This is a genomic window from Mycolicibacterium stellerae, from assembly GCF_003719305.1.
Classification (GTDB): domain Bacteria; phylum Actinomycetota; class Actinomycetes; order Mycobacteriales; family Mycobacteriaceae; genus Mycobacterium; species Mycobacterium stellerae.
On the sequence record NZ_RARC01000009.1, the window covers coordinates 1 to 113069 of the forward strand.

Genomic DNA, 113069 nt, shown 5'->3' on the forward strand with positions numbered 1-113069 from the left:
GTCTGTAGGATTTGTTGTTACAAGCGGAAAACGCCATACGAGATCAGCCTCGGTTTCGTGGGCGCGGAGATGATTATAAGGGGCAGAGCCCGCGCGGTGTTCCTGCGGGTGGGCCCGGCGACGTCGGCTTCCGACCAGGCCCGGGCCGCGATGCGCAAGCTTGTCCAGGCATTGCCGGCCACCTTCCGGGCCGACGCCGAGGCGGCCGCCACCGCCACCGTCATCGACCAGAGCCGCTGGGGTGAGCAGCCCCGCCGTCGGCCTCCCCTCGTGGACCGGCTGGAGGACGCCGTCGTGACCTGCCGTCGCATCCGCATGACGTACACCAGCGGGTCCCGGCAGCGATCTGAGCGGATCGTCGACCCGTGGGGCCTCGTGGCCAAGGACGACAGCTGGTACCTCGTCGCTGGCACCGACCGGGGTCAGCGGACCTTCCGGGTCGACCGCATAGAGCAGGCGGTGACCACCGACGAGGAGGCCAGCCCCCGCCCCGCCGGGTTCGCTCTCGACGCCGCCTGGGAAGCGGTGGTCGGCGTTGTGGAGCTGAAGCGTGCCCGCACCCAGGCGACGATCCGGATCGAGACCCGCTATGTGCCCGTGCTGCGCCAGCGCTTCGGCCGCCAGTGCGAGGTCATCGACGGCGACGAGACGGTCGAGGAGGCCGACGGCTGGACCCGGGCCCGGGTGGCCGCACCGACCCCCCTCGACCTGGCCCGCGACCTGGCCGGCTGGGGCGGGCTGGTGCAGGTGCTGGACCAACCCGCCGTCAAGGACCTATTGCTCCAGATCGCGACCGAGCTGACCGGCCTCTACCAAGGTGAGGCGTAGCGAGCGGTCGCAACATCGCACTAAATTCGCGGCGACCCAATGCTTTACGGTCCACACACCGGACGGCCAGGAAATCTCGCAGCCGTAATGCGGTGCCAGCCCCAGGATCTCAGGCTGTGCGCTCGCGATTATCCGCTCGCCCGCCGCTAGCCGTACCGTATGGTCGGAACATCACCAATACCGCGCAGACTCAGGAGCTCCGACCGCCGGGCCCGCGGGCGATCGCGCCGCTGCGACCATTTGTTGCCGCCGCCTGCGGAGCCGGCTACCTGGTCGCCGGAGAATGGCTGATTCGACGCCTGTTCGCCACCTACGGACCCATCGTGTCGATTCCACTGCCGGGCATCCCCGTGGTTCTCATCAAGGACCCGGCAATGGTCAAACAGGTGTTCACCGAGAAGCCCGACGTCCTGCTCGGCGGGCGGGGCGTGCGGCCGTCGGCGCTCATCTATGGAACCGGCTCGATGTTCGTTCAAGAAGAGCCCGAACATCTTCGACGCCGAAAGCTGCTCACCCCTGCACTGCACGGCAAGGCCCTGGAGAACTACCGACCGATCATCGAAGACAGCACACGGCACGCCATCGCCGCGTGGCCGACGGGCAAGCCGTTCAAGATGTTGCGTGCGGCGCGCGACCTCGCCCTCGACGTGATCGTCCGCGTCATGTTCGGCGTCGAGGACCCCGGCGAGCGGGCTCGGCTCGGCCGCCCCTTCGAGACGCTGCTGGACCTCGGGTCGTCGGAACAACTGATTCTGCGCGTCGCCCTGCACTCGATGGGCGGCTTGAGACGATGGCCCAAGCTCGACCGCGCGAACCAGGCCATCGATGACCTGCTGACGCCGATGATCGCCGCCCGGCGTCAGGATGCCAATCTGCACGAGCGCACCGACATCATGTCGTTGTTACTCACCATCCGCAGCGAGGATGGGGAGTTCCTGTCCGACAAGGAGATTCGAGACGACCTCGTCACCTTGGTGCTCGCCGGGCATGAGACGACGGCCACGACGCTGGCCTGGATGATCGACCTCCTGCTGCACCACCCACGCGAGCTGGCCAAGGTTGCGGCCGAGGCGGAGGCGGGCGAATCAACGGCGTACACGCAGGCCGTGATCAACGAAACGCTTCGCATTCGGCCCCCCTCCCCCTTCACCGGGCGCTACACCGCCTGCGACTACCGACTCGGCGGCTACACGGTGCCTGCGCGGACACGGATCGTCCCGCACATCGGCGAGGTCAACCTCAACGCCGAAACCTACGAGCACCCCAACGAGTTCCATCCCGAGCGGTTCTTGGACGTCACCCCCCCGACCTATGCCTGGATCCCGTTCGGTGGAGGTATCAAACGCTGCCTCGGCGCCAGCTTCAGCCTTCTCGAGCTCACCGTCGTGCTCCAAACGCTGCTGCGCTCCGGCAGGTTCCAAGCCGTGCACGACGATGAGGACAGGCAGGTCCGTCGCGGCATCGTGTTGCTCCCGCATCGGGGGGTACGGGTCCGGTACGACTCCTAGCCGGTCATAAACTTCGGACTCGTCGACGGTCAGGTGGACCGACGTGGATGCCCAGTAGCCGCGGCGCAGGCCGACGCCGGGGCCGTCTCCTCCGGAATGAAATGGACCGGCGCGGCGACGGCGCAAGCCCGTCCAGACCCGGCCGGGCAGGTGCGCCAACGTAGGCCCCGCAGCTGCCGTCCGGGTTCGTCGAACGTCCCGAACCGCACTTGCACTGGCCGTCAGCTGTGTCGCGGTATTGGCCCGTATAGGGGCAAGGGGGGTATTGGCAGACGCCATTCACCGAAGTCTGCTCCGGCGGGCATTCGGCCTGCCGAGCGTCGGTGGGCCCAGACTCGATTACTGAAGGGTCTGTTCCCGGCGCCACATAGTTGTAGGTCGTGTGGGTGCTGGCGCCGTTGTCGCAGTTGACGTTGACGTTCCACACCTTGTCGTCTGGGGACGAGAACGGAATCATCAACGGGTACGTCTTATTCGCGAACAGCAGGAACGGCGGCGGGGTGAACCACTCGGCCGAATAGCGGCACCACGATGTGGTCCCGCTCTTGTCGGTGACGTTGACGGTTATCCCGCCCGGGAACTGATTGAACGACAGCTCCGGTCCCGGAGGCGCGGCCCCTGCCACCGCCGCGCCCACAAACCCCACGGCGAGTATCAGCGATGGTATTGCGCCACGCAGCAATCGAGTCATGTTTTGCTCCCATGCGTCGACTTCGCCGGATTTCGACTGGTGGATTGATCATGGGGCATGACCCGCCATTTCGCCGGGTATTCGACACTATCAGCGCACAATTCGCTACGCGTGTCCAAAGCGAATATTGCTGCCATATCGGGTGGCGCCGATCCGCTACCACCGCGCCCGGTTCTCGACATCGACGATCTGCATCGCTAGGGATCGCGCCGAATAACCTTTCCCTCCAACGTGTATGGGTCTCGGCGTCGGCGCGGCACGTACCCTTCGGGGCATAGCGCTTCCTCCACATTCGCTCCACCCATGCCCGGGTCCGGCGGTGCCGCTATCTCACCGGTCGGCGTCTGTGAGGCCGTACGAACGCACTCGAAATCCGGATTCGAGGGGCACGGGATCACATCCGGCGGCTCGGAGGTCATGGGCACTGGCTGTTCTTGCCGCTGCCGCCCCACCAGAAGTACGGTCCCCAGCTGCCGGTGTTGTCGAAGTGGCCCTCGACGTTGTAGCACTTCGAATGGCTACCGTAAACAGAAGTCGGGCTGTACCGCGTCATCTGACCACCAGCAGTCGATTGATATAACAGATTGTTCATGTAGGCGCAATGCTGCCAGCCCTCATAAGGCCAGTGACCGTTGCCCATATCGGTAGCAGTGGTTCCGGCATGGCTTCCCGAGTCGACCACCTCGCCATACCAGGCGCACTTCTCAGCCCCGTTCCGCAATCCTGATGTCGCGAACAGGCTCGCCGGGTAGTAGCCCATCCATTCACCATTGACCCGGAGCCACCAGTTGCCCTGCGAGAGTTGCCATTTGAGACTCAACACGTACTGTGTACCGCCGAAGACACTGACCGGCGAGGACAGCGCTTCGGGGAATACTCGCGTCGACACCTGAACCCAGCCGCGGACATCCTGGTTGTAACCGCCCTTGTTGTCACCGGATGAGGTGTATCCGTTCGTTGTGTAGAAGATGAACAGATGCGGCACCCAGTCACCGTAGAGATCTCGATACTGCTGATGGCCCGCTTCGATCGTCTGCTTGGATCCCCCGCTGCCCCGTGCGAGGGCGCATTGGCCCAGCGTGAATTCATCGGACCACTCACCGTAGGGATCCCATGCGTTGATGTTGCCCTCACAGCCGAAGCAGTCCACCCACTGCGCGGTGTAGGCGTACTTGTGCACGGTCCCGTCCTCGGGTAGCGCGACCTCGGCACGCGCACCATCGGGTTGCAATCGCATCGCCCGACCATGCTTGGAAAGCAGATCGTCGAGTGTCTTGGCCGTTGTCAACCGGTCCAGGTCGCGACGAACAAGCGGGACCGTACCCGTGGGGCCACGAGATACGTTCCTGTCGTCAAGTTCGAACGTCACCAACTCCGCCGGCCTGAACTGGTCGCCGTCGGTGTCGGCGGGCACCGTGCACAGCGAGCGCAGATCGACGCCGCCACCCTCGTCCGGTGCATCCGCAACCACACCGTCGGCCGTCAGGCTCTCGGCTGGAACCCAGTCAAGCGTCTGACCCAGCGGTGTCTTGGTGACAGCGACGACTTCTCGTCGGGCCTGTTGATCACGAAAAAACTGGCGAACCTCATCGAGCCGTTCGACAGCCCGCCGCTTCTCCTCGGCTTTACCGAGACCCGGGTCCACGCGATTCTGATTGGATTCACCGTTGCTCGATTCGTGCCGGTGGTTCCGTTCCACCGTTCCGTAGGTGATCGTCATCATCCACCATCCCTTGACGTCGACTGGACTTGCGTAGCGTCGCACCGACTTCGCACCGAGGCGCGAGTAGTGCGCTACGCCAATCGTGTTGGTGGTCGCGCGACAATTGGCAGCGGCCGCGTCGGCGACTCGAGTACTCGACTACTCACCGCAATCACGTGTCCCGAGTACACACTGCGATGAGAACTCGAACACCGATCGGAGAGTGCAGATGTCGGCGGACACGCGCATCTTTGTGCAGATCCCGGCCTACCGGGACGCCGAGTTGCCCGCGACGCTGCGTCACCTCTACCGCAAGGCGAAGCGACCGGATCTTCTGCGGACCTGCGTGGTATGGCAGCACGAACGCGACGAGTTACTGCCTCGCGACCTTCGCGAATTGCCGGGCGTGGAGATCATCGACATCCCGGCTGAACAGAGCAAGGGCTGCAATTGGGCACGTGCAATCGCCCAACGACATTGGAACGGCGAGCCGTTCACGCTGCTCCTCGACTCCCACCATCGTTTCGTCAGGAACTGGGACGAGCTTCTGCTGGCGATGTACCGCAACCTCTCCGATGACGGCGTGACGCGACCACTCTTGACGGGCTACCTTCCCGCTTACAAGCCGGACTCCGAACCGGGCGGACGCGGCAAGCGACCCTACATGATGGCCCCGCTGTCTCGCGACGAGGGCGTGCTGACCCGGCTGACCAGTTATCCCATTCCGTTCTGGACAACTCTGAGCGAACCGTTACCGGCCGAGTTCCTTTCTCTGCACTTTGTTTTCACGGCCGGAGAGTTCAACAAGGATGTCGTGTTCGATCCGCGGATCTACTTCTTCGGCGACGAACTTGTCACCGGCCTTCGAGCCTTCACACATGGCTATGACATGTTCCATCCGCACCGCATCATCGGCTGGCATTGCTATGACCGCGGCCGCCGGGTACCGCACTGGGACGACCACGCCGACTGGCAGACACAACACAAGCGATCACTGGCATTGATGCGCGACCTGTACACCGGTCAACCGACACCGATAGGGCTGGGAGACGTGCGCACTGTGCGCGACTACCAGGAACTGATCCTCACCGAGCTCGTCATATGAATATCGACATGACCAAGCAGGTCCTTGACGTTGGCGTCACATGGATCGACGGATTCCTGGACGCCGACGAATGCGAGTTCATCTGCGCAGAACTAGACTTCGCCTTCTGGCGGCCGAGCCGCGTGGTCAACAGACTTTTCGGCGACGAGCTTGTCTACTACCGCAGTGCCGAACGCACGAGCGTGTCCACCGATCAACAATGGTTCAACGCCGAGCTCGACGAAGCGGTCGCTGGCATCGAGCGACGTGTCTGCGAGATGCTGCGGGTTGACTCCGCGACACTCGAGCCCTGGCAAGCTGTGCGCTACCGGAACCGCGGTCGTTTCCAGCTGCATCACGACGCCGGGTTGTTCGCGTGCGATCCAGAAGGCGAGCGCGAGCTCACCGTGCTGCTCTACTTGGAGACCCCGCCGGAAGGTGGCGCCACGGTGTTTCCGGATCTACGCGTGCGCGTCACACCTGTTGCCGGCCGGCTCGTGGTATGGCGCAACCTGCGAGACGACGGCACGGTCGACCCAGCCAAACGCCATGCCGCTCAACCCGTCCGGCGTGGTCGGAAGACGATTCTCACGACCTGGTCACGTCAACACCCCGTCCGAAAGGAAACTCATGATCAGTGAAGACAAGTTCATCGAGCGCGTTATCGCCGACTACGGTCCCGTCATCGATCTGCGACAGACACCGCAGGCGATCATCGAGATCATCCGCAAGTTCCATGACTTGGCTGCGATCCCCGACGGCGGACTGCCACCCGGTGGGGTCGGTCCGCCGACCAGCATCCAGGGTGACGAACCGACGAACGCCGAGCTCATGCGCAAGCTGCTCGACATTCAGCGCACGGTGAGCAAGATCCAGAAGGGTCTCGGCAACGGCGATTGATGCTCCGCGAAGGACATCACACTCCTTCGCAGAGCCTAATCACGCTGTGGCAGCGGCCTCTACGGCCTCGATGCGGGCAGGTACATGCTTATGCCACGGTGTGCCCGCATAGGCGTCGCGCCATTCCGTTGACGTCAGCGCGTTCGGGGCGACACCAGGGACCAGCGTCTGCCCGTCCTCGTCGACGAAGTCGAGACCGAGCCCGTTGGGCAGCGATGCATGGCCCGGGAGCATCGCCTCACTGATCTCGACGTTCGCCTGGGCGCTACCGGCCGCGGTGGTGATGCGCGCGCGTCCACCCGCGACCAGGCCCAGCGCCTGCGCGTCCTCCACGCTGACGCGCAGCGCTCCTTCCGCGTCGCGCTTGCGCCAACTCGGGTCGCGGAAGATGTCGTTCGCCGTATACGCGCGGCGCTCGCCCGCCGACAACACCACCGGGAACTCCGGGGTCGTCAGCGCGGCCTGCGCGTCAGTCAAGCGGGCGATGTCACCCAGCATTTCGGGCATCTCCAGCGCAATCTTGTGATCGGCGTGGCCGATCAGCTCGAAGTCGTCCTCGTATTCGTGCACCGTGAACGTCACACCCGAGCGGCGTGCCAGGATCGCCTCGAAGAGCGCGTTGCCGTCGACGTGGCCTGCCCGCCGCACCGCATCGGGGTACTTCATTGCCGTCCTCTGCGCCAACCCCCACAACGCCGCCGCGCCCTTCAGGCCTTCAGGCAATGTCGGGCCGAGCGTCTCGTAGAGGACGTACGGCAGCACGCGGCTCATCGCCGGGTTCGCGGCAACCGCTCCGAGGAACGCCTGCGCGTACGCCTCCAGCCCTTGGTCGGCGGCCTCGCGCAGCGGCTCGAGGTCGGCGTCGTCGACGACATCGAGCGCCCGCACCAGGCGTGCCCAGATCTCGGGCTCGGGCAGCGTGCCCGGCAGCGGGTCGAGAATCGGATGCCGCAGATGAAAAGTGTTGTGCGGGAACTCCAGGTTGAAGAACGTCGCTTCGGGCTTCTCGAACTGACTCGCCGCGGGCAGGACGTAATGGGCAAGCCGGGCGGTCTCCGTCATCGCCACATCGATGACCACCATCAGCTCCAGTGACTCGAAGGCCTTCCGGCAGGCGGCCGAGTCGGCCAGGGAGTGTGCGGGGTTGCTCGTTTCGACGATCATCGCCCGGAACCGGTCGGGATGGTCGGTCAGGATCTCCTGCGGCACAACGTTCGACGGCACCAGCCCGGAGATCACCGGCGATCCCGTCACCGGCGAGCGGCCGACACCGCCGAAGGTGAATAGCGGCGCGAACGCCGAGTGCAGGTGCTGCCCACCGCGTTTGGCGAAGTTACCGGTGAGAATCCACAGCAGCTTGTTCAGGTATGAGCACAGCGTGCTGTTGGGCGCCTGCTGAACGCCGAGGTCCTCGAAGACCGCCACACTGTCCGCGCCTGCGATGCGTCGCACCGCGGCGCGGATCAGCTCCTCGTCGACGCCGCATCGCTGCGCGTAGTCGGCGATCGGCACCTGCCGGAGCACGTCTTTAACCGCGTCGGCACCGGTCACGTGGTCGGCCAGAAACTCTTCGTTGCACAGGTTTTCCTGCACCAGCACCGCAGCCATCGCCGCCAGACACCACGCATCGGTGCCCGGCCGCACGCGCAGATGGAAGTCGGCCATCTTGGCCGTATCGGTGATCACCGGATCGATGACGATCATCGCCCGCGCGGGATTCTTGGCGATCTCGTTGAGCACCGTGCGGGCGCGCGGGAAACTCTGCGACATCCACGGGTTCTTGCCGACGAAAACGGACACCTCGGCGTGCTCGAACTCGCCACGGGTGTGTCCGCCGTAGAGGTGGGCGTCTACCCACGCCTCGCCGGTCTTCTCCTGCGCCAACGCATTCGAGCGGTAGCGTGAGCCGATCGACTTGAGGAACGCGCCCGCGTACCCACCACCCAGATGGTTGCCCTGTCCGCCGCCGCCGTAGTAGAAGACCTTGTCACCGCCGTAGGTGTCGCGGATGTGTTTAAAGCCTTCGGCGATCTCGGTGAGCGCGGTGTCCCAGTCGATTTCCTCGTAGCTGCCGTCGGGGCGTCGACGCAAAGGCGAGGTCAGCCTGCTGCGGTTGTTTTGGTAGTGATCAAGCCGCAGCGCCTTGTTGCACGTGTAGCCCTGCGACGCGGGATGCTCCTTGTCACCGCGGATCTTGGCCAGCGTGCGGCCCTCGAGCGCAACGACGATGCCGCAGTTGCATTCGCACAGAATGCAAGCCGTCGGCTGCCATTCACCGGTCATCGGGATTTCCTTTCGGCTTCCTCTACCAGCGTGCGCAGCTGACGCTGAACGAGGTCGAGCGGTTTCACATCGCGAGAAGCGCGGGCCACGATGATGGCGCCCTCGATCGAGGTGGTCACCAACATCGCCAGCTCCTCGGCACGCGGGGCGGCGACACCTTCGCTGACGAGTCGCCGGCTGATCAGATCGGTCCAGAGGGCGAACGCGGCGGCTGCCCGTTCGATGACCTTCGTCGTGCGTTCGGGGTTGTCGGGATCACCGGCCTCGACAGTCACCGCGACGATGGGACAACCCGCCCGGTAGTCACTGCGGATCAGCTGCCTGCGGTACATGTCGGTCAGGTCGTCCAACAGCTCGACGGCGCTGTCCGCGGCCGAGATCTTGTCCGCGATGTAGGCGCCCGCATAGTCGGTCGCCTCTTCGAGCAGCTGCATCCGGCCGCCGGGGAAATAGTGATAGGCCGACCCGCGCGGTGCGCGGCTGTGCTTGAGCACATCGGAGATCGCGGTCGCCTGAGCACCGCGTTCCCGAATCAACAGCGCGGCGGATACCACCATCCGCTCCCTGGGGGTGCTGAACACGTTATATATGATGGCATACATAACACGATGCGCGATAGAGACCGAGCAGGCAGTGTGTCAGCGCTCGGCCGAGATCCGCCGACAGATGGCGCGTCAGGATTTAGCTGGTTGTTCTTCCTCGCCGGCCTGCTCGCCCGCATCCTCGGTGTCCCGGCGGCGTTCCCTCAACACGAACGCCGCAAGTGCGAGCGCCAGAACCACGCCGGCAAGCACACCGATCTCGACCACTGCGCGCGAGAACGCGGGACCTTTCTCGAGCAGGGTCGCGGCCTCGACAGAGAGCACCACGATCTCTTTGATGCCGGCCAAGATGCCGACGATCAGAAACGGCTCGGCGACGATCTCGTGTGACCTGAGGCAGGCGCGCACCGCGTAAAGCAGCTCGACGAAAATGAAGATGAGCAGCAGACCGTCCAGGATCTCGAGCATCACGCTTTTGACGGGCGCTTCGCGCAGCATCAGCATGGTGTTGAACTGCGCGATCAACAGCGCGACCGACCCGATGATCAGGACCAGCGCGATCCCCCAGTACACCGCGTCCTCGAGCCTGCCGAGAACCCGGTCGGCGAGGCGCTGCCGATCTTCTTCGTCTTCTTCGTGTTCGCTCTCGGACTTAGCCATTCGGCAACGCTACGGCCAACGCGGGCATCGGCGGTCCAACATCAACACTCGGGTGCATGGGCGTTAATTAACCCCTCGACCGGTGGTACAAACGCCCGATGGCGTGCATCGTCGCTGAGCTAGCGTGATCCGATGGGAACCGGCTGGCAGGTGCGAGTGGGTGGCGTCGAAGATCTGGACCTCGTCGGACCGCTCTGGGTTGCCGTGCATCACCGCCACTGCGAGAGCATGCCCGAGCTCGCGCCCTACGTGGACGACGCCGAGACGTGGCGCGCCCGCAGGAAACTCTACGAGGAGCTGCTGGCCAAACCGGACACCCTGCTACTGCTGGCTTTTGTCGACGACGAGCCGGCCGGGTACGGCTTGACGCACGTGATGCGCGTCGCGGACTCGTGGATCGAGGACACCTGGCGAACCGGCGACCGGATCGGGGAAATCGAATCGCTCAGTGTGCTGCCCGACTACCGCGGCACCGGCCTCGGCTCAGAACTGCTCGACCGGCTGGAGACACACCTGCACGATCTCGGTGTCGAGGACCTCATCCTGGGCGCTCTTGCCGGCAATGCCGACGCCATCCGGCTGTACGAACGGCGCGGCTACCAACCGACCTGGCTCTACCTGTCCAAGTTCGCGGGCCGCGAACGCAACAAGCGATAGCCGCCATAGAGAAGCACTGCGACAACGAAATTGACGAAGTAGGCGACGTCGGCGCCGTGCCATGCCTCGGCGACCGGGCCGGTGAACAACGAGGTGTTCATGAACGGCACCGCGGCGGCGTAGGCGAGCACAAAGGCCGCGACAGCCGCGATGGCGTCGCCGCGGCCGGTGTACTCGTCGGCCGGATTGATCGTCGCCCGCCCGCGCACCCGCAGCGCCCAGTCGATGACGACCACGGCGACGAATGCCGGAATCCAGTAGCTGACCAGCAGCAGCATGTTCTCGAATCGGGACGCTGTGTCGCCGCCGTGCAGCCAAAGGATCAGCCCGAATGCGATCACGGTGACGACCACCGCCGAAATGGGCCTTCGCACCCGCACTCCGATCGTCTGCAGTGCAAGCGACCCGCTGTAGTCATTCATCACGCCCGAACCGATGGAGGCCAGGGCGATGATGAGCAGAGCCAGCGCCCCGAGGATGCCGCCGCCCATCACCGACCGGACGCCGTCGGCGGTGTGCTCGGACACCAGGTCGCCTGCCGCAATTCCGATTGCCTGAACGAAGATGTACGCCGACACGATTCCGGCGAACGTGAAACCGAAGACACGAAGGCGGGACGAGTCGGCGGGCAGGTAGCGGCTGAAGTCCGCGGCGTAGCTGGCCCATGAAATCGACAGGCTCAGCGCGATGGTGACCTCGAGGACGAATGCGCCGACCAGGTCGGCGCCCTGCACGGTCGCCGGCGTCACGATCTGGTGACCCGCGGCGAGCTTGACGGCGAACACGACGAAGGTGACTAACAGCACCACCGTCAGCACGGCCTGGATGCGGTGAATCATCTCGTAGCCGAAGAACCCGACCGCGCCCTGCACGGCCAGCACGATCATGACCGCGCTCCAGAACGGGATGCCGAGCAGCACGGCAAGTGCCTCGCCGCCGAATAACCCAACCAGCGCATCCCATGCGATCGACGAAAGCCACTGCAGGGCACCGGGAAGCACCACCCCAGCGCCGAACGCCATCCGCGAGTTCGGCAACTGGGCCGTGCCGGTGCGTGGGCCCCATGTCGACAGGTAACCGACCACGAGCGAGCCGAGCACCGTTCCGATCACCATCGCGAGCAGGCCGAGCCAGAACCCCAGGCCCAGCGAGATCGCCAGCGCACCGGTGAAAACGCCCGTCATGTTGACCTGCGGGGCGAACCACACGCTGAACAGCCGGCGCGGGCTGCCGTAGCGCTGGTCTTCGCGAACCGGCGCGATCCCGTGCGTCTCGACGGACAGATCACCGACGCCCGATGGCGTACGGCCATTGAACGTCGGCGATGTCAGTGCGGTACCCGATTGGCCCCCTTGTGTCATGGGCCCATTCGATCATGACGTGATCACGCGCCCGACGCCGTGTCCGCCAAAATTCAACACGTTCAACGACGAGAGGTGTGAGCCGCGACGGCCACCGCTCCCCACACCTTCCACACGATCGGGTTGTCGGCGCTTCATGGCCGCCCGACATAATCGGGTGGAACCGAAGATGGGCTAACGATCGGAGCGTGGAGTGGTCAGGGCGGAACCGACACACTCCACGGCCGGCGACCGGCCGCTCCGGCGACCAAGGACACTGATCGTCGGGCTGAGCATCGTCGTCCTGACCGTCGCCATCCTGCAGACCGCCGTCGTCCCTGTGCTCAGCACGATCGCAGACCAACTCGACGCCTCCACTGTTGGCGTCAGCTGGGCGGTGACCGCCAACCTGCTTGCCGCCGCAGCGGCCACGCCGCTGATCGGTCGCCTCGCCGACCTGCACAGCAAGAAGCGCGTGCTGTTGTGGGTGCTCGCGATCGTGCTGGTGGGTTCGGTGCTCGCGGCCACCACATCGTCTCTCGCCCTGCTGATCCTGGGTCGTGTTCTGCAGGCGGCCTCGTTCGCGCTCTATCCCATCGGAGTGGCGATCCTTCGCGAGGAGCTCACCGAGGACCGCATGGTTTCGGCGATGTCGGTCTTGTCGGCAACGCTGGGCTTCGGCGGCGGAACCGGGTTGGTGGTCGTCGGCCTGCTGATGAACCACGGCGCCAACTACCACCGCGTGTTCTGGCTCACCACCGGCTTCACCGTCGTCGTCATCGCCATCGTGGTCCTCGTGGTGCCTGCCCGGCCGCGCAGCACGACGGGTTCGATCGACTGGCTCGGCGCCGCAGGCCTCGGCGCCGGCCTGTCGGCGGTGTTGTTGGCGATCACCCAGGGCAGCACCTGGGGCTGGACGTCACCACGAACCGTGGCGTGCGCAGCCTTCGGCATCGCCGTCACGGTCGGCTGGTGGTTCTGGGAGCAACGGGCCAAGCAGCCGCTGGTGTCGACCAAGATGCTGCGCCGACGCCCGATACTGCTCACCAACGTCGCCACCGTCTTCGTGGGCATGGGACTGTACTTCGCCTTCCTCGGGCTGACGCAATTCGTCCAGATCCCGCACGAGGCTGCGGGATACGGCTTCGGGGCGACCGTGCTCGAGGCCAGCGTCATCTACCTGTTGCCGGGTGCGATCACCGGGTTCCTCGTCGCCTTGGTCAGCGGCAGGTTCATCGACCGCTACGGCGCCCAGCCGGTCCTCGTGGTCGCCGCCGCGGCTGGCATCACCGGATTCCTGTTCATCGCGCTCGCGCACTCCGCCCCGTGGCAGGTCATCGCCGCCAGCATCCTGGCCAACGCGTACATCAGCCTCGGCGACGGGGCACTGCCTGCGCTGATCGTCAGCGAGGTCGATGCGGGTGAAACCGGCGTCGCCACCGGCATGAACGCGATCGCCCGCACGATCGGCAGCTCGATAGCCGCCGCCCTGGTCGCCGTCCTGTTGGGCCGAACCGCGGCCGACGCCGCCGTGCCGATGGAGAGCAGCTTCATCGCGATATTCATCGGCGGTGCCGTCACCGCCGCGCTGGCAATGGTGCTCATCGCACTGTCCAGGGTCCGGGCACGACCTATCGATACCGCGGAGGCGCGGTACGAATCCCGTGCCATGAACCACGAATGGGGTTAGTCGCAAGACGATCAAGCGGCGAAGTGCGCCGCGTTGTGGGGGTACCTCCCCCGCGAAGCGTAGGGGGAGAGTCCGACCCGAAAGCTAGCGCAACGCGGCGAGGTTGGTCACCGACTTGCGGACCTCGGACTGCAGCACCTTGGCGACCAGCTGACCGATTCGGGTACCGAGCAATCCGCCTTTGAGGCCAGCCAACACCCGGAACTTCGCCCCCGGTGGGGCATCCTGCACCTCGATCGACAACGAGATGCGAACCCCACCCCGCCCTGCGCCGCTCAGTTCGATCAGGTTCGGCTCCTCGTAGCTGGTGACCCGCCAGTGGATGACGTTGCGGAACCCCTTGACCCGGATGCACGACGACACGCAGGAGCCTTCTTCGATCGTGGAGGGCACCTCGCTTCGCCAGCCGCCGAAGATCGTCAGCCATTCGTCGAAGCGACTCAGGTCCGATGCAAGCTTCCAGGCCGGTCGCGGAGCCAGATCGGTCGCCACCGACACATCAATCGTCGCCATATCGCTCTCCTACCCCCGCGAGACCGAACGCAAAACTAAAGTGACAGGTCTCGCGCCTTCGCGCCCGGCCCGCCGGCTGCCGACAGTCAGCCGTGGCCCAGGCGCGACCCTTCCCGCGAAATCTGCACCTCCGGCACCCCAGACACGAGCGATTCCATTGTCGATATGTAAATTCGTTGCGGAATCGCTTGCGAAGGACGACGGAATCCGCGATGGTTTACCCGAAAGCTTCGGGGGCATTAGGGAGGACTCGCCCTGACCGGCACACACACCACCGCCGCAGATCAGACGACGGGACATGACGGGGCCGCTAACGCCAAGGGCAGCCCGGTCATCGAGATCGGCCATGTCACGAAGCGGTTCACCGACTACGTGGCAGTGAACGAAGCCGACTTCTCGATCGCCTCCGGCGAGTTCTTTTCGCTACTGGGGCCGTCGGGCTGCGGCAAGACCACCACGCTGCGGATGATCGCCGGATTCGAGACCCCGACCGAGGGCGCCATCCGCCTCGAGGGCAAAGACGTCTCCCGGGTGCCTCCACACAAGCGCAACGTCAACACGGTCTTCCAGCACTACGCGCTGTTCCCCCACATGACCGTGTGGGACAACGTCGCCTATGGGCCGCGCAGCCTGAAGAAGGACAAAGCCGAGGTCAAAAGGCGCGTCGACGAACTGCTCGAGATCGTGCGCCTCACCGATTTCGCGAAGCGCAAACCGGGGCAGCTCTCTGGCGGCCAGCAGCAGCGCGTCGCGCTGGCCCGGGCGCTGGTGAACTATCCGAGTGCGCTCCTGCTTGACGAACCGCTCGGGGCACTGGATCTCAAGCTCCGGCAGGTCATGCAGTTCGAGCTCAAGCGGATCCAACGCGAGGTCGGCATCACGTTCGTCTACGTGACGCACGACCAAGAGGAAGCGCTGACGATGAGCGACCGCATCGCGGTCATGAACGCGGGCAACGTCGACCAGATCGGCGGCCCGACGGAGATCTACGACCGGCCCGCGACCGTGTTCGTCGCCAGCTTCATCGGCCAGGCCAACCTGTGGGCGGGCCGCCAGACCGGCCGCGCCGACGGCGATTTCGTTCAGGTCGAAGTTCTTGGCACCTCTTTGAAGGCCAGGCCGGGCGATACCACCATCGAACCAGGCGGCCACGCCACCCTGATGATCCGGCCGGAACGCGTTCGGGTGTCGATGGATGCGCCGACGGGTGATGTCGCGACCGTGGCCGCAACGGTCACCGACCTCACCTTCCAGGGGCCCGTCGTGCGGCTCTCCCTCGCCGCTCCCGACGACTCGGCGATCATCGCCCATGTCGGCGCTGAGCAGGACCTCCCGCTGCTCAGACCGGGCGACCAGGTTCACGTCAGCTGGGCACCCGAGGCCTCGCTGGTGCTTCCTGCCGCCGACATTCCCACCACCGAGGACCTCGAGGAGATGCTCGACGACTCGTGACGGACTCCGTCCGTCAACCCGTCCCCTTTCCCCCGGAATGCACGAAAGGCACAGTCGCCATGCCACGAGAAATGACCCCAGGAATCGACCTCAATCTCGCTGCCCGACTCGCATCAAACCGCACCTCGCGGCGGCGCTTCATCGGCGGCAGCGCGGCCGCCGCGGCGGCCGCCGTTCTCGGCCCGGCGTTCCTTGCCGCGTGTAGCAAGGACAGCGGCGGAGGCGGGGAGGACGTCTCCGACTCGCTGCGCATCTCGAACTGGCCCGCCTACATGGCCCCCGATTTCGTCAAGGGGTTCCAGGACGCAGAGAGCATCACCGTCGATTACAAAGAGGACCTCAACGACAACGAGGAGTGGTTCGCCAAGGTCAAGGAGCCGCTGCAGCGCAAGCAGGACATCGGTGCGGATCTCGCCGTTCCGACCACGTTCATGGCCGTACGCCTGCAACAGCTCGGCTTCCTCAGCGAGTTGAACCACGCCAACATCCCGAACATCGAGAACCTGCGGCCCGATCTGCTGGAGGCCAGCGTCGACCCCGGGCGTAAGTTCAGCGCGCCCTACATGTCCGGTTTCGTCGGCATCGGCTACAACAGGGCGGCGACCGGCAGGGATATCAAGAGCATCGACGATCTGTGGGATCCCGCCTTCAAGGGTCGGGTCAGTCTGTTCTCTGACACCCAGGATGCCTTGGGAATGATCATGATGTCGCAGGGCTCGTCGATCGACAAACCGGACGAGGCGACCGTCCAGAAGGCCATCGACCTGGTCAAGGAGGAGAAGGACAAGGGCCAGATCCGCCGCTTCACCGGCAACGACTATCTCGATGACCTGGCCGCAGGCAATCTCGTTGTCGCCCAAGCATATTCCGGTGACGTCGTGCAGCTGCAGGCCGACAACCCCGACGTGCAGTTCATCATTCCGGAGTCGGGCGGCACGACGTTCGTCGACACCATGGTGATCCCCTACACCACCCAGCACCAAGACTGGGCCGAGAAGTGGATCAACTACATCTACGACCGGGCCAACTACGCCAAGCTGGTGTCGTTCGTCCAGTACATCCCTGTGCTGTCGGGGATGACCGAAGAACTTGAGAAGGTGGACCCGGACTCTGCCAAGAACCCGTTGATCAACCCGCCGGCGGACATGCTCGCGAAGGCGAAGGGCTGGCCCGCGTTGACAGACGAGCAGTTGCAGAAATTCAACACGGCATACGCCGCGGTCACCGGCGCCTGACCCGATGGCGGGGGTAGCCACCAGCAGTCGACAGCGGAGCAAGATCGCTCCGTATTTGATGATCGCGCCCGCGCTCATCTACCTCGGGATCTTCTTCGTGTGGCCGATCATCTCGTTGGCCATGACGTCGCTGTCGACCTCTGGCGGCTCGGTTTTCCTGCCGACCATGGAGTTCGCCTGGAAATTCAGCAATTACAGCGAGGCGTTCAGCAGGTATCAAGACCAGATCCTGCGGTCGTTCCTTTACGCCATTGTGGCCACGTTGGCGTGCCTGTTGCTGGCCTATCCCCTGGCGTACGTCATCGCATTCAAGGCGGGACGGTTCAAGAACCTCATCCTCGGGCTGGTGATCCTGCCGTTCTTCGTGACGTTCCTGATCCGCACCATCGCATGGAAGACGATTTTGGCCGACGACGGCTGGGTGGTGAGTGCCCTTGACTCGGTCGGCCTGCTGCCCAGCGACGGCCGTTTGTTGTCGACCAGCTGGGCGGTGATCGGCGGCCTTATCTACAACTGGATCATCTTCATGATTCTGCCGCTGTACGTGAGCCTCGAGAAGATCGATCCCCGGCTGATCGAGGCGACGAAGGACCTGTATTCGTCGAACACCCGCAGTTTCTCCAAAGTGGTTCTGCCGCTGTCGATGCCGGGTGTCTTCGCCGGAAGCCTGCTGGTGTTCATCCCCGCCGCGGGCGACTTCATCAACGCCTCGTACCTCGGCAGCACCCAGACAACAATGATCGGCAACGTCATCCAGCAGCAGTTCCTGGTGGTCAAGGACTATCCGGCGGCCGCCGCACTCAGCATGGTCTTGATGGTGATCATCCTTGTCGGCGTGTTGGCGTACACCCGTGCGCTCGGCACCGAGGACCTGGTATGACGACGCAGGCGGGTGCCGCCGTGGCCAATGTGGTCGACCAGGCCGACAAGGCCCCGAAAACCGTTAAGGGCAGCCCGAAGTGGGGCGACATCGTGTTGCGCATCGTCGCCGGTCTGGTGCTGCTCTATCTCTTCCTGCCGATTTTCGTGATCATCCTGTTCTCGTTCAACAACCCGAAGGGCAAGTTCAACTACAGCTGGCAGGGCTTCACGCTGAAGAACTGGCTCGACCCGTTCAAGTACCCCCCACTGACCGAGGCACTGCTACTGAGCATCAACGTCGCGGCCGTCTCGACCGCTATTGCTTTGGTGCTCGGTTCGTTGGTGGCCGTAGCGCTTGTCCGGCAACGGTTCCGGGGCAGTCAGACCGTCGACACGTTCCTTGTGCTGCCGCTGACCGCGCCCGAGGTCGTGATGGGTGCATCTCTGCTGGTGCTGTTCCTCGACCTGGGCTGGGCCACCGGCTACACGACGATCCTCTTGGCGCACATCGCATTCGAGGTCAGCTTCATCGCGATGACGGTGCGGGCGCGGATGCGCGGATTCGACTGGACACTGGAGGACGCGTCGATGGATCTGGGCGCAAGCCCGACGCGCACGTTCTTCAAGGTCACGCTTCCGCTGATCGTGCCTGGCATCGTCGCCGCGGCGATGTTGTCGTTCGCGCTCTCGCTTGACGACTTCATCATCACCTATTTCGTCAGCGGTTCTTCGGTGACGTATCCGCTGTATGTGAACGCATCGGTGAAAGCCTCGGTGCCACCGCAGATCAACGTGCTGGCGACGGCCATCCTGCTCATCAGCCTTATTTTGCTGGGCGTGGGAACGCTTTACCGTCGCAAGAGATTAGACGCCTGAGCGGCAAATCGTCACGGGCGGCCGAACCGGCTGTTATTCTCTCGCCGTGGCAAATTCTGGCGGTCCGATGCCCTGGTGGCAGATAATCGCGATCCTGATTGCGGTCGGGGTCGTCGCGGGTCTGGCCATCGGCCTGCTCGGTGCTGCGCTGGGCTTTTCCACCTCGTGGAGTGCCGCCGGTATCGGCGCTGCCATTGGCGTCGTCGGCGTTGCGCTGGTCAATCGGCGCAACAAGGCAAACCCGGAAGCGCCGGAAGCCCAATAGCTCACTGCCGATCGTCGAGCCGTACCGTCACCGAAACCCGCCCTCGGGCATCTCGATTGGCGACCGCGTGGCCGTCTCGATCCCGGCCGTTGAAATTCACAAGGGTGATCGGTGCGCCCTCGCCGAGGAAATTGCGCCACCAGTTCTTCGCATCGGGTGCGGTCACGCCGATGACGAGGTCGCCGCCGGACCGCCGGTAGCCGACCGGGATCTCGAATGTCGTGCCGGAGCGCCTGCCGACATAACGGATCACGACCAGGCCTCGGCCGACGAGCCGACCGATCACCGGCGCGTTGATCAGCAACACCGCGGCACCGTTGACGAGACGGACGATGGGCGAATCAAAAAGACGTGGACTCATGAGCCGAGACTAGCGAGCTCAACCGATTTCGGCGGGCACGGGTGGTGCCGACCGAGCACCCATCCGCGCGGCTCCGATGCCCGCGGCAACCACAAGGCAGATGCCGACCACGCCTGCCGAACCCGGCACCTGATCCAGGATCAGCAGACCGACGATCATTGCGAACGCCGGTTCGAGTGACATCAACGTCCCGAACGCGGCCGCGGTGAGTCGGCGCAACGCCAGCATCTCCAGTGCGAACGGGACAACCGGCAACATGATCGCCAGACCTATTCCGATCAGCAGGATCTCCGGCGTCATACGGCCGAACACGTTCGGGCCGACCACAATCGTCGCCACCAGACCGGCAACCGGCATCGAAACCGCCAGGCCCTTGATGCCGGCGACTTCGTCGCCGACGCGTTGGGTCAGCAGGATGTAACACGCCCAGCATGCCGCCGCGGCGAGCGCAAACAGCACCCCAACCGGGTCGACGGTCCCCTGCCACGGCTCGGTGAGCAGCAGGACCCCGAGCCCCGCAAGGCCCGGCCACACCAGGCGAGCCCGGCCTTTGCCGTGCACGACCGCGACACCCAACGGCCCGAGGAATTCCAGCGCACTCGCGGTGCCAAGCGGAATTCGACCCAACGCCGCCATGAACAGCATGGTGACGGAGGCCGTCACCACCCCGAGCGCCACGCAAGCCAGGAAGGTCGACCGGGTGAACGCGGCCGCTCGGGGCCGGACGATGACGAGCATCAGTAGCCCGGCCCAGGCCAATCGCAGCCAGGCGGCACCCTCGACGCCGATCCGATCGATGAGGGTTACCGCGATCGCCAGCCCCACCTGCACGGACAGCATCGACCCCATCGCCATGACGGCGCCGGTGCGGGCCTGGTTCTCGCTCATGTCTGCATTGAACGCCAGCACGAACGTTCACGTCCACGTGATTTTCCTGGACATACCGTTCGATGATCATGAACGATATGGGCATGCAGATCTGGGAGCTGGCGATCCGCGAGTCGGTGCGGCAGACCCTCGCCGACTACACGGCGGGCACCGACCGCAACAGAATCACCGACGTCGCCGCCTGCTTCACGCCGGACGGCATCCTCAAGATCAGCCGCGGGGAGCCAATGGTCGGACCCGACGCGATCGTGGCGGCACTGCGCATGCAGGTGGATCGCTTCGCGACGGCGGCGGTTCCCCTGACCCATGTGCGCCACCATGTTTCGAGTGTCAAGTTCGGTGTCGTGACTCGCGACCGGGTCGAGGTGAGCAGCTACTTTCTCGCGGTGACAAATATCGGCGTAGACCATTGGGGACGCTATCGCGATGTGCTGGTGCCCGTGGACGGCCGCTGGCTGTTCGCGTCGCGCGAGGCGGTCGCTGACGGATTCTCGCCCGAAAGCCTGATGCGGTAGCCATGGACACCCGGCGGCTTCAACTGCTCCTGGCCCTGTCCCGGCTGGGTTCGATGCGCGCGGTCGCCGAGGTACACCACCTCACCACGTCCACTGTGTCCCAGCAGATCGCCACTCTCGCAAAGGAAACCGGCGCTGCGCTCATCGAGCCAGCAGGCAGGCGGGTTCGCCTGACTCCAGCCGGACAACGTCTCGCCGACCATGCCGTGACGATTCTGGCCGCGGTCGAAAGCGCCCGCGTCGACCTCGATCCCGACGCCGAACCCGCCGGGACGGTCCGCGTCGGCGGCTTCGCCACCGGCGTCCGCGTGTCCCTGCTACCAATCGTCGCCGACCTCGCCAAGCGGTACCCAAAAGTCGAATTCGTGATCAGCGAGTACGAGCCGATCGAAGCGTTCAAGCTGCTCAGCAACGACGATCTCGACCTGGCGCTGACCTATGACTACAACCTCGCCCCCGCCTCCCCCGGTCCCGGCCTGGAAACCGCCCCGCTGTGGTCGGTCGAATGGGGGCTCGCCGTGCCCGTCGAGCCCACCAACGCATCCGCAGGCATTGGCGCATATGCGAATCAGACGTGGATCGTCAACTCCCGCAATACCGCTGACGAAGACGCCGTACGCACGTTGGCTTCGCTGGCTGGATTCACCCCGCACATCGCCCACCAGATCGACAGCCTCGACCTGGTGGAGGATCTGATCGTCGCCGGATATGGCGTTGGGCTGCTGCCCATCGGCAGGCCGACGCACCCCGCCGTCACGGTGCTGCCGCTATCGGACCCTAACGTCGTGCTGACCGCCTACGCCGCGACGCGACGGGGCAGATCGACATGGCCGCCACTGCGGGTGGTGCTCGATCATCTCAGCCCGGCGCCGGGCGAGCCGTTACCGAGACCCGACTGGCCGCGGCCGTTCGCCTGACGGGTCAGGCGGCCTTGCGCTGCCGCGTGGCGCGTCGCCGGGTATCCGTCGACCACAGGTAGGCACAGGTCGGGCACTGAAGGTGCACCAACGTGCCTTGATTGCTCAGCAGGTACTGCCAGTGCGTCGCACAGTTCGCGCTGCTCTGGCACACGGTGCAGGCCCGGCCGTGCTCGCAGCGGGGACATTCCAGCCAAGCCCGGCGGGCCCGGTCCGCGGTCGGATCAATCGGTAACACGATCGCCACCCCGCTCGGGCAGCACACCCGCGCTGACCAGTTCGTCGTAGATGCGCTGCTGCTCTTCGTCGAGGTCGGAGTAGAGCATGTCGTACGCCGCGTTCTCCTCGGCGAGCACCGCGACCGGATCCCAGTCGTCACCGATCGCCTCAAGCATTGCGGTGCGTCGGCGGGCCTCGTCCAGCGTCAAGTCGTAGGCGAAGTCGAGATCGGCCATGGGGCACCTCCCATCGTTCAGTCATGCGATTAAAGAGAGTTAGGGTGCCCTATCCCGGACGTTTAGGCAATGAATTACGCCACGGCAACAGTGCGAAATTCGTCACACTCGGTCGCGGAGCCACTCCTGCTGGCGCTGCACGAAGCCGGCGTCGACGACGGCGCCATGCCCGGGAACGAACAGCGCGCCGGGTCCGCCCACATCAAGCACCCGGCCCAGCGTCGACGGCCAGGCCTGCAAGTCCGAGTCTCGATCGAAGACCGGATCGCCGGACTCCTCGACGAGATCGCCGCAGAAGACGACGGGCACCTCGGCGTCTTCAACCACGACGATCAGATCGTGACGGGTGTGCCCGCGGCCGGGATGGCTGATCGCCACGCTCACGCCCCCGAGATCGATGTCGGCTTGGCTGACCGGACTCTCGGGCGCCCGAAGCGCCGAGAGGGCGTTCGCCACCTCGTCGGGGTCGGCCCCGTAGCGGACCGCGTCGGCATGCAGATGTTCGGTTCGATTCGCGATCGTTGCCACGACTTCGGGTGCGCAGTAGACGGCAGCGCCTGCGAATGCCGATGAGCCGAGAATGTGGTCAAAGTGATAGTGCGTCAATACAATATGGCCGACCGTATCGCCCACAATCTCCGCCACGTCGGCCTTGATGGCGTTGGCCTCTGTCAATGTCGTGCCGGTGTCGATCAGCAACGTGCCCTTCGCGCCGTGCACCAGACCGACAGTGACGTCGAGAAATGGCAGCCGGCAACGATGAACGCTGTCGTTCAGCCGCTCCCACGCGAAGTTCACGGATCAGGTTTGGCCCAGCGTCAACGGCTGCGCCAGCCGGTACTGGTCGAGCACCTCGGGCGCCGGGTCGGCGGTGAACATCGTGGTGATGCCGAACGACCAACTTGGCGGTGAATCCGATTGCGACAGCGCCCAAGCCGCCTGCCGGGCCGCGCCAAGCGCCACGTATTCCGCAGGCGTCGGAACCAGCACCGGTTTGCCGAATATCGCGGGCGCGATAACGCGTATCGCCTCGGAGCGAGCTCCGCCCCCAACCAGGATGATGCGCTCGGCCTCGACGCCGTGGGCCGCGATCTTGTCGAGGCAGTACGCCAACGAACACAGCAGCCCTTCGACACCCGCGCGGGCGATGTTGGCCGCGGTGAGGTTGCGCGCCGTCATCCCCTGCAACGCACCCGCGGCGTGCGGCAGGTTAGGAGACCGCTCGCCCTCCAGATACGGCACCAGCGTGAGTCCCCCGGCGCCCGAGGCCGCCGACAACGCCAACCGGTCCAGCTCGTCAAAGTCCACGCCGAGCATCCCCGCGACCGCGGCCAGCACCGGAGCGCCGTTGAGGGTGCAGACCAGCGGCAGCTGGCGTCCTGCCGCATCCGCGAAGCCGGCCACGATTCCCTCGGCGTCATGCGGGGCGGCGTGACCGACCGCGCTCACCACACCGGAGGTGCCGAGCGAGACGACGAAGTCGCCGGGTTGAGCGCCAAGACCCAACGCCGCAGCCGCATTGTCGCCGGCACCAGGCCCGAGCGTCGCACCGCTCGAGGTCTGGCCCGAAATGTCGTGCGGGCCGAGCACCGTCGGCAGCCTGGGTCGCCTACCCCGCATCGCCAGCTCGAGCAGATCGTCTTGGTAGGTGCCCGCCTCGGCCGAAAAATACCCGGTCCCGCTGGCGTCACTGCGGTCGGTGCGCACCGCGCCGACATCGGTCGAACCGCTCAGCCGCCATGTCAGCCAGTCGTGAGGCAGGCACACCGCGGCAGTCGCTGCTGCATGTTCTGGTTCGTGGTCGGCGAGCCAGCGCAGCTTGCTCACCGTGATCGCGGCGACGGGCACCACGCCAACACGTTTCGCCCATTCTGCCGCCCCACCGAGTTCGTCTACGAGGTCGGTCGCCGCGGCGCTGGAGCGAGTATCGTTCCACAGCAACGCATCCCGGACGACCTTGCCCGATTCGTCCAGACACACCATGCCGTGCTGCTGGGCGCCGACCGAGACGGCCGCGACGTCGTCGAGCCCACCGGCGTTCTCGATGGCGGTCTGCAGGGCGGCCCACCAGGCGGCGGGGTCGACCTCGGTTCCGTCGGGATGCGGCGCCGTGCCCGACCGCGCGATCTCACCGCTATCGCTGTCGCACACCAGCACCTTGCATGACTGCGTTGACGAGTCGACACCGGCGACAAGGGGCATTCTTGCGAAGCTACCCCGAACGGGCGATTAGTTCACCAACGCCGTGAAGTCAGCACAGTATGCGAAAGCTCGTGATCACCCAGAACATCACGCTGGACGGATCGATCGAGATGCTCGACGACTGGTTCGACCCACAGTTTCAGGACGACGACCTGCTGGCCGAGACACACCGCCAGGATGCCGAGTCGGACGCGCTGCTTCTGGGGCGCCAGACCTTCGAGGACTTCCGTAGTTACTGGCCGCTCCAGCACGACGACCGGACCGGAATCACCGCCTACCTCGACGACGTGGCCAAGTACGTGGTCTCGACGACGATGACCGATCCGGATTGGAAGAATTCCACGGTGATCGCCGGCGAGCCGGTGCAGCGGGTACGCGAATTGAAGACGCAGCGGGGCAAAGACATCGTGGTCACCGGCAGCATCAGCCTCGCTCACACCTTGATCGCGGCGGGCGTGGTGGACGAGTACCGGCTCTTCGTCTACCCCGCCGTGCAGGGTCGTGGCCGCCGGCTGTTCCCCGACGGCGTGTCGATGTCGACGCTGGCGTTGGCCGAGGCGCCGAAGGCCTTTCCATCCGGCATCACGCTGCTGCGCTACGCCCGACGCTGAAACCCTCGATCGCGCCATCTACGCCGACTCCCCTGCAAGAATGAGCGCCGTGGACAAGCCGCATCCCGAACCGGAGGAGCGCTGGGATGCTGATCGCGACGAGACGGAAGCCGAACGGCTGGACCGTAATTGGTCAAGCATCCTGCAAGAACTCAGAGTCACCCAGACGGGTGTGCAGCTGCTCACCGGATTTCTGCTGACCCTGCCCTTCCAAGCGCGCTTCACTCAACTCGACGGCCCCATGCGCACCGTCTACCTCGTCACAGTCGCGTGTTCAATCGGAGCGACCGTGTTGTTGGTCGCGCCGGTCGGCATGCACCGAGTGCTGTTCCGGAGACACCGACTGGACGCCATCGTGTCTGCTTCACATGCCTGCGCCATCTCTGGTCTGGTACTGCTCGGCCTGGCCCTGGTTGGCGTCGGTGTCGTCGTTTTCGACACGGTCGTGGGACGCACCGGTGCGTGGATCATGGGCGGCGCCACGCTGGCGGCATTCGTCACGTTCTGGTTCCTGATCCCGCTTCCGCTACGCCGAAGAACTGACCGCTCCTACTAGGGTTTGTCAACCCCTGACCTGGGGAACACCTGACCCATGTTGATCCGACGAATCGCACGCCCCCTTCTGTCAGTCGCTTTCATCGGGCAAGGGGTGGACGCCCTTCGGAATCCCAAGCCCGCCGCAGACGCGGCACGCCCGGCGCTCGACACCATGCGCCAGCTGCCCGATCCGATCGGCCCGAACGTGCCATCGAATGCCGAGACCTTCGCACGGGTGAACGCCGCAGTGCAGGTCGGTGGCGGCCTGCTGCTCGCAACCGGCAAACTGCCGCGGTTGGCTTCTGCGGCCCTGGCGTTCACCGTCATTCCCGGCAGCGTCGGCGGCCACATGTTCTGGAACGAGGCCGACCCGCAACGCAAGGCCGATGAGCGTCGCGCCTTCATGACCGACCTGAGCCTCCTTGGCGGGTTGATCATCGCCGCCGTCGACACCGAGGGCAAACCCTCGCTCGGTTGGCGCGGCCGTCGCGCGGCCCGCAAGGTATCCGAGGCTGTCAGCTCGGCTCTGCCGGTCGGCGCGGCCTCCGGTGGTGCGCTCGCCGACAGTGCGATCGCCGAGAAGCTTGGGCACGGCCTGCAGATCGGCGCCGAACGCGGCCGCGAGTTCGCACACGTCGCAAAAGAACGGGGCGCAGAACTCGCCGAAGTCGCAAGGGAACGCGCTCCCGAACTGGCCGAAGCCGCGCGTGGGCGGGCCGCCGAATTCGCCGACGTTGCCCGCGAGCGGGCACCCGAACTGGCCGAAGCGGCCCGTGAACGAGCCGCAGGTCTCGCCGAGGTGGCGCGCGACCGTGCACCCGAAATCGCCGAGGCCGCCCGCGAACGTGCCGAGGCCGCCCGCGACCGCGCCGAGTCTGCCCGCGAGCGCGCAGGCGATCTGGCCGACACCGCACGGACCCAAACGAAGAAACAGCGCCGCCGCTGGAGCTGACCCGCGCCGCATCCGCGAGCCGGTCGGTAGATTGGGCGACCATGACGACCGACCCGGCCCAAGGACCGTATGGCAGTGATCCGCGGGGCTATCCACCACCGTTTCCCGCGAACCTCGAACCCGGCGGGGTGCTTGTCCGGTTCTTCGCCCGGTTGATCGACGGCATCATCGTCGGCATCGTCAGCTTCCTGCTGAGCTTCTTCACCGAGACGCTGTCCAGCATCTGGGTGACCGGATTGTTCACCGGCCTGCTGATGTTCTTGTACTTCGTCGCATTCGAGACCGCCCAGGGCTGGACGCCCGGCAAGCGGGTACTCGGATTGCGGGTGCACGGACCCGGCGGCGCCCCGAAACCGACGGCGCAGCAGTCCGCGATCCGCAACATATGGACGCTATTGCCGATCATCCCGTTTATCGGCGGCCTGCTCGCCTTCGTCGCCATGATCGTGATCGCGGTGACCATCAGCAGCAGCCCGACGAAGCAGGGCAAGCACGACGAACTGGCGGGCGGGACCCAGGTCGTCAAGGGCTGATCGGCGTCAGATAAAGATCCCGAGTATCAGCACCAGCACCAGGCCGGTGACCGACAGCACGGTCTCCATGATCGACCAGGTCTTGATCGTCTGACCGATACTCATCCCGAAGTACTCCTTCACCAGCCAGAAGCCGGCGTCGTTGACGTGGGAGAAGAACACCGATCCCGCGCCGACCGCGAGCACGATGAGCGACACCTGACCGGTGCTCATCCCCTCGACCAACCCGAGCATCAGCGAGGAGGCGGTGATGGTGGCCACCGTCGCCGAACCGGTGGCAAGTCGGATCAGCACCGCCAGCACCCAGGCCAGCAGGATCACCGAAATGTTGGCTGCCGTCGCCCACTCCGCGAGTTTCGTGCCGATGCCGGTGTCGACGAGCACCTGCTTGAAGCCGCCGCCCGCGGCGACGATCAAGATGATGCCCGCGACGGGCGGCAAGGACGTCTCGAGGCACTTGGCGATCTGATCGCGGGTCATCGCGGCGCCCCGGCCAAGGGTGAACATCCCGACCACCACGGCGATCAGCAAGGCCATCAAGGGCCGGCCGATGATGTCGAACGTCTGCCGTAGCAGGTTGCTCTCGTCGTCGATGAAGATGTCGACGAGCGCCTTGCCCATCATCAGCGCCACGGGAAGAAGAACCGAGAACAGCGTCACACCGAACGACGGGCGTTGCCGCTGCGTTCTGGTGGCGGTCTGCGTTCCAACGCCGGTGCCCTCACCGCCTTCCGCGGCCGCGGTGGCACCGCCTCCGCCGTTGCCGGAGAAGTCGTCGGGATCGAACCGGTGCGGCACATCGAGGACGACCCAGCGCCCGGCGAGCTTGCCGAACAGAGGACCGGCCACGATCACTGTCGGGATCGCGACGGCTACGCCCAGCGCGAGAGTGATGCCCAGGTCGGCGCCGAGCAGGTCGATGGCGGTCAGCGGGCCCGGGTGCGGCGGGACCAGGCCGTGCATGGCGGAAAGCCCTGCCAGCGCCGGGATTCCGACCGTGACCAGTGACAGCTGCGAACGCCTCGCCACCAAATAGATGACCGGCATCAGCAGCACCAGGCCGATCTCGAAGAACATCGGCAGTCCGATGATCGCGCCCACCAACGCCATCGCCCATGGCAATGCCCTCGGTGACGCGTGTCCGACGATGGTGTCGACGATTTCGTCGGCGCCACCTGAGTCGGCGAGGAGTTTGGCGAACATTGCGCCGAGGGCGATCAACACCCCTACCCCGGCGGCGGTTGTGCCGAACCCGTCGGCGAACGATTCGAGAACGTCGCCGATGTTCACCCCCGCGACGATGCCGACGGTCAGGGCGCCGAAGATCAGCGCGAGGAACGGGTGCAGCTTGGCCACCGTGATCAACACGACGATGACCGCAATGCCTGCGAGAGCGGCAAGCACCAACTGCACACCGCCTGCAACGGGCTCGGCCAACTCGGTATCGGCCGCCAGGACGGTGAGTGCCGGGGTCATTTCTTCTCCTGTTCGGTTGCGCGCGAGGCAGATAGAGCGAGATACGTTTCGACGATTGAGTCGATGTTTTGGTCCACGTCGATGGTGACGCCGCGCTCGTCGGCCTCGAGCGGCTCGAGCGTTTCGAACTGTGAAGCCAGCAGTGACGCGGGCATGAAATGGCCGGGGCGGCTGGCCTGACGCCTGCCGATCACCTCCAGCGAGCCTGCGAGGTGAAGGAAGATGACGTCTGGGCAGTGGCGCCGCAGTTGGTCGCGGTACCGGCGCTTGAGCGCCGAGCAGCTCATCACGCCGCCGTCCCCGCAATGCCCGCCCAACCACTGTCCGATCGCGTCGAGCCACGGGTAGCGGTCTTCGTCGTTTAGCGCCTGCCCCGACGACATCTTCTCGACGTTCGCCTGGGGATGGAAATCATCGGCGTCGGCGAACGGCACCCGCAGCCGCTGACCCAGCGCCGCGCCCACCGTCGATTTACCGGACCCGGATACGCCCATGACGACGATCGGTGACCCCATCCACTCCACCTACCCTTTTGTGCTTGGTGTCACACAGCATGCATCAATCGTCATATGATTTCAACCCTGTCACGGAAACATATGTTCTTAGCAACGCCCAGCTAACCTATGACAGGATGTATAGATGGCTGCGCCATCAAACGTCGGCGCCTTACACCGCAATCTGCTGGCGGCGCTCGGCACCGGCATTGCCTCGGGCCAGTACCGGGCGGGTCAGGTGCTTACGCTCGACGGCGTCAGCGCCGAACACGGCGTCTCCCGCAGCGTCGCCCGCGAAGCGATCCGGGTACTCGAGTCGATGGGCATGGTTGCGTCCCGCAGACGGGTCGGCATCACGATCCAGCCATCCGAGCAATGGAACGTCTTCGACCCGCTGGTGATCCGCTGGCGCCTCGAATCCCAAGACCGCGCAGCGCTTTTGGTTTCACTGTCCGAGCTGCGGCGCGGCTTTGAGCCCGCCGCAGCCGCATTGGCCGCCCGTCGGGCCAATCCACACCAATGCCGAATCCTGGCGGCCGCGGTGTCGGACATGGTGATTCATGGGCGGTCTGGGGACCTTGAGTCATATCTACTGGCGGACAAGGTGTTTCATCGCACACTGCTGGAAGCCAGCGGAAACGAAATGTTTCGTGCACTCAACGACGTGGTAGCCGAGATCCTGACCGGCCGCACACATCACCACATGATGCCTGCGAATCCGAACCCGGTCGCCATCGAGTTGCATGACGAAGTCGCCCGTGCGATCCGGCTCCGCGATGAAGCCGCCGCCGAACGCGCCATGCGCGCGATCATCGATGAAGCCGCTGCGGCGGTGTCCGACGAGTTCTCCGCAGACCTCGATCAGGACGTAGGTTTGTAGTTGTAGCTGACCTTGGTGGCGTCGAGAGGAACCAACTCGAGATTCATCATCAAGCCGCTGACGCCGGACACCTCGACTGTGCGCTGCGACCGAGAGCCGCCGGCATCGACGTCACAGTGACCGACCGCCCCGACGGTGCCTTCCATGCCCGACTCGCAGAGAACCGTTCTCACGTCGCGCACTCCCGAATCTGCGATGAGTCTCGAGACCACCTGCTCGAGTTGTTGCCGCGACACCGCGGGTGCCATCTGATAGTCGATCGCTGCGCCGTCGACGGCGGTGACCGTGACGATCGGCTCGAAGCTGTTGGTGGGATTCACGACGATCTCGCAATGCGCCGTCGTGCCCACTTCGCCGATCAGGTCCTGTTTGCAGATCACAGAATCCGGCTTCTCCCCGGCATCGGCAAGGCGTTCGGCGATGTCCTCCTGCAAGGCCGTCCTGGAGACGGTGGGTACATTTGTTCCGCCGCTGTTCACGCTGCAGCCGGACGACACACAACAGAACAGGGCGGCCGCAGCAACAACTGCAGTCGACGGATGCATCGAGCCTCCTGGCCTTTGCTGAATCTACAATCTATGTAGATTCGGTGAGACCATACCAGGACATTTCAGTGTGGAGTGATTAACTGTGAGGGAACCTCAGCTGGCGCGTCGCTTCTTTGACCGATTCGAGCCCGTGCACGCCGTGACCTACTTCTCGCCGGAAAGCCGGGCGGCATTCGACGGTCTGGGGTACCGCGGTTTCTGGATGGGTTACTTCGCGGGTCGGTCCGCGCCGCTGGGCGTCGTCGCGCCCGAAGTTGTGTGCGCGATGTTCTACAACTTCGCTGCCAGCCGGGTTGCCAAGGCACTGCCCGCCGCGTGGGAAGTCGCACCACCCGGTTCGGCGCTACGCGCCCGCGAAGACTCGGCGGTCGCGGCGCTGCGGCGGTACGGACTGACCGACGACGGTGTCCGCACGGCCGCCGACCTCGCCGCCAAGGCGGCGGCCCACGCACCGCTCGACGGCAGGCCGCTGTTCGCCGCGAACGCGGCGCTGCCATGGCCGACCGAGCCGCTTGCTCAACTGTGGCACGCGACGACACTGCTTCGAGAGCAGCGCGGTGACGCGCACGTGGCTGTCCTGGCGTCGTCGGGGTTATCCGGCCGGGAATGCAACGTACTGCACGCCGCGGCGGGCCGGGTGCCGGTCGAGATGATCATGCGCAGCCGCGACTACGACGACGACCAATGGCGCGACGTTCAGCATCAGCTTGCCGAACGCGGCCTGCTCGACGGGCAGGGCGCACTCACCGATGCGGGGTGCGCACTCAAGCAACACATCGAGGACACCACCGATGCACTATCGCTGAGCGCTCTTGACGCACTCGAGGACGCCGAAGTCGAGGCGTTGTTCCGCACTCTCACTCCGATCGCCAGGGCGGTCGTGGCAGGCGGCGACGTGCCCGCCGCCACACCGATGGGCCTCAACCGAGACGACCTCGACGACGACAGCGCCCACTTGGCCTGAGTTGCACCGCGAGCTGGGGGCACCTTGCACCGCGAGCGTGCGTGTCTGCACACGACACGCCGCATTTCGCCGGCATTTCGCGCGCGCTCGATCCGCGCGAGCGTGCGCAGAATGCCGCTAGTTCCCGGCGTGTCGCGGTGCAGACACGCACCGTCGCGGGGCAAGGGGTCAGCGTTGGTTGCGGTTCCACTCCAACCAGCCGACGCCGGTGCGGCCGTCCGCAGTCGTCACGGTCGCCCACGCGCGCGGAAACTGGCTCACCCGACCGTCGGTGGCGGTCAGCAACACCGGTGCGTGTCCCTTGATCTCGACTGTGGCCGTGATATCTCCGGGTTTGAGTGTCAGTTCGGTGGTCAAGGGTAAACCGTTGTCGCCAAACGCTTCTCGCGCTGTCACCGCATGCAGTTCAACGAGCGGCCCGGCCGGCGGCTGAATGTAGCCGATGCCGATCGGGGGTGCTCCGGGAATGCGGATGTCCACCCCGTGCAGATGGGTGCCGTCGCTCAGATGAAGAGCGCTCCACACCCAGTCCATCCCCCACCAGTCCCGCACTCCCCACGAATGGTCGCGCTGTCCCGGCACGGCATGCACTTCAACCGTTCTGCCGTCGACGGCGACGGTTCCCGACACGGTGCACGGAATCTCGTATCTGGGTGTGATGCGGTACTGGTACGGGGTGCCCGTCGTCGTCCAGTGCAGATCGATCGACAGGTCGACCGCGCGTCCCGGTTCGCCCCTCAGCAGCGCAGAGGGGTCGTCGTACGCCTGTCCGCGACCGCGCAGCGCGACGTGATAAATCTGCAACGGGTCCGTCGCCGCCTGGGTGAGTTCGAAGGCGTCGGTGCGGATCTCACCTGGATCGTCGGGCAGCGCAACCTCGAAATCGTTGACCGCCACGGTAGGGATGTCGGGTCCACACAGCAGCGCGTTGACCCATGCCCTGTTCTCGTTGGGAATCATGCCGAGCCGGAACCAGCCGCCGACGCCCTGCGCCTCGTCGGCGAAGTCGGCATACCAGCTTTCGCTCCACAGCGGTTCGGCGCCGGGATGGTGGGTGCCTTCGTCGTCCGCAGACGGGCGCAACGGGTCCGGCGCCGCTGGCGGAGGCAGCGTCGCCATTGCATCGGTGTCGATCACATGCTGGCAGTGCCTGCGCAGCATTGTCATGAACATCTCGTCGCCACGCTCGGTTCGCTCGACGAGCATCGAGGAGACGATCGCCATCATCACGCCGAAAAAGGCTTGGCGGCGAACGCCTTCGCGGACATCGTCCACACCGAGTGCGGAGTCAGGCCCGAGCGCATCGTGGTATGCGCTCAGCAGTGCGTCGTAGTTGTCCCGCCGGATGTCGTCGGGCAGCGCGCAGCCCAGGAAGTAGGCGACGTCGATCAGCGCTGGACCCCAGGTGACGGTCTGCCAATCCACGACGGTGAGCGGTCGGTCGGCGCCCTGCTGCCCGAACAGCATGTTGTCCAACCGGTAGTCTCCGTGCACCAGCCCGTGCACGACGCCCGACAAGCCTGCCTGGTAAGCATCGAAGCTGCCGACCAGCCGTTCGCATACCTCGCGATCGGCCGGCGCGATTTCGTCGCCGTACCGATCGACGAACCCGGCGTAGAGCGCCGCGATGAGCGCCTGGTTCATCGGCGACTCGCGATTGAGCCAGTCCACGTCAGCCATCGCCGGTTGGCCGAGAAGCGGTGCATGCAGCCGGCCCAACTCGGCCATCGCCAGCATCGCCTGATCCACTGTGGCGCCACGGATCTCATCGCCGGCAACGGCTGGAGCGGCATCACCGAGCAGTAGGTGGAACACGCCGGTCTGATCGTCCAACCCAGAGCTGTAGCAGGGGGCGACAGGACCACCGATGCGCGGCGCGATGTCGGTGTAGAACCGCACCTCGCGCTCATAGAGGCCCAGCGCGAGGCCCGTCTGCCGACTCGCCGGGTCGGAGGCTGCGACCTTGAGCACCACCGACGCCGGGCCATCGGCGCCGTCGGCGTACGTCAACGCAACGCGGTAACACTCGCTCATCTGGCCGGTGCCGATCCGCTCGGTGCTGAACCGTTCTACCGTGCCCGCTCCGACGGCGACTGTCAGCCAGTCTCCGGTGAGATCGTCCGGCCGCTCGATCCTAGTGACCGGCACTCGTGCTGTCCGTATGGCAGGTATCGGGTGGCGTGCCGACTACGTCGAGCGCGGGGTTCCGGTCGAAGAAGCCAAATGGCTTGAGCCAGAACGAAACCACGTCGACCGGCATCACCGGCCAGTCCTCCGGCCTGGTGATGTGGTGGATACCGAACACATACCAGAGCACGACGTCGGTGTTCGCGATGTTGCGGTCCGCCTTCGTCCATTCGGCGAGTCCGGTGTCCTTCACGGATTGGTTGACGAATTCGCCTGCCGGCCAGCGTTCGTCGGGGCTGTTCGGCGTCACCCACAACGTGTGCCCGATGACCGTGGCGCGCTGGAAGACCGGTGATGCCGGGTCGAGCATCATCGGGATGGCGCCGCTGGGCACCAGCTTGTACGACGGGTTCGTTCCGAGACCGTTGACGACGTTCGGGTTGACGACTTTCCACGCCCGCTGAGTCGCGAAGTTGACGTCCTGTTTGCCTTCGGTCTCGGTCTTCAGGGGGACGTTGCGCAGTACCATCGACAGCCCGTAGGGGTTCTCCGGGCCGATCGGCTCGGCGTAGGACTCCGACATGTAGACCGTGTTGTCGCCGCCGTCGACGTCCATGTCCAGCCGGGCCACCAGAAAGTGTTGGTGGAACGGCGCATACGTGCGTTCGTCGACCAGCGTTCCGTTCGGATGCGGCTGACCCTCCGCCACCGGCGTGGTCACCATGATGCCGGTCGCCCGGACCTCGCACTCGATATTGCCGTCCTGATAGAACCGCCAGTAGACGAGGTATTCGTAGTTGGCGACGGTGACGTGGAACGAGACCGTCAGCCTGCGCATCCGCCGCACCTCGGCGCCCGCGTCATGGTCGACGTGCTTCCACAGCACCGCGTTGTCTTCTTCGTGGATGCAGATGGCATTGGTGATGGTGTACGGCTCGCCCTTGCTGTTGTGCAGCACCGCATCCAGATAGCGGATCTCGCCGAGGCAGTCGCAGCCGAGCTCCAGCGAGGTCGTCATGAAACCCAGCCCCCATTCGCCGATGTCGAATGCGGTGCGCCGGTAGTGGTCCTCGGACGAGTCGCGGTAGGGCACGATCATCTCGGCCAGTGAGATCCGGTGTGCCACAGAACGGGTCCGGTCACCGTCGCGATAGCTGATCGTGTGCAGCGTCATCCCCTCGCGGTGGTTGAACCCGACCCGCAGCGACCAGTTCTGCCATTGCAGCAGGTTGCCGTCCAGAGTGAACGACACTCCTTCGGGCTGGGTGAGGTGCAGCGGCTTGAGCGGCTCCCGGCGCGACGCCGCGCGGATCTGCTCGGGGATGTGCTTGGGCACATACTCGCCCATCACGTTCGGTTCGTCGACCCCGCCGTTGTCCTCGACCCGCAGCACCTCCATCGAGTTGACGTCGATGACGCAGTGCAGTCCGGTTACTGGATGGGCGTAGGGACTCTGACCGGGGCCGTCCTTGCGCCAGGTGTCCGACCAGCCCAGGCGCCGATCGCGGAACTCCGGCGGTGCGACCGCGTCACCATAGGTCCAGGTGTCCACGAACACCAGGTCGAGATCGGTGATGCCGCGCTTGGCCAGCGCCGCGATGAACTCTGGGTGCTTGCGCACCAGCTCGTCGCACTCGAGGAACTCGTCGACGGTGAAGTTGGCCTGCACACCGGGGATGTGATCGAAGGACTCGATTCGGTCGTCGTCAAGCGATACCACGCCCTTGTAGGTGGCGTTGTTGGCGCGCTGCAGGCAGACCACCTCGGCACGCCGGGCCGGCGCCGCACCCCCGGCGTCGAACGCCGCCAGCTCGGCCTTTGTCGGTTCGATGAGTTCGATGGATGCGATCCGCCAGCCCAGGTCCGATGCCGCAGGCGCTGGGGCCCCCACGCCGCGCTCGCGACTCAGGATCCCCGCCACTGCAGTGAACTCGTCGGCTGACAGAGGATCCAATGGGTAGCTCACCCGATCACGCAATCACATCAGCCGATTCCGCGCAGCCAATTTGTCTAGCCGCCTACCACGCTGCCAACGTGAACCCGTGCCATGCCTCGCGGCGTTGAGCGTGCGGGTCGTACAGGACATGTGACCGGCGATCGAACACCATTACCGCGCGGTCGGCATGCGTGTATGCGGGCCAGTCGTCGCCGGGCACGCCGGTGCGGCTGAACTCACGCCAGCGGGTCTGCACGTCGTCGCTGACTCGACGAGCGGACCGCCCGTCGGCGGCCGCGGTGAGCAACGAGCCGAACCGCGTGCGGTACACGTCGAAGACCGCGAAGAGTTCGGTGCCGTGGGTGGCGCCGAGCCCCGACCAGCTGAACGGTCGTGGTGCGTAGTCGTAGCGGTACCGGTACGTCGGCGCATGGATGCTGTGCGCTTCGGCGATCTGCCAGGCCGCCGTCCCGAATGCGAAGTCACCGCCGAGACGGATGCATGCCGCCTCATCCGGATAGCCCGGATAGGCCGATGTAATGCGTTCGCGCTGTTCGACTTCGAGGCCACCCAGCAGGCCTTCGATCATCGCCTCGTTCGTCGGCAGCAGCTTGAGCCATCGGGTGAACAGCCGGCCCTCGTGCGCGTTGTTGCCGATGATGAGGGGCACCGGATGCGCGGTGCCGGTCCGCATCGCTTCGACCGGGTCCAGCGGCAGATAATCGGTGCCACTGGTGGGGCCGACGGCGAAGGCGCCGAGCATGCCTGTCTTGGCATTCTTGATCAGCGCGTCAAGGGTATTCACCAGTTCGGCTGGCCTGGCAGACAGCAACGCCGTGGCCGCAGCCTCTCTGTCCACTCCGAGCAGGCCGGCGAACTGGTCCGCATACTCCGCTCTGACATCGGGAGTGCCCACCAAGCCGCTGGCCGGACTCTCCGAGATCGCCTGCGCAAACAGCCCTTTCGCCGCGGGCACCGCGAGCAGCGTCGCTACGGCCTGCGCACCGGCGCTCTCGCCGAAGATCGTCACGTTGTCCGGGTCACCGCCGAACTCCGCGATGTTGTCACGCACCCAGCGCAACGCCATCACAAGGTCCCGCAGAAACAGGTTGTCCTCGATGGTGACGTCCAGGGTGGACAGCGACGACAGGTCGAGGCAGCCGAGCGCTCCTACTCGGTAATTCACCGAGACGTACACACATCCCTTGCGGGCCAACGCCGCACCGTCGTAGATCGGCGTGGCCGAACTGCCGAGGAGGTATCCGCCACCGTGAATGAAGACCATCACCGGCATCGGCTCGTCGCGTCGCCGCTTCGGCGTGGTGACGTTCAACGTCAGGCAGTCCTCGCCCATCGACTGGTATTTCCCGACACCCAAAGCGGTGTACATGCGCTGCTGGGGAGCACAGTTGCCGAACCCGTGGCAGTACCGCACACCTCGCCACGGCTGCACGGGTCGCGGCGCCCGATACCGCAGCGGACCGACCGGCGGCTGGGCAAACGGAATCGAACGCCACCTGTGCACGCCGTCGCGGGTGAAACCCTCGACGGTCCCGGAGCGGGTCGTCACTCGGACGACATGTTCGTGCATCAACCGACCGTATCGAACGAACTCACCGCCCGCGCCTCGCCGGTATCGGGTCGTCGGCCCGCTAGCCTTGCCGATATGCGGATTGCTGTGCTCATTGCGGCGTCTGTGCTGGTCGGGGGTTGTTCACAGGGAGTCGGCGGAGACGCCGAGCAGGCCGAGCCCTCCGTGTCGGCACCGACCACAACGACGATGTTGACGCCGCGCGCGACCACGCCAACCCCCACGACGCCTGCCAAACCCCCGGATGCCGGCGCGGACACCGCCGACGTCATCGCCTTCATCGAATCTGGACAGTCCGCCGACGCGAGCCAGTTCCACTCCGCGACTCGCGAAGGGACGACGACGCAACTGGGCGACGATGTCGCCTTCACCACACCGTCGGGTACGTCGAACTGCATGACCGACTCGAAGAACTTCGGCGGCGCGCTGGCGTGTCTGGTGAATCTGGCGATTCCGCCGCTTCAACCGCCCGACGTGTACGGCCAGTGGAAGGGCAACTGGGTCGACTTCTCCGGGCCGAGCATCGAAATCGGTTCTGCGCACGGCGATCCCGGTCGGTTCGTCAACGGCACCGGCCCAGAGTTGCCATACGGGCAGGCCCTGGCCTTCGGTGACTACCGCTGCCGGTCCGACCCCGAAGGGCTGTACTGCGTCAACTACGCCCACCAGTCGGCGGCCCGGTTCAGTGACGCCGGCATCGTCGCGTTCGGCTGTCTGCAGAAGGTGACGCCGCCCGCCGACATCGGCGAGAAGTACAGCTGCTGAGCCTCTCTTTTTGGTGTGCCGGTCAGGCGACACCCTTCTGGCGCAGCAGCGGCAGCACACCCTCGGCGAACCAGTACGCCTCTTCCAGGTGTGGGTAGCCCGACAGGATGAACTCGTCGAATCCAACCGAGTGGTATTCGTAGACGAGGTTGGCGACCTCTTCGTGGCTGCCGACCAGGGCGGTGCCCGCCCCGCCACGGACCAACCCGACACCTGCCCACAGGTTGGGGTAGATCTCCAGTTGGTCAGTCCGACCGCCATGAAGCGCGGTCATCCTGCGTTGGCCTTCGGATTCCGACTTGGCATGCAGCTCAGTCTGTTTCGCGATCTGTTCAGGCGACAGCTCGGCGAGCAGTTCGTCGGCTACCGCCCACGCGGCGGCAGATGTGTCGCGGCTGATCGTGTGCAACCGAATTCCGAATCGCACCTTGCGGCCACGCTCTTCGGCGAGTTTGCGTACCCGCTCGATCTTGGCGGCCGCGGTTTGAGGTGGCTCGCCCCAGGTGAGATAGACGTCGACGTGCTCGGCGGCGATCGGAAGTGCGGCCGCCGAAGACCCGCCGAAATAGATCTCCGGCAGCGGATCCGGTGGTGCTGACACCCGAGCGTCCTTGACGGTGTAGTACTTGCCCTCGAAGTCCAGCGAATCCTGTCGCCACAACGAGTTGACGATGTGGAGGAACTCACCGGTACGCGCGTATCGCTCGTCGTGGTCCAGCCAGTCGCCGAACCGGCGCTGCTCGACATCGTCACCACCGGTGACAATGTTCAGCAGCACACGGCCTTCCGAGAACCGCTGCAGTGTCGCTGTCTGCTGGGCCGCCAGCGTCGGCGGTACCAACCCCGGCCGGAACGCGACCAGGAACTTCAACCTCTCGGTTTCGGCAAGCAGCGCCGACGCGGTCAGCCACGCGTCCTCGCACCAGGTGCCGGTCGGCGTCAGCACGCCCTCGTAGCCGAGCCGATCAGCCGCACGAGCAATCTCGGCCAGATACCGACGCGACGGCGCTCGATAGTTGGCAGGCAAGGTGTGGTGCGACGAGGCGTGCGACGCGCCGACGATCGAGCGGCTGTCACCGTTGGTGGGCAGGAACCAGTGGAACTTCGCCGGCTGAGCCGGCAGTTGGTCGTGCGCCGGCTGCGCCGGCAGTTGGTCGTGCGCCGGCTGAGCCGGCAGTTGGTCGTGCGCCGGCTGAGCCGGCAGTTGGTCGTGTGCGGACACATCGCTCCTAACGATTGATCAGCAGCGGGTTGAGCGCGTCGCTGTAGCGGCGGTCGACCCAGTCGTCGAACTTCGGTGCGCTTGCGATCTGCTTGGATTCGGCGAACAGATCGGCGAGCTCCTGTTCGGATCCGACCAGCTCGCCGGAAAGCGCAGTGGGCAACCTCAGGCTGCGCGCCTGGGATGCGGCGGCGACCTCCGGGTCGAGGCCGACGGCGGCGGCGTAATCCCGCGCCCAATCATCGGGATTGTCCTTCGCCCACCGCACCGCCTTGGCATAACGCACCAGCAGATCGCCGAGTGCGGTGTTGCGTTTCGGATCGGCGAGCGCTTCGTCGGATGCGACGCCGAAGCCCGCACCGTTGGTGACGCCGGTCGCCTCGGCAATGCTGCGAACGGGAATGTCGGCTTCGGCCTGAGCCGTGTACGGATCCCAGATCGCCCACGCGTCCACCTGGCGCTGCGTGAACGCTCCCAGCGCGTCGGCGGGTTGCAAGAAGACCAGCGTGACATCGGACGGCGAGAGCCCCGCGCGGTTCAGCTGAGCGAGCACGTTGCCGTGCGCCGAGCTGCCCTTGCCGACCGCGATGCGCTTACCGCGCAGATCGGCCACGGCGCGAATCGGCGAATCGGTGTGAACGAGAATTCTGTCGCCGCGACCGCTTCCGTCATAGGCGGAGACCACCTTCACCTTCGCGTTGGACGCCGCACCGAAGATCGGCGGCGTGTTGCCGGTGATCGCAAAGTCGATCTTGCCCGCGGTGGCGGCCTCGATCTGTGGCGGGCCTGAGGTGAACGTGGAGAACGCGATCTTGTATGGCAGCCCGTCGAGCGCCCCGGCAGCGCGCAATAGCGACTCGGTGCCGCCCTTCTGGTCGCCGACTTGCAATGTCAGACCGGCCAAATCGGACAGCGGGACGGTCGCGGGCGCCTCCTTGGCCCCCGAACTGTCCTCGCGCGATACACAGGCGGCCGACAGCCCGACCAGGATGGCCAGAACGGCGAGCCGAAACGCCAACGGCCGTCGTGATGTCGACATGAATATTCCCTTCCAGCAGTTCGTCGTCGGATCGTCAGATGTGCACGCCGAGCTTGTCCAACAAGTCGGCTCGGTAATGCTCGGATTCGGCGATGCCCTCGCCCGCCGCGGGTCGTGGCTCATCGATCGTCAACGTATGGATCACGCGGCCCTCGTCCAGCACGAGCACCCGGTCGGCGAGCGCGACGGCTTCGTCGACGTCATGTGTCACCAGCAGCACGCCGAATCCGTGTTCACGCCACAGGTCGAGCAGCAAACCACGCATCGTCAGCCGGGTCAGCGCATCCAATGCTCCGAACGGCTCGTCGAGCAGCAGAAGTTCTGGCTCGGCGACAAGCGCACGCGCAAGCGAAACCCGTTGCGCCTGACCACCCGACAGCGTCGAAGGCCATGCGTTCGCGCGGTCGGCAAGGCCGACGTCGGCGAGTGCTGCTTCGGCTCGAGACTTGACCGCATCTCGGCTGAGATTGCTCCGATTGAGGCCATAGACCACGTTAGTGCGGACGTCCCGCCACGGAAACAGCCGTGGCTCTTGGAAAGCCAGGGCGGGTGACCCGACGACAATGCGCTCTCCGGTGTGGTCATTCGACAGGCCGGCGAACACCCGTAACACCGTGGACTTACCGGAACCGCTTCGGCCGATCAGCGCGACGATCTCGCTGCGGTTGATCGCGACGGAGACGTCGGTGAGCACGCGGTGCTCGCCGTACCACTTGTTGACGTCGCACAGTTCGCCTGCAAGCTCGGTCTGCCGATCGGTGATGACGGTCATGTGCGGTACCTCAGTGCTCGTCGTTCCAGCGCTCGGACGATGGCGTCGGTGCCGATTCCGAGAAGTGCGTACACGATCAGCCCGAAGATGATGATGTCGATACGCAGGAAGTCGCGTGCGTTGTTGATCAGGAAGCCGATTCCCTTGTCCGCGTTGATCTGCTCGGCGACGATCAACGTCAGCCAGCCAATCGCAAGCGACTGGCGGAGGCCGACCAACACCTGCGGTGCGGAACTCGGGACGATGATGACGCGGAACCGCTGCCAGAATGAGAAGCCAAGTACCTGAGCCGTTTCGAACAGTTTCGGATCGACCTGGCGGATCGCCGAGAACGTGTTCAGGTACAGGGGGAAGCTGACCCCGAGCGCGACCAGGAGCACCTTCGGCAGTTCTCCGATGCCGAACCAGATGATGAACAGCGGGATGAGGCCGAGGTGTGGCAGCGCTCGAACCATCTGCATCGGCGGGTCCATGGTGGCCTCGAACCAGCGCGACAAACCCACCGCGGTGCCCAGCGCCACGCCGAGTACTCCGCCGAGCAGCAGTCCCTCGACGACCCGCAGGCCCGACACCCGCAGTGCATCTACGAGCTGCCCGTTGTCGATGAGTTCGACGCCAGCCTCGGCGATCAGCGACGGCGCGGGCAGCACGTCCTGCGGGATGAGGCCCAGGGCGCTACCGAGCTGCCACAGCACAAGCAGCACGACCGGCGACGTCCATCGGATGAACGTCCACTTGCGATCGCTTCGCCGCGTGGGGGTGGCGCGGGCAGGCGCCAGTTCGGTCGGTGTCGTCACGGTGTTTTGACACTATGGCGCACCCGTTGGGCCGTGAAGGTTTGAATTCTTCGTGAAGATAACGGCCGACGCGAGGAGCCCAACGCAAGAAGGGCCCTGCCGAAGCAAGCGTCGAAACACTCACTCCGGCAGGGCCCTTTCGCTTCGGGCTATGTGGTTGTGGTCACAATCGGAAGTTGCCGTTGACGAGAACGGGCGTCACGCTCTGGCCGTTGATCGTCGAGCGCGCCGAGCGGTTGGCCAGCAGCTCTATCTGCTGGGCTTGCTGCAGCTGCCGCTTGTTGCGCACGCTGTTGCGGAACTGCAGCTCGTTCAGCTGCTGCAACTCGGCCTGCTCGAAGTCACGGCCGCTGATGCCGCCGTTGAATTGCACGCCGGTCGCACTGCCGTCGGGGCGGACCACCCACGATGCGCGCACGCCGTTCAAGTCGGCGGTATACATGCCGGCAGGTGCGGGAACCGCCGGGGCGCTGAACTTGAAGGCGACGCCGTTCATGGTCAGGTCGCCGACCACGTCCTTGCCGTCGAACTCGGCCTTGAGCGTGTCTTTGAAGCGGGAGGTGATGTCGATCTTCCCGTCCTTCTGATCGCCGAAAAACCAGGCCTCGTCGTCGGTGCCGTTGCAGGCGTAGGCGGCGATCTCGGTGCCGTCGACGGCGATACCGATGACCATCGGCTTGCCGTCGGGCGACGTGGTGTCGGCGATGTACTTCGCCGATTGCGGGAACGGTGCTGCGGTCGCGGGAGCCGGGGTGGCTGAAGTTTCGGATGCCGCTGAGGAATCTTTGGATCCCGTGGCCTCCGTCGCTTCTTTCGTGCCGCTAGAGCAGGCGGACAGGGTGCCAAAGGCCAGGAGGGCGATGACACCCAGTAACAGGATGCGGATGTACTTTTTCATGTGACCAGCATGGATTGCTCACAGCCGACGCACATGAAGAATGTGTGGAGATTGCGTGGAGATCTTTGAGGGCATTCGAGCGACTCGACAGTCACTCCGCCAGGAATCTCTCCACCTCGTCGAGGAACACCCGCCACGCGGGTTCGGCGGCCGTCAACAGGTGGTTGTTGCTGTCGAGCGCCACTAGGCGGGAGTCGGGTATCAGCGCGGCGAGCTCCTCGGCGGCGCGCAGCGGCTGCCGGTGATCCTCACGCGAGTGCAGAATCAACGTCGGGCACGACACCTGGCCGGCTTCGTCGCGCACATCGATTCGGCCGAATTCCTCCAGAAACCGCACGGCGTTCTCCGGCGAGGTGGTGCGTCGCTGCAACTGGTCGAAGGCCGCCCAGTCCGCACGGGTGCCGTCGGGAATGAACTGGGCCGCGAACACCTGTCTGAAAGCCGGATCGTCACGACCCCAACCGACCCGGGCCAGCTCGAGATCCAGCGCCGCTGCGCGCTTTTCCTCCTCGTTGACCGCTCGGGTACCACGACCGCGGGCGTACGAGCTACAGAGCACCAGCTTGCTCACCCGATCGGGGTGCCGTGCGGCGTAGGCCACGGCGACGGCGCCGCCCTGGGACACCCCCAGCAGCGGGAAGCGCTCGAGCCCGAGCGCCTCGACGACGGACTCCAGGTCGCTGACCCAATCGTCGAAGCTGAAATCCGTTGCGCTCCAGTCTGATAAACCACACCCCCGTTCGTCGTAACGGATGAATGTGTGCCGCGACGAGAGATCACGCACCCAGTGCCGCCACACCGGGCTCTCGATGTCGTAGCCGAGGTGGGTCATCCAGTTGGCGGCACGCACCAGCGGCGTACCCTCCCCCGCCACCGCGTAGGCCAGCCGCACGCCGTCGGCCGCTCGACAGAACGCGATGTGCTGTCGTGGCGGTGGCGGTTCGTCCGGCGGTTCCGGTTCCTTGGGCGTCGCAGGCGTGTCGTCTGCCACGGTCCCGACGAACTGGTACCCGCGACCGCGCACCGTCCTGATGAAGCGCTGCGATTCGCCGTCGTCGCCGAGCGCCCGCCTGGCCGCCTTGATCCGGCTGGTCAGGGCCGCCTCGCCGACGAACCGTCCACCCCAGACCGCGTCGAACAACTCTTCCTTGGTGACGCAGCGCTCGCGGTTGCTGACGAGCTGGGTCAGCACATCGAACACCTGCGGCTCGACGCGAACTACCTCGTCACCGCGGCGCAACTCATAGCGCTGGGTGTCGAGGACGAATCCGTCGAAGCGCCACAAGCCGGGGGCCCCTATCGCCAGCCGTCGGCCGCCTTGGCCGCCCGGATCAGAGCGTCGCACAGTTCCCGAAGCTCTGTGGGCTCAGCCCCTTCGTCGACCGCCGTGGCCACGTCCTCGGCAGCGCATCTCACCTGGTAAACACGGTCGGACAGCTGCGCTGCCTCCTCGGGGCTCAGCACCACCGAATCCGGGGAAAGCGCGGTGCCCTTCACCTGGGCACGCTGCTCGTAGGCGCGCTGCCGACACGACTGCCTGCAGTACTGTCGGCGCCGCCCGAGCCCTGCATCGTCGACGTCGCGGCCACACCATCGACAGGGTTGCGTTCGGGCTCGCCTTCTGGTGATGGTCTCCACGGAACCTGACCTTAGACCGGGGATGGCGCCGATCCCGGTATCATGGGGGGTCGAGTCGGGAACTTCTTTGCACGCCATCGCGTTGCTATTCCGGACCAAAAGCTGTGAGGAGTGTTTACGAAATGGCTGATCGGGTTTTGAGAGGTAGTCGCCTCGGTGCCGTGAGCTACGAGACCGACCGCAACCATGACCTGGCGCCGCGTCAGGTCGCCCGCTATCGCACCGACAACGGCGAGGAGTTCGACGTCCCGTTCGCCGACGACGCCGAAATCCCTGGCACCTGGCTGTGCCGCAACGGTATGGAAGGCACCCTGATCGAGGGTGACGTGCCTGAGCCCAAGAAGGTCAAGCCGCCGCGTACCCACTGGGACATGCTGTTGGAGCGCCGGTCCGTCGAGGAACTCGACGAGCTGCTCAAGGAGCGCCTCGACATCATCAAGACCCGCCGCCGCGGCAGCTGACCGGCCGCTACCGCACCACGCCGCGGGCGCGATCGAGGCGCCCGCGGATACCCCATTCCGCGACCTTGGCCATCGCCTCGCGGATGTTGGATCCGCTCATCTTCGACACACCCAGCTCGCGTTCGCTGAACGTGATCGGGACCTCGACGACGACGAACCCGTTGTTGATGGCACGCCAGGTCAGGTCGATCTGGAAGCAGTACCCCTTCGAGTCGACAGCAGCCAGGTCGATCTTCTCGAGCACCTCGCGCCGGTATGCGCGATAACCCGCGGTGATGTCGTTTACGTCGACGCCGAGCAGCACCCGCGCGTAGGTGTTGGCGGTCTTGGAGAGGGCGTATCGGCGGCGCGGCCAGTTGCGGATGGCACCGCCAGGCACATAGCGCGATCCGATGACCAGATCAGCACCACCGTCGACCGCGTCGAGCAGGCGGTGCAGCTCCTCGGGTGCGTGGCTGCCGTCGGCGTCCATCTCCACCAGCACCGAGTATTCGCGGCCGAGCCCCCAGGCGAAGCCCGCCAGATATGCGGCGCCCAGCCCGTCCTTTCTCACCCGGTGCATGACGTGGACCCGGTCCGGGTCGGCCAGCGCCAGCTCGTCGGCGAGCTCACCGGTGCCGTCGGGGCTGCCGTCGTCGACGATGAGAATGTGCACCTCGGGCAGGGCAGTGTGCACCCGGCCGACGATCAATGGCAGGTTTTCCCGCTCGTTGTAGGTGGGGATGATGACCAGAGTGCGCTGACTCGGGCGTTCGGATGCCCCGTGGCCGCTCATGTGGTTCCTCTTTCGGTGCCGTCTCCGTCGGACGGTGTGGCTCTGCCGCTGGCGCCGGTCACCGGACGGCGAAGACGCACGAACCGTCCATTGTGCATCATCGCGGCGAGCAGGGCCCCGATCCCGACAGCGACCAGCAGGCCCTGCACAAACGGGCCCCATCGCGTCGCCGCCGTGAGCTGCGTCTTCAGTCGAATCGGCAGGTCGAGGTAGGCCGGTTCGAAGAACTCGGTGCGGGCAAGCACACGACCGTCGGGCGCGATGATCGCGCTGATCCCCGTGGTGCCCGCCACGATCACGAAGCGATTGTGCTCGACGGCCCGCACCCTGCCGAACGCAAGCTGCTGGGCACTCATCGATTCGTTGAAGGTGGCGTTGTTGGACGGCACGGTCAGCACCTGGGCGCCGCTGAGCACCGACTCCCGCGGTGAGCGGTCGAAGATGACCTCCCAGCAGGTCGACACGCCGATCGGCACGCCTGCCGCCTCCACCACCCCGTTGCCGCCGCCGGGCACGAAATAGCCTGCCCGGTCGGCGTACGACGAGAAGTGCTTGAAGAAGCTCCGCCACGGCAGATACTCGCCGAACGGCTGGACGATCTGCTTGTCGTGCCGGTCGCCGGGGCCGGTTTCGGGGTTCCATACGATGACCGAGTTGGTCGATACCGGGTTGTCGCGGGTGTGTCCCGGCGCGGCCAGCACACCTCCGACCAGGATCGGCGCCTTGATTGCATCCACGGCGACCGCAATCTGGTCGGCGGCGTCCTGGTTGGCCAGCGGGTCGATGTCCGACGAGTTCTCCGGCCAGATGACGAACAACGGCCGCGGCGCCCGCCCGGCCCGCACATCGTCCGCCAGCCGCAGCGTCTCCCGCACATGGTTGTCGAGCACGGCCCGGCGCTGGGCATTGAAATCAAGCCCGAGCTGCGGCACGTTTCCCTGCACGGCTGCCACGTTGACCGACGGTTCATCGGCGGCACCCGCACCGGAATGCCGGACCGCGGGCGAGACCGCCGCGGCGGCGATGAGCACACCGCAGATGCAGGCACCGGGCAGCACCACCGCGGGTCGCGCCGATGTGCCGTCGTCGCCGTGCCGCCACCAGCGCAAGATCTCGAAGGCCAATGCGGCAAGTCCGAATCCGAGCAGGGTGACCGCGAACGAAACCAGCGGCGCACCGCCGATTTGTGCCAGTGGTAGCAGCGGGCCATCGGTCTGCCCGAAACCGACGACGCCCCAGGGGAATCCGCCGAACGGCACTGTCGACTTCGCCCACTCGGCGAATGCCCACAGGCCCGCGAACCAGATCGGCCAGCCGACCAATCTGCGCGCCACGAAGACCGCGGCCAGCCCGAACAGGGCGGGAAACACCGCCTGCAGGAGCGCGAGCGCCAGCCACGGCAGCAGCCCGACCATGACGCCGGTCCACGGCAGCAACGGAATGTTGAACGCCGCCCCGAATACGAAGCCGTACCCGAATCCGCCGACGAGCGTGGTGGTGTCCCGGGTCAGCACCCAGGCCAGAAGTGCGAAAGCGACGATCGCGGCGTACCACCAGCCGAAGGGCGGGAAGCTCACACAGAGCAACATCCCCCCGACGATGGCGACAGACAGCCGCGGCAGCCGGGCCACCACCGCATCGCCGAATCGCTTCACCCATGCGGGCAATTCCCGCCTGGTCGCGGCCTCAACGACGGGCGTGACCTCGTCGTCGGGCGCACCCTCGTCGTCGGAATCCTCCTCATCGCCAAAGTCGTCGCCCGGGACACGCTCATCGACCTTCTCCTCGGTGAAAACCGGGAAGGAGTCGGTGTCGTCGTCGGCGCGGGCCCACTCGCGTATCCGTCTAGCCATGGATGACGGCACCCCGGTGAACGGTCTGAACGCAGCGGGGCAGCCGATCGGTTGGTCCGAGCCGGGGCAGGGCGGGAACCCGCGACCGCGGGTCGGTCGACCAGCGCGCTACCGCGTCGTCTGGCGCGCTGACCTCCAGCTGGTCGGTCTGCCACACCGCGTACGACGCGGGTGCACCTGGCACGAGTGTTCCTGTGACACCGTCGCGCACTCCGCCCGCGCGCCATGCGCCTCGCGTCGCCGCCGAGAACGCCGCCCGCATCGATACCGAACTTGCCGAGGTCTGATGACGGGTGGCGGAACGGACGGTCTCCCAAGGATTCAGGCTGGTGACCGGCGAATCGGAGCCGAAGGCGAGTGGCACGCCTTGCGATGCTAACAGCGCCAGCGGATTGAGCCGCAGGGCTCTGTCCCGGCCGAGACGCTGTGCATACATCCCGGCTTCACCGCCCCACAACGCGTCGAAGTTCGGTTGCACGCTTGCGATGACGCCCCATTCGCCCAGCCGCGCCGATTGCTCGGGAGTCACCATTTCGAGGTGCTCGAGCCGGTGGCCGCACCTCGCGACGGCCTGCGTCCCGAGCCGGCCCACCACTTGCTGCAGGGCGTCGACGACGGCGCCGACCGCGGCGTCGCCGATCACATGGAAACCGGCCGGGATACCCGCTTCCGTGCAGGCGTGCAGATGCGCCGTGATGGCCTCTGGATCAAGGTAGGTGTTGCCGCAGCGGTCCTTGGCGTCGGTGTAGGGCTCGTGCAGCCAGGCCGTCCGCGATCCGAGGGCGCCGTCGACGAACAGGTCGCCCGCCAGCCCGCGGGCCCCGGTCATCTCCATCAGGGCTTGCGCCTGCTCGCGATCGGTGACCGCTTCACCCCAGTACCCGACGATCTCGACGCCGTGGCCGGTTTGGCGCAGTTCATGCCAGTCTTGGAGGCCGCCGATGTCGGGGCCCGCGCATTCGTGCACCGCGACGATCCCGTTGGCCGCCGCCATGTCGAGGGCGGCGATGCGGGCGCGGGAGCGCTGGCCGGGTGTCAGCCGGTCACGGGCGGCCGCGCGGACCATGTGGTGGGCGTCTGCGGTCAACGGGCGCTGCGGGTCGAAGCCCGTAGCCGCCGACAGTCCGGGCGTGAGCCTGCGAAGCGCCGTGGAAGCCGCGGCCGAATGGACATCGACGCGGGCCAGATAGGCGGGCCGGTCGCCGACCACGGCGTCCAGCTCATCGGTGCTCGGCGGCGTCGCCTCCGGCCAGCCCGACTCGTCCCAGCCGTGCCCCCAGATGGGCTCGTCGGGATGGGTCTGGGCGAACTCCGCGACGAGCTGGACGCAGTGCCGCGTCGATGTGGCCGCCCGCAGGTCGAGGCCGGCGAGCATCAAGCCGGTCGCAGTGACATGCACGTGGCAGTCGACGAAGGCGGGTGCGACGAATGCGCCGTCGAGATCGACGACCTCGGCGTCGGAAAACTGGGCGAGGCCGACGTCGTCGCTGCCGAGCCAGACGACCACACCATCGCGGACGGCCATCGCGGTGGCGTCGGGCATGGCCGGACTGTGAATCCGGCCGCCGTGAAGCAGCGTCGTCAACTCAGTCGCGCTTGGGAGGCAATGCCTGCGGTTCGATTTCCACGACGTCGACGATGTCACTGTTCACGTCACTGGTCACGTCGCTGTCGACGACGTCGATGACCTCACCATCGATGTACTCCCCGCGCCCAGCTCTCTGACGACCCGCGGCGGTGGCCGCGACGGTGATCAGCGGCATCCGCCGGGCGGCCATCGCGGTCAGCACCGGGCGGGCGACGGCGCGGGTCGGCGGCATCAAAAGCAGCAGGCCTGCCACGGTGGTCACCAACCCAGGGATGAATACCAGCACGGTGCCCAACGCGACCAGGGCGCTGTCGGTGACGGCACCCTGTGGGGTGGTGAAGCCGGACTGCAGTCGGCGGATATGACGCTTGACCTGGGAACCGGCCAGCACGAAGCCCGCTATGGAGGCACCGAGAAGCGCCAACACGGTCCAGCCGAATCCGATTGTCGAGACCAGGGCCACGACGACCGCCAGTTCGACTACCAGGTAGATCAGGAACAGCCGCATAGCCATGTTCTGCTCAACGCTTCGCGAGACCGCAGGGTTCCGACCAAGAACTAGGCGGGTGCGGTGACTTCGATGGCGGCGTGCACCTTGTCGATGCCGCCGCGGACGATCGCCTGCGGCACCCACCACCACGCATGCCACCAATACCGCTCGGTGACCTTGTCGAAGACCTCGCGCGTCTCGGACTCGGGCAGCATCCGCGCCACGGCCTCGACCGGCTCGCCCTTGGCTTTGCCAAGCGCGCCCGACTTCTGGATCGTCACCCGCGGGGTGTTGTTGATCCGCTTGGCCTTCCAAGATCCGTCGTCGGTGATGATCAGCAGCTTGTCCCCCTCTGGCACACCCCACACCGTGGTCGGCTTGGGCCTTCCGTCCTTGGTGAAGGTCGTGAGCAGCAGGTACTTCTCCTCGTAAACGTCTTTGAAGCTCGAAGCCATAGCGGGTTACTTCACCGCTTTCAGTTCGATCGAAACGTTGTTCTGCATGCCGCCGCGCAACTTCGAGAAGAGGTTGAAGGTCTTGCCGAGCAGGCCGTAGCGCTTGCCGATCGCGTCATAGGTGGCGCCGTTGGCGGATTTGTCGAGGATGCGTGCAACGGCCTCGACCGCCTCACCCTTGGGATTTCCCCTTCGGTCGCATTCTGCGATCGTCACCCTCGAGGTGTTCCTGATCCGCTTGACCTTCCACGATTTCTCCTGCGTGATCACCACAAGGCCGTCCCCGCTTGGCGCCGCCCAGATAGCTGTTGGCTTGGGTCGGCCGTCCTTGGTGAACGTGGTCAGCAGGACATATTCGCTCTTCGCGACGTCGGCAAAGGTGGCAGGCACGTACGCCAACTTAGCTTGACCCGTCCCCTGCTCGCTTCGCTCGTGCCCGGCGGACAGTCAGCCTTCGAGGTCGCCTTCGGTTTCCAGCAACACCTGCCGCAGACCGGCGAGCGTGTCCGCCGTGGGCTGCGCCCACATGCCGCGATCCGCCGCCTCCAGCAGGCGCTCGGCCATGCCGTGCAGCGCCCACGGATTGGATTCGGCCATGAACTTGCGGTTCTCGCCGTCGAGCACATAGGCCTCGGTCAGCCGTTCGTACATCCAATCGGCCATCACTCCCGCGGTGGCGTCGTAGCCGAACAAATAGTCGACGGTCGCGGCCATCTCGAATGCGCCCTTGTAGCCGTGCCGACGCATCGCCGTCATCCACCGCGGATTGACCACCCTGGCCCGGAACACCCGCGTCGTCTCCTCCGAGAGGGTGCGGGTGCGTACGGCGTCGGGGCGGGTGTTGTCGCCGATGTATGCGGCGGGCGCCTTACCGGTGAGCGCGCGAACGGTGGCCACCATCCCGCCGTGGTACTGGAAATAGTCGTCGGAGTCGGCGATGTCGTGCTCGCGGGTGTCGGTGTTCTTGGCGGCCACCGCGATACGGCGGTACTGCCTGCTCATGTCGTCGGCAGCCGGCGCCCCGTCGAGACCGCGGCCGTACGCAAAACCGCCCCAGGCCGTGTACACCTCGGCGAGATCGGCGTCGTCACGCCAGTTGCGGCTGTCGATCAACTGCAGCAACCCGGCGCCGTAGGTGCCCGGTTTCGAGCCGAAAACCCTTGTGGTGGCGCGCCGTCGGTCACCGTGCTCGGCGACGTCGGCGTCGGTGTGCGCGCGAACGTAATTCTGGTCGGCAGGCTCGTCGAGGTTCGCGACGAGCGCCACCGCGTCATCGAGCATCGTGACGACGTGCGGGAAGGCGTCCCGGAAGAAACCGGAGATCCGCACGGTGACGTCGATACGAGGCCTGCCGAGTTCGGCGAGCGCGATCGCCTCCAGGTCGACGACGCGGCGGGATGCGTCGTCCCATACCGGCCGAACACCCAGCAGCGCAAGCACTTCGGCGATGTCATCGCCCGAGGTGCGCATCGCCGACGTGCCCCACACCGAAAGGCCCACCGACCGCGGCCAGCTGCCGTGGTCGGTGAGGTACCGGGTCAGTAGCGACTCGGCCATCGCGCTGCCGGTCTCCCAGGCCAGCCGCGACGGCACGGCCTTCGGGTCGACGGAGTAGAAGTTGCGCCCGGTGGGTAAAACGTTCACAAGTCCCCGCAGCGGCGAGCCCGACGGACCCGCGGCGATGAACCGGCCGCCAAGGGCCCGCAGGATCTGATCGATCTCCCCCGCAGTCCCCGCAAGACGGGGCACCACCTCGGTGCACGCGAACCGCAGAATCGCCGCGACGTCGCGGTTATCGGTCAGGCTGTCGACAACCGCGGCGTCCCAGCCGGCCTGCTGCAGTTCGGCAAGCAGTGCGCGAGCGCGGATTTCGGCCTCATCGACGGCGCCGCGGTCGTCGGTACCGTCCTCGGCGAGGCCGAGCGCCTGCCGCAGCCCCGGCACCGTCTGCTCACCGCCGAACAGCTGTCGCGCCCGCAGGATGGCCAGCACCAGGTCGAGTTCGGGCTCGCCGGCAGGCGCACCGCCGAGAATGTGGAGCCCGTCGCGGATCTGGACGTCCTTGATCTCGCACAGCCAGCCGTCGACGTGTAGCAGCATGTCATCGAACGAGTCGTCCTCGGGGCGTTCGGCAAGGCCCAGATCGCGGTCCATCTCTGCGGCGCGCATCAGCGTCCAGATCTGCTGACGGATCGCGGGTAGCTTGCCAGGGTCGAGCGCCGCGATGTTGGCGTGCTCGTCGAGCAACTGCTCCAATCGCGCTATGTCCCCGTAGCTTTCGGCGCGGGCCATCGGCGGGATGAGGTGGTCGACCAGTGTGGCGTGCGCGCGCCGCTTGGCCTGGGTGCCCTCCCCCGGGTCGTTGACGAGGAACGGATAGATCAGTGGCAGGCTGCCAAGCGCCGCGTCGGAACCGCACGCCGCGGACATGCCGAGCGTCTTACCGGGCAGCCACTCCAGGTTGCCGTGCTTGCCGAGGTGGACGATCGCGTCGGCGCCGAAGCCGTTGTCGAGCCACTGGTATGCCGCCAGATAGTGATGGCTCGGCGGTAGGTCCGGATCGTGGTAGATCGCGACGGGATTCTCGCCGAAGCCCCGCGGTGGCTGCACCATCAGGACGACGTTGTCTGCCTGCATCGCGGCAATGACGATCTCGCCGTCCGGATTGTGGCTGCGGTCGACGAAAAGGTCACCGGGTGCAGGTCCCCAATGCTTTTCGACGGCCTCGGTGAGCTCGGCGGGCAGCGTCGTGAACCAAGCCCGATAGTCCTTGGCTGACAGTCGTATCGGATTGCCCGCCAGGTGCTCCTCGGTGAGCCAGTCCGGGTCCTGCCCGCCGTGTTCGATCAGCGCGTGGATCAGGGCGTCGCCGTCCTGCGCGTCGACACCGGGGATATCGCCGATCTGATAGCCGGCATCGCGCATGGCGCGCAACAGCGCGACCGCGCTCGCCGGAGTGTCCAGTCCGACCGCGTTGCCGATCCGGGCGTGCTTAGTCGGATACGCCGAGAACACCACCGCGACGCGTTTGTCCTCCGGCGCGACGGCGCGCAGTCGGGCATGACGTACGGCGAGGCCTGCCACCCTGGCGCAGCGTTCAGGATCGGCGACGTAGGCGATCAGGCCCTCCTCGTCAATCTCTTTGAAGGAGAAGGGGACCGTGATGATGCGGCCGTCGAACTCCGGAACGGCCACCTGGGTCGCGACGTCGAGCGGGCTCATGCCGTCGTCGTTGTCGTGCCACTGTGCCCGCGAACTTGTCAGGCACAGGCCCTGCAGGATCGGAATATCCAGCGCGGCAAGGTGTGCCACGTTCCAGGTATCGTCGCTGCCGCCCGCCGACACGGTGGCGGGGACCGCACCTCCGGCAGCCAGCACCGTGGTCACCATCGCGTCGGCGGACTTCAGCAGATCGAGCATGTCGGGCTCTGCGGTGCGCAGCGAGGCGCAGTACACCGGTAGTGCGCGCCCACCCGCGTCCTCGATTGCGCTGCACAGCGCTTCGACATAGCCGGTGTTGCCGGCCAGCTGCTGCGCCCGATAGAAGAGCACCGCGATCGTCGGGCCGTCGGTAATTATCGAATTGCGTTCGAGGACACCCCAATTCGGTACGGCGGCAGGCGGCGCGAACCCGAATCCGGTCATCAGCACGGTATCGCACAGGAATGCGTGCAGCTGGTGGAGATTGTCAACGCCGCCCTGGGCGAGATAGACGTGCGCCTGCACGGCCACGCCCGCCGGGACGGTGGAATAGCTCATCAGGTCTGCGTCTGGTGCCTGCTCGCCGCTGACCACCACCGTCGGCACACCGCTTGCCACCACCGCGTCGATGCCGTCTTGCCACGACCGGTAGCCACCGAGGATCCGCACCACGACGAGATCGGCGCCGCCGAGTTGCTCGCTGAGCTCACCCTCGACGAGCCGCGACGGGTTGGCCCACCGGTACTGCGCTCCGCTGGCGCGGGCGGTGATCAGGTCGGTGTCGGATGTCGACAGCAATAAGACGGTGGGCTCTGGCACCCACCATTCCTATCGCAGGTGATGGTCAGTCGCCGAAGCGGCCGTGCCAGGTCTGCGGATATGGCAGTCCGGTCGCGGCGACCAGGACGAGGAGAACTGCGCCGAACACGATCAAGGAGAACATCGTTGGTCCTTCCGTTCGTTGTTACACACACGTGCAACTGCGAGAACCGTACGACGAAACCGGTGAGTAACCACCGCCATGTGGTTGACGGAACTACCAGGTCAAGTATGTGACAGCCGTCACATCCGATTCCACTCCCGCTGCGTCGAACCCTGGCGCGCACCCGAGTCAGGGTTCAGCTTGGGCAGATGCACGTGGTCAAACTCGGAGCCAACATCGGTGCCCGCATCGACGGCGTCCGCCTCGCCGGAAACCTCGACCGTTCCACCGCCGCGAACATCAACACCGCACTGCTCGAGCACAAGGTGATCTTCTTCCGCGAACAGCACGACCTCGACGATGACGGTCAACTGGCGTTCGCGCGCAGCCTTGGCACACCGACAAGTGCGCACCCGACCGTGACTTCGCGCGGAACCCGCCTGCTGCCCATCGATTCCCGCTACGACAAGGCCAACAGCTGGCACACCGACGTCACGTTCGTCGACCGAATCCCCAAGGCCTCGCTGCTGCGCGCCGTCACACTGCCTGCCTACGGCGGTACGACGACCTGGGCCTCGACCGAGGCGGCCTACAACCAGCTGCCCGCTCCTCTGCGTGCGCTCGCCGAGAACCTCTGGGCGGTGCACACCAACCAGTACGACTACGCGTCGCCGCGGGAAACCGCCACCGCGGAGGAACGCCAGTACCGCGACGAGTTCGTCTCCGACTACTACGAGACCGAGCACCCGGTGGTGCGCATCCATCCTGAAACCGGCAGGCGCGTGCTGCTGCTCGGCCATTTCGTCAAGCGGTTCGTCGGGCTCGGTGCGGGCGAGTCGGCCGCACTGTTCAACCTGTTGCAGTCTCGGATAACCAAGCTGGAGAACACGATCCGATGGGACTGGCGGCCAGGCGACCTGGCTATCTGGGACAACCGTGCCACCCAGCACTACGCCGTCGCCGACTACGACGACCAGTTCCGCATGCTCAACCGGGTCACGCTGGCCGGCGACCTCCCGGTGGCTGTCGACGGCCGGACCAGCCGCGTGGTCGCCGGGGACGCCTCGCACTACTCAGACGTGGTGGATCCGGTTCCGCTGGCCAGCTGACGGGTCAGCGGTCGGATTTCCCCCACCGCGCGGCCCACGACTGCGAATAGCCGGTGCCGGTGAGGACGCCCAGCAGAACCATGACGGCTGCGAACACGAGAAATACGAGCATCGACCTTCCTTACTGATAGAGGTGGGCCAAGTACAAAAATGGCGGGCGACTACAGCCTGTCCATCGCCCGCGACATGGCCGACTTCTCCAGATAGCCGAACCGTTGCGGGTAGTGCCTGGGTGCGCGCGACTTCTCGGGCCGCGCAAACAATGCGTGCACCGTCGAGCCGAGTTCGCGGGCGACGCTTCGGTGTCGCGCAGGCGCGGCCGTAGGTGTCAGCGCCGCCGCCGAACCGAACAGCACCTGCTGTTCGGTGATCAACGCGGCGGTGTCGGTCGACTTCTCGTCGGACGGCGCCGGTGCGCTCACGGTCTTCGGTGTTTGGTTGTTCGTGCCAGCCTCGGTGTCCAGCGTGGTCATTTCGGTACTCCAACCGCCCCGATGTCCCGTGCTCTACTGCCGCGGGATCTCTGTATGTCTGGAAAATTAATTTCGGCGGGGTATTGACGCACGCGTAGTGCACTACTCCAGCTCGTGCCAATCGGGCTACGCGTACCGTGAACCCGATGGCTCGGACCCGTGACCAGGACGAATGTCCAGGTGCCCTTCAGATGCACCCGGCCGCCGACGGCGCGCTGGCCCGCGTCCGACTGCCCGGCGGGATGATCGAACCGCGACAGCTGGAAGCCCTGGCGCACGCGGCGAACCGGTTCGGCTCCTCGGCGATGGAGCTGACCTCGCGGGGCAACATCCAGATCCGCGGCATCCGTGACGACGAGGCCGCCACCGCCCTCGCTGACGCCGTCGCGACCGCCGGGTTGCTCCCGTCGCCGACGCATGAGCGAATGCGCAACATCGTCGCCTCCCCCCTCTCGGGGCGGGTGGGCGGCAGCGCCGACGTACGGGAGTGGGTGCGTCGGTGCGACGCCGCGATCTGCGCCGCGCCCGACCTGGCCGCGCTGCCGGGCCGGTTCTGGTTCAGCATCGACGACGGCCGTGGCGACGTCTCCGGGCTGGCCGCCGACGTGGGGGCCCATGTGACCGGTGACTCCGTTGCCCTCCTGTTGGCCGGTCGCGACACCGGCGTTCGAATCGCACCCTCGGAGGTCGTACCGACGCTGATATCGGTTGCGCGGCGCTTCGTCGAGGTTCGGGGCGACGCGTGGCGCATAGCGGAACTCACGGATACCTCTGTGCTGATCGATGGCCTTGCCCGATCCGCCGCGCCTGGGGCGACCTGGCCCCCTGTCAGCCGGCCGCCGGTCGGCTGGATCAGCCAGGACGACGGACGCATCGCGCTTGGCGCAGGCGCGCCGCTCGGTGTGCTGCAGGCACGCGTCGCCGAATACTTGGCGGCCATCGACGCCCCGATGGTCGTCACGCCGTGGCGCTCGGTGCTCGTCTGCGACCTCGACGACGGCGTCGCGGACGCCGCGCTACGAGTGCTCGCTCCGTTTGGCCTGGTATTCGACGAGGGTTCGCCGTGGCTGGACGTCAGCGCCTGCACGGGCAGCCCCGGCTGCGAACGCTCCGCGGCCGACGTTCGTGCGGACGCGACCCGAGCAGTCGGCGACCCGAGCACGGCGCACCGGCATTTCGTCGGATGCGAACGGGCCTGCGGCAGCCCGCCGACGGGCGAGGTCCTGATTGCCACCGGAGACGGATACGTGCTGCGCAAGGCGTCCCCGTAGGGTGAGCGGGTGCTCGACTACACCCGTGACGCCGCCGAGATTTATCGGCAGTCGTTCGCGACCATCCGAGCGGAAGCCGACCTCTCCCGATTCCCGGATGACGTCGCCCGCGTCGTCGTGCGGTTGATCCATACGTGCGGTCAGGTCGACGTCGCCGACCACGTCGCCTACAGCGAGGACGTGGTCGCCAAGGCGCACGCCGCGCTCGCCGCGGGCGCGCCGGTGCTGTGCGATTCGTCGATGGTGGCAGCAGGGATCACCCGGTCGCGGTTGCCCGCCGACAACGAGGTGGTGTCGCTGGTCGCCGACGACGGGGCCGTCGACCTGGCCGCCCGCATCGGCACCACCCGCTCCGCTGCAGCGGTGCAGTTGTGGGCCGACCGGCTGGGTGGTGCAGTGCTCGCGATCGGCAACGCACCGACCGCCCTGTTCCGGCTGCTGGAACTCGTCGACGACGGCGCACCCACTCCGGCGGCCGTGCTCGGCGGTCCGGTCGGGTTCGTCGGATCGGCCCAGTCCAAGCAGGAGCTCATCGACCGACCGCGCGGCATGTCCTACCTCGTCGTCACCGGTCGGCGCGGCGGCAGCGCGATGGCCGCAGCCGCCGTAAACGCGATCGCAAGCAGCGCGGAATGACCGAGAGGGGAACGCTGTGGGGGGTCGGGCTTGGACCCGGTGACCCCGAACTGGTGACAGTCAAGGCCGCCAGGGTGATCGCGCAAGCCGACGTCGTCGCCTATCACAGCGCCAGGCACGGGCGCAGCATCGCTCGCGGCATCGCCGAGCCCTATCTGCGCGGAAACCAGATCGAGGAGCACCTGGTCTACCCGGTCACCACCGAGACCACCGACCATCCCGGCGGATACGCCGGTGCGCTCGAGGACTTCTACCGCGACGCCGCCGAGCGCATCGCCACACATCTGGGCGCAGGCCGCGACGTCGCGCTGCTGGCCGAGGGCGATCCCCTGTTCTACAGCTCCTACATGCACATGCACACCCGGCTGACCGAGCGCTTCGACGCGGTGATCGTGCCGGGAGTGACGTCCGTCAGCGCGGCATCGGCGGCGACAGGCACACCCCTCGTCCAGGGCGACGAGGTGCTGACGATAATCCCTGGCACGCTGCCCATCGACGAGCTCAAGCGCAGGTTGTCAGACACCGACGCCGCCGTCGTGCTGAAACTGGGAAGGTCGTATCCCGCTGTACGGGAAGCGCTTTCATCGGCTGGTCGGCTCGGCGAGGCGTTCTACGTGGAACGCGCAAGTACGCCGCAGCAGCGCGTGCTGCCCGCAGCCGACGTCGAAGACGACAAAGTGCCGTACTTCTCGCTCGCCATGCTGCCCGGCGCTCCGGCAAGGCAGGCACCGGCGGGCAGCGTCGCCGTCGTCGGCCTCGGGCCGGGCGACATCGATTGGATGACACCGCAGAGCCGCCGTGAACTCGCCGAGGCGACCGACCTTATCGGATACGGGCCGTACTTGGATCGCATCCGGCCGCGTGACGGACAACGCCGCCACCCCAGCGACAACACCGAGGAACCGGCACGCGCCCACCTGGCGTGCTCGCTCGCCGAGGAGGGCCGCGCTGTGGCCGTCGTGTCGTCCGGCGATCCCGGCGTGTTCGCAATGGCAACGGCCGTGCTGGAAGAGGCCAAGCAGTGGCCCGGCGTTACGGTTCGGGTGATTCCGGCGATGACGGCGGCGCAGGCCGTCGCGAGCCGGGTCGGGGCGCCGCTGGGCCACGACTACGCGGTGATCTCGCTGTCGGATCGGCTCAAGCCGTGGGACGTCATCGCCGAACGGCTCAGCGCCGCAGCGAAGTCCGACCTGGTGCTGGCGATCTACAACCCGGCGTCGAAAACCCGCACCTGGCAGGTCGGTGCGATGCGGGATCTGCTGCTGGAGTACCGCGATCCGGGCACTCCCGTGGTGATCGGCAGGGATGTGTCCGGTCCGCGCGAAGACGTGAAGGTCGTGCGGCTGGCCGACCTCGACCCCGCCCAGGTCGACATGCGGTGCCTGCTGATCGTCGGATCGTCGCAGACGCAGTGGTACGACGATCGGGTGTTCACGCCCCGCCGCTACCCGACGCTCTGATACTGTCCGGCAGCCATGACCATTCCACGTGGACCCCAAGATGTAACGCCTGCGTGGCTCGGACCCGTGTTGGGCGCCGACGTGCGCGACGTCGACGTCACCGCGATCGGCACCGGTCAGACCGGCGCCACCTACCGGGTGCGTGCGACGTATGCGGCCGAAACCGACTTGCCCGCCACGTTCGCGGTGAAGCTGTCCGCCCAGGACGACGCCGTCCGTGAGCGTGTGGCGCTGGGCTACCGGTCCGAGGTCGAGTACTACGCGCGGGTGGCCGGTCGCATGAGTATCCCGGTGCCGCCGTGCTTTTACTCGGAGATCTCCGATGACGGCGCCGACTTCGTGCTCGTGCTCGCCGACATGGCGCCCGCGGTGCAGGGCGACCAGATCGCTGGATGCAGCGCGCAAGAGGCGACCCTTGCAGTCGAGGCACTCGCCGGACTGCACGGCCCCAGTTGGTGCGATCCCGAGTGGATGGCGCTGTCGGGGATTGCGATGCCCAAGCCCGGCGACGACGCAGCGGCGGGTGGCCTCGGCGAGATCTCGGTGATGGCCGCGGGAATCCTCGTCGACAAGCTCGGCGGAGACATCAGCGAGCAGGACAAGGAAACCCTCACCGCCGCAATGTCTTTGGTTACTCCGTGGCTGAAGGCAGAGCCGACCCGCTACGCCCTGATGCACGGCGACTACCGACTCGACAACATGCTTTTCGACCCGGATCGTACGCGGATCACGATCGTGGACTGGCAGACGGTCGGGATCGGCCTGCCGGGCCGGGATCTCGCATACTTCACCGCGACGAGCCTCGATCCCGATGTCCGCTCGACGATCGAGAAGGATCTGGTCGATCAGTACCATCGTGCGCTACTGGGTTACGGGATAACGGATTACGACTTCGACACCTGCTGGCGCGACTACCGCCTCGGAGTGGTGCAGGCGCCGCTTCTCACCGGTCTCGGCTTCGCCTTCGCGGCCTCCACCGAGCGCGGCGACGAGATGATGCTGACCATGTTGCACAGGAGCTGCCGGGCGATCCGCGAGCTGGAAACTCTCGAGTTGATCACGTCCTACCAAGCGAACTGACCCAGGCCACCGCGTCGTCCACCGTGGACACCGTGGTGACGCCGCCTGGTAACGCAGGACGGTCCACCATCACCACCGAGACACCAAGTGCGGCAGCCGCGTCCAGCTTCGGACGGGTCATCTCGCCGCCACTGTTCTTCGTCACCAGACAGTCGATGCGGTGCTCGACGAGCAGGGCGCGCTCGTCGTCATAGCCGTAGGGCCCGCGTGACAGCAGGAGTTCGTGCCGACGCGGTAGCGTCCGCAGGTCCGGCGCGGTGACCGCGCGGATCAGAAACCACGCGTCGACATCGGTGAACACACCGACACCGGACCGGCCGGTGGTAAGGAAAACGCGCGTGAATCCGTTGTCCTGCACGGCCTTCGCGGCATCTCTATCGGACTTGACAAGGATCGCATCGCCGGGTGGCCATGCGGGACGCGCGAGCACGAGGTGAGGAATCTGCAGCTCGGCGCACACCTCGGCGGCGTTGGCGGTGATCGTCGCGGCGAATGGATGCGTGGCGTCGACGACGCCACCGACCTTCGACTCGACCAGCCATCGCCGCATCCCGTCGACGCCACCGAACCCGCCGATGCGCACCTCGCCGACCGGCAGGGCGGGATCTGGCACCCGGCCAGCCAGCGAGCTGATCACGTCGACTCGGGGATGCAACCGCGCAGCGAGCGTTCGCGCCTCCGAGGTGCCGCCGAGGAGCAGCACACGCATCAATGGCTTTGCCCTTCTTGCTCCTCGCGTCCGCGGCCACGTCGCACTCTGTCCGACGAGTACAGGTAGCTGTCCGCGAAACCCTCGGCGGCCAGCACGTCTCCGACGATGATCACGGCAGTCCTGGTGATCTCGGCCGCATGCATCTCTTCGGCCAGCTCGGCAAGCGTGCACCGCAGCACCACCTGCTGTGGCCAGCTAGCGAACGCCACCACCGCACATGGGGTTTCGGCGCGGCAACCGCCTGCCAGCAACTGCGGAACGATCCCGTCGACCTGTGCGGCGGCCAAGTGCAGCACCAACGTGCCGCCGGTCGCCGACAATGTCGCGATGTCCTCCCCCTGCGGCATCGCCGTCGACAGCGTCGCGACCCTCGTCAACGTCACGGTCTGCGCGACGCCTGGAACGGTCAGCTCGCGCCCCAATGCGGCCGCTGCCGCCGCGAATGCCGGTACGCCAGGGACGATTTCGTAACTCACGCCGCGCGCGTCGAGACGTCTGCACTGCTCGGCCAGCGCGCTGTACAGCGACGGGTCGCCCGAATGCAGCCGCGCGACATCCAAACCGGCGGCATCGGCAGCGGCGAGCTCATCGATGATCGCATCGAGTGTCAGCGGGCCGGTGTCGACGACCCTGGCGTCCGGCGGGCACAGCGCCAACAGATCGTCGGGCATGATCGAGCCCGCGTACAGGCAGACCGGGCAACTGTTCAGCAGCCGCTGGCCCCGCACGGTGATCAGGTCCGCGGCGCCGGGGCCCGCGCCGATGAAATAGACGGTCATTGCTTGGTGACCACCCATTGCGTGACGGGCATCGCGGGACGCCAGCCGGTGAACTTGCCGAGCGGCTCGCCGCGATAGTGCTGATATCGTCGCAGTTCCCCACCGACACGCGAATACCATTGTGTCAGAAGGGCTTCAGATTCCGCGGTCACCGCGTTCGCCACCAGCCTGCCGCCGCCGGCCAACCGTTCGTAGCAGGCGTCGAGCAGCCCAGGACTGGTAAGGCCTCCTCCGATGAAGACCGCCGACGGCGGCGGCACGAAGTCGAACGCCTCGGGCGCGTCGAAGTGCACTTCGACCTTGACGCCGAACGCTGCGGCGTTGTCGGCGATCCGTTTCCGGCGTTGCTCGTCACGTTCGAAAGCCACCGCCCAGCAGCCAGGGCCGCTGCGGCACCACTCGATCGCGATGCTGCCCGATCCGGCACCGACATCCCAGAGCAGCTGGCCGGGGCGGGGCCCAAGGGCGGCCAGCGTGACCGCGCGCACCGATTGTTTGGTGATCTGGCCGTCATGGGCGAACGAGTCGTCGGGCAGCACCGCGAACTGCCTGCCGTCGGGCAGATAGCGCACGGCGATGACGTTGAGGTCGTCGACGTCGGCAGGCGGTCGCGCCGCCCACTCGCGCGCCTTGGCCGACCGGCGGCGCTCGGCCGGTCCGCCGAGTTGCTCGAGCACCGTGATCTCCGATTCGCCCCGTCCGGTGTCGGCGAGCAGGCGCGCCAACTCGGCAGGGGTGGAGCCGTCGCGGGACATCACCACGGCCTGCCCGCCCTGACGCACCGCGGCCTGCGGTTCGGCGGTGACCAGAGAGATCACCTCGGTGTCCTGCACCGCCCATCCCACGCGCGAACAGGCCAGCGTCACCGATGAGACATGCGGCAACACGGCGACCTGCTCGGCGCCGTACAGCCGGATGAGGCTGCCGCCGACACCGTGCAGGAGCGGGTCGCCGCTGGCGACGATGTGCACGTCTCCCCCTGCACCTTCGAGAATCGTGCGCAGCGCAGGCAACATGGGTGTCGGCCACGGCCGCTTGACCGCCGATATGCTCCCGTCGAGCAGATCAAGCTGGCGTTGCGAACCGTAGATGACCGTGGCCCTGCGTAACTCGGTCAGCGACGCAGGCGCCAGCCCAGCCATTCCGTCGGCGCCGATGCCGATGACGATGATCATCTGGGTCCTCTGCTCATTTGGGCCCTCTGCTCTTCGCGCGAGCGCTCATCGCGGCATCCTCCGCCACACCCAGTGCGGCAGCAGCCGCATCCCGACGAAGAACGGCCGCAGCAGCCACGGAATCCAGACGGTTCGCCTGCCTTTGGCCAGTGCCTTTGCGGTGGCGGCGGCAACCTGCGGTGGCGTGCTCGACATGGGCGCCGGTTTCATCCCCTCGGTCATCCGTCCGATCACGAACCCGGGCCGCACGAGAAGCAGCCGGACTCCCGTGCCGTGCAGCGCGTCGGACAGGCCGCTGCAGAATCCGTCCAGCCCCGCCTTCGCCGAGCCGTAGACGTAGTTGGCGCGGCGCACCCGCACGCCCGCCACCGACGAGAACACGACGATGGCGCCCGATCCTGCTGTCTTCATGGTGTCGGCCAGCACGGTCAGCAGGTTCGCCTGGGCAACGAAGTCGGTGTGCAGCACGGCCGCGGTGTGCGCAGGGTCCTTCTCGGCGCGGGCCTGGTCGCCGAGCACGCCGAAGGCCAGCACCGCTGTGCCGATCGGGCCGTGGTCCGCCACGATCGAGGCAACCAGCGGCGCGTGCGAGGTCAACTCGTCGGCGTCGAATTCACGGACGTCGACCTTGCCGGCGCCCACCTTCTCGAGGGCCGCCACCTGGTCGGACAGCCGGTCGGGACTGCGGGCGGCGAGCACCACGGTTGCGCCCGGTGCCAGCAGCTGCGCGAGCTCGATGCCGATTTCGCTGCGGCCACCGAAAATCACCACGGGTCCGCGGCTCGTGTCATCCACGGCTGTGATTATCTCCTGCGCTAGTTTGGGAGCCGATGGCAAACGCAACGACCCGACTCACCAACGACGCACTCGCGTTCCTGACCGAGCGTCATCTGGCGATGTTGACCACGTTGCGCTCCGACAATTCACCGCACGTGGTGGCGGTCGGCTTCACGTTCGATCCGAAGACCCACATCGCCAGGGTGATCACCAGCGGCGGGTCGCAGAAGGCGGTCAACGCCGAGCAGCGCGGCGTGGCCGTCCTCAGCCAGGTCGATGGTGCGCGCTGGCTGTCGCTGGAGGGGCGGTCGACGGTCAACACCGACGCCGACGCGGTCCGGGACGCCGAACTGCGCTATGCGCAGCGCTACCGGACTCCGCGGGTCAATCCGCGGCGGGTCGTCATCGAGGTCAGGGTCGAGCGGGTGCTCGGCTCGTCGGAACTCCTCGACCGAACCGGCGATTAATCACTGAATTCACTTCTGACACTTTAGTTTCAGCCGTCACAGCCGCGCCAACGTGTCGGTGCTTCGAACTAGTGTTCGAAGCATGAGTTCGTTGGCCGGCTCCAAACGCATCGCGGCGTTGACCGCGGAGCTCGAAGGATTGCTGGCCGAGTCGTTGGACGGATCGGCCGCTGAGCGGGCCGACACCGCATTCGAGTGGGAAACGTTCAAGCGTCGCTGCGCGGCGATGGACCATCACGTGGTCGGATCGCTTGCCGAGGTACCCATCGAGGAGTTGGGTGAGTCGTCGCTGGCGTCGGCGTTGTGGACGTTGTTGCGGATCTCTGCCGCCGAAGCCAACCGCCGTGTCAAGGAGGCCAGGGATTTAGGGCCGCGATCGTCGATGACCGGCGAACCCTTGGAGCCGATGTTGCGCAACACCGCGGCCGCGCAGTGGCGAGGTGAAATCGGCGCCGAACATGTGAAGACCATTCGCCGGTTCTTCAAGAAGCTGCCCGGCTTCGTCAACCACGACACCCGCGAAGCCGCGGAGGCACAGCTGGCCGAGTTGGCGTGCGGGCTTCGGCCAGAACACTTGCGCGTCGCCGCCGACCATCTGGCCATACTGCTCGACCAGGACGGCGAATTGACCGACGCCGACCTGGCCAAGCGCAGCTACCTAACCAAGGGCAAACAGCAGGCCGACGGCACGAGCGAGATCCGCGGCTGCGCCGACCCCGAGCTCGGAGCGTTATTCGACGCGGTGTTGGCCAAATGGGCCGCACCGGGCATGTGCAATCCCGATGACGACAACCCATGTCTAGACGGCGAACCCGGGCAGGACGCACGGACCCGTGACGTACGGACGACAGGGCAGCGCAACCATGACGCACTGAAAGCAGTGCTGCGAGCGATGTTGGCGTCGGGACAGTTAGGCAGCCACAAGGGCCTTCCGGTCACCATAGTCATCTCCACCACACTCAAGGAGTTGGAGTCGGGCACCGGGCATGCCGTCACCGGCGGCGGCACCCTGCTACCGATGTCCGACGTCATCCGCCAAGCATCGGCAGCACACCACTACCTAGCCGTGTTCGACGAACATACCCAGGAACCGCTCTACCTCGGCCATGCGAAACGGCTGGCGTCCAAGGCGCAACGAATCGTGTTGTACGCCAGGGACCGTGGCTGCACCCGCCCCGGCTGCACGGCCCCGGGCTACTGGTGTGAAGCCCACCACGACGACGGCTGGGCCGCCAACGACAGCCCCACTGACATCGATAAACTCTCGCTGGCCTGCCCCGCCGACAACAAACTCATCGAGAAAACCGGCTGGAGCACCCGCAAACGCAAAGACGGCCGCACCCAATGGATCCCACCACCCAAGCTCGACTGGGGGCAGGCCCGCGTCAATAACTACCACCACCCCGAGCGCTACCTCATCCCCGATAGCCATGACGAGAAAAGCGACGACGACGAGGACGATTCGAGCTGAGCGCTATTCGCCGAGGTGGATCTCGACGCTGCCGCGCCGCAGCTGCTCGAAGCTGTAGCTGAATTCGCCGCGACGCCCGACCGACACCACATAACGATCCTGTCCCTCGGTGATCGGGAAGCTGAAGGCGAACCTGCAATTGATCTCGTCGCCGTGCCCCTCGCCAAGTGACGTGGAGGCGAGGATCTCGCCCTTGCCGTTTTTCACCATGACCTGAGTGCCGCTGCCGATATCGGAGTATCCATGAACGCCATGGCATTTACCTTCTTCCGATGTTATCGAGCTGAGGTATTGCTTCGAGGTGTCGATCAGCACGAAAACTGCTGAAGCATTTGCCGTTTCGAGGACGCGGAAGCCCTCGGAAAACCTCGGACAGAAGGCATCGACGGCGAGCTTGTCTGCGGCCACTCCCTGCTGCGGTCCGCCCTCGTCGAGTTGCTTGCAAACCTGCCTGCCGTGGGCCAGTGCGTTGGCATCGGAGTTGAAGCCGGCGGCGAGCCCGGAGTCTTTCAAGGTGGACAGATAGTCGGCATCGGGTGAACCCGCATTGTGGCGCGATAGCAGAACGCCCCAGACGAACGCCGCCAGCATGGCCAACACGGCCGTCGCGGCGCCGGTCGCAAGCCACGTCGATCGGATGCTCGTGCTGTTCTCCGCCGGAGTGTCGAGAAAGGCCGGCAGCAGCTTGCCGCCGTCGGGGTCGGTCGTTTCGGCCTTCCCGTCACGAACCCGGCCGGTGGGTCGGCCCGCGACGTAGTAGCGGCCTTCGTGGCGCGCGGTCGGGTCGGGTCGCCATCCGGTCTTGGCGACCCCATCCTTGCGCGCGCCGCAGTTCGGGCAGACGTCGGTTTTTCCGACATCGGAGCCGCAGTAGGGACAAGGCATCGTCGGCCGCAGCGGCTAGACGGGCACCACGATCAGCTCGTGCGGGCGACTGTTGACCGGTTCGGCGCCGTCGGCGGTGACGATGACGATGTCCTCGATGCGGGCGCCCCACTGGCCGGGGAAGTAGATGCCCGGCTCGACGGAGAACGCCATGCCCTCGGCCAACGGGAGATCGTTGCCCGCCACGATGTAGGGCTCCTCGTGCACCGAGAGGCCGATCCCGTGACCTGTGCGATGCACGAACGCTTCGGCCAGACCGGCCTCGGCGAGCACGTCGCGCGCGACGGCGTCGACCTGCTCTGCGGTGATCCCAGGACGTACCGCTTCGACGGCGGCCTGCTGCGCCCGTTGCAGCACCGAATACTGCTGCGCCACTTCCGGGCTCGGCTCCCCGATGCTGTAGGTCCGTGTCGAGTCCGAGTTGTACCCGGGTTCGTAAGGCCCTCCGATATCGACGACGACGATGTCACCTGCCCGAAGCTCACGGTCCGAACACTCATGATGCGGGTCGGCACCGTGCGGGCCCGATCCGACGATGATGAACGCAACCTCCGAATGCCCCTCGGCGACAATGGCTTCAGCGATGTCTGCGGCCACGTCGGCCTCGGTCCGCCCCGGCACCAGGAACTCCGGCACCCTCGCATGCACCCGGTCGATGGCGGCTCCCGCCTTGCGCAGCGCGTCGATCTCGGCGCCGTCCTTGATCATTCGCAGTCGACGCAACACGTCGGTGGCGAGCACCGGGACCACGCCGAGGACGTCGGCCAACGGCAGCAGGTGCAGGGCGGGCATCGCATCGGTGACGGCGACGGCGAGCTGTCCAGATGACCCGGCGGGGGCGCCGCCGAGGGCATCGGCCACCACTCGGTACGGGTCGTCGCCATCCACCCAATCGCGCACCGTGATACCGAGTTCGGTAGCAGCGGACTCCTTCAGCGAGGCCAGTTCCATTCGCGGGACCACAATGACCGGCTCGCCGGATGCGGGCAATACGAGGGCGGTAAGCCGCTCGAAGGTCTGGGCGCGCGAGGCAATCAGGTAGCGCAGGTCGTATCCGGGCGTGATGACCAGTCCGGCCAACCCGGCGTCGGCCGCGGCCACCGCGGCGGCCCGGAGTCGCTGCTCGTACACATCGGTGTTGAATCGGCCCGCTGTCATGGAACTCAGGCTAATCCGGGGTTGAATAGCTGGCGACCTCGATCAGGTTGCCGTCCGGGTCGCGGCAGTAATGCGATGTCATCGGGCCGAGCGCTCCGGTCTTGGGCACGGGCCCCTCGGTGATCGTCACCCCGCAGGACCGCAGGTGCGCGCCGACATCGTCGGGACTGATCTCTGCGATGAAGCACAGGTCGAGCGAGCCCGGCGCGTCGACGGCGCCCGTCTCCCAGTTCGGCGCCCCCGTGGGTCGCACGTTGATCTTCTGGTTGCCGAACCGCAACGCCACCCGACCTTCGCCGAACGCCTCGCGCTCCATTCCGAGCACCCGCACATACCAGTCGGTGGTGGCGTCGACGTCGCGGCAGTTGAGCACCACATGATCGATTCGATTCACGATGAAGGCCATACCTCACGCTACTGTCGGTGACCGTGGCAGCTCCCGTGTTATTGCTCGACGGCGCCAGCATGTGGTTTCGCTCCTTTTTCGGGGTGCCCTCCTCAATCACCGCGCCCGACGGCAGGCCCGTCAACGCCCTGCGTGGCTTCCTCGACGCCGTCGCCACCGTCATCACGCGCGAACGACCATCCCGGCTGGTGGTGTGTCGAGACGACGACTGGCGGCCACAGTGGCGGGTGGACCTCATCCCCTCATACAAGGCGCACCGTGTCGCTGAAGAGGAACCGACGGGCCAACCCGACATCGAAGAGGTCCCCGACGACCTCACTCCCCAGGTCGACATGATCATGGAAATGCTTGACGCGTTCGGCATTCCGACCGCAGGCGCGCCGGACTGTGAGGCCGACGACGTGCTCGGCACCCTGGCAAGCCGTGAGCGCAACGCCCCCGTCGTCGTCGTGAGCGGCGACCGCGACCTGCTTCAGCTGGTTCGCGACGAGCCGGTGGCCGTCCGGGTGCTCTATCTCGGCCGTGGCCTGGCGAAGGCAACGAAGTGGGGGCCGAAGGAGGTCGCCGAGACCTACGGTGTTCCCGTCGACCGGGCAGGTCCGGCGTACGCCGAGCTGGCGCTGCTGCGGGGCGATCCGTCCGACGGCCTTCCCGGCGTGCCCGGCGTCGGCGAGAAGACCGCAGCGACCCTGCTCGCGCAACATGGCTCGCTGGAGGGCATTCTCGCCGCCGCCCACGACCCGAAGTCGAAGATGTCCAAGGCGTACCGGACGAAGCTGCTTGCCGCCACCGACTACATCGAGGCCGCAGGACCCGTTGTCAAGGTCGCTATCGACGCCGACGTGAACTTCTCCACGGCCTCGGACGTGCTGCCGCTGGCGGCCGAGCATCCGCGAAAGGTGGCCGAGCTCGCCGAGCGATACGGCGTCACATCGTCAATTGGCCGACTGCAGAAGGCACTTGACGCGTTGCCCGGCAACTAGGGCTACTTCGGCCTGCCTACCTCGTAGGTGCCGTTGTTGTCCTGGAAGGTGACGGTCACCTGACGCTTGGTGCCGTCGATGCTGACCTCGCAGTCGAACGTCTCGCCCTTCTTCACGGTCGGGCTTTCGCCGTTGTTGCACTTGACGTCCTTGACGTTCTTGGCGCCGTAGCCATTCGACTCGTCGGTGAGGATCTGCTGGACACCGGACTGTGCGGCGCTGACGTCCAGCTTGGTGGTGACGAAGAAGCCGGGCTTCCAGAAACCGAGCACCGCTACCACTGCGACCACCAACGCGGCGAGCAGGCCGATCACGCCGCCGACGAGCGCCAGTGACCGCTTGGAGCCCTCCGGCGTCTCGGTCGAGCCGTACTGCGGGTACTGACCGTACTGACCGGGCTGCTGACCGTACTGCCCCGGCTGTGCCCCGTACTGCCCTGGCTGCTGGCCGTACTGCGGATAGGCCTGCTGACCGTACTCCTGACCCGGCTGCTGGCCGAACTGCTCGGTCGGCGGGTACTGCTGCGGTGGCGTGTAGGGCTGTTGGCCGGGCTGCTGATATGGCGGGTACTGCTGCGGCGAGTAGGCGGGAGGTTGCTGCCAGGCAGGCTGATCCTGGCCGGGCGCCGGCTGCTGCCATGCCGGTTGGTGGGACGGATCGCTCGACGGCTGGTCCTGACCCGGCCACGGTTGCGTCTGGTCAGGCCCTTGCGGTCCGCTCATCGTCTCTCCTGTAACTAGTGAACGCTGATCCTGCCGGACACCCTACCCTGCATCAACAGCGACGACGCCGCGTCGAACGTCGGCGATTGCGCGTTTCGCGGCGGTCCGGAGTTCCGGCGAAAGAGCGGCATTGCGCACCTGGTCGGCCAGATCGAGAACCTGGCGGCACCACCGGACGAAATCCCCCGCCGAGAGCGGCGAGCCGGTGCGACCGATGTCGGATGCTTCAAGCGCGGCGGCCAGGTCGCCGGTGGTGGCCCACCGGTAGACGGCGGCGACGAAACCCTCGTCGGGCTCCCGGCTCTGCGAGATCCGGTGCCGTTGTTCGTCGGTGCGCAGTTCGGCGGCTAACCGGCGGGTGTCGGCCAGCGCACGACGCAGCTTGCCGGTCGGGATCTCGGCGGCCTGCGGGGTGCCCGACGAGTCGCCCCGCGCCTCGTAGAGCACCGCCGACAACACGCCGGCCAGCTCCGCGGGCGACAACCCCTCCCACACGCCTACCCGCAGGCATTCCGCCACCAGGAGGTCGCTTTCGTTGTAGATGCGGGCCAGCAGCCTGCCGTCGTCGGTGACCTTCGGGTCGCCGTCGTCGTCGCGGATGAAGCCACGCTCGGTGAGCAGGACGACGATGCGGTCGAAGGTTCGGGCCAGCGAGTTGGTCGCCGCGGCCACCTTCTCCTGAATCTGCTTGTTGTCGCGCTCGATTCGCAGATACCGCTCGGCCAGCCGCACCTTCTCCTCGCGATCCGAGAGGCGGTGCGCGGGGTGGCGGGCAAGCTGCTCGCGAAGGCCCGCCAGCTCGGGGTCGACGTCGTGGTCAGCCGGTGTGCCGCTTCGCCTGCCCTTGGGGATCGCCATCCCGGCTGTCGCAGAACGTAGCGCCGACGCCACATCCCGGCGCACCCGCGGCTGACGGTGCTCGACGCGCTTCGGCAGCGTCATCGAGCCGACCTTCGCCGATGCGCCCGAGTAGTCGGCGGACGAAATGCGTCCCGCCCAACGGTTTTCGGTCAGCACAAGCGGGCGAGGGTCGTCCTCGTCGCGGGCGGGCTCGAGGACAACCGCAAGGCCGATGCGCCGCCCGTTGGCGATGTTGACGATGTCACCGCGCTGAAGCGAGGCCAGCGCATCGTTGACGGCCCGCCTTCGCTGCACCCGCGACGCCCGCGACTGGGCCTTCTCCCGTTGCGAGATCGCCGCGCGCATACGCGCATATTCCAGGATCGGGGCCTCGGGCCCGCCGAGCTCTCCGGCTATCTCGTCGAGCATCCTCTCGCCCCGTTCGATGGCGCGCACCAGGCCGACCACCGACCGGTCCGCCTGGTACTGCGCGAACGACCGCTCCAGGAGCTTGTGTGCCTGCGTCGGGCCCATCTGGTTCACCAGGTTGATCGTCATGTTGTACGACGGCGCGAACGAGCTGCGTAGCGGGAAGGTCCTGGTGGACGCCAGACCGGCAACCTCGGCGGGGTCCACGTCAGGAGTCCACAGCACAACCGCGTGGCCTTCGACGTCGATGCCTCGGCGGCCCGCGCGGCCGGTCAACTGGGTGTACTCGCCCGGGGTCAACTGGACGTGCTGCTCGCCGTCGAATTTCACCAGCCGCTCGAGGACGACGGTGCGTGCGGGCATGTTGATACCCAAAGCCAATGTTTCCGTGGCGAATACGGCCTTGACCAACCCTTGGGTGAAGAGCTCTTCGACGGTATGGCGGAAGACGGGGAGCATTCCGGCGTGGTGTGCGGCCAGACCGCGCAGCAGCCCCTCGCGCCATTCGTGGTAGCCGAGCACGACCAGGTCGGATTCGGAAAGGTCGACGCAGCGGCGGTCGACAACCTCTGCGATGCGGGCGCGTTCGACGTCGGTGGTCAGCCGTAGCGACGAGCGCAGACACTGTTTGACCGCGGCATCACAGCCGACGCGGGAGAAGATGAAGGTGATGGCGGGCAGCAGCCCTTCGGCGTCCAGGAGCTCGATGACGTCGGGCCGCGAAGGTCCCCGGAAAATACTGGGGCGGCTTCGATGGCCACCGCGGCCACGCGGATGCCAGTCGGCCAGCCGGTCGGCTTCGCGTCGATGTACGATGTGCCGCAACAACTGTGGGTCCACCAGGAGCTCGCGGCGATTCTTTCCCGGGTCGCCGGACCGGTAGTCGAAGAGGTCGAACAATCGCTTGCCGACCATGACGTGCTGCCACAGCGGGACGGGCCGGTGTTCGTCGACGACCACGGTGGTGTTTCCGCGAACTGTCTGGATCCAGCCGCCGAACTCCTCGGCGTTGCTGACCGTTGCCGAAAGGCTGACCAACCGCACGTCCTCGGACAGGTGCAGGATCACCTCCTCCCACACCGCACCGCGCATCCGGTCGGCGAGAAAGTGCACCTCGTCCATCACGACATGCGAAAGGCCATGCAGCGTGTCCGAATTCGCGTACAGCATGTTGCGTAGCACTTCGGTGGTCATCACCACGACCGGCGCATCCCCGTTGATCGACTGGTCGCCGGTCAACAGGCCGATGCGTTCCGCGCCGTACCGGCGCACCAGGTCGGCGTGTTTCTGGTTGCTCAGCGCTTTGATCGGCGTTGTGTAGAAACACTTTCGACCCGCCGCCAGCGCCAGGTGGACGGCGAACTCCCCCACCACCGTCTTACCCGCGCCGGTGGGCGCGCATACCAGCACACCGTGTCCGTCCTCGAGCGCCCGGCACGCGCGCAGCTGAAAGTCGTCCAGGGTGAACGACAGCAGCTCGGTGAAGGCGGCGAGTTCGCCGTTAAGTGGCGTCGTCATCGACTACTGGCCGAGACGAGGTTGACACTGCGGTCGGCGGCTCGATCGGTTCGACATCGCCGATCGTCGAGGCCTCGTCATCTGAAAGGTGCTCGAGCGCCTCGCGACGCGCCTTGCGCCTGTCGTGGATGCGAGCGATCTGAATCGCGACCTCCAACAACAGCGAAAGGGCCATGGCGAGCGCGAGCATCGAGAACGGATCCGATCCCGGCGTCGCGAACGCGGCGAACACGAATAGACCGAAGATCAACCCGCGCCGCCACGCCTTGAGGCGTTCGTAGGGCAGCACGCCGACCAGGTTGAGCATGATGATCAGCAACGGGAACTCGAAGCTGATGCCGAACACCAGCAACAGGTTGAGCAGGAACCCGAAGTACTGTTCGCCCGACAGCGCGGTGACCTGAACGTCGCTGCCGACGGTCAGCAGGAAGTGCAGCGCTTTGGCCATCACGATGTAGGCCAGGACGGCCCCCGTCACGAAGAGCACAGCGCCGACCCCGACGAACGCCATCGCGAAACGACGTTCCTTCCGGTACAGGCCGGGCGTGATGAACGCCCAGATCTGATGCAGCCAGACCGGGCAGGCCATGATGAGGCCCGCCGTCAGCGCGACCTTGAGTCGCAGCATGAACTGGTCGAACGGTGCGGTTGCCAACAACCGACATTGGCCGTCGGGCGCGATGGTGGCCCGTGCGGAGGCCGGCAGGGAACAGTACGGCCCGCGAAGCCATTCACCGAGGCTGTGCAGTCCGAAGAAGCCGTGGGTGTACCAGAAGAATCCGATGATCGTCGTCAGCACGACCGCGGCGGCCGCGATCAGCAGCCGGTTCCGCAATTCGCTCAGATGATCGACGAGCGACATGGTGCCGTCCGGATTGATCTTCGCGCGACGTCGGCGCGGATCCAGTCGCTTGAGGAATCCGGGGGTTTGCACGCAGCTCGCCTATAGATCTATGAACACGGACAATCGACACGGCCTGCTGCCGTGCTCGGCCGACGTGGGCTCAGGCCGGGCGCTTGTCGGTGGGCTCGGCCTGCGGTTCGGGGGCGTCGACGCGCTCCGATGCGATCGGCGTCGCCGGCTTTTCGGCCTCCGGCTTCGCGTCGGACTTCATTTCCTTGACCTCGGACTTGAAGATCCGCATCGATTGGCCCAGCGAACGGGCCGCGTCGGGAAGCTTCTTGGCGCCGAAAAGTAGAACGAAGACAGCGATGACGATGATCCAGTGCCAGGGTTGTAAACCGCCCAATTTGGTTACCTCCAGACGTCTGGGGCGAGTCTACCCGCCCGCATCGGCGCCGACGCCATACGCACGCAGTGCGGCCGCGGCCGATTCGCGAACCCGCTGGGCCAGCGCTTCCGGCGCCAGTACCTGCACCCCGGATCCGAAGCCGAGAACGAAGCGGGCCATCCATTCATCGGACGCGTAGGTCATCGCCGCCTCGCACGCCCCGTCGGACAGCTCGCGGACGACCCGCAGCGGGTAGTAGTCGAACATCCAGGACGCCGCGCGGTCGATGAGCAGCGTCGCCGACGGCAACGACGGATCCGCGTCGAACAGCGAGGTGTCAGGTGGCGCCTGCACGGCGGGCTCGGGCGGCGCGGACGGCTCGTCGAGTGCCGACGCATCGACGATACGGTCGAAACGGAACAGCCGCACACCCTCGGCGGACCGGCACCACGCCTCCAGGTAGCTGTGCTCGTCGACCAGCACCACCCGGATCGGGTCGACGATCCTGCTGGTCAGCATGTCGTGAGAGGCCGAGTAGTACTCGATCGACAGCGCCCGGCCGCCCCGCACCGCCTCGCGCACCGCGGCGGCCGCCTGGCTCTCCACCGGCGCAGGCTCGTCCACAGCGGTGGCGTCGCTTCCATGGTTGACCGTGCCCGCAGCGGACTCGATTTTCGCGATCGCGCTGCGCGCGGCCTCGGGGTCGACCATGCCGGGAACGTCGACCAAGGCGCGCAGCGCAACCAGAACGCCGGTGGCTTCCGGTGAGGTCAGCCGCAGCGGGTGGTCGATGCCGGCGGAGAAGGTGACCTCGATGGTGTCGCCGGAGAACTCGAAGTCGATCAGGTCGCCGGGGCCATAGCCCGGGAGGCCACACATCCACAGCTGGTTGAGGTCGTCGCGCAACTGTTTCTCGGTGACGCCCAGATCCGATGCGGCCTCGGCATAGGTGATCTTCGGGTTGGCCTGGAAGTACGGAACCATGTTCAGCAGCCGGACCAGCCGCTCCGATATGGGACTCATGCCTCGACTCCCGCGTGCGCCCGCAGCCGGTCGAGCACCTCGTTGCGCAGCGCTTGCGGTTCCAGCACAACGGCGTCCGCGCCGTAGCTCGCGATCTCGCGGGCCAATCGGTCGGACAACCCGATGTCGACAGCGATCTCCTCGCCGCCGCGGCCGCCGAGTTCACGCGGGCCGACCACGGTGGCGCCGCGACGCAGCGCGGTGGCCCTGCCATCGGCGACCCACACCCGCGCCTGTGTTCCGCTCGGCGTCTCGCCGATGACCTTGTGCACGATCTCGCGCAGGTCCACTCCGGGGGGCGGCTCGACGGAACCGGCTGGGCCGATGGGCTTTACGTCCGCGCCGATGCGAGACAACCTGAAGGTTCGGGTGGCGTTCCTGTCCCGGTCGTGGCCGACGAGGTACCAGCGTCCCCGGTCGGTGACCACGCCCCACGGTTCGACGGTGCGGGTCGTGTACGGCTCGCTGCGCGCCGGCCGATGCGGAAACTGCACGACCTTGCCGGAGTTGATGGCGGACAACAGGATTCCCAGCACCTCCTCTGACCCTCGGATGCCTGGCATCCCCGCCGTAGAGGTGATGGCGATGCCCGCGTCTCCCGCGTCGACGTCCACACCGGCTGCCCTCAGCTTGAGCAGGGCGCCCTGGGTGGCGGTGATCAGCTCGGGCGACTCCCACAACTGGGTGGCCACCGCGACGGCGGCCGCTTCGTCGGCGGTCAGATCGACGGCGGGCAGCGCGTAGGCCTCGCGGTTGATCCGGTAACCCTCAGTCGGGTCGAACTGTGAGGCACGGCCGGTTTCCAGCGGGATGCCCAGGTCGCGGAGTTCGTTCTTGTCCCGCTCGAACATCCGCGAGAAGGCCTCGTCGCTTGCGGTGTCGGAGTAGCCGTAGACGGTCTCCCTGATCCGCTCCGCACTGATGAAGGTTCGGGTGGACAGCAGCGCGATGACGAGGTTCATCAAGCGCTCGACTTTGGAAGTGCCCACGGGTTCACAGCTTAGGGCGTCCCGGGGATCGACCATGCAGCGGAGAACGGTATCCCGTCGTCACGGGAACATGACGGCGATCGGTAGCCATCAGCGAGCGAACAGCCTGGTACGCAATTTCGCGCCGAAACCGTACAGAGGTGAGCGCTCATGCGGCCGCGCTCCGTATTAGTTGCCCATCGATGCGGCGCACCATCACTTCAGGGTGCCTTCGGACATCGTCAGTGACGATGGACAAGACCCGCCAACCGACCTCCTCAAGGGCAGCTCGCTTCTGGCGATCCTTCCTTAGCGCCTCCGGTGAGCTGTGCCAATCGAAACCGTCGTATTCAACGGCGAACCGGCAATCCAGTCCGCGTAGCCGGGTGAGGGCGTCAGGCGCACCGAGGCTGTATATGCCCGGAAGAATCTTCACCAACTCGGCGTTTTTCAGCCGCCGCTGCATCCCGCGGCGGGTCAAGTGGAGCAAGATCTGTGCTGAGGTGGCGACTCCGCCCTGCGCGAAGAAGAGCGTGCTGAGCTCCGGCGGCATCGCGCATTGTGGTTTGCCCCGACGCGAAGCCGCCAGTAGGCCCTGTGGATAACGGCCGAGCACTCATTGTTGTACAGATGTTCGCGCCAGACGCGTACAGGGCTGAGCGCTCGCGCACCTACATCGACGCGATTAGCCGCTTGACCCGTTCGTCGACAGAGCGGAACGGGTCCTTGCACAGCACGGTGCGTTGCGCTTGGTCGTTGAGCTTGAGGTGCACCCAGTCGACGGTGAAGTCGCGGCCCGCCTCCTGTGCTGCGCTGATGAATTCGCCGCGAAGTTTGGCCCGGGTGGTCTGCGGCGGGGTGTTCACCGCCTCCTCGATCTCCTCATCGGTGGTGACGCGCGTGGCCAGTCCCTTGCGCTGCAGCAGGTCGAAGACGCCCCTGCCCCGTTTGATGTCGTGGTAGGCGAGGTCCAGCTGGCTGATCTTGGGGTCGGAAAGCTCCATGTTGTAACGATCCTGGTAGCGCTGAAACAGCTTGCGCTTGATGACCCAGTCGATCTCGGTGTCCACCTTCGCGAAGTCCTGGCTCTCGACGGCGTCGAGTTGGCGTCCCCACAGGTCGACGACCTGCTCGATCTGTGGGTTTGGCTCGCGGGTTTGCAGGTGTTCGACGGCACGCGAGTGGTACTCGCGCTGAATGTCGAGGGCGCTGGCCTGCCTGCCGCCTGCCAGCCGCACTGGCCGCCGCCCGGTCAGGTCGTGGCTGACCTCGCGAATCGCCCGGATCGGGTTGTCCAGCGAGAAGTCGCGGAACGCCACGCCGGATTCGATCATCTCCAGCACCAGCGCGGCCGTGCCCACTTTCAGCATCGTGGTGGTCTCGCTCATGTTGGAGTCGCCGACGATGACGTGCAGGCGGCGGTACTTCTCGGCATCGGCATGCGGTTCGTCGCGGGTGTTGATGATCGGGCGGCTACGGGTGGTCGCCGACGACACGCCCTCCCAGATGTGCTCGGCGCGTTGGCTGAGGCAGAAGGTGGCGGCCTTGGGCGTCTGCAGCACCTTGCCTGCCCCGCAGATGAGCTGGCGGGTGACCAGGAACGGCAGCAACACATCGGAGATGCGGGAGAACTCGCCTGCGCGCACGATGAGATAGTTCTCGTGGCAGCCGTATGAGTTTCCTGCCGAGTCGGTGTTGTTCTTGAACAGGTAGATGTCGCCGCCGATGCCCTCGTCGGCCAGCCGCTGCTCAGCGTCGATCAGCAGGTCCTCGAGCACCCGCTCGCCTGCGCGGTCATGGGTGACGAGCTGGATGAGGCTGTCGCATTCGGCGGTGGCGTATTCCGGGTGGCTGCCGACATCGAGGTACAACCGCGCGCCGTTGCGGAGGAAGACGTTGGAGCTGCGGCCCCACGACACCACACGGCGAAACAAATACCGCGCAACTTCGTCGGGGCTCAGCCGTCGGTGCCCATGAAAGGTGCAGGTCACACCGAATTCCGTCTCGATGCCCATGATCCGCCGCTGCACGTTATCGAGCTTACGGGGTGGTTTCGAATCGCGGCGCATCAGCCGCGGCGTTGCGACAGCTTTACCGTGCGGGGCCGCACAGCCGCCTGTGGATAACGTCAGCGCCGCAAGGCGGTGATCTGCCAGCATGAGGCATGGGGGGAAACACCGAAGTCGATCTGAACGCGTTGCGCGCAGTCGCTGACCACGTCACAGAAGCTGCCGATGCCATCGCTGAAATGCATTGGCCCACAACGCCCGCCGATGAACTGAGAGGATCGTCGACCGGCGCCGTCCCCGCAGCTGATCTAATCGCCGCCAAACTCAGCGACGTCATCGCGAACATGCGCGGCTGGGCGGTCGCGGCACGCATGGCCGCCGATGCCTTCGAGCGCGCCGACCGGCGCAGCGCCGACCGCTTCCCTCCCCGGTGACCAGGCCGACCGTCGCGCAGGCAGAGGCGTGGAATCCCGACGCACTGCGCAAGACCGCCGACGGCTGGGACGCCGCGGCAACCGACCTGCAGAGCCGCGTCGACGCCGTTGTGCACGCAATCGCAGGCAGCCGCGACTTCTGGTCCGGATCGGCCGCGCAGGCGGCCCGCGGTCATGGCGGCACGATCGCCGCCGGCGGCGCAGTCGCGACGCGGTGCCTGATCACCGCAGCCGTAGCCGCGCGTGACGGCGCCGAGCAGATGAGTTCGGCGCAAGACGATCTGCAGGCGCTGCTGGCGGCCGCACGAGCCGACGGGTTCGTCGTCGCCGACGACGGTGTCGTCACCGGGGGCAGCGCAAGGCCTCTGCTGGCCACCTTGGCCGGCGGCAGCATGCAGGTGACGACCGATGTGCTCAGCACGAGGATCGTCGCCGCCCTCGACCGGTTGGGGGCAGCCGATGCAGACACCGCGCACGACATCACCGAGGCACTGAACCCGGCGCACGCACCGCCGGCCCAGACAGCGCCCGCCGGGGCATGGCCGGTTCCGCTGGCCGACGTCGTCGCGGGCTGGTCGGCGATCGGCCAGGACCGAATCGCGAATCAGATCACCGCGATCACAACCGAACAGCGCCAACGCCTCGTCGATGAATTCCCCAAGCAGGTAGGCAACACCGACGGGGTGCCGTGGGATATGCGGATCGCGGCCAACCGGGTAAACATCGCGCAGGCTATCGCCGACGAACGGCGAAGCGACGGCCCAGGCTCACAGGCCCGTGTGGCGTTCTACCAAGGTCTGCTCGCCGAGGTCGACGACCCCGCGCGCAGCGGCCGCCGGGTAGATCGCCAGATCCTCGCCTTCGACCCCGACCGGGCATCGCTGATCGAGCTGAACGGGAACCTGGCCACCGCGAGGAGCGTCGCCGTCATGGTCCCCGGGCTGAACACCACAATCGAAAACTCGGCGGCCAACACAGAGACAGCCAGGCGTTTCGTGTCCGCCACCCGGGGCGAGGTCGCGACCATCACCTACCTCGGCGGCGCGTTCCCCCGCGGCGACAACGTGGCGACCGGCGTGGTCGACGCGGCGGATCCGCGCTACGCCCTTGACATGGCGCCGCGCCTTGTGGCCTTCAGCGAGGACGTCGACCGTACGGTCGACGCCACCGGCCGCGACCTCCCCGTCACCTACATCGGCCACTCCTACGGCGGTTCAATCCTGGGTACCGCGGAGGTTTTCGGTCTGACCGCCGACCGCACGCTCTACCTTGCGGCGGCGGGTGCCGGGGTCGGTGTCGACGATCCATCCGACTGGCACAACCGAAACCCGGACGTGCTGAGGTTCTCGATGACGGCTCCAGGTGACCTCATCGAGGTGGTGCAGGGCAACCCGGCCAGCCCGCACGGCGCCGATCCCGACCAGATGCCCGGCGTAATTCATTTGCCCGCAGGTGATTACGACGACGGCCGACCCATGGCCGGTCCACTGGCGCATGGTGACATCGTCAACGTGCCGTCGGACTCGTGGCGAAACATTCTGGCGGTCATCACCGGTGATTCCCCAACTCTGCACAAAGCGGGCTGACCGTTGGCAAAATCTGACCAATGTCGTCACGCAGCAGCCCGGTTGACGGGTTCCGGCTGGCGTTCGACCGGCACGGGCCGACCGGCGCGCCAGCGGTGGTGCTGCTGCACGGCTGGCCGGGCAACCGCCATGACTATCGCCGCGTCCTTCCGCTGTTAGCCGAGGCCGCCGACGTGGTCGTGCCCGATCTGCGCGGCTTCGGGGGTTCCGACAAGCATGCCGTCGATGTCCGTCATTTCTACAGCGCAAGCGCCCAGGCAAGCAGCGTGGTGGGACTCATCAAGGAACTGGGCCTGACCGATGTCGTGCTCGCCGGCTACGACGTCGGCAGCCGGGTAGCGCAGAGCGTGGCGCGGATGTATCCCGAGATGGCCAGCGCTCTGGTGCTCTCGCCGCCTCTGCCCGGGGTCGGCAACAGGGTGCTGTCACCGAAGGCTCAGCGGGAATTCTGGTATCAGGCCTTCCACCAGCTGCCCCTTGCCGATCGCCTGATCGACGGAAACCTCGACGCCGTGCGCGAATACCTGCGCCATTTCTGGAGCCATTGGTCGGGCCCGAATTTCACTCTTCCCGACGACGATTTGGAGCGATTGTCATCGGATTACGCGTTGCCCGGTGCATTCACCGCGTCGATCGCCTGGTACCGCGCGGGTGCGGGCATGGTCGCGCAGTCGCTCACCGAACCGCCTCCCGAGCGCGCGATCAAGGTGCAGGCGTCCACCGACGTGCTGCTGCCCGAGCATGATCCGCTGTTCCCGCGGGACTGGGCCGACCGGCTGGACGACTACTTCGTCGACGCACGGGCGCACCGCGCCGACGGTGCGGGCCATTTCACCCCGCTGGAGTGCCCGCAGGAATTCGCCGGCCTCATCCTCGATCGCGTTCGACCCAGCCAAGGCGGCGACTGATCACGTCGGCGGCGGCCGTCGTCTTCTTGGCCACCTCCGAGAACCGATCCTGGCCGAAACGATAGGCCGGGCCCGAAACACTCAGCGCTGCAATCATATTCGAGTTGAAATCGTAGACGGGCGCCGATACCGCGTTAAGGCCTATTTCGAGTTCCTCCACGACGCAGGCCCATCCGCGCTCTCGCGCCGTTGCCAGCTCACTCTCGAGATCCGAGATCCGCACCACGGTGTTGGCGGTGAACGATTCCAGCGTGGTGGGCAGCCGGTTGCGGACCTCGGCAGGCTCGAGCCCGGCGAGCAACACCTTGCCGCTGGACGTGGCGTGCGCCGGACAGCTCTGGCCGACCCAGGACCGCAGGGTGATCTGCTCAGGACCGATCGCCTCGACGATGTTCACGATACGGGCTTCGTCCAGGATCGCCAGGTTCGTCGTCTCCCCCACATCCGAGGCGAGCGCGTCGCATACGTCTTGGCTGAGCTTGACCAGATCGAGGTGACCACTGCTGGCTCTCGCCAGTCGTGAGATCGCGAACCCGAGCCGGTACTTCCCGCGCTCCGACGTCTGCTCGACGTAACCCCGCGATTCCAGCACGGCGATCAGCCGCGACACCGTCGACTTGTGCACCCCCAGCTCAGCGGCGATCTCGGTGGCGCCGGCCTGGCCCGCCGTCGCGAGGATCTCGAGCACCAACAGCGCGCGGTCGACCGATTGAACCGCGGCCTCCGCCTTCTGACTGGGCTTTTGCTCCCCCACGACCGGCCACCCTATCCGGGTGGGATTCCGACGTTGCGGACCCGTCGCTGCACGCCGACGATCTCCCGAAGCCCCTCGTTGAGCAGGCTGCGATTCAGCGGCGAGAGCTCAGACATCGTGATCACGTCACCTGGCGTATGACCCGCGGCTATCTGAGCGACCTGATGGGCCATCCGCAACCGCTGGAGCATCACGAAGACATCGCACAGCGTTTCGGCGTCGCTATCGCTGATCGCGCCGGCCTGTGCGGCGGCGCTCAGCCGCGCAGGCGTCGAAGCCGAACCGACGTCGGCGCTGAGCCCACCCCATCGCGCAAGGTTGACAATCGGGGTTATCGCGTGCTGCTTGAGGTCGAATGTGCCGCCGCGCCTTGACAACACGTCACGCAGCGACCGTGTCTTGACCCGCGCAGCCAACGCGTCGAGTCGCTGCAACCGCAACGCCTCGGAATGTTCGTCGCGCATGGAGCGGTAGGCGGCGGGCACTGTGTGCAACGAAGCGTCGCCCCACACCACCCGCCCGTCGATGAGCAGTGACGACATCATCAGGCCCTGGCCGCGCAGCGGATCATCGAGCCAACCCTCGGCCGCGGCGAACCACTCCGACTGCGATCGCGAGAAAAGCGGCTGATATGCGACAGCACCATTGCGATCCGACGGCAGCCCGCAACCATCGAGGATTTCGTGGGTGCGAATGGCGATGGCGCGCAATTGCGCACTCGCAGAGGACATGTCGTCTCGCCAGGACAGCGCACTGTCGACATCCGATGACGGCACCGCCTCGCGCCGGGCGACACTTCCCAGGGTCAGCCACGCGAACCCATTGATATCGTCACCGGCTTCTGCCAGCGCGAGTTCCAGTGCCCTTCGCACCAGGCTGTCGATGACCACCGACAGGATCGCGCTGGTGGCCGACGCCTTCGTGCCGTTGCGGAACAGGTCGGCGGCCACCCCGGTAACCCGCTGTCCGACCTGCTGCAATTCGGCTGCGTCACCGGCCAATCCGATGGAGCGGCGCAGTGTGAAACTCTGTCTGGCCGACGCCGCCAGCAGGTCTGCGTCTTCGACGACGCCAACGACCTCACCGCGCGACGTCATGACCGGCATGTGCCGAAGGCCGCACTCCAGCATCTCCATCAGCACGGTCTCCGCGGTCAGATCCGCGGTGACGCGACGGGCGGGCGCGCTCATCACCTCGGTGATCGGCGCGTCGATCGAGACACCGGCTGCCACCACCCTGGTCCGCAGATCTCGGTCGGTGAAGATGCCCAACTCGCCGTCCGGCAGCCGGATCAGCGCATAGGACACGTGGTGCTCGGTCATCCGACACACCGCGTCGCGCACCGAGGCGTCGGGCCCGACAAGGAGCACGTCGCCGTGAACCAGCTCGCCGACCGGCCTGCTGTCGGTCGTCGGCGCGATCGTCGGGCGATCGGCGCGGCCCACGTTCCACGCAGTCGACGCAAGGAACGCCAGACCCGCCGGCTTGGCGAACTGGGCTCGCACGACGGCACCCGGCAACCGGATCAGTGTGCTGGGCGCCGTGGCACGCGCCACGAATTCCATTCCGCCGCCGGTGAGCAGCGGGGTGTAACCGAAGATGCCGCCCGGCTCGACTGTGTCGATCGTGGTGGCGTCGGCGCTCGCCTGAAGTGTCACCTGCCCGCTGCGCACCATCCAGACATCGCCTGGCACCCGTTTGGCGTAGTCGGCGACGACGGCACCGGCCGGGAAGTCGACCACCTCCGACTCGGCGGCGAGGTCGCTGAGTTCCTCGTCGGCCATCGCCTGGAACGGCGTGTGCTCGGCCAGGAACGACGCCAGCTCAGCGGGCGGGTCGGGCGCGGAGTCAGCTTTGTCGGATGAGGTCGGCACACTTCTCCGCCATCGTCATCACCGTGATGTTGGGGTTGACCGCGGGCAGCTTCGGCATCGCCGACGCATCGACGACGCGTAGTCGGCTGGTGCCCTTGACCCGCAGCTGTGGATCGAGCACGGCCATCGGGTCGCTGACCGAACCCATCCGCGCCGTCGCCGCCGGGTGATAGACGGTGTTGTGGCACTTGTGGATGTAGTCGAGCAGTTCGTCGTCGGTCGTCGCATCCGGACCGGGTGCGAGCTCACGACCCACCCATGCCGCCAACGGCGTCTGCTCGGCGATCGTGCGGGCCAGCCGGACGCCGGTCAGCATGATCCGGTCGTCGTAGCCATCGGGGTCGGTGAAGTAGCGCGGGTCGACACGGGGCCGATCGCGGAAGTCCGGGCTTCGCAGTCGCACGGTGCCACGGGACCGACCCTGAGTCACGTTGGGCGTCAAGCAGAATCCGTTGTCGGTCGTCGGATAGCCGCGCCGCAGCGTGTTCATGTCGAACGGCACGCTTCCGTAATGCATCATCAGATCGGGCTGGGCGCTACCCTCGTCGACGCAGGTGAACAACCCGATCTCCCACCACTGGGTGGACGTCGTCACCATCGGCTTGGACGCCTCCCAGAACACCAGGCCCTCGACGTGGTCGTCTAGGTTCGCCCCGACGCCCGGGGAGTCGACTCGCACGGCGATGCCCATCTCGCGCAGGTGCACGCTCGGCCCGATTCCCGAGAGCATCAACAGCTTCGGCGTATCGATCGCACCAGCCGTGACGACGACTTCGCGCCGCGCAGAGACGGTGTCGTATCCGGTGAGATCCGGCCGCATGTAGCGGACACCGGTGGCGGAAACGGTGTCGTCGAAAATGATCTCGGACACCCAGCAACCGGTGCGCACCTCGAGATTGCGCCTGGACTCCAGGATCGGATGCAGATAGGCATGCGAGCTGGACATCCTGGTGCCGTCCTCGGCGGCGTTGATCTGGAACCAGCCTGCGCCGTTGCGGACGGTTTCGCCGCGATTGAACGCAACGGTCGGCATGCCGACCTTCGCCGCAGCCTCGAGAACCGCTGCCCCGCAGGGATCGTCGGGCGGGACGTCACGAAGCAACACCGTCTGCTTGAGCCGCTCGGTGAGCGGCAGGATCTCGGCGGCGCTCCAGCCGTCGGCGCCCATGGTCACCCATTCGTCCAGGCATTCGGCGGGCGGCAGGAACGCGATGCACGAGTTGTGCGACGAGCAGCCGCCGAGCACCTTCCCCCGTGCATGCCGCATGAAGGAGTTGCCTCGTTCCTGGGGCTCCACCGGGTAGTCCCAGTCGTAGCCGGAGTCCAGCAGATGCATCCACTCCGACAACACCAGGATGTTGTCGTCGCCGACGTCGGTCGGCCCGGCCTCGAGCAGGCACACCGTTACGTCAGGGTCCTCCGATAGCCGCGCGGCCAATGCACAGCCTGCGGTGCCGCCACCGGCGATCACATAGTCGAATGTGCCGGCGCCCCCCATGTCACGCCTGCTCGAGAGGCTTCTCGGCCTCGGCTACGGTCGCGGCGGCATGCGATTCCAGCGTGCCGATGTGGTGGCGGCCCTTGATGAAGTACCACAGCAAGCCGGATCCGAGGATCACGCCGATGTAGACGAACGCGCCCCAGGTGTTGTACCAGGGCTCGCCGTATACGTCGGCACGCGGCCACGCCAGGTTCAAGGCCATCAACGAACCCCACAGCACGGCGAAGATGTTCACCGGCAGTCCCCAGCGGCCCATGGTGAAGTAGCCGCCCTCCTTGAGATCCTTCGGCGGCCACTGGCCTTGCAGTCGCTTCTTCAGCATCGGACCGGTCACCATCAGATACGCGAGGTAGATCATGATGATCGCGATCGAGGTCAGCACCGTGAAGATCTTGGGCTGTTCGATGTTGATCACCAGGATGATCGCGGCGATCACACCGATGACGACCGCGGGGATGATCGGTGTCTGCGTCTTGGGGTTGACCCGCGCGAGTTTCTCGCCGAACGGCAACGCGTTGTCACGTGCCATCGCGAAGGACAGCCGGATGGCTGCGGTGTGCACCGCGAGCGTGCACACCGTGACCGCGACGACGATGCAGACCAGGAAGATCTTGCCAAGCGGTCCCCACATCACCTGCTCGACGATGTACTGCAAGCCGCCGCTGCTTTCGCCGATCTGCGGGTCCTCGAGGTTCGGTGCCGACATCACCGCGAACACCAGGATCGCACCGCCGATGACGAACGAGGCGAGGATCGCCCGGAAGATCGCCTTGGGTGCGGTGCGGCGTGGTTCGACGGTCTCCTCGCCCAGCGAGGACGCCGTGTCGAAGCCGTACATCACGTACAGGGATGCCAGCGACGCGACGAGGAAGGCCCCGAGGTAGCCGTAGCTCTCACCGGCGCCGTAACCCTGCGTGGAGAAGAAGATGTCGGGACCACGCTTGATGTTGAGCGCCAGGATGATCGCGATCAGCACGGCGGCAATCAGCTCGATGAACACCCCCGCGCTGTTGATCCGCGACATCAGCTTCACGCCGAGGGCGTTGATCAAAGTGGTGAATGCAATCAGGACACTGCCCAGGACAACGGCGTTGGCGGCGAAGTCGTATTCCCCGCTGCCGTCGCCGATGATCTGGAAGCCGCTCCAGATCCGCGGCAGGTTGAGCTGGTAGGCCAGCACCACCGCCGAGATCGTCACGATCGATGCGGTGAGCATCAGCCAGCCCGACGACCATCCGACCAGGCGGCTGCCGAGCTTCTTGCTCCAGTTGTAAACCGATCCCGCGACGGGATACTTGGCTGCCAACTCCATGAAGCACAACGCGACGGCCATCTGCCCGACGAACACCATCGGCCACGACCACAGATAGCCGGGTCCTGCGGTGCCGAAGCCGAAATAGAACAGCTGGAACGTGCCGGTGAGGATGGAGATGTAGCTGACGCCGGCGGCGAAGCTCGCGAACTTTCCGATGCTGCGGTCCAGCGACTGGCGGTAACCGAAATCCTCCATTCCGCTGTCCGCGTGCGGCTCCTTGATCGACATGCAGGTTGTCCTCTCTAGCCCTTGAACCAGCCGGCGGGTTGGGGTGCGGTGTTGTGCCAGATGTGTTTGATCTCTTGATATTCCGCGAGCCCGGTTGGCCCGAGCTCACGACCGTTGCCCGACTTTCCGAATCCGCCCCACTCCGCCGCCGCGGTGTAGTAGCCGAAATCGTTGAGCCACACCGTGCCGTGCCGCAGTGCCCGCACCACACGTTCGCCCCGCGCCTGGTCGGACGTCCGAACGCCCGCCGCGAGGCCGTATTCCGTGTCGTTGCCGAGTTCTATCGCCTCGGCCTCGTCTGTGAACCGCTCCACCGTAAGAATCGGCCCGAAGGTCTCCTCGGCAACGATTCGCATCGACCGGTCGCACCGATCGAAGATCGTGGGTAGATAGAAGCTGCCTTTGGCGAGAGCTGCGTCGCTCGGCCGGGCACCGCCGGTGACTAGTTTCGCACCTTCGGAAAGCCCCTGCTGGACAAAGGCTTCGATCTTGGCGCGCTGCTGTTCGGAGACCAATGGGCCGGTTTCGCTTGCCGGGTCCATGCCGTCGCCCATCCGGATCTTCTCCGCACGCGCGGCAAGGTCGGCGACGAAGTCGTCGGCGATGGACTCCTCGACGATCAGCCGGGTGCCTGCCGAGCAGACCTGCCCTGAGTGCAGGAACACACCGGTGAGGACGTGGTCGACGGCTGCGTCCCAGTCTCCGGAGTCGGCGATGTCGGCGAACACGATGTGCGGATTCTTGCCACCGAGTTCAACAGCCACCTTGGTGACATGCTCGGCGGCGACCTTGGAGATGGCCTTGCCGGTGGCCACCCCGCCGGTGAACGAGATGAAGTCGACATCGGGGGTGTCGGTGAGTGCGGGCCCGAGCGTGGCGCCGCTGCCCTGCACCAGATTCACCACCGAGTCCGGCACCCCGGCCTCTTGGAGCAGGCGGGTGAACGCGATCGTGGTCAGCGGGGTGACCTCGCTCGGTTTGACCACCATCGTGCAACCGGCGGCCAGCGCGGGCGCGATCTTCCAGGAGATCTGCAGCAGCGGATAATTCCACGGCGCGATCAGCACGCACACCCCGATGGGTTCGCGCACCACCCGGCTGATCACTGCAGGATCGCCGACGTCGACGATGCGGTCCGACTCGACGGCAGCGAGCCTGCTGTAGTAGCGAAAGACCGATGTGACGTCGTCGATGTCGATTCGACTCTCGGCCAGCGTCTTTCCGGTGTCCCTTGTCTCGAGTTCGGCCAGCGACTCCTTGTCCCGCGCAAGCAGATCTGCGACCCGGTCCAGCAGCGCGGCCCGGTCAGCGACGGGGGTCGCCGACCATTTGCCGTCGTCGAAGGCCTTTCGCGCAGAGGCCACGGCGTCGCGCGCGTCGTCCGGGGTGGCCTCGTCGACAACCGCGGCGACGCTGCCGTCGGCAGGGTTGACGATGTCGCGAGTCCCACCGTCGGACGCATGACGCCATTTCCCACCGATCAGGAGATCGGGCTCACCGTTCATGTTGCGCTCACCTCGCTTTGCGGAGCCGCTCAGCCGGCGACATCAGGCGCCGAGACGGGACACTACCCACTCGTGGAACTCCGCGATGTGGTGTTCGGCAGGTACGAGCACCCCACCTTTGCGATAGGCGCGAGAGGACATCGAGGGCTGGGTTCGCTCGCACGCCTCGAAATCCTGCTCGTTGACCCGGTGGAACAGTTCGACCGAGTTTGAAACGTCGCGACCGGAGGACACCACATCGCCGGTGTAGAGCCAGTCGCATTCGACGATGGTCCGCGACGCCGACATCGGGAACATCCGGTGGAAGATGATGTGGTCAGGAACGAGGTTGATGAACACCGCCGGCTTGACGGTGATCGCGTAGTAGCGGCGATCCTGCTCCTCGGTGATGCCCGGAAGGCGGTCAAAGCCCGCGGTGCCGTCGACCGTGAAACCGGCTACCTGCGATCCGAATTCGGCGCCGAGGCCGATATTTGCCTGGGCGGCAACACCCTTGGCGAACTCGGGCAACACACCGACGAGCTCGGGATGAATCGAGCTGCAGTGGTAGCACTCCATGAAGTTCTCGACGATCAGCTTCCAGTTGGCCGCCACGTCGTAGACGACGCGATGGCCGACGTCAAGGCCGCCGATGCCGTAACGGTTGATGGCGTCGGAATCGCCGAGTGTTCTGGTCGTTTCGGCGATCACGTCCTCGAACGGCGGCGGGGTGTCGGACAAACACACCCATGCGTAGCCGAGCCATTCGGTCAGCGCGACGGGAACAAGGCCGTATCGGTAGCGGTCGATCGCCGCGCCGGACTCGTCGGTCAGCGATGCGATGTTGGGCGCGGCCATCAGCTTGCCGTCCAGCGCATACGTCCACGAGTGGTAGGGACAACGAATGCTGCGTTTGACCTCGCCCTCGGGCTCGGTGCACAGCTGGGCGCCGCGGTGACGGCAGACGTTCAGGAACGCCCGCAACAGTCCGTCGCGGCCACGCACCAGCAGCACGCTTTCGCGGCCGACCTGGACCTTCTTGAACTTGCCGGGTGAGGCGAGGTCGGATGACCGCACCGCGCAGAACCAGGCGTTCTCGAAGATGTGTTCCTGCTCGCGGGCAAATACGGCGTCGCTGACGTAGTAATCGCCTGCCAGGGTCTGACGCAGCGCCGGGGGTGGATCGATGGCTGGCGGGTCAAGGAGGGGTGGGTGTTCTGGAGTCATGTCGTCACCAGTCGCTTGGGGTCGAACAACGAGATGGGATGGCCGGTAACACCGTCGATGGCGAGGTCGGCGAGGATCTCCCCGACGATGGGGACGAACTTGAAGCCGTGACCCGAGAAGCCGCACGCCACCGTGATGTTCTGGGAGTCCGGGTGCCGGGCGATGACGAAATGCTCGTCGGGCGTATTGGAGTACATGCACGTCGCCGAGTGCAGGCACGGCCCGTCGAGCGCGGGCACCACCTGACCTACCCGATGCCGCATCTCGGTGATCTCCTGGTCGTGCACGGTCCGGTCGATGGTCTCCGGTGTGCAGACGATGCCCTTGCGGAAGAAGGCCACCTTCACGCCACCGCCGGGCCCGTCGATCGCGGGGAAACCGTATGCCTGCATGCCGGTGGCGTCTTCGTGGATCCAGATCGGATGGTTTTCGAACGGCGTTGTGCCGCCGCGCGGGTCGAACCAGTACAGCACCTGCCGTTCGATGGTGATCGGGATGCCGAACTCGGCTAGCAGCGCGGGAGCCCATGCGCCCGGGCAGATGACGAGTTGTCCGGCGGTGTAGGTGCCGCGCGCCGTGGTGACGCTTACGCCACCGCCCGTCTCACTCCACTCGATGACCGGCTCACCGAAATGTAGCTCAGCCCCGGCGTTTTCGGCGAGGTTGAGGTGCGCCTGGACTGTCATCTCCGGTCGCGCGAAGCCTGCCTTGGCTTCGTAGAGTGCGATGTCGCCGGGATACGGTGTGACAGTCGGAAAGCGGCGCCGGATCTCCGAAGCGTCGAGCATCTCGTGCGCCAGGTCCCAAACCTGGCTGGCCCGTTGGCTTCCCGCGACCGTCACGGCATCCGACGGGCCCATGAACAGGCCGCCGGTCAGTCGGTAGACCTCGAGTCCGGTGTCGGTGGCGAGCTGGTCCCACAGTTCGTAGGCCCGCAGCAGCAGCGGCACATACGCCGGGTCCTCGAAGTAGGACTGCCGGATGATGCGTGAGCCGCCGTGGCTTGATCCCTTGTCGTGTGCCGGGGTGAACTTCTCCAGGCCCAGCACGCGCTGACCCCTTGCGGCCAGGTGGTACGCGGCGGCGCTGCCCATCCCGCCGAGACCGATGACGATGACGTCGTATCCCATTGCGTGCGTTACCTCTTGATCCGCGCCATCTCGGGATCGACGACCGGTTCGGCCGCCACGGTGGCCGCAAACCGGGTGCCGCGATAGTCGACGGTCACATCGTCTCCCACCCCGGTTTCGGCGGGCAGCCAGGCGTAGGCGATGGTGCGGCCGACCGTCGGCGAATACCCGGCGCTGGTCACATATCCCACACATCGGTCATCGACGAAGACCGGTTCCTTGCCGAGTGCGACGGCGGTCGGGTCGTCGAAGACGATGCTGCGCAGGAACTTCTGCGGCGCGGCCGCCCGTTCCAGCGCCGCCCTGCCGATGAAGTCATCCTTGGCCATCTTCACCGCGAATTCCACACCCGCGGCGGCGGGCTGATGCTCGGCGGTCATGTCGGTCCCCCACAGCCGGTAGGCCTTCTCGATACGCAGGCTGTTGAACGCGATCCGCCCCGCGGCGATCACCTCATGGGGTCGACCGGCGTCGAAGAGCAGATCCCACAGCGCGGCACCGTATTCGGCGCTGGTGTATATCTCCCAACCCAACTCGCCGACATAGGACACCCGCAGCATCGTGACAGGGATCGCGCCGAGGTAGGTCTGCAGTGCGCGGAAGTATTTGAACTTCTCGTGTGACAGGTCGTCGGGGCACAGCGGCGCCACCATGTCGCGGGCCCGCGGACCCCACACTCCCACGCAGCAGGTGCCGCCGGTGATGTCGCGAAGCGTCACATCGTCGGGCAGGTGGCGGTGCAACCAGTCAAAATCCATCGGTCCGTTGACGGCGACCTGGAACCTGGTTTCGGCGAGTCGGGCGACGGTGATGTCGCTTCGGATCCCACCGCTTTCGTCGAGCAGCATCGTGTAGGTGACCGAGCCGACGCTCTTGTCGACGTTGTTGGTGGACATCCGCTGTAGGAATGCCGCCGCTCCTGCGCCTGCGATCTCGTAGCGGGTCAGCGGGGTCATGTCGTACATCGCGACCCGTTCACGGGTCCACTGCGCCTCGGCGATCGAGATCGGCGACCAGAACCGCGACGACCAGTCGTCGCGCTCCGGGAACGGCAGCCCATCGTTGCGAAGCCGTTGCGCCAGTTCGGCGTTCGCCTCGAACCATGCGGGCCGTTCCCAGCCCGCGCCCTCGTAGAAGAAGGCGCCGAGCTGCTTCTGCCGGTCGTAGAACGGACTGGTGCGCAGGCCGCGCAGCGCCTCACGGAACTGGTAGGGGTGAATGATGTCGTAGACCTCGACGAAGGCCTGCGAGCTGGTCTGCATGATGAACTCGGGGCTGCGGGCCACGTCCTCGAACCGGTAGAGGTCGCATTCGTGCACGTCGATCGACGGAGTGCCGTCGACGATCCATTCCGCTGTCGCCTTGGCGACACCGGCGGAGTGTGTCACCCACACCGCCTCGGCCACCCAGAACCCGCTCAGATCGCGGTGCTCACCCATGATCGAGAGGCCGTCGGGGGTGAACGAGAAGATGCCGTTGAACGCCTCTTCGACCTTGGAATCACCAAGGGCCGGAATGAGTTCGGCGGCGGCAGACCAGGCGGGTGCGAAGTCTTCTTCGGTGAACGGCAGCATCGAGGGCATCGGCTCACCGGCGGTATCGGCCATCAGCGTGGACATGTCGACCGGCATCGGCCGGTGGCTGTAGGAGCCGATACCGAGGCGGTCGACGTGCTCGCGGAAATACACGTCCTGGTCCTGATGGCGCAGTATCGGCAGGCCGGCCTCCGACTGCTCGGTGTTGCGGCCGACTAGTGCGGCGATCTGTCCGGTGCGGGCGTACTGGTGGGCCATCGGCACCAACGGGACGACGAGGCCGACCTGCTTGGCCAGCTGGGCGCCCCAGAATCCCGCCGCGCACACCACGATGTCGGCGTCGACCACACCATCGGTCGTACGGACACCGGCCACCCTGCCGCCCTTGTCGATGATTCCGACGACCTCGGTGTGCGGAACGAACCTGGCGCCGCGGGCAGTGGCGCGTGCGGCCTGGGCTTCGACGGCGCGCACGGCCTTTGCCAGCCCGTCGGCGGGCGTGTGAAAGCCGCCGAGCACGCGATCGGCGTCGATCAGCGGATGCATCTGTACGCATTCGGCGCGGCTCAGCAGCCGGCCCTCGATCCCCCATGCCGCCGCCCAGCCTGCCTTGCGGTGCAGGTCGGCCATGCGCTCGGGGGTGGTGGCCACCTCGAGACCGCCGACCTGATTGAAGACCCAGCCGTCGCGGTGTTCCAACGAGCAGAACTTCTCGATCGTGTAGCCGGCGAACGCGCTCATCGTCTTCGACGGGTTGGTCGCAAAGACCAGACCCGGCGCATGTGAGGACGAACCACCCGTGGTGAACAGCGGGCCCCGGTCAAGCACCGTCAGGTCGGTGTACCCGCGTGCGGTGAGCTCGTCGGCAAGGGCCGCTCCGACGACCCCGGCGCCGATGACGACGACTTTTGGCATGAATGAGCCGATCCTTGGACTGTTGCTCATGGCGCAACGCGTTGTGCAGTGCGCAACATATCGTCCCTCGGCGGACATGCGACGTCAACCGGGACACGCGGAATACGGCGCCGAGCCTGCTGGGAGATCGCGATCTCGACGCGTCACTCGATCTGTGCGCAGTCTCGGGGAAGGCCGGACGGCGTCAGCGACCTATTCGGCCGCGGCTTCGGACCCTTCGTCGGACGGCAGCACCGCGTCCAGCGCGGGACCGACGATGCGCCGGAAAGCCCGCCGGGGGCGATTCACGTCGAGGATGGCGACCTCGAGCGTGTCGGGCCCGAGGCTGCGGGTCTCGGAACCGTTGCCACCCCCCTTGAGGGCCTCGACGGCGATCTTCACCGCCTCGGAGAGCTTGGTGTTCTCCGCGTAGGACTCTTTGAGCTTCTCGATGATCGGTTCGGTCGTGCCGCCCATCACCACGAAATGGGGTTCGTCGGCGATCGAGCCGTCATAGGTGATGCGGTAGAGCTCCGGCGCCTTGGTCTCGCCGAAGTGCGCCACCTCGGCCACACACAACTCGACCTCGTAGGGCTTGGCCTGCTCGGTGAATATCGTGCCGAGCGTCTGCGCATACACATTCGCCAGCTGGCGGCCGGTGACGTCACGCCTGTCGTAGGCGTAGCCGCGGGTGTCGGCGAACTGGATGCCGCCGCGGCGCAGGTTGTCGAATTCGTTGAACCTGCCGACCGCGGCGAACCCCACCCGGTCGTACAGCTCGCTGACCTTCTGCAGCGAGCGCGATGGGTTCTCGGCGACGAACAGCACGCCGGAGTCGTATGCGAGCACCACCACGCTGCGACCGCGCGCAATACCCTTACGGGCGAGCTCCGAGCGCTCGCGCATCGCCTGCTCTGGCGAGATGAAATACGGAAAGCTCACGAGTCGCCCCGCGCATCGGTCGACGGTCCGGAGGTGTGGCGGAATGTGTCCTCACCGGAGCGACTTTCGATGACCTCACGAGCCAGGGCGGCGATCCGTTCCTCGGAAACCTCCTCGGCGCCATCGGCTCCCAGCGTCACCGCGGTCGGGTAGATGCCACGGACCAGGTCCGGTCCACCGGTCGCGGAGTCGTCGTCGGCGGCGTCGTACAGTCCCTCGATCGCCACCCGGAGCGCCGAATCGGCGTCGGCCACCTGGGAGTACAGCTTCTTGATGGAGGACTTGGCGAAGATCGAGCCGGACCCGACGGACTGATAGCCCTCTTCCTCGAAATTCCAGCCACCGGCCGCGTCGAACGACACGATCCGCCCCGCGGCCTGCGGGTTCGGATCGTCGAGGTCGTAGCCGGCAAGCAACGGCAGCGCGACGAAGCCCTGCAGTGCCGCACCGAGATTGCCCCGCACCATGGTCGCCAATCGGTTCACCTTGCCGGGGAAAGTCAGCGGCACACCCTCGACCTTCTCGTAGTGCTCGAGTTCGACGGCGTAGAGGCGGGCGAACTCGACGGCGATCGCCGCAGTGCCCGCGATGCCCGTCGCGGTGTAGTCGTCGGTGATGTACACCTTTTTCACGTCACGGCTGGCGATCATATTGCCCTGCGTCGCGCGGCGGTCGCCGGCCATCACCACGCCGCCGGGATACGTCAGCGCGACGATCGTGGTGCCGTGTGGCAGCGCGTCACCCGCTGCGACGGTCTGATGCTGCGACCCGGTTCTGTTCATGGGCAGAAGTTCTGGCGCCTGACGCCGCAGCAGTTCAGAAAAGGACGACAGGCTTACCGGTACTGAAGGTGCTCCGGGAAGGGGCGATGGGAAGTGCAGCTGATCGCGTTGCGGCCAGCTCACTGGCCACCCTTCTGGACGTACGCACGCACGAAGTCCTCGGCGTTCTCCTCGAGAACGTCGTCGATCTCGTCGAGCAGATCGTCGGTCTCCTCGGTCAGCTTCTCGCGACGCTCCTGCCCGGCGGCCGTGCTGCCGGTGAGGTCGTCGTCCTCGCCGCCACCACCACCACGCTTGGTCTGCTCCTGAGCCATCGCTGCCTCCACCCATCGTCTAAGCCTTGCTGGCGGGCTGTGTCGCCGCCCGTCGGTTCCTCCACACTACCGTTCGGTGGCCGGATTGCCTGGGATAGCGGGGCTAGTTGGTGAGCTGTTCTACCAATTCGGCAGCGCTGTCCACGGAGTCCAGCAGCGCTCCGACATGGGCTTTGCTGCCCCGTAACGGCTCGAGGGTTGGAATCCGGACGAGCGAATCGCCGCCGAGGTCGAAGATGACCGAGTCCCAGCTGGCCGCGGCGATGTCGGCGCCGAAGCGGCGAAGGCACTCGCCACGGAAGTATGCGCGGGTGTCCGTCGGCGGGTTGTCGACGGCGTCGAGCACCTGCTGTTCGGTGACCAGGCGCTTCATCGACCCGCGCGCGACCAGCCGGTTGTAGAGCCCCTTGTCGAGACGCACATCGGAGTACTGCAGGTCGACCAGGTGCAGGCGCGGCGCCGACCAGTTGAGGTTCTCTCGGCTGCGGAAACCTTCGAACAGCCGGAGTTTCGCAGGCCAGTCCAGGATCTCGGCGCATTCCATCGGGTCCCGCTCCAGCAGATCGAGCACGTTCGCCCAGGTCGCCACGACGTCGGCGGCACGCGGGTCGGGGTCGCGGCTGTCCACCAGCTTGGCCACCCGGTCGAGGTAAATCCGTTGCAGCGCAAGGGCAGTCAGCTCCCGGCCGTCTGCCAGCGCAACGGTGGCACGCAGCGACGGGTCGCGGCTGACGACATGCACGGCGTGCACGGGCCTGGCAAGGGCCAGGTCGGTGAGGTCGATGCCTTCTTCGATCAGGTCGAGCACCAGCGACGTCGTACCGAGCTTGAGATAGGTGGAGGTCTCGGCGAGGTTCGCGTCACCGATGATGACGTGCAGCCGCCGGTACTTGTCGGCGTCGGCGTGCGGCTCGTCGCGGGTGTTGATGATGCCGCGCTTGAGTGTGGTCTCCAGACCGACCTCGACCTCGATGTAGTCGGAGCGCTGCGACAGCTGGAAGCCCGGTTCGTCGCCCGATGGGCCGATGCCCACCCGGCCTGAGCCGGTGATCACCTGGCGGGATACCAAGAATGGCGTCAGACCCGCGATCACGGCCGAAAACGGCGTCTGGCGCGACATCAAGTAGTTCTCGTGCGAACCGTATGACGCGCCCTTGCCGTCCACGTTGTTCTTGTAGAGCTGCAGCTTCGCCGCCCCAGGCACGCTGGCCACGTGGCGCGCCGCGGCCTCCATCACCCGCTCACCCGCCTTGTCCCAGATGACCGCGTCCATCGGGTCGGTGCACTCGGGCGCCGAATACTCCGGATGCGCGTGGTCGACGTACAGCCGCGCGCCGTTGGTCAGGATCATGTTGGCCGCGCCGACCTCGTCGGCGTCGACCACCGGTGGCGGGCCCGCAGACCGGCTCAGGTCGAAGCCTCGAGCGTCGCGCAGCGGCGATTCCACCTCGTAGTCCCACCGGGTGCGCTTCGCACGCTGAATGCCCGCGGCGGCCGCATAGGCCAGCACGGCCTGCGTCGACGTCAGGATCGGATTCGCGGTCGGGTCGGACGGCGAGGAGATGCCGTACTCGACCTCGGTCCCGATAATCCGTTGCATATCCCCAGACTAGGGGACGTGTCGAAGTAGCCTGCGACCGTGCCACCGGAGCAGCAGAAGACAACTCCCGCGCAACGGCGCGCTGCCGACCGCTGGTTCCTCGAGCGAGGACTGCCCGCTGTGCTCCGGCCTGGCGCATTGGTGCGGCGACTGTGGCCGCGCTGTGCGCCCGCGTTGGCGGCGTTCGCGGTGTGCATGGCCAACTCCATCCTCGTCGTGCTGGTCACCGGCAAGCACACGATCGACATCAACGGGGAGCCAACCCGCACAGAGTGGTTCGTCCTGGCGCTGCTGATACTGGTACTCCCTGTCGCGGCGACGGTCGGTTGGCTCGTCTCGCGTATCCGCAGTGCGCGCACCCGCACGGTGGTGTCGGCGGTGTCTGTCGGCGTGGCGATCGCCGCGGGCGTGCTCGGTGGCCCGAGCGCGCGAGTGCTGACAAATTTGGTGTTCGAGGGCATCGTGATCGTCGTCGCGTTGGCGCTCACCGCATGCGGCGTCGGGTCCATCCTGGGGTGGGGTCTGCGCACCGCCATGGAAAACGTCGCATCGGTCGGCGCGCTCTTCGTGCGCGCGCTGCCTGTCGTCCTGCTCACCGTCCTGGTCTTCTTCAATACGTACGTGTGGTCGATGTCGTCGACCATCAGTCGCGGCAGGCTATGGCTGGCCCTGATATTTCTCGCCATGATCGCGACCGCGTTCATCACGTCGGCGACAGTGGAACGGGTGCGCCCGATGTTGGCGGGAGACCGCCAATCCTCAGACGACAACGTCCGATTGACCGGCACGCCCTTCGAGAAAATGCCCCACCCGGCGGCCGGCTATCCGTTGTCCAGGACGGAGCGAATCAACGTGGTGTTCGTGCTCGCCACATCGCAGGTGCTTCAGGTCGGATTGGTGGCCATCGTCGCCGGTCTGATCTTCTTCGTGCTCGGTCTGATCCTGCTGAGCCCGCAACTGCTGGCGCAGTGGACACGAAACGGTCCGAGCGACGGGCAGATCCTGGGGATGACGCTGCCCGTCCCGCAGGCGCTGATTCAGATCAGCATGTTCCTTGCCGCGATGACGTTCATGTACGTCAGCGCGCGGGCCGTCGGCGACAAGGACTATCGAGCCCGCTTCCTTGACCCGCTCATCGACGATCTCCGGCTAACCCTGGTGGCGCGCAGCCGCTACCGTGCCGCGGTTTCGGGCATCGGTTCGTAACCCGTTCTTAGCGATTTCACAGCGACCTCTTGTCAGGGTCGCATGCCTGCAGATCAACGACGAACTGACAGTGCACTTTTCATGGGTGGACAACAGCTTAGGGAGAACATGTTGGTAATCGGTCGGATGGTCGTAGCGATGGTGTTGGCGGTCGCGGCTCTTTTTTCGAGCAGCGCTACCTCACACGCAGGACTGGACAACGAGCTGAGCCTGGTTGACGGTCAGGATCGGACGTTGACGATCCAGCAGTGGGATACCTTCCTCAACGGCGTGTTTCCGCTGGACCGCAACCGGCTGACCCGTGAGTGGTTCCACTCGGGTCGCGCCAAGTACATCGTCTCGGGTCCTGGCGCCGACGAATTCGAGGGCACGCTGGAGCTGGGCTACCAGATCGGCTTCCCCTGGTCGCTGGGCGTTGGCATCAACTTCAGCTACACCACCCCCAACATCCTGCTCGACGACGTCTCGCTGTTCCCGGTGTTCAACCCGTTGGGCTCGGTCATCACGCCCAACCTGTTCCCCGGTGTGTCGATCAGCGCTGACCTGGGCAACGGCCCCGGCATCCAAGAGGTTGCGACCTTCTCGGTTGACGTGGCAGGCCCGGCAAACGGTGTGGCGGTCTCCAACGCGCACGGCACCGTGACCGGTGCGGCCGGCGGCGTGCTGCTGCGTCCGTTCGCCCGTCTGATCTCGTCGGCCGGTGACAGCGTCACCACCTACGGCGAACCGTGGGATATGGCGTAGTTTCGCGCCATGAGGGTGCTGATCGTCGAGGACGAGGAACGACTCGCCTCGACGCTCGCCATCGGACTGCGCGCCGAGGGTTTCCTCGTCGTGCACGTGTCCAATGGCGTCGATGGGCTGTGGCAGGCCGCGGAGAACGACTTCGACGTCATCGTGTTGGACATCATGTTGCCGGGCTTGAACGGCTACGAGGTGCTTCGCAGGCTGCGGGCGCGCAAGGTGTGGACGCCGGTGCTGATGTTGACGGCCAAGGATGGTGACTACGACCAGACCGACGCCTTCGACCTCGGCGCCGACGACTACCTGACCAAACCGTTCTCCTTCATCGTGCTCGTCGCGCGGCTTCGGGCGCTCGTGCGTCGTGGGGCACCGCAACGGCCCGCGGTCCTGACAGCAGGCACGTTGACGCTCGACCCCGCGCGGCGGGTGGTCGAACGGGCCGCCAAGGTGATTCGGTTGACACCGAGGGAATACGGGCTCCTGGAATTCCTGATGCGCCACAAGGACACCGTCGTCACGAAAACCGAGATTCTGCAGAGCGTTTGGGATGCGCACTACAGCGGACCGGACAACGTCGTAGAGGTATACGTCGGCTATGTCCGCCGCAAAATCGATATCCCCTTCGGCACCAACACCATCGAGACGATCCGCGGCGTCGGTTACCGACTCGAGTCGGGCGCATACGCCAACGGCAACTGAACCGTCACCCGTGCGCCGCCGCCAGGTCGGTCGCTGATCGCGACACTGCCTTGGTGTGCCGCAACGATTTCCCGCACAATCGCCAGACCAAGACCGGCACCGCCGGCACTCCGCGAGCGGTTTGCGTCGAGCCGGACGAAGCGACCGAAGACCCGGTCCCGGTCCTGCGGCGCGATGCCGGGACCGTCGTCGTCGACGATGAGCACCGCGTGCTGACCGCACGCATGTGCGCCGACTGAAACCTCGGAGGCAGCGTGTCTCGCCGCATTATCGAGCAGGTTACGCAACATCCGCGACAACCGGACCGCGTCGCCGACAAGACGCGTCGGCGTCACATCGGCCGTGATGTTCAAAGACGCATGACGACAAAGCCTTTGCACTTCCGATGCCACCAGGTCGTCCAGGTCGACGTCGTCGTGGGCCATGGTCAGCCCGCGCTCGTCGGCACGGGCCAGCAGAAGAAGGTCATCGATGAGGGCCTGCATCCGGTGCGCCTCGGGGATCAGCGTGGTCTCCGCCAGCTCGCTGTTCAGCAGCTCGGGGTGCGTGACGGCGACCTCCAACGCCGAGATGATCGTGGTGAGCGGGCTGCGCAGCTCGTGTGACGCGTCGCCGACGAACCGCTGCTGAGCGGAATGGCCCGCCTCGATGCGGGTCAGCATCTCGTTCATGGTGAGCGCCAAAGCCGATATCTCGTCCCGCTTCTCGGGCACCGGCACCCGCTCGGTCAGATCCGACGTGCTGATCTCGGCGACCCGCGACCGGATGTCGTCGACCGAGCGCATCGACCGCGACACCAGCATGTAGGTGACCGCCGCGGACACCAGAACGACGATCGGGGCCGCCACCGCAAGGGCGATCACGACGGCTTTCACCGTCGCGAAGACGACCTGGCTGCCCTCTGCCACCAGCACGGTGTAGCGGCCGCCGGGACCGTCCACCGTCTGCGCGCTGAACCGGATCTGACCGTAGGGCGACTCGTGCTCGGGCAAGCCGATGTGCAGCCCGTCGCCGATCTCGGAGATGGGCACCATCGGCGTGTCCGGCGCGGAGGGCGAGCGCCGGACGACGCTGCCGTCCGGCTTGATGACCTGCACGGCGAGGATCCGCTGGTCGGTGCCGAGCAGCCCGGGATCGAGGCCCGCCGCCCCACCGGCCTGCAGATCCGCCGCGACTTCGCCGACGCGCGCGGCTGCGGTGCTGTCGATTCCGGACAGCATCGATCGATACAGCACCGCGGCGAGTATCGCGCCCGCCGCGGTGAGGGCGACGAACACGACGGTGGCTGCCACCAGAGCCGAGCGCGCGGATATACCCCAACTCCACGGCCGTCGTCGACGCATCGGCACCAGTCCACCATTCGCACTGGAATTTCGCCATCTCTCGCGCACAATGTTTGCCGTGCCGAATATGCGCGAGGTGAATCAGTGGTTTCTGCATCGCGGGTTGCCGCTGGTGTTGACCCGTCGGGTGCGGTCGCGCGCGCTGATCGAGCGGTCGGCACCGGTGGTCAGTGGCGTCGGCGCCGTCATCTCGCTGACGATGATGCTCGCCGAGTTGACCGGCGGCGACCCCGACTACGGCAATGTGATTCGGCTCGGGGTGCTCACCCTGCTGCTGATCGCCGCCCCGGTCGCGTTGTATCTGTTGCACCAGAGTGGCACCACGCTGGGCAAGGCGGGCAGGCGCTCGGCGGCCCTTCTGGTGATGGCGCTCTTCGTGTTCGGGCTTCCGTTCGCCGACAGCGGTTTCTCCGGGTTCGCCGCCGCCGAGATCTTCGGGTTCGCGCTCGTGGCGCTGCTGGCGGTATGGCTGACCTACCTCGGCTTCGGGGCTATCGCGTTGTGGGCGTTCCGGTACGCACTGGTGCAGGTTGGCGCGTTGGGCACCCTGATGAGCCGTGCGCTGCCACTGCTGATGCTGACCGTCGTGGTGTATTTCACCGGTGAGCTGTGGCAGCTGGCCGCTCGGATGACCCGCCAAAGGCTATGGCAGACAGTCGGATTCCTTGCCATCGTGGCAATCGTATTCATGGTCACCACGATTCGCGACGAGGTGCATGCGCTGCGCGACGATCGGGCCGAACAACACGACCCCGCCAAGCTGCTTGCGGGCACACCGCTGGAACCCGAAGCGGGTCATCAGCCGACCCGCACACCCCTGTCGATAGCCGAGCAGATCAACGTGGTCGCCGTGATGGTGGTGTCACAGGCGATCCAGGTGGTGTTCTTCACCGCTGGTCTGTTCGCGTTCTTCCTCGCGCTGGGCATCATCGCCATTCCTGACGACGTTACCGTGTTGTGGTCCGCCGAAGAAACCTGCCGTGTCGGCCAACCGCCATGCGCGGGAACATGGTTCGGCGTTCACATCCCGATACCGCAGACCGTGGTGCACACATCGCTGTTCGTCGCGGTGCTCTCCGGGCTGTACTTCACCGTGAGCACAAGCGTCGACCCGCTGTACCGGCAGCGATTCTTTGACCCGCTGGTGTCCGATGTGGCGACCAGCCTGGCAGGCCGCGACGCCTATCGCGAGATCGAAACGGCTTCACGCCTGCAATGAGTAGCTGTTCGCAAGGTCGTCCTGCGTGACGCACGCGTCGTGCCCCGTGGTGTCCACGACGACCGCAGAACTCGGCGTGCGCGCCTGGTAGCTCCATTCCGGGGGCAGCGACAGGCGATTCGCGAGGCCGGGTAGGTCGCGAAGTGACAGCGCCGGATCAACTGTCTGGCTGTAGGTCTGCATGACCCAGCGCCTGCCGTCTGGATCGAGGAGTTCGTAGATCTCCCGGCCGGCGTCGAAGGTGAACACCGCCTTGCGGTCCACCTTGTTCTCGCTGTACGGCGCCGGGTTCATCGAGCTGAGCTGCACGGTGGCCTGTCGATTCATCTCGAGGCCACCGAACATCTTGCGCACCATCGTCTCCGGATCCTTCTTGCCGATGCTGCTCATCAACCAGTAGCGGGGTCCGTTCATCAGTGCTGCGACGGCGTCGTTCTCGTCGGCGATGGCCTTCGCGTCCAGCTTGTCCCAGAGCTCGGCGGGACAGTCGTTGAGCGGGAAGGTGTTGTATACCGTCGCTGTCGGTCCGGCGTCGCCGACATGCACAAGCAGCACCTCGCCGTAGCGCTTGCCGAATACGCCGTCGATCACCGCGATGTCGTCATCGGACATGACGCGACGGTAGCTCCCCAAACTCCGCGAGCGACCCCTTTTGCACGCCTCGAGTCGGCGTGTCGCCGTACAAACAGGGGCGCTCGCGGTGCGCAGGCGCTCCTACAGGTACTGACCCAGGTTGGACTCGGTGTCGATGGCCCGTGAAGCACTCGAAGACTTGCCGGTGACCAGCGTGCGGATGTAGACGATCCGCTCGCCCTTCTTGCCCGAGATCCGCGCCCAGTCATCGGGATTGGTGGTGTTTGGCAGGTCCTCGTTCTCGGCGAATTCGTCCACGATCGAGTCGAGCAGATGCTGGATGCGCAGGCCTGGCTGCCCGGTTTCCAGCACCGACTTGATCGCGTTCTTCTTGGCGCGGTCCACCACGTTCTGGATCATCGCCCCGGAGTTGAAGTCCTTGAAGTACATGACTTCCTTGTCACCGTTGGCGTAGGTGACCTCCAGGAACCGGTTGTCGTCGATCTCGGCGTACATCCGGTCGACGACCTTCTCGATCATCGCCTTGATGCAGAGCCCGCGGTCACGGCCGAACTCGGCGAGATCGTCGGCGTGGATCGGCAGGTCCTCGGTGAGGTACTTGCTGTAGATGTCCTGGGCCGCTTCGGCGTCAGGGCGCTCGATCTTGATCTTGACGTCCAGCCGGCCGGGCCGCAGGATCGCGGGGTCGATCATGTCCTCGCGGTTGGACGCGCCGATCACGATGACGTTCTCCAGGCCCTCGACACCGTCGATCTCCGACAGCAGCTGCGGGACCACGGTGGTCTCGACGTCGGAGCTGACGCCCGTGCCGCGGGTGCGGAAGATCGAGTCCATCTCGTCGAAGAACACGATCACCGGGGTGCCCTCGGACGCCTTCTCTCGGGCCCGCTGGAAGATCAGCCGGATGTGACGCTCGGTCTCACCGACGAACTTGTTGAGCAGCTCGGGGCCCTTGATGTTGAGGAAGTAGGACTTCGCCTCGCGGGCGTCGTCGCCTCGCACCTCGGCCATCTTCTTGGCCAGCGAATTGGCCACGGCCTTGGCGATCAGCGTCTTTCCGCAACCAGGAGGCCCGTACAGCAGCACGCCCTTCGGCGGTCGCAGCGAGTACTCCCGGTAGAGCTCCTTGTGCAGGAACGGCAGCTCGACGGCGTCGCGGATCTGCTCGATCTGGCGACCAAGGCCACCGATGTCGCTGTAGCTGACGTCGGGCACCTCTTCCAGCACCAGGTCCTCGACCTCGGCCTTGGGGATGCGCTCGAACGCGTAGCCGGCCTTGGTGTCGACGAGCAGCGAGTCGCCGGGCCGCAGCTTGCGTGGCCGCAGGTCGTCGTCGCGATCGTCGTCGTAACGGTCGGGAAGGTCGGCGGTGGCCACCAGGGGCTCGGCCAGCCAGACGATGCGTTCCTCGTCGGCGTGACCCACCACGAGCGCGCGGTGTCCGTCGGCAAGAATTTCGCGCAGGGTGGAGATTTCTCCGACCGACTCGAATTTTCCGGCCTCCACGACCGTCAGCGCCTCGTTGAGACGGACCGTCTGACCCTGCTTCAATACCTTCGTATCGATGTTCGGCGAGCACGTCAGCCGCATCTTGCGGCCGGAGGTGAAGACGTCGACGGTGTCGTCCTCGTGGACGCCGAGCAGCACGCCGTAGCCACTCGGTGGCTGACCGAGCCGGTCCACCTCCTCGCGCAGCGCAAGCAACTGCTGGCGGGCTTCCTTGAGGGTCTCCATCAGCTTGGAGTTCCTGGCAGCGAGCGAATCGATCCTCGCCTCCAGCTGGTGCACATCACGGGCGCTACGGAGGCCACTTTGCGGTCCTACCGCGTTCTCCAGCTGCTCGCGCAATACCGCTGCCTCTCGACGGAGCTCCTCCAGCTCGGCCGCTTCATCGCTGGACATCGGTGTCCCGTAGGATTCAGAACGCTCTGACTCGCTCATGTTGCGCTCCCTCCCTGCACCCGTAGTTGGTGCAGTAACAACTTCAACGCTACCGGCGATTCAGCCTTTGTGTGCGGTGTAGGGATTCGACACACCAGCAACACTTGTTAACCTGAAGCTCGACTCGGTCCAATCGAAAGGACAGCCGTGATCCTGAAAACCCTCGTAACCGGCGTTGCAGCTGCCGCCGTCGTCGGCGGCGCAGCTGCGGGTGTGACGTCGGTTGCATCCGGCACCATCACCGCCTCACCGGCCGTAGCGCCGGTCGTGTGGGACATTCCCATGCCTGCCACGCCCGCGCCTGATCTGATCGGTCCGCTGACCCAGACCGTCAACACCCTTGGCTCCGGCGGCTCGTTTGCCGGCAAGTCCTCCTACATCCAGGGCCTTGGCCGGTTCACCGGTAAGGGCGTCGAGGTCAAGTACAACGACGCCGTCGCCAAGGGCTACCTGCCCCTGACCGCCACCGTCGACGAGCCCGACCTCAATGGCAACTTGGCCACCGCAAACGTCACGGCGACCCTGAGCACCGGCGAGGTCCGTTCGATGCCGCTGACCTTCGTGCAGGGCCCGAGCCCCACCGGTTGGCAGCTGTCGAGCCAGTCACTGTTCGCCCTCGGCGACTTGGTGGGCTGAGTTCACTTTCCAGGTGCCTAGCCGTACCGCATTCCTGAGCGCCGTCACCGCACTGGTGGCGGCGTTCGGGCTTTGCGGGTGCAGCAGCGACGCGCCACCGGCCGCTGAACCGCCTGCGGCGGCGACCGCGACGACGTCCGTCGTACCGCCCGTCTCTTCTCCGCTTCCTCCACCCCAGGCGCTCACCGATGTGCTGGCCCGGCTGTCGGATCCCGCCGTGCCGGGCGCCGACAAGATCGGCCTCGTGGAGTTGGCGACCGCCGACGACGCCTCGGCGTTGGACAAGTTCGGCAAGGCGCTTGCCGACAACGGCGCCCTGCCGCTGACGTTCGAAGCCGTCGACCTGAAGTGGTCGGATTCCGAGGCGGGAAACGTCGTGGCGACCATCAACGTGACGACCGCCAACAAGCCGCCAGGCAAGTTCAGCTTTCCCATGGAGTTCAAGCCCGTCCGCGACGGATGGCAGCTGACCCGTAAGACCGCCAATCTGCTTCTCGAATTCGGCGAAGGGGCGACCGCCACCTCGCCTCCTCCGTGACCATGACCGTATGTGGATCGGCTGGCTGGAGTTCGACCTGTTGCTCGGGGATGTCCATTCGCTCAAACAGAAGCGGTCGGCTGTGCGCCCGGTGATCGCCGAACTGCAACGGCGGTTCGGCGTTTCCGCGGCGGAGACCGGATCGGCTCAGCTGCACCGTCGCGCCGGCGTCGGGTTGGCCGTCGTATCGGGTGACCGATCGCACGTCGTGGACGTGCTCGACGCCGCCGAGCGCTTGGTCGCCGGCCGGCCGGAAATGGATCTGCTGTCGGCGCGGCGTGGATTGCGGCGCAGCGACGACGACTAGAGCTGCTTCTTGCGTCGCACCGGCATCGGGGCGACGGCACCGGGGGCCAGCTTTCGCGCGCTGATCAGAAATGCGGTGTGCCCGCGCATGCTCTGCTGGGGGCGCACGGCCAGGCCGACGACGTGCCAGCCACGCTGCATCGTTTCCCACGCCCGCGGTTCGGTCCAGCACTGCTGCTCGCGCATCGCCTCGACGGTGCGCGACAGCTGGGTCACCGTCGCGACGTACACGACCAGCACGCCGCCGGGGACCAATGCGTCGGCGATCCTGCCAAGCACCTCCCATGGCGCAAGCATGTCCAGCACGACCCGGTCCACCTCGGGTCCGCTGTAATCGGCGACGTCGGCGATGACCAGGTCCCAGTTCTCGGGCATCGCGCCGAAGAAAGTTGCGACGTTGCGCGAAGCATGCTCGGCGTGGTCGTCACGCACGTCGTAGGACACCACCCGGCCTTCGGGCCCGACGGCACGCAGCAACGAGCACGTCATCGCCCCCGACCCCGCGCCGGCCTCGAGCACCCTGGCGCCGGGGAAGATGTCGCCCTCGTGCACGATCTGGGCCGCGTCCTTCGGGTAGATCACCTGAGCGCCGCGGGGCATCGACATCACGTAGTCGACGAGCAGCGGGCGCAGGACCAGGAAGGGATCGCCGTTGGCTGACTTGACCACGCTGCCCTCAGGCAGCCCGATCACGGCGTCGTGGGCGATCGCTCCGCGATGGGTGTGGAACTCCCCACCGGGGGTGAGCACGACGGTGTAGTGCCGACCCCTGACGTCGGTGAGCTGCACGCGATCGTCAGCGGCGAACGGACCCGTCGGGGCTTTGCCTGGCACAGCCCATCAGCCTGCCAGCAGACGCGCCGACGCACGTGCCCGGGGTTGTCGGGCCGGAGCCATAAGCTGCCCGTTATGGACCAGCAAGAGGTCCCGTCTCAGCCAACGGAGCATCGAAGGCCCGCGCTGTCACCTTCGCGGGCCAGCGACTTCAAGCAGTGCCCGCTGCTCTACCGGTTCCGCGCCATCGACCGGCTGCCCGAACCGCATTCGACCGCACAGCTGCGCGGGTCGGTGGTGCACGCCGCTCTCGAGCAGCTCTACGCGCTGCCTGCGCCGGATCGTGTCCCCGCGACCGCGCGCTCCCTGGTCGGCCCCGCGTGGGACCGCATCGTCGCCGCCCAGCCCGATGTCGCCGACGACATTGATCCCGCTGTCCGGGCGGAGCTGCTCGAGGAAGCCAGGACACTGCTGTCCGGCTACTACCGGCTGGAGGACCCGACGCGGTTCGACCCGCAAAGCTGCGAGCAACGCGTCGAGGTGGAGCTCGCCGACGGCACCCTGCTTCGCGGTTTCGTCGACCGGATCGATGTCGCCCCAACGGGTGAGATGCGGGTCGTCGACTACAAGACCGGCAAGGCGCCGCCGGAGGCGCGGGCGCTGGCCGAGTTCAAGGCGATGTTCCAGATGAAGTTCTACGCCGTCGCACTGCTGCGGTCGCGCGGCGTGCTACCCGCGCGGCTACGGCTGCTGTATCTCGCCGACGGCCAGGTGCTCGACTACTCCCCCGACCTCGATGAGCTGGAGCGGTTCGAGAAAACGTTGATCGCGATCTGGCGGGCCATTCAATCTGCCGGTGCCACAGGCGATTTCCGGCCGCATCCGTCACGGATGTGCGACTGGTGCGCCCACCACGCACACTGCCCGGTGTTCGGCGGGACGCCACCGCCGTACCCGGGCTGGCCGGAACACCCCACCGAAGGCGACGAACCCGGTGATGACGTGGTGCTGTACTCCGCGGAGCCCGCTGCGTGAGCGGCCCTCACTACCGTCGGCTCGGCGCCGACGGCGAAGCGCAGCGCTTCGAGTCCACCGACTACACCAGAAGCAACTGGGATCCCGAGATCCAACACGGTTCGCCGCCGCTGGCTCTGATGACGAAGCTGATCGAGGAGCTCGCCGGTGACGCCCCGATGCGCATCGGCCGGGTGTCGATGGACATACTCGGCGCGATCCCCGTCGCGCCGGTCCGGGTTCGGGCCTGGGTGCAACGTCCGGGCAGCCGCATCACCCTGCTGGCGGCCGAGATGGTGGCCTCGGGTCCCGGCGGTTCCGAGCGCGCGGTCGCCCGCGCTTCGGCCTGGCTACTGGCCACCAGCGACACCGCCGACGTCGCCGCCGACCGCTTTCCGCCACTGACCGAAGGCGATGCGGATCCGGTGCCGCACAGCTGGGAGGGCGCAACCGGCTACCTGGAGGTGGTCAGTTGGCGCAGGCAACGCGAGCTCGACAACGGGTCGGCGGTGGTGTGGATGAGTCCGCTCGCACACCTGGTGGATACCGAGGACATGACTCCGATGCAACGGCTCGCACTGGTGGTGGACTGCGCCAACGGCGCAGGCGCGGCACTCGATCCCGCAGCCTTCGTCTTCATGAACACCGACACCGCCATGCACCTGCACCGGGTGCCCGTCGGAAACGACTTCGCGCTGCGGGCCTGCGGCTCGATCGGACCCGACGGCATCGGCGCCACCACCGCCGAGATCTTCGACCGGCAGGGGTTCATCGGGACCTGTGCGCAGACACTGTTCGTTCAGCGGCGCACTTTGTCTATATAGTCTTGCGTCTATATAGACAAAGTGCAATACTCGGCTCATGGACGTATTCGAGGCCGTCGCCGAGCCCAGCAGGCGCGCCCTGCTCGACGCGCTCACCCGAGGCGAGCGAACGGCGGGCGAACTCGTCGCCACGTTGCCGGGGCTGACCCAGCCGACGGTGTCCCGCCACCTGCGGGTGCTCCGCGAAGTCGGGCTGGTCGAGGTGCGGCCGGACGCCCAACGCCGGATATACGCGCTGCGCGCCGACGGGCTTGTCGAGATCGACGAGTGGATCGACCGATACCGGCGCTACTGGGCCGATCATCTCGACGCGCTGGAGCGCCACCTGGAATCCAAGCAGCGGGACGCGAAATGACCGGGCGCGAAGGACGACTGAGCGTCTCGGGCGACCGCGCGGTGTTGACCTTCGAGCGGCGACTCCCCTACCCAGTCGAGGTGGTGTGGTCGGCGATCACCGATCCCGACGAGCGCGCGCAATGGTTCGGCGAGACATCCATCGACGCCCGCGAGGGCGGCACCATCGACATGGTCGCCACGGGTCCGCCGTTGCCCGTCGAGAAGAAGCGGATGACCGGTCGCATCCTGGTGTGGGATCCCCCGCGCGTGCTCGAACACGAGTGGACGCAGGCCATCGTCGAAGACAGCGTAGTGCGCTACGAACTGCATGCAGACGGCGAAGGAACCTTGTTGCGCTTCATCCATCGTGGGCTCGGCCCAAGGAACGCGACCGGTTTCCGGGCCGGAACGCACGCGTTCCTCGACCGTCTGGAGGCCTACCTTGCAGGCGACGAGCTACCCGACTGGGCGATCAGGCGCCAAGAAATCGTTAGAGCACATCAGGCACGTGAGGAGCAGAAACAATGACAGTCAACGGATCTCATATCGCGGCGCCCGCGCTCGCCATCGCCTACCACTCGGGCTTCGGCCACACGGCGATGCTGGCCGACGCCGTCGCCGCAGGCGCACGGGATGGCGGCGCACATGTCACGGTCATCGCCGTCGACACGATGACCGACGACGACTGGGACACCCTCGACGGCGCCGACGCAATCGTGTTCGGCAGTGCGACGTACATGGGCAACGTATCGGCGGCATTCCAGGCGTTCGCCGAACAGACCGGACGACGGTGTCAGAACGGCACCTGGCGCGACAAGGTGTCGGCAGGCTTTACGAACTCCGGCGGAAAGGCCGGCGACAAGATGCATACGCTGACATCGCTGGCCGTGTTCGCCGCCCAGCACCACATGCATTGGGTGAGCCTGGGATTGGGTGCTGGCTGGAACTCCTCGGCAGGCAGCGAGAATGACCTCAACAGGCTGAGTTTCTTCCTCGGCGCAGGGGCGCAGACCGATGTCGACGCCGGCCCGGATCGGGTGCATCCCTCCGATGTCGCGACCTGCCGCCACCTCGGTCGGCGCGTCGCGATGGTCACTCGGCAGCTCAACCTGGGTCGAGCGGTTGCATCTCCTGCAGCATCGTGGGCACCAGCTCGCTGACCGTCGGGTGGATGTGCATCGTTCGGGAGATCGAGGTGTAGGGGTCCTTCGCCGACATGATGTCGAGGATGGAGTGGATCACCTCGTCTCCGCCGACGCCAAGGATCGCGGCCCCGAGAATCTCGTTGGTCTCGGCGTCGACGACCACCTTCATGAAGCCCTGCGTCTCGCCCTTTTCGACGGCGCGCCCGACCCGTGTCATCGGTCGCTTGCCCACCAACGCTTTTCGGCCTGACGCGCGCACCTGGTCGACGGTCAGACCGGCGCGGCCGAGTGGCGGGTCGATGTAGAGCGCGTAGGTGGGCACACGGTCGCTGATCCGCCGCGGGTCGTTGTCGAGCAGGTTGGCGGCCACGATCTCGAAGTCGTTGTACGAAGTGTGGGTGAACGCCCCCTTGCCGTTGCAGTCGCCCATCGCCCAGATGTGCTCGACGTTCGTCCGGCACTGGTCGTCGACGACGATATTGCCGCGCGAATCGGTCTCCACCCCGGCGTTCTCCAGACCGAGATCGTCGGTGTTGGGCCGTCGCCCGATCGCGATCAGCAGGTGGGAGCCGGCGATGGGATCGGCGCCCTCGCGCGGCGTCACCTCGAAACCGTTGTCCCGCTTGCGAAACGAGATGGCAGTCGCATCGAACTCGATAGCGATGCCCTCCTTCTCGAGGATCTCCTTGATGGCGGCCGATACGTCTTCGTCCTCGCGCGATGTCAACCGCGGACCCTTTTCGATGACGGTGACTTTGGCGCCGAAACGCCGGTACATCTGCGCAAACTCTAGCGCGATATAGCTGCCACCGATGATGACGAGATGTTCCGGCAGCGTGTCCAGATCGAGGATTCCGACGTTGGTCATGTAGTCGATGTCAGAAAGCCCCGGCATATCCGGCACCACCGCACGGCCGCCGACGTTCAGGAAGATCTTGCCCGCCTGCAGAACCTGGCCGTCGACCGCAATGGTGTGCGGATCGGTGAAACGCGCATGCCCGCGGATCAGCGTGCAGTTGTCCATCCCCTCGAGCCACGACTCGACGCCGGCCCGGTCGTCAGTCATGATCTTGTCCTTGCGCGCCTTGACCTTCGTCATGTCCACGCTGACATCGCCTGTGCCGATGCCGTATTCAGCACCGCGCCGAGCGGTTTGGGCCGCGTGGGCGCTCGCGACGAGTGTTTTCGTCGGGATACAGCCGGAGTTCACGCAGGTGCCGCCGACGAGTTTGCGTTCGATCACCGCAACCGTGTGTCCCGCGGCGGTCAGCCTGCCCGCCAGTGGCGGGCCCGCCTGGCCGGCACCGACGATGACCACATCGAATTTCTGTGGCGTGGTTGCCATTCAGATGACCGATGCCAGTGCGACAACTGCGAAACCGCCGACGATCGCGATGGCATCCTCGACGAGCGCGACCGGCAGATCGCGTCCGCCGGTGCGCGCCACCAGCCGCTGGCGCGCTTCGGCACCGCCGAGGGTGCCGATGACGGCGCCGATCAGCGCCGCACCGACGGCGCCGACCACGACCCACGCCGTCGGGTTCAGAACGGCGCCTGTGGCAAGGACTGCGCCGGCGAACGCGCCGGTGAACAGCCGTGCTCCGAACTGCTGAGGCACCCGTCGGCTCGGTGTGCTCGGCAATTGGTCGGTGACCAACTCGCCGAGCGCAAGGATGGTCAACACCGTCACCGTGATCGGGTGCGCCACCCAATGTGCCCAGGTGCCGTCGAGGACAATCCAGCCGAGAGCGCCCGCCCATGCCACCACCGCGGGCGCGGTCAGCGCGCGCAGACCGGCCACCACACCGAGCAGCAGAGCCAGCAGCAGAACCAGGAAATACGTCATGCGAACCTCCGGACCGGTGAAAATGTCACCCGGACGCTAACACGCAGGCCGGGGCATGGCCGGGCTTAGTCAGAAGCGGCAGAACCTGATGTCGGAGGCCAGTATTGCCTTGGCGCCGATGCCTGCCAGCTCGTCCATGATCGCGTTGACGTCGCGGCGCGGAACAAGTGCGCGCACCGCCACCCAAGCCGGATCGGCGAGCGGTGCGATGGTCGGCGACTCAAGGCCGGGAGTGACCGCGGTGGCCGCCTCCAGCACGGTGCGCGGGCAGTCGTAGTCCAACATCAGGTACTGCTGGCCGAACACCACACCCTGCACGCGTGCGGCCAACTGCTCACGGACCGCGGCGTTGTTGTCGCCGGGGTCGGTGCGTTCGATCAGCACTGCCTCCGAATCGCACAACGGCTCGCCGAAGGCGACCAGGCCGTGCAGGCCAAGCGTACGGCCGGAGCCGACCACATCGGCGATGGCGTCGGCCACACCGAGCGCGACAGAGATCTCCACGGCGCCGTCGAGGCGGATGACGGTCGCCTCGATCCCGTTGGCCGCCAGATCTTTTCGAACAAGGTGGGGAAACGCGGTGGCGATTCGCTTGCCAGCGAGGTCGGCTATGGTCCAGTCGCGGCCGGCGGGGGCGGCGTACCGGAACGTGGACGAACCAAAACCAAGAGCCAGCCGCTCGCGGACGGGAGCGTCGGATTCGGCGGCCAGGTCGCGGCCTGTGATGCCGAGGTCCAGTTGCCCCGATCCGACATAGATCGCAATGTCCTTGGGGCGCAGGAAGAAGAACTCGACATTGTTGATCGGATCGACGACCGTCAGATCTTTCTGATCGGACCGTCGGCGGTAACCGGCCTCCGACAGGATCTCGGCGGCCGGCTCGCTCAGCGTGCCCTTGTTGGGCACAGCGACCCGCAGCATGCCGTTCACAGCTTCTGGTAGACGTCGTCGAGGGAAAGACCACGAGAGATCATCAGCACCTGCGTCCAGTACAGCAACTGGCTGATCTCCTCGGCGAGCGCGTCGTCACCCTCGTGCTCGGCCGCCAGCCACACCTCGCCGGCCTCCTCGATGATCTTCTTGCCCAGCCCGTGCACGCCGCCGTCCAGCGCGGCGACCGTGCCGCTGCCGTCCGGCCGGGTGCGCGCTTTCTCGCTGAGCTCGGCGAACAGCGCATCGAAGGTCTTCACGGGACGCGATTGTGTCACGGCGCCGCGAGCAAAGTCACGGCGGTTTCGCCACGGTCCCTACCCTCAGGTGGACGCCTTGGGCGACGTTTGGTGCAGGATCTCGCCGTGCATGTCCTCCAGTGAAACGCCCTTGGTCTCCATGACCCACCGCCACACGAACAGACCCGAAAGCACCGCACACAGCCCGTAGAAGCCGTATGCGAGGCCAAGGTGATCACGCAGGCCGGGGAACGTGACGGTGATCAGCCAGTTGGCCACCCACTGGCCGGCCGCGGCCAGGCCCAGCGCGGCGGCCCGGATGCGGTTCGGGAACATCTCGCCGAGCAATACCCAGACCACCGGGCCCCAGGACATGCCGAACGCGACGACGAACAGGTTCGCCGCGATCAGTGCGATCCAGCCGGACACCCCAGGCAGGGTCGGCTGGCCTTCGGCGTTGAGCGTTGCGTTGGCGAAGATGACCGACATGGTGATGAGCGTGACGGCCATGCCCGAGGACCCGATGAGCAGCAGCGGCTTGCGCCCGATCTTGTCGATGAAGGCGATCGCGATCAGCGTGGTCAACACGTTGATCACCGAGGTGATCACGGTGTTGATGGCCGCAACGTCGGCGCTGTATCCGACTGCCTGCCACAGCACGTTGGAGTAGTAGAAGATCACGTTGATGCCGACG

The 113069-nt window shown here is 66.2% G+C and carries 114 protein-coding genes (1 of these 114 running past the window's edge); 47 read left to right on the forward strand and 67 right to left on the reverse strand.

Annotated features, from left to right (window positions below):
• The first annotated feature begins 96 nt into the window (after positions 1-96).
• The 3 genes from D6M19_RS13370 to D6M19_RS34245 all read left to right on the forward strand — a co-directional run bounded on the left by D6M19_RS13370 (position 97) and on the right by D6M19_RS34245 (position 2857).
• On the forward strand, positions 97-828 hold the full coding sequence (locus tag D6M19_RS13370) for a helix-turn-helix transcriptional regulator (protein ID WP_234834844.1): 732 nt from the start codon (positions 97-99) through the stop codon (positions 826-828).
• A 170-nt stretch (positions 829-998) separates the two neighbouring features.
• Entirely contained in the window at positions 999-2336 is a 1338-nt protein-coding gene (locus D6M19_RS13375) for a cytochrome P450 (protein WP_123025885.1), read from the forward strand.
• Positions 2337-2716: 380 nt separating this feature from the next.
• On the forward strand, positions 2717-2857 hold the full coding sequence (locus D6M19_RS34245; protein ID WP_164478475.1) for a hypothetical protein: 141 nt from the start codon (positions 2717-2719) through the stop codon (positions 2855-2857).
• A gap of 585 nt (positions 2858-3442) precedes the next feature.
• Here D6M19_RS34245 and D6M19_RS13380 read toward each other — a convergent pair.
• Positions 3443-4750 carry a neprosin family prolyl endopeptidase gene (locus D6M19_RS13380; protein WP_123025719.1) on the reverse strand — a complete coding sequence of 436 codons (1308 nt, stop codon included), beginning with the start codon at positions 4748-4750 and terminating at the stop codon, positions 3443-3445.
• A 208-nt stretch (positions 4751-4958) separates the two neighbouring features.
• On the opposite strand from D6M19_RS13380, the gene D6M19_RS13385 reads away from it, so the two are divergent.
• Genes D6M19_RS13385 through D6M19_RS13395 form a run of 3 tightly spaced genes read left to right on the forward strand, consistent with a single transcriptional unit; the run spans position 4959 to position 6713 of the window.
• Positions 4959-5834 carry a GlcNAc-transferase family protein gene (locus D6M19_RS13385; RefSeq protein ID WP_123025720.1) on the forward strand — a complete coding sequence of 292 codons (876 nt, stop codon included), beginning with the start codon at positions 4959-4961 and terminating at the stop codon, positions 5832-5834.
• Between the two features lie 8 nt (positions 5835-5842).
• Positions 5843-6454, forward strand: coding sequence for a prolyl hydroxylase family protein (locus D6M19_RS13390; RefSeq protein WP_164478476.1), 612 nt, complete (start codon positions 5843-5845; stop codon positions 6452-6454).
• On the forward strand, positions 6444-6713 hold the full coding sequence (locus D6M19_RS13395) for a hypothetical protein (RefSeq protein WP_123025722.1): 270 nt from the start codon (positions 6444-6446) through the stop codon (positions 6711-6713). Before D6M19_RS13390 ends, D6M19_RS13395 begins: the two co-directional genes overlap by 11 nt.
• A gap of 39 nt (positions 6714-6752) precedes the next feature.
• On the opposite strand, the gene D6M19_RS13400 is transcribed toward D6M19_RS13395, so the two are convergent.
• The 3 genes from D6M19_RS13400 to D6M19_RS13410 all read right to left on the reverse strand — a co-directional run bounded on the left by D6M19_RS13400 (position 6753) and on the right by D6M19_RS13410 (position 10198).
• Entirely contained in the window at positions 6753-8996 is a 2244-nt protein-coding gene (locus D6M19_RS13400; protein WP_123025723.1) for a molybdopterin-dependent oxidoreductase, read from the reverse strand.
• Positions 8993-9553: a TetR/AcrR family transcriptional regulator gene (locus tag D6M19_RS13405; protein WP_123025886.1), complete on the reverse strand. Its 561-nt coding sequence runs from the start codon at positions 9551-9553 to the stop codon at positions 8993-8995. Before D6M19_RS13405 ends, D6M19_RS13400 begins: the two co-directional genes overlap by 4 nt.
• 117 nt (positions 9554-9670) lie before the next feature.
• Positions 9671-10198: a phosphate-starvation-inducible PsiE family protein gene (locus D6M19_RS13410; protein ID WP_123025724.1), complete on the reverse strand. Its 528-nt coding sequence runs from the start codon at positions 10196-10198 to the stop codon at positions 9671-9673.
• Between the two features lie 132 nt (positions 10199-10330).
• Here D6M19_RS13410 and D6M19_RS13415 point away from each other — a divergent pair, with 132 nt between their 5' ends.
• Positions 10331-10855, forward strand: a complete 525-nt coding sequence (locus D6M19_RS13415; protein ID WP_123025725.1) for a GNAT family N-acetyltransferase — start codon at positions 10331-10333, stop codon at positions 10853-10855.
• On the opposite strand, the gene D6M19_RS13420 is transcribed toward D6M19_RS13415, so the two are convergent.
• Positions 10813-12216 (reverse strand): purine-cytosine permease family protein, encoded by a 1404-nt coding sequence (locus D6M19_RS13420; protein ID WP_123025726.1) that lies wholly within the window; start codon positions 12214-12216, stop codon positions 10813-10815. The two genes, D6M19_RS13415 and D6M19_RS13420, sit on opposite strands and share 43 nt — an antisense overlap.
• A 193-nt stretch (positions 12217-12409) precedes the next feature.
• On the opposite strand from D6M19_RS13420, the gene D6M19_RS13425 reads away from it, so the two are divergent.
• Positions 12410-13885, forward strand: a complete 1476-nt coding sequence (locus D6M19_RS13425) for an MFS transporter (protein WP_123025727.1) — start codon at positions 12410-12412, stop codon at positions 13883-13885.
• An 84-nt stretch (positions 13886-13969) separates the two neighbouring features.
• Here the strand turns inward: D6M19_RS13425 and D6M19_RS13430 are convergent, their stop codons facing one another.
• A complete protein-coding gene (locus D6M19_RS13430; protein WP_123025728.1) occupies positions 13970-14398 on the reverse strand; it encodes a type II toxin-antitoxin system Rv0910 family toxin in 429 nt (142 codons plus the stop codon).
• Between the two features lie 333 nt (positions 14399-14731).
• Here D6M19_RS13430 and D6M19_RS13435 point away from each other — a divergent pair, with 333 nt between their 5' ends.
• From D6M19_RS13435 to D6M19_RS13455, 5 genes are all read left to right on the forward strand, one after another.
• Entirely contained in the window at positions 14732-15850 is a 1119-nt protein-coding gene (locus D6M19_RS13435) for an ABC transporter ATP-binding protein (RefSeq protein ID WP_123025729.1), read from the forward strand.
• A 71-nt stretch (positions 15851-15921) separates the two neighbouring features.
• A complete protein-coding gene (locus D6M19_RS13440; protein ID WP_123025730.1) occupies positions 15922-17085 on the forward strand; it encodes a polyamine ABC transporter substrate-binding protein in 1164 nt (387 codons plus the stop codon).
• Between the two features lie 4 nt (positions 17086-17089).
• A complete protein-coding gene (locus tag D6M19_RS13445) occupies positions 17090-17965 on the forward strand; it encodes an ABC transporter permease (protein ID WP_123025731.1) in 876 nt (291 codons plus the stop codon).
• Positions 17962-18822: an ABC transporter permease gene (locus D6M19_RS13450; protein WP_123025732.1), complete on the forward strand. Its 861-nt coding sequence runs from the start codon at positions 17962-17964 to the stop codon at positions 18820-18822. Before D6M19_RS13445 ends, D6M19_RS13450 begins: the two co-directional genes overlap by 4 nt.
• Before the next feature lie 46 nt (positions 18823-18868).
• A complete protein-coding gene (locus D6M19_RS13455; RefSeq protein WP_123025733.1) occupies positions 18869-19087 on the forward strand; it encodes a hypothetical protein in 219 nt (72 codons plus the stop codon).
• 1 nt (position 19088) lies between these two features.
• Here the strand turns inward: D6M19_RS13455 and D6M19_RS13460 are convergent, their stop codons facing one another.
• Both D6M19_RS13460 and D6M19_RS13465 read right to left on the reverse strand, forming a co-directional pair.
• Complete coding sequence (locus D6M19_RS13460) at positions 19089-19448, reverse strand: hypothetical protein (RefSeq protein WP_123025734.1); 360 nt, start codon at positions 19446-19448, stop codon at positions 19089-19091.
• A gap of 18 nt (positions 19449-19466) precedes the next feature.
• Positions 19467-20336 (reverse strand): EamA family transporter, encoded by an 870-nt coding sequence (locus D6M19_RS13465; RefSeq protein WP_164478477.1) that lies wholly within the window; start codon positions 20334-20336, stop codon positions 19467-19469.
• A 68-nt stretch (positions 20337-20404) separates the two neighbouring features.
• Here D6M19_RS13465 and D6M19_RS13470 point away from each other — a divergent pair, with 68 nt between their 5' ends.
• Together D6M19_RS13470 and D6M19_RS13475 are read left to right on the forward strand one after the other, a co-directional pair.
• Positions 20405-20851 (forward strand): nuclear transport factor 2 family protein, encoded by a 447-nt coding sequence (locus D6M19_RS13470; RefSeq protein ID WP_234834846.1) that lies wholly within the window; start codon positions 20405-20407, stop codon positions 20849-20851.
• A gap of 2 nt (positions 20852-20853) precedes the next feature.
• Positions 20854-21768, forward strand: coding sequence for a LysR family transcriptional regulator (locus D6M19_RS13475; protein ID WP_123025735.1), 915 nt, complete (start codon positions 20854-20856; stop codon positions 21766-21768).
• A 224-nt stretch (positions 21769-21992) separates the two neighbouring features.
• Here the strand turns inward: D6M19_RS13475 and D6M19_RS13485 are convergent, their stop codons facing one another.
• From D6M19_RS13485 to xylB, 3 genes are all read right to left on the reverse strand, one after another.
• Positions 21993-22223, reverse strand: a complete 231-nt coding sequence (locus D6M19_RS13485) for a DUF6400 family protein (protein ID WP_123025736.1) — start codon at positions 22221-22223, stop codon at positions 21993-21995.
• A gap of 102 nt (positions 22224-22325) precedes the next feature.
• Positions 22326-23021: an MBL fold metallo-hydrolase gene (locus D6M19_RS13490; protein ID WP_123025737.1), complete on the reverse strand. Its 696-nt coding sequence runs from the start codon at positions 23019-23021 to the stop codon at positions 22326-22328.
• A 3-nt stretch (positions 23022-23024) separates the two neighbouring features.
• The gene (xylB, locus tag D6M19_RS13495) at positions 23025-24425 is read right to left on the reverse strand and encodes a xylulokinase (protein ID WP_123025738.1); all 1401 of its coding nucleotides are present in this window, start codon (positions 24423-24425) and stop codon (positions 23025-23027) included.
• 59 nt (positions 24426-24484) lie between these two features.
• Between xylB and D6M19_RS13500 the strand changes: the two genes are divergently transcribed.
• The 4 genes from D6M19_RS13500 to D6M19_RS13515 are packed head-to-tail and all read left to right on the forward strand — an operon-like array spanning position 24485 to position 27058.
• Positions 24485-25036, forward strand: a complete 552-nt coding sequence (locus tag D6M19_RS13500) for a dihydrofolate reductase family protein (protein WP_123025739.1) — start codon at positions 24485-24487, stop codon at positions 25034-25036.
• Between the two features lie 49 nt (positions 25037-25085).
• Positions 25086-25592, forward strand: coding sequence for a DUF6328 family protein (locus D6M19_RS13505; protein WP_123025890.1), 507 nt, complete (start codon positions 25086-25088; stop codon positions 25590-25592).
• A gap of 36 nt (positions 25593-25628) precedes the next feature.
• A complete protein-coding gene (locus tag D6M19_RS13510; RefSeq protein ID WP_123025740.1) occupies positions 25629-26525 on the forward strand; it encodes a DoxX family protein in 897 nt (298 codons plus the stop codon).
• Positions 26526-26566: 41 nt separating this feature from the next.
• Positions 26567-27058 carry an RDD family protein gene (locus D6M19_RS13515; RefSeq protein ID WP_123025741.1) on the forward strand — a complete coding sequence of 164 codons (492 nt, stop codon included), beginning with the start codon at positions 26567-26569 and terminating at the stop codon, positions 27056-27058.
• 6 nt (positions 27059-27064) lie between these two features.
• Here the strand turns inward: D6M19_RS13515 and D6M19_RS13520 are convergent, their stop codons facing one another.
• Together D6M19_RS13520 and D6M19_RS13525 are read right to left on the reverse strand one after the other, a co-directional pair.
• Positions 27065-28534, reverse strand: a complete 1470-nt coding sequence (locus D6M19_RS13520) for a GntP family permease (protein WP_123025742.1) — start codon at positions 28532-28534, stop codon at positions 27065-27067.
• Positions 28531-29049 carry a gluconokinase gene (locus D6M19_RS13525; protein ID WP_123025891.1) on the reverse strand — a complete coding sequence of 173 codons (519 nt, stop codon included), beginning with the start codon at positions 29047-29049 and terminating at the stop codon, positions 28531-28533. The genes D6M19_RS13520 and D6M19_RS13525 overlap by 4 nt, the downstream gene beginning before the upstream one ends.
• A 124-nt stretch (positions 29050-29173) precedes the next feature.
• Here D6M19_RS13525 and D6M19_RS13530 point away from each other — a divergent pair, with 124 nt between their 5' ends.
• Positions 29174-29908, forward strand: a complete 735-nt coding sequence (locus tag D6M19_RS13530; protein WP_123025743.1) for a FadR/GntR family transcriptional regulator — start codon at positions 29174-29176, stop codon at positions 29906-29908.
• On the opposite strand, the gene D6M19_RS13535 is transcribed toward D6M19_RS13530, so the two are convergent.
• Positions 29890-30453 (reverse strand): DUF4333 domain-containing protein, encoded by a 564-nt coding sequence (locus tag D6M19_RS13535; RefSeq protein ID WP_123025744.1) that lies wholly within the window; start codon positions 30451-30453, stop codon positions 29890-29892. The genes D6M19_RS13530 and D6M19_RS13535 overlap by 19 nt on opposite strands.
• Before the next feature lie 85 nt (positions 30454-30538).
• Between D6M19_RS13535 and D6M19_RS13540 the strand changes: the two genes are divergently transcribed.
• A complete protein-coding gene (locus D6M19_RS13540; RefSeq protein ID WP_123025745.1) occupies positions 30539-31420 on the forward strand; it encodes an SCO6745 family protein in 882 nt (293 codons plus the stop codon).
• 168 nt (positions 31421-31588) lie between these two features.
• On the opposite strand, the gene D6M19_RS13545 is transcribed toward D6M19_RS13540, so the two are convergent.
• Genes D6M19_RS13545 through D6M19_RS13555 form a run of 3 tightly spaced genes read right to left on the reverse strand, consistent with a single transcriptional unit; the run spans position 31589 to position 37074 of the window.
• Complete coding sequence (locus tag D6M19_RS13545) at positions 31589-33568, reverse strand: DUF7064 domain-containing protein (RefSeq protein WP_123025746.1); 1980 nt, start codon at positions 33566-33568, stop codon at positions 31589-31591.
• A complete protein-coding gene (locus D6M19_RS13550) occupies positions 33555-35513 on the reverse strand; it encodes a primary-amine oxidase (RefSeq protein WP_123025747.1) in 1959 nt (652 codons plus the stop codon). Before D6M19_RS13550 ends, D6M19_RS13545 begins: the two co-directional genes overlap by 14 nt.
• Before the next feature lie 52 nt (positions 35514-35565).
• On the reverse strand, positions 35566-37074 hold the full coding sequence (locus D6M19_RS13555) for a carboxylesterase/lipase family protein (RefSeq protein WP_123025748.1): 1509 nt from the start codon (positions 37072-37074) through the stop codon (positions 35566-35568).
• Positions 37075-37149: 75 nt separating this feature from the next.
• On the opposite strand from D6M19_RS13555, the gene D6M19_RS13560 reads away from it, so the two are divergent.
• Entirely contained in the window at positions 37150-37839 is a 690-nt protein-coding gene (locus D6M19_RS13560) for a hypothetical protein (protein ID WP_123025749.1), read from the forward strand.
• 22 nt (positions 37840-37861) lie between these two features.
• On the opposite strand, the gene D6M19_RS13565 is transcribed toward D6M19_RS13560, so the two are convergent.
• The 5 genes from D6M19_RS13565 to D6M19_RS13585 all read right to left on the reverse strand — a co-directional run bounded on the left by D6M19_RS13565 (position 37862) and on the right by D6M19_RS13585 (position 42342).
• A complete protein-coding gene (locus D6M19_RS13565; protein ID WP_123025892.1) occupies positions 37862-38962 on the reverse strand; it encodes an LLM class flavin-dependent oxidoreductase in 1101 nt (366 codons plus the stop codon).
• A gap of 106 nt (positions 38963-39068) precedes the next feature.
• The gene (locus D6M19_RS13570) at positions 39069-40100 is read right to left on the reverse strand and encodes an ABC transporter substrate-binding protein (RefSeq protein WP_123025750.1); all 1032 of its coding nucleotides are present in this window, start codon (positions 40098-40100) and stop codon (positions 39069-39071) included.
• A 34-nt stretch (positions 40101-40134) separates the two neighbouring features.
• Entirely contained in the window at positions 40135-40872 is a 738-nt protein-coding gene (locus D6M19_RS13575) for an ABC transporter ATP-binding protein (RefSeq protein ID WP_123025751.1), read from the reverse strand.
• Complete coding sequence (locus D6M19_RS13580; protein WP_234834847.1) at positions 40869-41669, reverse strand: ABC transporter permease; 801 nt, start codon at positions 41667-41669, stop codon at positions 40869-40871. The genes D6M19_RS13575 and D6M19_RS13580 overlap by 4 nt, the downstream gene beginning before the upstream one ends.
• A 163-nt stretch (positions 41670-41832) precedes the next feature.
• Positions 41833-42342 (reverse strand): hypothetical protein, encoded by a 510-nt coding sequence (locus D6M19_RS13585; RefSeq protein WP_407665334.1) that lies wholly within the window; start codon positions 42340-42342, stop codon positions 41833-41835.
• On the opposite strand from D6M19_RS13585, the gene D6M19_RS35260 reads away from it, so the two are divergent.
• Entirely contained in the window at positions 42335-42571 is a 237-nt protein-coding gene (locus D6M19_RS35260) for a hypothetical protein (protein ID WP_407665335.1), read from the forward strand. The two genes, D6M19_RS13585 and D6M19_RS35260, sit on opposite strands and share 8 nt — an antisense overlap.
• Positions 42572-42658: 87 nt before the next feature.
• On the opposite strand, the gene D6M19_RS13590 is transcribed toward D6M19_RS35260, so the two are convergent.
• Together D6M19_RS13590 and D6M19_RS13595 are read right to left on the reverse strand one after the other, a co-directional pair.
• The gene (locus D6M19_RS13590) at positions 42659-43852 is read right to left on the reverse strand and encodes an alpha/beta hydrolase (RefSeq protein ID WP_123025753.1); all 1194 of its coding nucleotides are present in this window, start codon (positions 43850-43852) and stop codon (positions 42659-42661) included.
• An 11-nt stretch (positions 43853-43863) separates the two neighbouring features.
• Positions 43864-44196, reverse strand: coding sequence for a hypothetical protein (locus tag D6M19_RS13595; protein ID WP_407665343.1), 333 nt, complete (start codon positions 44194-44196; stop codon positions 43864-43866).
• Positions 44197-44327: 131 nt separating this feature from the next.
• On the opposite strand from D6M19_RS13595, the gene rbpA reads away from it, so the two are divergent.
• Positions 44328-44666 (forward strand): RNA polymerase-binding protein RbpA, encoded by a 339-nt coding sequence (rbpA, locus tag D6M19_RS13600; RefSeq protein ID WP_123025754.1) that lies wholly within the window; start codon positions 44328-44330, stop codon positions 44664-44666.
• Positions 44667-44673: 7 nt separating this feature from the next.
• On the opposite strand, the gene D6M19_RS13605 is transcribed toward rbpA, so the two are convergent.
• Genes D6M19_RS13605 through cobN form a run of 7 tightly spaced genes read right to left on the reverse strand, consistent with a single transcriptional unit; the run spans position 44674 to position 53847 of the window.
• On the reverse strand, positions 44674-45441 hold the full coding sequence (locus D6M19_RS13605) for a polyprenol monophosphomannose synthase (RefSeq protein WP_123025755.1): 768 nt from the start codon (positions 45439-45441) through the stop codon (positions 44674-44676).
• Entirely contained in the window at positions 45438-47294 is a 1857-nt protein-coding gene (gene lnt, locus D6M19_RS13610) for an apolipoprotein N-acyltransferase (protein ID WP_123025756.1), read from the reverse strand. Before lnt ends, D6M19_RS13605 begins: the two co-directional genes overlap by 4 nt.
• Positions 47287-48879, reverse strand: a complete 1593-nt coding sequence (locus D6M19_RS13615; protein ID WP_123025757.1) for an amidohydrolase — start codon at positions 48877-48879, stop codon at positions 47287-47289. The genes lnt and D6M19_RS13615 overlap by 8 nt, the downstream gene beginning before the upstream one ends.
• 1 nt (position 48880) lies before the next feature.
• Positions 48881-49396 carry an FxsA family protein gene (locus tag D6M19_RS13620; RefSeq protein ID WP_123025758.1) on the reverse strand — a complete coding sequence of 172 codons (516 nt, stop codon included), beginning with the start codon at positions 49394-49396 and terminating at the stop codon, positions 48881-48883.
• Between the two features lie 44 nt (positions 49397-49440).
• Positions 49441-49827 (reverse strand): PPOX class F420-dependent oxidoreductase, encoded by a 387-nt coding sequence (locus tag D6M19_RS13625; RefSeq protein ID WP_123025759.1) that lies wholly within the window; start codon positions 49825-49827, stop codon positions 49441-49443.
• Between the two features lie 6 nt (positions 49828-49833).
• Positions 49834-50217: a PPOX class F420-dependent oxidoreductase gene (locus D6M19_RS13630; RefSeq protein ID WP_123025760.1), complete on the reverse strand. Its 384-nt coding sequence runs from the start codon at positions 50215-50217 to the stop codon at positions 49834-49836.
• A 57-nt stretch (positions 50218-50274) separates the two neighbouring features.
• The gene (gene cobN / locus D6M19_RS13635) at positions 50275-53847 is read right to left on the reverse strand and encodes a cobaltochelatase subunit CobN (RefSeq protein WP_123025761.1); all 3573 of its coding nucleotides are present in this window, start codon (positions 53845-53847) and stop codon (positions 50275-50277) included.
• 312 nt (positions 53848-54159) lie between these two features.
• On the opposite strand from cobN, the gene D6M19_RS13640 reads away from it, so the two are divergent.
• Positions 54160-55059 carry a TauD/TfdA dioxygenase family protein gene (locus tag D6M19_RS13640; protein WP_123025762.1) on the forward strand — a complete coding sequence of 300 codons (900 nt, stop codon included), beginning with the start codon at positions 54160-54162 and terminating at the stop codon, positions 55057-55059.
• Between the two features lie 161 nt (positions 55060-55220).
• Here D6M19_RS13640 and D6M19_RS13645 read toward each other — a convergent pair whose 3' ends face one another.
• Positions 55221-55532 carry a hypothetical protein gene (locus D6M19_RS13645; RefSeq protein WP_123025763.1) on the reverse strand — a complete coding sequence of 104 codons (312 nt, stop codon included), beginning with the start codon at positions 55530-55532 and terminating at the stop codon, positions 55221-55223.
• 146 nt (positions 55533-55678) lie between these two features.
• Between D6M19_RS13645 and cobG the strand changes: the two genes are divergently transcribed.
• The 4 genes from cobG to D6M19_RS13665 are packed head-to-tail and all read left to right on the forward strand — an operon-like array spanning position 55679 to position 59979.
• Positions 55679-56803 (forward strand): precorrin-3B synthase, encoded by a 1125-nt coding sequence (gene cobG, locus D6M19_RS13650; protein ID WP_123025764.1) that lies wholly within the window; start codon positions 55679-55681, stop codon positions 56801-56803.
• A gap of 9 nt (positions 56804-56812) precedes the next feature.
• The gene (locus tag D6M19_RS13655; RefSeq protein ID WP_123025765.1) at positions 56813-57439 is read left to right on the forward strand and encodes a precorrin-8X methylmutase; all 627 of its coding nucleotides are present in this window, start codon (positions 56813-56815) and stop codon (positions 57437-57439) included.
• A complete protein-coding gene (locus D6M19_RS13660) occupies positions 57436-58899 on the forward strand; it encodes a precorrin-2 C(20)-methyltransferase (RefSeq protein WP_123025766.1) in 1464 nt (487 codons plus the stop codon). The genes D6M19_RS13655 and D6M19_RS13660 overlap by 4 nt, the downstream gene beginning before the upstream one ends.
• Positions 58900-58914: 15 nt before the next feature.
• Complete coding sequence (locus D6M19_RS13665; protein WP_123025767.1) at positions 58915-59979, forward strand: phosphotransferase family protein; 1065 nt, start codon at positions 58915-58917, stop codon at positions 59977-59979.
• On the opposite strand, the gene D6M19_RS13670 is transcribed toward D6M19_RS13665, so the two are convergent.
• From D6M19_RS13670 to D6M19_RS13685, 4 genes are read right to left on the reverse strand one after another with little or no spacing between them, the layout of a single operon-like run.
• A complete protein-coding gene (locus D6M19_RS13670; RefSeq protein WP_123025768.1) occupies positions 59957-60688 on the reverse strand; it encodes a cobalt-precorrin-6A reductase in 732 nt (243 codons plus the stop codon). The two genes, D6M19_RS13665 and D6M19_RS13670, sit on opposite strands and share 23 nt — an antisense overlap.
• Entirely contained in the window at positions 60688-61470 is a 783-nt protein-coding gene (gene cobM, locus D6M19_RS13675) for a precorrin-4 C(11)-methyltransferase (RefSeq protein ID WP_123025769.1), read from the reverse strand. The genes D6M19_RS13670 and cobM overlap by 1 nt, the downstream gene beginning before the upstream one ends.
• Positions 61467-62645, reverse strand: a complete 1179-nt coding sequence (gene cbiE / locus D6M19_RS13680; protein ID WP_206428521.1) for a precorrin-6y C5,15-methyltransferase (decarboxylating) subunit CbiE — start codon at positions 62643-62645, stop codon at positions 61467-61469. The genes cobM and cbiE overlap by 4 nt, the downstream gene beginning before the upstream one ends.
• Positions 62646-62690: 45 nt before the next feature.
• Positions 62691-63440 (reverse strand): SDR family NAD(P)-dependent oxidoreductase, encoded by a 750-nt coding sequence (locus D6M19_RS13685; RefSeq protein WP_123025770.1) that lies wholly within the window; start codon positions 63438-63440, stop codon positions 62691-62693.
• Positions 63441-63475: 35 nt separating this feature from the next.
• On the opposite strand from D6M19_RS13685, the gene D6M19_RS13690 reads away from it, so the two are divergent.
• Together D6M19_RS13690 and D6M19_RS13695 are read left to right on the forward strand one after the other, a co-directional pair.
• Entirely contained in the window at positions 63476-63889 is a 414-nt protein-coding gene (locus tag D6M19_RS13690) for a F420-dependent biliverdin reductase (protein ID WP_123025771.1), read from the forward strand.
• An 82-nt stretch (positions 63890-63971) separates the two neighbouring features.
• Positions 63972-65360: an HNH endonuclease signature motif containing protein gene (locus tag D6M19_RS13695; RefSeq protein ID WP_123025772.1), complete on the forward strand. Its 1389-nt coding sequence runs from the start codon at positions 63972-63974 to the stop codon at positions 65358-65360.
• A gap of 3 nt (positions 65361-65363) precedes the next feature.
• Here D6M19_RS13695 and D6M19_RS13700 read toward each other — a convergent pair whose 3' ends face one another.
• From D6M19_RS13700 to D6M19_RS13710, 3 genes are read right to left on the reverse strand one after another with little or no spacing between them, the layout of a single operon-like run.
• Positions 65364-66245 (reverse strand): DUF732 domain-containing protein, encoded by an 882-nt coding sequence (locus D6M19_RS13700; protein ID WP_123025773.1) that lies wholly within the window; start codon positions 66243-66245, stop codon positions 65364-65366.
• Between the two features lie 15 nt (positions 66246-66260).
• The gene (locus D6M19_RS13705) at positions 66261-67403 is read right to left on the reverse strand and encodes a M24 family metallopeptidase (protein WP_123025774.1); all 1143 of its coding nucleotides are present in this window, start codon (positions 67401-67403) and stop codon (positions 66261-66263) included.
• Between the two features lie 10 nt (positions 67404-67413).
• Positions 67414-67809 (reverse strand): VOC family protein, encoded by a 396-nt coding sequence (locus D6M19_RS13710; RefSeq protein ID WP_123025775.1) that lies wholly within the window; start codon positions 67807-67809, stop codon positions 67414-67416.
• A gap of 23 nt (positions 67810-67832) precedes the next feature.
• Here D6M19_RS13710 and D6M19_RS13715 point away from each other — a divergent pair, with 23 nt between their 5' ends.
• Complete coding sequence (locus tag D6M19_RS13715; RefSeq protein ID WP_123025896.1) at positions 67833-68792, forward strand: 5'-3' exonuclease; 960 nt, start codon at positions 67833-67835, stop codon at positions 68790-68792.
• A gap of 2 nt (positions 68793-68794) precedes the next feature.
• On the opposite strand, the gene D6M19_RS13720 is transcribed toward D6M19_RS13715, so the two are convergent.
• From D6M19_RS13720 to pafA, 7 genes are all read right to left on the reverse strand, one after another.
• Positions 68795-69514 carry a DUF4333 domain-containing protein gene (locus D6M19_RS13720; RefSeq protein ID WP_123025776.1) on the reverse strand — a complete coding sequence of 240 codons (720 nt, stop codon included), beginning with the start codon at positions 69512-69514 and terminating at the stop codon, positions 68795-68797.
• 42 nt (positions 69515-69556) lie between these two features.
• On the reverse strand, positions 69557-72301 hold the full coding sequence (locus D6M19_RS13725; protein WP_123025777.1) for a DEAD/DEAH box helicase: 2745 nt from the start codon (positions 72299-72301) through the stop codon (positions 69557-69559).
• Complete coding sequence (tatC, locus tag D6M19_RS13730; protein WP_123025778.1) at positions 72285-73235, reverse strand: twin-arginine translocase subunit TatC; 951 nt, start codon at positions 73233-73235, stop codon at positions 72285-72287. The genes D6M19_RS13725 and tatC overlap by 17 nt, the downstream gene beginning before the upstream one ends.
• A gap of 70 nt (positions 73236-73305) precedes the next feature.
• A complete protein-coding gene (tatA, locus tag D6M19_RS13735) occupies positions 73306-73551 on the reverse strand; it encodes a Sec-independent protein translocase subunit TatA (protein ID WP_123025779.1) in 246 nt (81 codons plus the stop codon).
• Positions 73552-73581: 30 nt separating this feature from the next.
• Complete coding sequence (locus D6M19_RS13740) at positions 73582-74556, reverse strand: helix-turn-helix transcriptional regulator (RefSeq protein ID WP_123025780.1); 975 nt, start codon at positions 74554-74556, stop codon at positions 73582-73584.
• Positions 74553-75545, reverse strand: coding sequence for a helix-turn-helix transcriptional regulator (locus D6M19_RS13745; protein WP_123025781.1), 993 nt, complete (start codon positions 75543-75545; stop codon positions 74553-74555). The genes D6M19_RS13740 and D6M19_RS13745 overlap by 4 nt, the downstream gene beginning before the upstream one ends.
• 650 nt (positions 75546-76195) lie before the next feature.
• Positions 76196-77554: a Pup--protein ligase gene (gene pafA, locus D6M19_RS13755; RefSeq protein WP_123025897.1), complete on the reverse strand. Its 1359-nt coding sequence runs from the start codon at positions 77552-77554 to the stop codon at positions 76196-76198.
• A 134-nt stretch (positions 77555-77688) separates the two neighbouring features.
• On the opposite strand from pafA, the gene D6M19_RS13760 reads away from it, so the two are divergent.
• The 3 genes from D6M19_RS13760 to D6M19_RS13770 are packed head-to-tail and all read left to right on the forward strand — an operon-like array spanning position 77689 to position 80461.
• Positions 77689-77967, forward strand: a complete 279-nt coding sequence (locus tag D6M19_RS13760; protein ID WP_123025782.1) for a DUF7162 family protein — start codon at positions 77689-77691, stop codon at positions 77965-77967.
• Positions 77964-79553: an alpha/beta hydrolase gene (locus D6M19_RS13765; protein WP_123025783.1), complete on the forward strand. Its 1590-nt coding sequence runs from the start codon at positions 77964-77966 to the stop codon at positions 79551-79553. Before D6M19_RS13760 ends, D6M19_RS13765 begins: the two co-directional genes overlap by 4 nt.
• Before the next feature lie 20 nt (positions 79554-79573).
• Positions 79574-80461 (forward strand): alpha/beta fold hydrolase, encoded by an 888-nt coding sequence (locus D6M19_RS13770; RefSeq protein ID WP_123025784.1) that lies wholly within the window; start codon positions 79574-79576, stop codon positions 80459-80461.
• On the opposite strand, the gene D6M19_RS13775 is transcribed toward D6M19_RS13770, so the two are convergent.
• From D6M19_RS13775 to dop, 12 genes are all read right to left on the reverse strand, one after another.
• Complete coding sequence (locus D6M19_RS13775; protein ID WP_123025785.1) at positions 80421-81215, reverse strand: IclR family transcriptional regulator; 795 nt, start codon at positions 81213-81215, stop codon at positions 80421-80423. The genes D6M19_RS13770 and D6M19_RS13775 overlap by 41 nt on opposite strands.
• Positions 81216-81226: 11 nt before the next feature.
• Positions 81227-82999: a putative nucleotidyltransferase substrate binding domain-containing protein gene (locus D6M19_RS13780; RefSeq protein WP_123025898.1), complete on the reverse strand. Its 1773-nt coding sequence runs from the start codon at positions 82997-82999 to the stop codon at positions 81227-81229.
• 64 nt (positions 83000-83063) lie between these two features.
• Positions 83064-84587, reverse strand: a complete 1524-nt coding sequence (locus tag D6M19_RS13785; protein ID WP_123025786.1) for a GMC family oxidoreductase — start codon at positions 84585-84587, stop codon at positions 83064-83066.
• Between the two features lies 1 nt (position 84588).
• Positions 84589-86133 (reverse strand): APC family permease, encoded by a 1545-nt coding sequence (locus D6M19_RS13790; protein ID WP_123025787.1) that lies wholly within the window; start codon positions 86131-86133, stop codon positions 84589-84591.
• A gap of 14 nt (positions 86134-86147) precedes the next feature.
• A complete protein-coding gene (locus tag D6M19_RS13795) occupies positions 86148-87638 on the reverse strand; it encodes an aldehyde dehydrogenase family protein (RefSeq protein ID WP_123025788.1) in 1491 nt (496 codons plus the stop codon).
• A 42-nt stretch (positions 87639-87680) separates the two neighbouring features.
• On the reverse strand, positions 87681-88844 hold the full coding sequence (locus D6M19_RS13800) for an aromatic ring-hydroxylating oxygenase subunit alpha (protein ID WP_123025789.1): 1164 nt from the start codon (positions 88842-88844) through the stop codon (positions 87681-87683).
• Complete coding sequence (gene solA, locus D6M19_RS13805) at positions 88841-89974, reverse strand: N-methyl-L-tryptophan oxidase (RefSeq protein ID WP_123025790.1); 1134 nt, start codon at positions 89972-89974, stop codon at positions 88841-88843. The genes D6M19_RS13800 and solA overlap by 4 nt, the downstream gene beginning before the upstream one ends.
• Before the next feature lie 8 nt (positions 89975-89982).
• Positions 89983-92424, reverse strand: coding sequence for a GcvT family protein (locus D6M19_RS13810; protein ID WP_123025791.1), 2442 nt, complete (start codon positions 92422-92424; stop codon positions 89983-89985).
• Between the two features lie 192 nt (positions 92425-92616).
• Entirely contained in the window at positions 92617-93345 is a 729-nt protein-coding gene (prcA, locus tag D6M19_RS13815; protein ID WP_123025792.1) for a proteasome subunit alpha, read from the reverse strand.
• A complete protein-coding gene (gene prcB / locus D6M19_RS13820; protein WP_164478480.1) occupies positions 93342-94250 on the reverse strand; it encodes a proteasome subunit beta in 909 nt (302 codons plus the stop codon). Before prcB ends, prcA begins: the two co-directional genes overlap by 4 nt.
• Positions 94247-94441, reverse strand: coding sequence for a ubiquitin-like protein Pup (locus D6M19_RS13825; RefSeq protein WP_046365221.1), 195 nt, complete (start codon positions 94439-94441; stop codon positions 94247-94249). The genes prcB and D6M19_RS13825 overlap by 4 nt, the downstream gene beginning before the upstream one ends.
• Before the next feature lie 103 nt (positions 94442-94544).
• Positions 94545-96041, reverse strand: a complete 1497-nt coding sequence (gene dop / locus D6M19_RS13830) for a pup deamidase/depupylase (protein WP_123025794.1) — start codon at positions 96039-96041, stop codon at positions 94545-94547.
• Between the two features lie 39 nt (positions 96042-96080).
• Between dop and D6M19_RS13835 the strand changes: the two genes are divergently transcribed.
• The 3 genes from D6M19_RS13835 (at position 96081) to D6M19_RS13845 (ending at position 98690) form a co-directional block, all read left to right on the forward strand.
• Positions 96081-97247 carry a hypothetical protein gene (locus tag D6M19_RS13835; RefSeq protein WP_123025795.1) on the forward strand — a complete coding sequence of 389 codons (1167 nt, stop codon included), beginning with the start codon at positions 96081-96083 and terminating at the stop codon, positions 97245-97247.
• 108 nt (positions 97248-97355) lie between these two features.
• The gene (locus tag D6M19_RS13840; protein WP_123025796.1) at positions 97356-97991 is read left to right on the forward strand and encodes a porin MspA; all 636 of its coding nucleotides are present in this window, start codon (positions 97356-97358) and stop codon (positions 97989-97991) included.
• Positions 97992-98000: 9 nt separating this feature from the next.
• The gene (locus D6M19_RS13845) at positions 98001-98690 is read left to right on the forward strand and encodes a response regulator transcription factor (RefSeq protein WP_123025797.1); all 690 of its coding nucleotides are present in this window, start codon (positions 98001-98003) and stop codon (positions 98688-98690) included.
• Here D6M19_RS13845 and D6M19_RS13850 read toward each other — a convergent pair.
• Entirely contained in the window at positions 98651-100033 is a 1383-nt protein-coding gene (locus D6M19_RS13850) for a sensor histidine kinase (protein ID WP_123025899.1), read from the reverse strand. The genes D6M19_RS13845 and D6M19_RS13850 overlap by 40 nt on opposite strands.
• Positions 100034-100082: 49 nt before the next feature.
• Here D6M19_RS13850 and D6M19_RS13855 point away from each other — a divergent pair, with 49 nt between their 5' ends.
• Positions 100083-101252 carry a hypothetical protein gene (locus tag D6M19_RS13855; protein WP_123025798.1) on the forward strand — a complete coding sequence of 390 codons (1170 nt, stop codon included), beginning with the start codon at positions 100083-100085 and terminating at the stop codon, positions 101250-101252.
• Here D6M19_RS13855 and D6M19_RS13860 read toward each other — a convergent pair.
• A complete protein-coding gene (locus D6M19_RS13860) occupies positions 101238-101864 on the reverse strand; it encodes a hypothetical protein (protein ID WP_206428522.1) in 627 nt (208 codons plus the stop codon). The genes D6M19_RS13855 and D6M19_RS13860 overlap by 15 nt on opposite strands.
• Positions 101865-101966: 102 nt before the next feature.
• Positions 101967-103787, reverse strand: coding sequence for a proteasome ATPase (gene arc, locus D6M19_RS13865; protein WP_123025799.1), 1821 nt, complete (start codon positions 103785-103787; stop codon positions 101967-101969).
• A 147-nt stretch (positions 103788-103934) separates the two neighbouring features.
• Between arc and D6M19_RS13870 the strand changes: the two genes are divergently transcribed.
• The 3 genes from D6M19_RS13870 to D6M19_RS13880 are packed head-to-tail and all read left to right on the forward strand — an operon-like array spanning position 103935 to position 105268.
• Positions 103935-104423, forward strand: coding sequence for an MTB12 family secreted protein (locus D6M19_RS13870; protein WP_123025800.1), 489 nt, complete (start codon positions 103935-103937; stop codon positions 104421-104423).
• A 13-nt stretch (positions 104424-104436) separates the two neighbouring features.
• A complete protein-coding gene (locus tag D6M19_RS13875) occupies positions 104437-104961 on the forward strand; it encodes a lipoprotein LppK (RefSeq protein ID WP_123025801.1) in 525 nt (174 codons plus the stop codon).
• A gap of 10 nt (positions 104962-104971) precedes the next feature.
• Complete coding sequence (locus tag D6M19_RS13880; RefSeq protein ID WP_123025802.1) at positions 104972-105268, forward strand: DUF503 domain-containing protein; 297 nt, start codon at positions 104972-104974, stop codon at positions 105266-105268.
• Here D6M19_RS13880 and D6M19_RS13885 read toward each other — a convergent pair.
• Positions 105265-106101: a tRNA (adenine-N1)-methyltransferase gene (locus D6M19_RS13885; RefSeq protein WP_123025803.1), complete on the reverse strand. Its 837-nt coding sequence runs from the start codon at positions 106099-106101 to the stop codon at positions 105265-105267. The two genes, D6M19_RS13880 and D6M19_RS13885, sit on opposite strands and share 4 nt — an antisense overlap.
• Before the next feature lie 75 nt (positions 106102-106176).
• On the opposite strand from D6M19_RS13885, the gene D6M19_RS13890 reads away from it, so the two are divergent.
• From D6M19_RS13890 to D6M19_RS13910, 5 genes are read left to right on the forward strand one after another with little or no spacing between them, the layout of a single operon-like run.
• Positions 106177-107076 (forward strand): RecB family exonuclease, encoded by a 900-nt coding sequence (locus tag D6M19_RS13890; protein WP_123025804.1) that lies wholly within the window; start codon positions 106177-106179, stop codon positions 107074-107076.
• Positions 107073-107879, forward strand: a complete 807-nt coding sequence (locus D6M19_RS13895; protein ID WP_123025805.1) for a thioesterase family protein — start codon at positions 107073-107075, stop codon at positions 107877-107879. Before D6M19_RS13890 ends, D6M19_RS13895 begins: the two co-directional genes overlap by 4 nt.
• A 37-nt stretch (positions 107880-107916) precedes the next feature.
• Entirely contained in the window at positions 107917-108234 is a 318-nt protein-coding gene (locus tag D6M19_RS13900; protein WP_123025806.1) for an ArsR/SmtB family transcription factor, read from the forward strand.
• Positions 108231-108743, forward strand: coding sequence for an SRPBCC family protein (locus tag D6M19_RS13905; RefSeq protein ID WP_123025807.1), 513 nt, complete (start codon positions 108231-108233; stop codon positions 108741-108743). Before D6M19_RS13900 ends, D6M19_RS13905 begins: the two co-directional genes overlap by 4 nt.
• Positions 108740-109375 carry a flavodoxin family protein gene (locus tag D6M19_RS13910; RefSeq protein WP_206428523.1) on the forward strand — a complete coding sequence of 212 codons (636 nt, stop codon included), beginning with the start codon at positions 108740-108742 and terminating at the stop codon, positions 109373-109375. The genes D6M19_RS13905 and D6M19_RS13910 overlap by 4 nt, the downstream gene beginning before the upstream one ends.
• On the opposite strand, the gene D6M19_RS13915 is transcribed toward D6M19_RS13910, so the two are convergent.
• The 5 genes from D6M19_RS13915 to D6M19_RS13935 all read right to left on the reverse strand — a co-directional run.
• Complete coding sequence (locus D6M19_RS13915) at positions 109320-110705, reverse strand: FAD-containing oxidoreductase (protein WP_123025808.1); 1386 nt, start codon at positions 110703-110705, stop codon at positions 109320-109322. The two genes, D6M19_RS13910 and D6M19_RS13915, sit on opposite strands and share 56 nt — an antisense overlap.
• A complete protein-coding gene (locus D6M19_RS13920; protein ID WP_123025809.1) occupies positions 110706-111206 on the reverse strand; it encodes a DUF4126 family protein in 501 nt (166 codons plus the stop codon). It abuts the gene before it with no gap.
• Positions 111207-111275: 69 nt separating this feature from the next.
• A complete protein-coding gene (gene hisG / locus D6M19_RS13925) occupies positions 111276-112127 on the reverse strand; it encodes an ATP phosphoribosyltransferase (protein WP_123025902.1) in 852 nt (283 codons plus the stop codon).
• Between the two features lie 5 nt (positions 112128-112132).
• Entirely contained in the window at positions 112133-112414 is a 282-nt protein-coding gene (locus D6M19_RS13930) for a phosphoribosyl-ATP diphosphatase (RefSeq protein ID WP_123025810.1), read from the reverse strand.
• A gap of 45 nt (positions 112415-112459) precedes the next feature.
• A protein-coding gene (locus tag D6M19_RS13935) for a sugar porter family MFS transporter (protein WP_123025811.1) crosses the window boundary here: on the reverse strand, positions 112460-113069 show its end. The gene runs 866 nt beyond the window's last position; only the last 610 of its 1476 coding nucleotides appear in the window; its start codon lies off the right edge, out of view; it ends in the stop codon at positions 112460-112462.

Bases quoted from the DNA above. Each gene is read 5' to 3' on its own strand.
- D6M19_RS13380 (WP_123025719.1), bottom strand. From the start codon at position 4,750: ATGATGACGATCACCTACGGAACGGTGGAACGGAACCACCGGCACGAA.
- D6M19_RS13385 (WP_123025720.1), top strand. From the start codon at position 4,959: ATGTCGGCGGACACGCGCATCTTTGTGCAGATCCCGGCCTACCGGGAC.
- D6M19_RS13390 (WP_164478476.1), top strand. From the start codon at position 5,843: ATGACCAAGCAGGTCCTTGACGTTGGCGTCACATGGATCGACGGATTC.
- D6M19_RS13395 (WP_123025722.1), top strand. From the start codon at position 6,444: ATGATCAGTGAAGACAAGTTCATCGAGCGCGTTATCGCCGACTACGGT.
- D6M19_RS13400 (WP_123025723.1), bottom strand. From the start codon at position 8,996: ATGACCGGTGAATGGCAGCCGACGGCTTGCATTCTGTGCGAATGCAAC.
- D6M19_RS13405 (WP_123025886.1), bottom strand. From the start codon at position 9,553: ATGGTGGTATCCGCCGCGCTGTTGATTCGGGAACGCGGTGCTCAGGCG.
- D6M19_RS13410 (WP_123025724.1), bottom strand. From the start codon at position 10,198: ATGGCTAAGTCCGAGAGCGAACACGAAGAAGACGAAGAAGATCGGCAG.
- D6M19_RS13415 (WP_123025725.1), top strand. From the start codon at position 10,331: ATGGGAACCGGCTGGCAGGTGCGAGTGGGTGGCGTCGAAGATCTGGAC.
- D6M19_RS13420 (WP_123025726.1), bottom strand. From the start codon at position 12,216: ATGACACAAGGGGGCCAATCGGGTACCGCACTGACATCGCCGACGTTC.
- D6M19_RS13430 (WP_123025728.1), bottom strand. From the start codon at position 14,398: ATGGCGACGATTGATGTGTCGGTGGCGACCGATCTGGCTCCGCGACCG.
- D6M19_RS13440 (WP_123025730.1), top strand. From the start codon at position 15,922: ATGACCCCAGGAATCGACCTCAATCTCGCTGCCCGACTCGCATCAAAC.
- D6M19_RS13445 (WP_123025731.1), top strand. From the start codon at position 17,090: ATGGCGGGGGTAGCCACCAGCAGTCGACAGCGGAGCAAGATCGCTCCG.
- D6M19_RS13450 (WP_123025732.1), top strand. From the start codon at position 17,962: ATGACGACGCAGGCGGGTGCCGCCGTGGCCAATGTGGTCGACCAGGCC.
- D6M19_RS13460 (WP_123025734.1), bottom strand. From the start codon at position 19,448: ATGAGTCCACGTCTTTTTGATTCGCCCATCGTCCGTCTCGTCAACGGT.
- D6M19_RS13465 (WP_164478477.1), bottom strand. From the start codon at position 20,336: ATGAGCGAGAACCAGGCCCGCACCGGCGCCGTCATGGCGATGGGGTCG.
- D6M19_RS13470 (WP_234834846.1), top strand. From the start codon at position 20,405: ATGAACGATATGGGCATGCAGATCTGGGAGCTGGCGATCCGCGAGTCG.
- D6M19_RS13475 (WP_123025735.1), top strand. From the start codon at position 20,854: ATGGACACCCGGCGGCTTCAACTGCTCCTGGCCCTGTCCCGGCTGGGT.
- D6M19_RS13485 (WP_123025736.1), bottom strand. From the start codon at position 22,223: ATGGCCGATCTCGACTTCGCCTACGACTTGACGCTGGACGAGGCCCGC.
- xylB (WP_123025738.1), bottom strand. From the start codon at position 24,425: ATGCCCCTTGTCGCCGGTGTCGACTCGTCAACGCAGTCATGCAAGGTG.
- D6M19_RS13500 (WP_123025739.1), top strand. From the start codon at position 24,485: ATGCGAAAGCTCGTGATCACCCAGAACATCACGCTGGACGGATCGATC.
- D6M19_RS13510 (WP_123025740.1), top strand. From the start codon at position 25,629: ATGTTGATCCGACGAATCGCACGCCCCCTTCTGTCAGTCGCTTTCATC.
- D6M19_RS13515 (WP_123025741.1), top strand. From the start codon at position 26,567: ATGACGACCGACCCGGCCCAAGGACCGTATGGCAGTGATCCGCGGGGC.
- D6M19_RS13520 (WP_123025742.1), bottom strand. From the start codon at position 28,534: ATGACCCCGGCACTCACCGTCCTGGCGGCCGATACCGAGTTGGCCGAG.
- D6M19_RS13525 (WP_123025891.1), bottom strand. From the start codon at position 29,049: ATGGGGTCACCGATCGTCGTCATGGGCGTATCCGGGTCCGGTAAATCG.
- D6M19_RS13530 (WP_123025743.1), top strand. From the start codon at position 29,174: ATGGCTGCGCCATCAAACGTCGGCGCCTTACACCGCAATCTGCTGGCG.
- D6M19_RS13535 (WP_123025744.1), bottom strand. From the start codon at position 30,453: ATGCATCCGTCGACTGCAGTTGTTGCTGCGGCCGCCCTGTTCTGTTGT.
- D6M19_RS13555 (WP_123025748.1), bottom strand. From the start codon at position 37,074: ATGCACGAACATGTCGTCCGAGTGACGACCCGCTCCGGGACCGTCGAG.
- D6M19_RS13560 (WP_123025749.1), top strand. From the start codon at position 37,150: ATGCGGATTGCTGTGCTCATTGCGGCGTCTGTGCTGGTCGGGGGTTGT.
- D6M19_RS13570 (WP_123025750.1), bottom strand. From the start codon at position 40,100: ATGTCGACATCACGACGGCCGTTGGCGTTTCGGCTCGCCGTTCTGGCC.
- D6M19_RS13575 (WP_123025751.1), bottom strand. From the start codon at position 40,872: ATGACCGTCATCACCGATCGGCAGACCGAGCTTGCAGGCGAACTGTGC.
- D6M19_RS35260 (WP_407665335.1), top strand. From the start codon at position 42,335: ATGACCATCGGCTTGCCGTCGGGCGACGTGGTGTCGGCGATGTACTTC.
- D6M19_RS13585 (WP_407665334.1), bottom strand. From the start codon at position 42,342: ATGGTCATCGGTATCGCCGTCGACGGCACCGAGATCGCCGCCTACGCC.
- rbpA (WP_123025754.1), top strand. From the start codon at position 44,328: ATGGCTGATCGGGTTTTGAGAGGTAGTCGCCTCGGTGCCGTGAGCTAC.
- D6M19_RS13605 (WP_123025755.1), bottom strand. From the start codon at position 45,441: ATGAGCGGCCACGGGGCATCCGAACGCCCGAGTCAGCGCACTCTGGTC.
- lnt (WP_123025756.1), bottom strand. From the start codon at position 47,294: ATGGCTAGACGGATACGCGAGTGGGCCCGCGCCGACGACGACACCGAC.
- D6M19_RS13620 (WP_123025758.1), bottom strand. From the start codon at position 49,396: ATGGCTATGCGGCTGTTCCTGATCTACCTGGTAGTCGAACTGGCGGTC.
- D6M19_RS13625 (WP_123025759.1), bottom strand. From the start codon at position 49,827: ATGGCTTCGAGCTTCAAAGACGTTTACGAGGAGAAGTACCTGCTGCTC.
- D6M19_RS13640 (WP_123025762.1), top strand. From the start codon at position 54,160: ATGCACGTGGTCAAACTCGGAGCCAACATCGGTGCCCGCATCGACGGC.
- D6M19_RS13645 (WP_123025763.1), bottom strand. From the start codon at position 55,532: ATGACCACGCTGGACACCGAGGCTGGCACGAACAACCAAACACCGAAG.
- cobG (WP_123025764.1), top strand. From the start codon at position 55,679: ATGGCTCGGACCCGTGACCAGGACGAATGTCCAGGTGCCCTTCAGATG.
- D6M19_RS13660 (WP_123025766.1), top strand. From the start codon at position 57,436: ATGACCGAGAGGGGAACGCTGTGGGGGGTCGGGCTTGGACCCGGTGAC.
- D6M19_RS13665 (WP_123025767.1), top strand. From the start codon at position 58,915: ATGACCATTCCACGTGGACCCCAAGATGTAACGCCTGCGTGGCTCGGA.
- D6M19_RS13670 (WP_123025768.1), bottom strand. From the start codon at position 60,688: ATGCGTGTGCTGCTCCTCGGCGGCACCTCGGAGGCGCGAACGCTCGCT.
- cobM (WP_123025769.1), bottom strand. From the start codon at position 61,470: ATGACCGTCTATTTCATCGGCGCGGGCCCCGGCGCCGCGGACCTGATC.
- cbiE (WP_206428521.1), bottom strand. From the start codon at position 62,645: ATGATCATCGTCATCGGCATCGGCGCCGACGGAATGGCTGGGCTGGCG.
- D6M19_RS13690 (WP_123025771.1), top strand. From the start codon at position 63,476: ATGGCAAACGCAACGACCCGACTCACCAACGACGCACTCGCGTTCCTG.
- D6M19_RS13695 (WP_123025772.1), top strand. From the start codon at position 63,972: ATGAGTTCGTTGGCCGGCTCCAAACGCATCGCGGCGTTGACCGCGGAG.
- D6M19_RS13700 (WP_123025773.1), bottom strand. From the start codon at position 66,245: ATGCCTTGTCCCTACTGCGGCTCCGATGTCGGAAAAACCGACGTCTGC.
- D6M19_RS13705 (WP_123025774.1), bottom strand. From the start codon at position 67,403: ATGACAGCGGGCCGATTCAACACCGATGTGTACGAGCAGCGACTCCGG.
- D6M19_RS13710 (WP_123025775.1), bottom strand. From the start codon at position 67,809: ATGGCCTTCATCGTGAATCGAATCGATCATGTGGTGCTCAACTGCCGC.
- D6M19_RS13720 (WP_123025776.1), bottom strand. From the start codon at position 69,514: ATGAGCGGACCGCAAGGGCCTGACCAGACGCAACCGTGGCCGGGTCAG.
- D6M19_RS13725 (WP_123025777.1), bottom strand. From the start codon at position 72,301: ATGACGACGCCACTTAACGGCGAACTCGCCGCCTTCACCGAGCTGCTG.
- D6M19_RS13740 (WP_123025780.1), bottom strand. From the start codon at position 74,556: ATGAGTCCCATATCGGAGCGGCTGGTCCGGCTGCTGAACATGGTTCCG.
- D6M19_RS13760 (WP_123025782.1), top strand. From the start codon at position 77,689: ATGGGGGGAAACACCGAAGTCGATCTGAACGCGTTGCGCGCAGTCGCT.
- D6M19_RS13770 (WP_123025784.1), top strand. From the start codon at position 79,574: ATGTCGTCACGCAGCAGCCCGGTTGACGGGTTCCGGCTGGCGTTCGAC.
- D6M19_RS13780 (WP_123025898.1), bottom strand. From the start codon at position 82,999: ATGGCCGACGAGGAACTCAGCGACCTCGCCGCCGAGTCGGAGGTGGTC.
- D6M19_RS13785 (WP_123025786.1), bottom strand. From the start codon at position 84,587: ATGGGGGGCGCCGGCACATTCGACTATGTGATCGCCGGTGGCGGCACC.
- D6M19_RS13790 (WP_123025787.1), bottom strand. From the start codon at position 86,133: ATGTCGATCAAGGAGCCGCACGCGGACAGCGGAATGGAGGATTTCGGT.
- D6M19_RS13795 (WP_123025788.1), bottom strand. From the start codon at position 87,638: ATGAACGGTGAGCCCGATCTCCTGATCGGTGGGAAATGGCGTCATGCG.
- D6M19_RS13800 (WP_123025789.1), bottom strand. From the start codon at position 88,844: ATGACTCCAGAACACCCACCCCTCCTTGACCCGCCAGCCATCGATCCA.
- solA (WP_123025790.1), bottom strand. From the start codon at position 89,974: ATGGGATACGACGTCATCGTCATCGGTCTCGGCGGGATGGGCAGCGCC.
- D6M19_RS13810 (WP_123025791.1), bottom strand. From the start codon at position 92,424: ATGCCAAAAGTCGTCGTCATCGGCGCCGGGGTCGTCGGAGCGGCCCTT.
- D6M19_RS13825 (WP_046365221.1), bottom strand. From the start codon at position 94,441: ATGGCTCAGGAGCAGACCAAGCGTGGTGGTGGTGGCGGCGAGGACGAC.
- dop (WP_123025794.1), bottom strand. From the start codon at position 96,041: ATGCAACGGATTATCGGGACCGAGGTCGAGTACGGCATCTCCTCGCCG.
- D6M19_RS13840 (WP_123025796.1), top strand. From the start codon at position 97,356: ATGTTGGTAATCGGTCGGATGGTCGTAGCGATGGTGTTGGCGGTCGCG.
- D6M19_RS13845 (WP_123025797.1), top strand. From the start codon at position 98,001: ATGAGGGTGCTGATCGTCGAGGACGAGGAACGACTCGCCTCGACGCTC.
- D6M19_RS13850 (WP_123025899.1), bottom strand. From the start codon at position 100,033: ATGCGTCGACGACGGCCGTGGAGTTGGGGTATATCCGCGCGCTCGGCT.
- D6M19_RS13855 (WP_123025798.1), top strand. From the start codon at position 100,083: ATGTTTGCCGTGCCGAATATGCGCGAGGTGAATCAGTGGTTTCTGCAT.
- D6M19_RS13860 (WP_206428522.1), bottom strand. From the start codon at position 101,864: ATGTCCGATGACGACATCGCGGTGATCGACGGCGTATTCGGCAAGCGC.
- arc (WP_123025799.1), bottom strand. From the start codon at position 103,787: ATGAGCGAGTCAGAGCGTTCTGAATCCTACGGGACACCGATGTCCAGC.
- D6M19_RS13880 (WP_123025802.1), top strand. From the start codon at position 104,972: ATGTGGATCGGCTGGCTGGAGTTCGACCTGTTGCTCGGGGATGTCCAT.
- D6M19_RS13890 (WP_123025804.1), top strand. From the start codon at position 106,177: ATGGACCAGCAAGAGGTCCCGTCTCAGCCAACGGAGCATCGAAGGCCC.
- D6M19_RS13900 (WP_123025806.1), top strand. From the start codon at position 107,917: ATGGACGTATTCGAGGCCGTCGCCGAGCCCAGCAGGCGCGCCCTGCTC.
- D6M19_RS13905 (WP_123025807.1), top strand. From the start codon at position 108,231: ATGACCGGGCGCGAAGGACGACTGAGCGTCTCGGGCGACCGCGCGGTG.
- D6M19_RS13910 (WP_206428523.1), top strand. From the start codon at position 108,740: ATGACAGTCAACGGATCTCATATCGCGGCGCCCGCGCTCGCCATCGCC.
- D6M19_RS13915 (WP_123025808.1), bottom strand. From the start codon at position 110,705: ATGGCAACCACGCCACAGAAATTCGATGTGGTCATCGTCGGTGCCGGC.
- D6M19_RS13920 (WP_123025809.1), bottom strand. From the start codon at position 111,206: ATGACGTATTTCCTGGTTCTGCTGCTGGCTCTGCTGCTCGGTGTGGTG.
- hisG (WP_123025902.1), bottom strand. From the start codon at position 112,127: ATGCTGCGGGTCGCTGTGCCCAACAAGGGCACGCTGAGCGAGCCGGCC.